The sequence below is a fragment of the Shewanella chilikensis genome, from assembly GCF_037953065.1.
Classification (GTDB): Bacteria; Pseudomonadota; Gammaproteobacteria; order Enterobacterales; family Shewanellaceae; genus Shewanella; species Shewanella chilikensis.
Window position 1 is genome coordinate 1026750 of record NZ_CP149966.1, and the last position, 115343, is coordinate 1142092.

Annotated in this window: 90 protein-coding genes, 8 tRNA genes and 8 pseudogenes (2 of these 106 cut by a window edge); 78 read left to right on the plus strand and 28 right to left on the minus strand. The window is 51.4% G+C overall.

The features are described from left to right. Together WKR14_RS04785 and WKR14_RS04790 are read left to right on the plus strand one after the other, a co-directional pair. Positions 1 to 506, plus strand: the 3' portion of a protein-coding gene (locus WKR14_RS04785) for an RHS repeat-associated core domain-containing protein (protein WP_339087460.1). It extends 370 nt beyond the left edge of the window; 506 of the gene's 876 nt are visible here — the last part of the coding sequence; the start codon falls outside the window, past its left edge; its stop codon occupies positions 504 to 506. Further along, positions 496 to 1272: a hypothetical protein gene (locus WKR14_RS04790; protein ID WP_339087461.1), complete on the plus strand. Its 777-nt coding sequence runs from the start codon at positions 496 to 498 to the stop codon at positions 1270 to 1272. The genes WKR14_RS04785 and WKR14_RS04790 overlap by 11 nt, the downstream gene beginning before the upstream one ends. Here WKR14_RS04790 and WKR14_RS04795 read toward each other — a convergent pair. Further along, the gene (locus WKR14_RS04795) at positions 1216 to 2196 is read right to left on the minus strand and encodes an IS5-like element ISEc68 family transposase (protein ID WP_000082736.1); all 981 of its coding nucleotides are present in this window, start codon (positions 2194 to 2196) and stop codon (positions 1216 to 1218) included. The two genes, WKR14_RS04790 and WKR14_RS04795, sit on opposite strands and share 57 nt — an antisense overlap. A gap of 471 nt (positions 2197 to 2667) precedes the next feature. Between WKR14_RS04795 and comJ the strand changes: the two genes are divergently transcribed. Then, entirely contained in the window at positions 2668 to 3150 is a 483-nt protein-coding gene (comJ, locus tag WKR14_RS04800; RefSeq protein ID WP_165564565.1) for a competence protein ComJ, read from the plus strand. Between the two features lie 146 nt (positions 3151 to 3296). Here comJ and WKR14_RS04805 read toward each other — a convergent pair whose 3' ends face one another. Beyond that, positions 3297 to 3629, minus strand: a complete 333-nt coding sequence (locus tag WKR14_RS04805; RefSeq protein WP_339087462.1) for a hypothetical protein — start codon at positions 3627 to 3629, stop codon at positions 3297 to 3299. Between the two features lie 513 nt (positions 3630 to 4142). On the opposite strand from WKR14_RS04805, the gene WKR14_RS04810 reads away from it, so the two are divergent. The 9 genes and pseudogenes from WKR14_RS04810 to WKR14_RS04850 all read left to right on the plus strand — a co-directional run bounded on the left by WKR14_RS04810 (position 4143) and on the right by WKR14_RS04850 (position 7373). Then, positions 4143 to 4219: transfer RNA gene (locus WKR14_RS04810), tRNA-Met, on the plus strand. Between the two features lie 32 nt (positions 4220 to 4251). Next, positions 4252 to 4336: transfer RNA gene (locus tag WKR14_RS04815), tRNA-Leu, on the plus strand. A gap of 35 nt (positions 4337 to 4371) precedes the next feature. Further along, positions 4372 to 4446, plus strand: a tRNA-Gln gene (locus tag WKR14_RS04820). Positions 4447 to 4466: 20 nt separating this feature from the next. Then, a tRNA-Gln gene (locus WKR14_RS04825) sits at positions 4467 to 4541 on the plus strand. 24 nt (positions 4542 to 4565) lie between these two features. Further along, positions 4566 to 4642, plus strand: a tRNA-Met gene (locus WKR14_RS04830). Positions 4643 to 4709: 67 nt separating this feature from the next. After that, positions 4710 to 4784, plus strand: a tRNA-Gln gene (locus tag WKR14_RS04835). 313 nt (positions 4785 to 5097) lie between these two features. Continuing rightward, positions 5098 to 6147: pseudogene (locus tag WKR14_RS04840) on the plus strand (transposase). A 266-nt stretch (positions 6148 to 6413) separates the two neighbouring features. Next, entirely contained in the window at positions 6414 to 6914 is a 501-nt protein-coding gene (locus WKR14_RS04845; protein WP_335918036.1) for a GNAT family N-acetyltransferase, read from the plus strand. A 93-nt stretch (positions 6915 to 7007) separates the two neighbouring features. Continuing rightward, the gene (locus tag WKR14_RS04850; RefSeq protein ID WP_339087463.1) at positions 7008 to 7373 is read left to right on the plus strand and encodes a hypothetical protein; all 366 of its coding nucleotides are present in this window, start codon (positions 7008 to 7010) and stop codon (positions 7371 to 7373) included. 1174 nt (positions 7374 to 8547) lie between these two features. Here the strand turns inward: WKR14_RS04850 and WKR14_RS04855 are convergent. The 3 genes from WKR14_RS04855 to WKR14_RS04865 are packed head-to-tail and all read right to left on the minus strand — an operon-like array spanning position 8548 to position 10938. After that, positions 8548 to 9897, minus strand: a complete 1350-nt coding sequence (locus WKR14_RS04855) for an ATP-binding protein (protein ID WP_339087464.1) — start codon at positions 9895 to 9897, stop codon at positions 8548 to 8550. Then, on the minus strand, positions 9897 to 10586 hold the full coding sequence (locus tag WKR14_RS04860) for a response regulator transcription factor (RefSeq protein WP_208224177.1): 690 nt from the start codon (positions 10584 to 10586) through the stop codon (positions 9897 to 9899). The genes WKR14_RS04855 and WKR14_RS04860 overlap by 1 nt, the downstream gene beginning before the upstream one ends. A 13-nt stretch (positions 10587 to 10599) precedes the next feature. After that, positions 10600 to 10938 (minus strand): PepSY domain-containing protein, encoded by a 339-nt coding sequence (locus WKR14_RS04865; RefSeq protein WP_025011880.1) that lies wholly within the window; start codon positions 10936 to 10938, stop codon positions 10600 to 10602. Between the two features lie 243 nt (positions 10939 to 11181). Here WKR14_RS04865 and WKR14_RS04870 point away from each other — a divergent pair, with 243 nt between their 5' ends. Together WKR14_RS04870 and tnpA are read left to right on the plus strand one after the other, a co-directional pair. Continuing rightward, the gene (locus WKR14_RS04870; RefSeq protein ID WP_339087466.1) at positions 11182 to 12024 is read left to right on the plus strand and encodes a choice-of-anchor H family protein; all 843 of its coding nucleotides are present in this window, start codon (positions 11182 to 11184) and stop codon (positions 12022 to 12024) included. Positions 12025 to 12252: 228 nt separating this feature from the next. After that, a complete protein-coding gene (gene tnpA, locus WKR14_RS04875; RefSeq protein WP_208138538.1) occupies positions 12253 to 12687 on the plus strand; it encodes an IS200/IS605 family transposase in 435 nt (144 codons plus the stop codon). A 57-nt stretch (positions 12688 to 12744) separates the two neighbouring features. Here the strand turns inward: tnpA and WKR14_RS04880 are convergent, their stop codons facing one another. After that, complete coding sequence (locus WKR14_RS04880) at positions 12745 to 13875, minus strand: methyltransferase (RefSeq protein ID WP_339087467.1); 1131 nt, start codon at positions 13873 to 13875, stop codon at positions 12745 to 12747. A 163-nt stretch (positions 13876 to 14038) separates the two neighbouring features. On the opposite strand from WKR14_RS04880, the gene WKR14_RS04885 reads away from it, so the two are divergent. The 17 genes from WKR14_RS04885 to dinB all read left to right on the plus strand — a co-directional run bounded on the left by WKR14_RS04885 (position 14039) and on the right by dinB (position 31119). Next, positions 14039 to 14701 (plus strand): alpha-ketoglutarate-dependent dioxygenase AlkB family protein, encoded by a 663-nt coding sequence (locus tag WKR14_RS04885; protein WP_339087468.1) that lies wholly within the window; start codon positions 14039 to 14041, stop codon positions 14699 to 14701. Between the two features lie 75 nt (positions 14702 to 14776). Beyond that, positions 14777 to 15076, plus strand: a complete 300-nt coding sequence (locus WKR14_RS04890; protein WP_028779744.1) for a BolA family protein — start codon at positions 14777 to 14779, stop codon at positions 15074 to 15076. 124 nt (positions 15077 to 15200) lie between these two features. After that, the gene (gene luxS / locus WKR14_RS04895) at positions 15201 to 15710 is read left to right on the plus strand and encodes an S-ribosylhomocysteine lyase (RefSeq protein WP_039033608.1); all 510 of its coding nucleotides are present in this window, start codon (positions 15201 to 15203) and stop codon (positions 15708 to 15710) included. A gap of 132 nt (positions 15711 to 15842) precedes the next feature. After that, a complete protein-coding gene (locus WKR14_RS04900; protein ID WP_339087469.1) occupies positions 15843 to 17888 on the plus strand; it encodes a TonB-dependent receptor in 2046 nt (681 codons plus the stop codon). A gap of 372 nt (positions 17889 to 18260) precedes the next feature. Next, on the plus strand, positions 18261 to 19592 hold the full coding sequence (locus WKR14_RS04905) for a Na(+)-translocating NADH-quinone reductase subunit A (RefSeq protein ID WP_248952977.1): 1332 nt from the start codon (positions 18261 to 18263) through the stop codon (positions 19590 to 19592). Continuing rightward, positions 19589 to 20788, plus strand: coding sequence for an NADH:ubiquinone reductase (Na(+)-transporting) subunit B (locus tag WKR14_RS04910; RefSeq protein ID WP_039033611.1), 1200 nt, complete (start codon positions 19589 to 19591; stop codon positions 20786 to 20788). The genes WKR14_RS04905 and WKR14_RS04910 overlap by 4 nt, the downstream gene beginning before the upstream one ends. Beyond that, positions 20781 to 21569, plus strand: a complete 789-nt coding sequence (locus WKR14_RS04915) for a Na(+)-translocating NADH-quinone reductase subunit C (RefSeq protein WP_039033612.1) — start codon at positions 20781 to 20783, stop codon at positions 21567 to 21569. Before WKR14_RS04910 ends, WKR14_RS04915 begins: the two co-directional genes overlap by 8 nt. Then, positions 21569 to 22201 (plus strand): NADH:ubiquinone reductase (Na(+)-transporting) subunit D, encoded by a 633-nt coding sequence (locus tag WKR14_RS04920; protein ID WP_039033613.1) that lies wholly within the window; start codon positions 21569 to 21571, stop codon positions 22199 to 22201. Before WKR14_RS04915 ends, WKR14_RS04920 begins: the two co-directional genes overlap by 1 nt. A gap of 5 nt (positions 22202 to 22206) precedes the next feature. Continuing rightward, positions 22207 to 22815: an NADH:ubiquinone reductase (Na(+)-transporting) subunit E gene (nqrE, locus tag WKR14_RS04925; RefSeq protein ID WP_039033614.1), complete on the plus strand. Its 609-nt coding sequence runs from the start codon at positions 22207 to 22209 to the stop codon at positions 22813 to 22815. 45 nt (positions 22816 to 22860) lie between these two features. Then, complete coding sequence (gene nqrF, locus WKR14_RS04930) at positions 22861 to 24117, plus strand: NADH:ubiquinone reductase (Na(+)-transporting) subunit F (protein WP_101053896.1); 1257 nt, start codon at positions 22861 to 22863, stop codon at positions 24115 to 24117. Positions 24118 to 24179: 62 nt separating this feature from the next. Then, positions 24180 to 25211 carry an FAD:protein FMN transferase gene (locus WKR14_RS04935; protein ID WP_101053899.1) on the plus strand — a complete coding sequence of 344 codons (1032 nt, stop codon included), beginning with the start codon at positions 24180 to 24182 and terminating at the stop codon, positions 25209 to 25211. Between the two features lie 16 nt (positions 25212 to 25227). Beyond that, the gene (gene nqrM, locus WKR14_RS04940) at positions 25228 to 25452 is read left to right on the plus strand and encodes a (Na+)-NQR maturation NqrM (RefSeq protein ID WP_025011868.1); all 225 of its coding nucleotides are present in this window, start codon (positions 25228 to 25230) and stop codon (positions 25450 to 25452) included. A 99-nt stretch (positions 25453 to 25551) separates the two neighbouring features. Beyond that, positions 25552 to 26538, plus strand: coding sequence for a GGDEF domain-containing protein (locus WKR14_RS04945; protein WP_339087470.1), 987 nt, complete (start codon positions 25552 to 25554; stop codon positions 26536 to 26538). Between the two features lie 162 nt (positions 26539 to 26700). Then, positions 26701 to 27174, plus strand: a complete 474-nt coding sequence (gene bfr / locus WKR14_RS04950) for a bacterioferritin (RefSeq protein ID WP_335917163.1) — start codon at positions 26701 to 26703, stop codon at positions 27172 to 27174. A 10-nt stretch (positions 27175 to 27184) separates the two neighbouring features. Then, positions 27185 to 27652, plus strand: coding sequence for a bacterioferritin (gene bfr, locus WKR14_RS04955; RefSeq protein ID WP_039033619.1), 468 nt, complete (start codon positions 27185 to 27187; stop codon positions 27650 to 27652). A gap of 229 nt (positions 27653 to 27881) precedes the next feature. Further along, a complete protein-coding gene (locus tag WKR14_RS04960) occupies positions 27882 to 29888 on the plus strand; it encodes a methyl-accepting chemotaxis protein (protein WP_234556048.1) in 2007 nt (668 codons plus the stop codon). Between the two features lie 154 nt (positions 29889 to 30042). Next, a complete protein-coding gene (gene dinB, locus WKR14_RS04965; RefSeq protein ID WP_101054042.1) occupies positions 30043 to 31119 on the plus strand; it encodes a DNA polymerase IV in 1077 nt (358 codons plus the stop codon). 249 nt (positions 31120 to 31368) lie between these two features. Here dinB and WKR14_RS04970 read toward each other — a convergent pair whose 3' ends face one another. Further along, entirely contained in the window at positions 31369 to 32271 is a 903-nt protein-coding gene (locus WKR14_RS04970) for a DMT family transporter (RefSeq protein WP_101053911.1), read from the minus strand. 302 nt (positions 32272 to 32573) lie between these two features. On the opposite strand from WKR14_RS04970, the gene dnaK reads away from it, so the two are divergent. Together dnaK and dnaJ are read left to right on the plus strand one after the other, a co-directional pair. Continuing rightward, on the plus strand, positions 32574 to 34487 hold the full coding sequence (dnaK, locus tag WKR14_RS04975; protein ID WP_165564579.1) for a molecular chaperone DnaK: 1914 nt from the start codon (positions 32574 to 32576) through the stop codon (positions 34485 to 34487). Positions 34488 to 34577: 90 nt separating this feature from the next. Further along, positions 34578 to 35708, plus strand: a complete 1131-nt coding sequence (dnaJ, locus tag WKR14_RS04980) for a molecular chaperone DnaJ (RefSeq protein WP_039033623.1) — start codon at positions 34578 to 34580, stop codon at positions 35706 to 35708. A gap of 170 nt (positions 35709 to 35878) precedes the next feature. On the opposite strand, the gene WKR14_RS04985 is transcribed toward dnaJ, so the two are convergent. Next, complete coding sequence (locus WKR14_RS04985; protein WP_165564580.1) at positions 35879 to 36301, minus strand: MarR family winged helix-turn-helix transcriptional regulator; 423 nt, start codon at positions 36299 to 36301, stop codon at positions 35879 to 35881. 210 nt (positions 36302 to 36511) lie between these two features. Here WKR14_RS04985 and WKR14_RS21370 point away from each other — a divergent pair. Next, positions 36512 to 36586 (plus strand): annotated as a pseudogene (locus WKR14_RS21370) (hypothetical protein); the annotation flags it as partial. On the opposite strand, the pseudogene WKR14_RS04990 reads toward WKR14_RS21370, so the two are convergent. From WKR14_RS04990 to WKR14_RS05000, 3 genes and pseudogenes are all read right to left on the minus strand, one after another. Continuing rightward, positions 36559 to 38574: pseudogene (locus tag WKR14_RS04990) on the minus strand (FUSC family protein); the annotation flags it as partial. The pseudogenes WKR14_RS21370 and WKR14_RS04990 sit on opposite strands and share 28 nt — an antisense overlap. A 1-nt stretch (position 38575) precedes the next feature. Beyond that, positions 38576 to 39439: an HlyD family secretion protein gene (locus WKR14_RS04995; protein ID WP_335917159.1), complete on the minus strand. Its 864-nt coding sequence runs from the start codon at positions 39437 to 39439 to the stop codon at positions 38576 to 38578. Between the two features lie 8 nt (positions 39440 to 39447). After that, entirely contained in the window at positions 39448 to 39648 is a 201-nt protein-coding gene (locus WKR14_RS05000) for a DUF1656 domain-containing protein (RefSeq protein ID WP_165564583.1), read from the minus strand. 247 nt (positions 39649 to 39895) lie between these two features. Here WKR14_RS05000 and WKR14_RS05005 point away from each other — a divergent pair, with 247 nt between their 5' ends. From WKR14_RS05005 to secF, 10 genes are all read left to right on the plus strand, one after another. Continuing rightward, the gene (locus WKR14_RS05005) at positions 39896 to 40690 is read left to right on the plus strand and encodes a M48 family metallopeptidase (protein ID WP_165564584.1); all 795 of its coding nucleotides are present in this window, start codon (positions 39896 to 39898) and stop codon (positions 40688 to 40690) included. Between the two features lie 159 nt (positions 40691 to 40849). Then, complete coding sequence (locus WKR14_RS05010; RefSeq protein WP_165564585.1) at positions 40850 to 41467, plus strand: FKBP-type peptidyl-prolyl cis-trans isomerase; 618 nt, start codon at positions 40850 to 40852, stop codon at positions 41465 to 41467. A gap of 59 nt (positions 41468 to 41526) precedes the next feature. Then, the gene (dapB, locus tag WKR14_RS05015; protein ID WP_224867167.1) at positions 41527 to 42345 is read left to right on the plus strand and encodes a 4-hydroxy-tetrahydrodipicolinate reductase; all 819 of its coding nucleotides are present in this window, start codon (positions 41527 to 41529) and stop codon (positions 42343 to 42345) included. A 189-nt stretch (positions 42346 to 42534) separates the two neighbouring features. Beyond that, on the plus strand, positions 42535 to 43683 hold the full coding sequence (carA, locus tag WKR14_RS05020) for a glutamine-hydrolyzing carbamoyl-phosphate synthase small subunit (protein ID WP_335917156.1): 1149 nt from the start codon (positions 42535 to 42537) through the stop codon (positions 43681 to 43683). Positions 43684 to 43706: 23 nt separating this feature from the next. Then, positions 43707 to 46928: a carbamoyl-phosphate synthase large subunit gene (carB, locus tag WKR14_RS05025; RefSeq protein WP_100144222.1), complete on the plus strand. Its 3222-nt coding sequence runs from the start codon at positions 43707 to 43709 to the stop codon at positions 46926 to 46928. 163 nt (positions 46929 to 47091) lie between these two features. Continuing rightward, positions 47092 to 50043, plus strand: a complete 2952-nt coding sequence (locus tag WKR14_RS05030; protein WP_339087473.1) for an alkaline phosphatase family protein — start codon at positions 47092 to 47094, stop codon at positions 50041 to 50043. A gap of 239 nt (positions 50044 to 50282) precedes the next feature. Beyond that, positions 50283 to 50759 carry a transcription elongation factor GreA gene (gene greA / locus WKR14_RS05035; RefSeq protein WP_039033631.1) on the plus strand — a complete coding sequence of 159 codons (477 nt, stop codon included), beginning with the start codon at positions 50283 to 50285 and terminating at the stop codon, positions 50757 to 50759. Between the two features lie 105 nt (positions 50760 to 50864). Further along, the gene (locus tag WKR14_RS05040) at positions 50865 to 51431 is read left to right on the plus strand and encodes a hypothetical protein (protein WP_165564587.1); all 567 of its coding nucleotides are present in this window, start codon (positions 50865 to 50867) and stop codon (positions 51429 to 51431) included. Between the two features lie 119 nt (positions 51432 to 51550). Then, the gene (gene secD, locus WKR14_RS05045; RefSeq protein WP_339087474.1) at positions 51551 to 53386 is read left to right on the plus strand and encodes a protein translocase subunit SecD; all 1836 of its coding nucleotides are present in this window, start codon (positions 51551 to 51553) and stop codon (positions 53384 to 53386) included. A gap of 4 nt (positions 53387 to 53390) precedes the next feature. Continuing rightward, a complete protein-coding gene (secF, locus tag WKR14_RS05050) occupies positions 53391 to 54287 on the plus strand; it encodes a protein translocase subunit SecF (protein ID WP_404829478.1) in 897 nt (298 codons plus the stop codon). Between the two features lie 114 nt (positions 54288 to 54401). Here secF and yhbY read toward each other — a convergent pair whose 3' ends face one another. After that, positions 54402 to 54701, minus strand: a complete 300-nt coding sequence (gene yhbY / locus WKR14_RS05055) for a ribosome assembly RNA-binding protein YhbY (protein WP_025009926.1) — start codon at positions 54699 to 54701, stop codon at positions 54402 to 54404. A gap of 90 nt (positions 54702 to 54791) precedes the next feature. Here yhbY and rlmE point away from each other — a divergent pair, with 90 nt between their 5' ends. The 14 genes from rlmE (at position 54792) to rpsO (ending at position 67971) form a co-directional block, all read left to right on the plus strand. Next, complete coding sequence (gene rlmE, locus WKR14_RS05060) at positions 54792 to 55421, plus strand: 23S rRNA (uridine(2552)-2'-O)-methyltransferase RlmE (RefSeq protein ID WP_025009927.1); 630 nt, start codon at positions 54792 to 54794, stop codon at positions 55419 to 55421. Positions 55422 to 55474: 53 nt separating this feature from the next. Then, the gene (gene ftsH / locus WKR14_RS05065) at positions 55475 to 57430 is read left to right on the plus strand and encodes an ATP-dependent zinc metalloprotease FtsH (RefSeq protein ID WP_165564589.1); all 1956 of its coding nucleotides are present in this window, start codon (positions 55475 to 55477) and stop codon (positions 57428 to 57430) included. A 113-nt stretch (positions 57431 to 57543) separates the two neighbouring features. Then, complete coding sequence (folP, locus tag WKR14_RS05070) at positions 57544 to 58380, plus strand: dihydropteroate synthase (protein ID WP_144133008.1); 837 nt, start codon at positions 57544 to 57546, stop codon at positions 58378 to 58380. A gap of 98 nt (positions 58381 to 58478) precedes the next feature. Then, the gene (gene glmM, locus WKR14_RS05075; RefSeq protein ID WP_339087475.1) at positions 58479 to 59816 is read left to right on the plus strand and encodes a phosphoglucosamine mutase; all 1338 of its coding nucleotides are present in this window, start codon (positions 58479 to 58481) and stop codon (positions 59814 to 59816) included. 182 nt (positions 59817 to 59998) lie between these two features. After that, complete coding sequence (gene tpiA, locus WKR14_RS05080) at positions 59999 to 60781, plus strand: triose-phosphate isomerase (protein WP_039033635.1); 783 nt, start codon at positions 59999 to 60001, stop codon at positions 60779 to 60781. A gap of 1 nt (position 60782) precedes the next feature. Continuing rightward, on the plus strand, positions 60783 to 61088 hold the full coding sequence (gene secG, locus WKR14_RS05085; protein ID WP_101053947.1) for a preprotein translocase subunit SecG: 306 nt from the start codon (positions 60783 to 60785) through the stop codon (positions 61086 to 61088). Positions 61089 to 61098: 10 nt separating this feature from the next. After that, a tRNA-Leu gene (locus WKR14_RS05090) sits at positions 61099 to 61185 on the plus strand. Positions 61186 to 61267: 82 nt separating this feature from the next. Further along, positions 61268 to 61344: transfer RNA gene (locus WKR14_RS05095), tRNA-Met, on the plus strand. Between the two features lie 174 nt (positions 61345 to 61518). Continuing rightward, complete coding sequence (gene rimP, locus WKR14_RS05100) at positions 61519 to 61974, plus strand: ribosome maturation factor RimP (RefSeq protein ID WP_025887922.1); 456 nt, start codon at positions 61519 to 61521, stop codon at positions 61972 to 61974. A gap of 27 nt (positions 61975 to 62001) precedes the next feature. After that, positions 62002 to 63501, plus strand: a complete 1500-nt coding sequence (nusA, locus tag WKR14_RS05105) for a transcription termination factor NusA (RefSeq protein ID WP_039033638.1) — start codon at positions 62002 to 62004, stop codon at positions 63499 to 63501. Positions 63502 to 63525: 24 nt separating this feature from the next. Then, positions 63526 to 66183 carry a translation initiation factor IF-2 gene (gene infB, locus WKR14_RS05110; RefSeq protein ID WP_101053953.1) on the plus strand — a complete coding sequence of 886 codons (2658 nt, stop codon included), beginning with the start codon at positions 63526 to 63528 and terminating at the stop codon, positions 66181 to 66183. Between the two features lie 57 nt (positions 66184 to 66240). Continuing rightward, positions 66241 to 66654 (plus strand): 30S ribosome-binding factor RbfA, encoded by a 414-nt coding sequence (rbfA, locus tag WKR14_RS05115; protein ID WP_101053956.1) that lies wholly within the window; start codon positions 66241 to 66243, stop codon positions 66652 to 66654. After that, positions 66654 to 67607, plus strand: coding sequence for a tRNA pseudouridine(55) synthase TruB (gene truB, locus WKR14_RS05120; protein ID WP_165564592.1), 954 nt, complete (start codon positions 66654 to 66656; stop codon positions 67605 to 67607). Before rbfA ends, truB begins: the two co-directional genes overlap by 1 nt. A 94-nt stretch (positions 67608 to 67701) precedes the next feature. Beyond that, complete coding sequence (gene rpsO / locus WKR14_RS05125; RefSeq protein ID WP_039033642.1) at positions 67702 to 67971, plus strand: 30S ribosomal protein S15; 270 nt, start codon at positions 67702 to 67704, stop codon at positions 67969 to 67971. A 127-nt stretch (positions 67972 to 68098) separates the two neighbouring features. Here the strand turns inward: rpsO and WKR14_RS05130 are convergent. Beyond that, positions 68099 to 70008 (minus strand): annotated as a pseudogene (locus WKR14_RS05130) (putative bifunctional diguanylate cyclase/phosphodiesterase). Positions 70009 to 70211: 203 nt separating this feature from the next. Here WKR14_RS05130 and pnp point away from each other — a divergent pair. The 3 genes from pnp (at position 70212) to WKR14_RS05145 (ending at position 74329) form a co-directional block, all read left to right on the plus strand. Continuing rightward, positions 70212 to 72314 (plus strand): polyribonucleotide nucleotidyltransferase, encoded by a 2103-nt coding sequence (gene pnp / locus WKR14_RS05135; RefSeq protein WP_165564593.1) that lies wholly within the window; start codon positions 70212 to 70214, stop codon positions 72312 to 72314. Between the two features lie 153 nt (positions 72315 to 72467). Next, positions 72468 to 73367 carry a lipoprotein NlpI gene (gene nlpI, locus WKR14_RS05140; protein WP_165564594.1) on the plus strand — a complete coding sequence of 300 codons (900 nt, stop codon included), beginning with the start codon at positions 72468 to 72470 and terminating at the stop codon, positions 73365 to 73367. 767 nt (positions 73368 to 74134) lie between these two features. Beyond that, complete coding sequence (locus tag WKR14_RS05145; RefSeq protein ID WP_000127614.1) at positions 74135 to 74329, plus strand: helix-turn-helix transcriptional regulator; 195 nt, start codon at positions 74135 to 74137, stop codon at positions 74327 to 74329. A 16-nt stretch (positions 74330 to 74345) separates the two neighbouring features. On the opposite strand, the gene WKR14_RS05150 is transcribed toward WKR14_RS05145, so the two are convergent. From WKR14_RS05150 to WKR14_RS05160, 3 genes are read right to left on the minus strand one after another with little or no spacing between them, the layout of a single operon-like run. Further along, positions 74346 to 75587 (minus strand): tyrosine-type recombinase/integrase, encoded by a 1242-nt coding sequence (locus WKR14_RS05150; protein WP_065274792.1) that lies wholly within the window; start codon positions 75585 to 75587, stop codon positions 74346 to 74348. Between the two features lies 1 nt (position 75588). Further along, positions 75589 to 75858: a hypothetical protein gene (locus WKR14_RS05155; RefSeq protein WP_001995600.1), complete on the minus strand. Its 270-nt coding sequence runs from the start codon at positions 75856 to 75858 to the stop codon at positions 75589 to 75591. Between the two features lie 2 nt (positions 75859 to 75860). Then, positions 75861 to 76835 (minus strand): ParM/StbA family protein, encoded by a 975-nt coding sequence (locus WKR14_RS05160; protein WP_000497807.1) that lies wholly within the window; start codon positions 76833 to 76835, stop codon positions 75861 to 75863. A 464-nt stretch (positions 76836 to 77299) separates the two neighbouring features. On the opposite strand from WKR14_RS05160, the gene mobI reads away from it, so the two are divergent. Then, positions 77300 to 77743, plus strand: coding sequence for a conjugative transfer protein MobI(A/C) (gene mobI / locus WKR14_RS05165; RefSeq protein WP_000348524.1), 444 nt, complete (start codon positions 77300 to 77302; stop codon positions 77741 to 77743). A 10-nt stretch (positions 77744 to 77753) separates the two neighbouring features. Here mobI and umuC read toward each other — a convergent pair. From umuC to WKR14_RS05185, 4 genes and pseudogenes are all read right to left on the minus strand, one after another. Continuing rightward, a pseudogene (gene umuC, locus WKR14_RS05170) lies at positions 77754 to 78707 on the minus strand (translesion error-prone DNA polymerase V subunit UmuC); the annotation flags it as partial. A 441-nt stretch (positions 78708 to 79148) separates the two neighbouring features. After that, complete coding sequence (gene toprJ, locus WKR14_RS05175) at positions 79149 to 80579, minus strand: multidrug efflux transporter outer membrane subunit TOprJ (RefSeq protein ID WP_339087477.1); 1431 nt, start codon at positions 80577 to 80579, stop codon at positions 79149 to 79151. A gap of 4 nt (positions 80580 to 80583) precedes the next feature. Further along, positions 80584 to 83718 (minus strand): multidrug efflux RND transporter permease subunit TMexD2, encoded by a 3135-nt coding sequence (locus WKR14_RS05180; protein WP_027591160.1) that lies wholly within the window; start codon positions 83716 to 83718, stop codon positions 80584 to 80586. Between the two features lie 15 nt (positions 83719 to 83733). After that, positions 83734 to 84897 (minus strand): multidrug efflux RND transporter periplasmic adaptor subunit TMexC2, encoded by a 1164-nt coding sequence (locus WKR14_RS05185; RefSeq protein WP_088903431.1) that lies wholly within the window; start codon positions 84895 to 84897, stop codon positions 83734 to 83736. A 179-nt stretch (positions 84898 to 85076) separates the two neighbouring features. Between WKR14_RS05185 and WKR14_RS05190 the strand changes: the two genes are divergently transcribed. The 3 genes from WKR14_RS05190 (at position 85077) to WKR14_RS05200 (ending at position 90371) form a co-directional block, all read left to right on the plus strand. Continuing rightward, positions 85077 to 85634, plus strand: a complete 558-nt coding sequence (locus tag WKR14_RS05190; protein WP_339087478.1) for a transcriptional regulator — start codon at positions 85077 to 85079, stop codon at positions 85632 to 85634. A gap of 126 nt (positions 85635 to 85760) precedes the next feature. Further along, a complete protein-coding gene (locus WKR14_RS05195) occupies positions 85761 to 87131 on the plus strand; it encodes an IS1182-like element ISCfr1 family transposase (RefSeq protein ID WP_065285146.1) in 1371 nt (456 codons plus the stop codon). Positions 87132 to 87680: 549 nt separating this feature from the next. Then, positions 87681 to 90371 carry an AAA family ATPase gene (locus tag WKR14_RS05200; protein ID WP_058131653.1) on the plus strand — a complete coding sequence of 897 codons (2691 nt, stop codon included), beginning with the start codon at positions 87681 to 87683 and terminating at the stop codon, positions 90369 to 90371. 67 nt (positions 90372 to 90438) lie between these two features. Here the strand turns inward: WKR14_RS05200 and WKR14_RS05205 are convergent, their stop codons facing one another. Genes WKR14_RS05205 through WKR14_RS05220 form a run of 4 tightly spaced genes read right to left on the minus strand, consistent with a single transcriptional unit; the run spans position 90439 to position 95932 of the window. Beyond that, on the minus strand, positions 90439 to 90903 hold the full coding sequence (locus WKR14_RS05205; RefSeq protein ID WP_023443007.1) for a hypothetical protein: 465 nt from the start codon (positions 90901 to 90903) through the stop codon (positions 90439 to 90441). Then, positions 90884 to 92923: a hypothetical protein gene (locus tag WKR14_RS05210; RefSeq protein WP_034039551.1), complete on the minus strand. Its 2040-nt coding sequence runs from the start codon at positions 92921 to 92923 to the stop codon at positions 90884 to 90886. Before WKR14_RS05210 ends, WKR14_RS05205 begins: the two co-directional genes overlap by 20 nt. Further along, complete coding sequence (locus WKR14_RS05215; RefSeq protein ID WP_034039553.1) at positions 92920 to 94650, minus strand: site-specific integrase; 1731 nt, start codon at positions 94648 to 94650, stop codon at positions 92920 to 92922. Before WKR14_RS05215 ends, WKR14_RS05210 begins: the two co-directional genes overlap by 4 nt. Further along, positions 94643 to 95932: a site-specific integrase gene (locus WKR14_RS05220; RefSeq protein ID WP_339087480.1), complete on the minus strand. Its 1290-nt coding sequence runs from the start codon at positions 95930 to 95932 to the stop codon at positions 94643 to 94645. Before WKR14_RS05220 ends, WKR14_RS05215 begins: the two co-directional genes overlap by 8 nt. A 575-nt stretch (positions 95933 to 96507) precedes the next feature. Here WKR14_RS05220 and WKR14_RS05225 point away from each other — a divergent pair. From WKR14_RS05225 to WKR14_RS05250, 5 genes and pseudogenes are all read left to right on the plus strand, one after another. Beyond that, on the plus strand, positions 96508 to 97101 hold the full coding sequence (locus tag WKR14_RS05225) for a Tn3 family transposase (RefSeq protein ID WP_000107352.1): 594 nt from the start codon (positions 96508 to 96510) through the stop codon (positions 97099 to 97101). Between the two features lie 113 nt (positions 97102 to 97214). Further along, positions 97215 to 100193, plus strand: coding sequence for a Tn3 family transposase (locus WKR14_RS05230; protein ID WP_000985631.1), 2979 nt, complete (start codon positions 97215 to 97217; stop codon positions 100191 to 100193). Positions 100194 to 100610: 417 nt separating this feature from the next. Then, positions 100611 to 100796: pseudogene (locus WKR14_RS05240) on the plus strand (IS91 family transposase); the annotation flags it as partial. Between the two features lie 122 nt (positions 100797 to 100918). Then, complete coding sequence (locus tag WKR14_RS05245) at positions 100919 to 101560, plus strand: MBL fold metallo-hydrolase (RefSeq protein WP_339087481.1); 642 nt, start codon at positions 100919 to 100921, stop codon at positions 101558 to 101560. Positions 101561 to 102237: 677 nt separating this feature from the next. Beyond that, positions 102238 to 103221: pseudogene (locus tag WKR14_RS05250) on the plus strand (DUF4158 domain-containing protein); the annotation flags it as partial. Here WKR14_RS05250 and WKR14_RS05255 read toward each other — a convergent pair. The 4 genes and pseudogenes from WKR14_RS05255 to umuD form a co-directional block, all read right to left on the minus strand. Further along, on the minus strand, positions 103210 to 103749 hold the full coding sequence (locus WKR14_RS05255) for a hypothetical protein (protein ID WP_180824602.1): 540 nt from the start codon (positions 103747 to 103749) through the stop codon (positions 103210 to 103212). The pseudogene WKR14_RS05250 and the gene WKR14_RS05255 sit on opposite strands and share 12 nt — an antisense overlap. 4 nt (positions 103750 to 103753) lie before the next feature. Then, on the minus strand, positions 103754 to 105163 hold the full coding sequence (locus WKR14_RS05260) for a tyrosine-type recombinase/integrase (RefSeq protein ID WP_061094527.1): 1410 nt from the start codon (positions 105161 to 105163) through the stop codon (positions 103754 to 103756). Positions 105164 to 105351: 188 nt separating this feature from the next. After that, positions 105352 to 105585: pseudogene (locus WKR14_RS05265) on the minus strand (DNA polymerase V subunit UmuC); the annotation flags it as partial. Between the two features lie 7 nt (positions 105586 to 105592). Then, on the minus strand, positions 105593 to 106042 hold the full coding sequence (gene umuD, locus WKR14_RS05270; protein WP_000116661.1) for a translesion error-prone DNA polymerase V autoproteolytic subunit: 450 nt from the start codon (positions 106040 to 106042) through the stop codon (positions 105593 to 105595). Between the two features lie 637 nt (positions 106043 to 106679). Here umuD and WKR14_RS05275 point away from each other — a divergent pair. The 8 genes from WKR14_RS05275 to WKR14_RS05310 form a co-directional block, all read left to right on the plus strand. Beyond that, positions 106680 to 107585 (plus strand): 3'-5' exonuclease, encoded by a 906-nt coding sequence (locus WKR14_RS05275; protein WP_211867983.1) that lies wholly within the window; start codon positions 106680 to 106682, stop codon positions 107583 to 107585. An 87-nt stretch (positions 107586 to 107672) separates the two neighbouring features. Further along, positions 107673 to 107972, plus strand: coding sequence for a hypothetical protein (locus tag WKR14_RS05280; protein ID WP_032479286.1), 300 nt, complete (start codon positions 107673 to 107675; stop codon positions 107970 to 107972). Positions 107973 to 108187: 215 nt separating this feature from the next. Further along, positions 108188 to 108481, plus strand: a complete 294-nt coding sequence (locus WKR14_RS05285; protein WP_211867985.1) for a hypothetical protein — start codon at positions 108188 to 108190, stop codon at positions 108479 to 108481. An 11-nt stretch (positions 108482 to 108492) separates the two neighbouring features. Next, entirely contained in the window at positions 108493 to 109407 is a 915-nt protein-coding gene (locus tag WKR14_RS05290; RefSeq protein ID WP_211867987.1) for a WYL domain-containing protein, read from the plus strand. Positions 109408 to 109476: 69 nt separating this feature from the next. Continuing rightward, complete coding sequence (locus WKR14_RS05295; protein ID WP_211867989.1) at positions 109477 to 111036, plus strand: type I restriction-modification system subunit M; 1560 nt, start codon at positions 109477 to 109479, stop codon at positions 111034 to 111036. After that, entirely contained in the window at positions 111033 to 112283 is a 1251-nt protein-coding gene (locus WKR14_RS05300) for a restriction endonuclease subunit S (protein WP_339087484.1), read from the plus strand. The genes WKR14_RS05295 and WKR14_RS05300 overlap by 4 nt, the downstream gene beginning before the upstream one ends. A 1-nt stretch (position 112284) precedes the next feature. Next, positions 112285 to 113574 carry an anticodon nuclease gene (locus WKR14_RS05305; RefSeq protein WP_211867993.1) on the plus strand — a complete coding sequence of 430 codons (1290 nt, stop codon included), beginning with the start codon at positions 112285 to 112287 and terminating at the stop codon, positions 113572 to 113574. Beyond that, on the plus strand, positions 113571 to 115343 hold the 5' portion of the coding sequence (locus WKR14_RS05310; RefSeq protein WP_211867995.1) for an HsdR family type I site-specific deoxyribonuclease. The gene runs 1341 nt beyond the window's last position; 1773 of the gene's 3114 nt are visible here — the first part of the coding sequence; the start codon lies at positions 113571 to 113573; the stop codon falls past the right edge of the window. Before WKR14_RS05305 ends, WKR14_RS05310 begins: the two co-directional genes overlap by 4 nt.

The window sequence follows — 115343 nt, forward strand, 5'->3', positions numbered from 1 at the left end:
GGCACAGATATTACGATCCGGAGATTTGCCAATACCTGAGTCCAGATCCGATAGGGCTGGCAGGGGGCTCGCGGCCACAGGCCTATGTGCACAACCCGCTCGAATGGGTGGATCCGCTAGGGTTGGCGGGTGATCCAGCTAAAGCAACGCACATCACTTATTTGGGATGGAAAGATGGAAAGCCATATGTTGGCTATGCGAGTAAGCCTGGTTTTGGCCACAGTGCTCAGGATGTATTGAATTATCGTTATAGCCAAAATTATGAAGCATTTGATATAAAACCCGACCCAATTTATCATGGAGAAGGGGTTAAAGGCAAATATACTGCACGAGGATTGGAACAACGAAAATTTGAGGAATTAGGTGGCTTGGATGGTACATCTAATAAGCAAAATCCTGTAGGTGAGAAGAACCCAAGACGAAGTGATTATTTAAATAAAGCTGACGAGTATAATGCTATGAAGTTGAATAAATGTCCCAAAGGAACTAATTCTCATGGTAATTAAAAAGAAAGATTTGACAGTTGATTCGGTTTTTTCAGTTGAGGTGCCGGGGTATGGATATATACTGGCTCAACTAAGGGATGACCATTGTATGGATTTTTTTGATAATTTGAAAGATGTTGATGATTGGTACGGGGAGGACTTAAATGAGAGAGAGATACTTTTTACAATTGTGGTCGCCTCTCACCGCCTGTTGAAGTTATTTAAATCCAACGTAACATCCGTTGTAAAGGTGAACACTAGACCTAGATGTTTAATAGCACTTAGATTTAGTGAAGAGCTTAGAGCGACAACAAAGATGCCTGGGCTTTCTCTGGTTAAACATGATCCAGTTTACAATCCAAACAATAAGAATGTTTTGATACCTCTTTTAGATCCTGTATTGCATAAAGAAATTTTATATTCATATGAGTACTGGGGGATGCATGGAAATCCTAAAGAAATCCTTGAAAGGATAACTTGTTATTATGAAACAGGTGTTAATTTTGATAAAAGTAAAATGATTCTCTACCCTGAGTTGGCCCCCCCTCCGAAAGAATATCGTAAAGTTAGTTATAGTCCTAAGGAAGCTGCGATTAAGTGGTCCGCAGCTCCCGATATGACGCCCCAAACCGTCCTTTATCGACGTCCTGTGGCTCAATTTTCCAATTTTCAGCCCAAAATCGTCTCTTCGTGGCTGATTTTGGCCCTGTTTCAGGCCAATTTCCTCATTTCAGGTAGATCTCGCCTGTGCCCGTATCAATTGGTCAACTCGAACCAGGTTCGCTAGGGTGAATAACATCGCCAGTTGACTGTCGTTTTTAGCCAGCCCCTTGTACCTGGCTTTGACGAAACCAAACTGACATTTTACTATCCGAAATGGATGCTCAACCTTCGCTCGGATACTCGCTTTCAGGTATTCGTAACGGATGGCCAGCTTGTTCTTGCGCGGGTGTTGCTTCAATGCATTCACTTTGCCGGGACGCTTGGCGATAAGCCAGTCTGCGCTGACATCGCTGAGCTCATCGCGCTTTTCGGCCCCCTGATAACCAGCATCGGCTGAGATAAATTCTTCATCGCCATGCAGTAACTTGCCAACCTGATTGAGGTCGTGCTCGTTAGCCGCCGTGGTCACCAGACTGTGGGTCAGGCCACTTTTGGCGTCCACGCCAATGTGCGCTTTCATGCCGAAGTACCACTGGTTACCTTTCTTGGTCTGGTGCATGTCTTCATCACGGCTGTTGTGTTTGTTTTTGGTAGAGCTGGGGGCTTGAATGATGGTGGCATCCACCAAGGTGCCCTGGGTCATTAGAACGCCACACTCTGCTAGCCAGTGATTAACGGTACTGAAGATTTTGCGGGCCAGTTCATGCTGCTCCAGCAAATGCCGGAAATTCATGATGGTAGTGCGGTCTGGAATGGCTTTATCCAGTGACAGGCGAGCAAATTGTCGCATGGAGGCGATTTCATAGAGGGCATCTTCCATGGCCTCATCGCTCAGGTTGTACCATTGCTGCATGCAGTGAATACGCAGCATGGTTTCCAGCGGATAGGGCCTGCGACCATTACCGGCCTTGGGATACACAGGCTCGATAACGCCAAGTAATTTGTCCCAGGGAAGCAAGTCATCCATTCTGCCAAGGAAAACTTCTTTGCGGGTCTGGCGGCGTTTACTGGAAAACTCACTGTCGGCAAAAGTCAGTTGCTGGCTCATCCGGTTACTCATTCTGGGTTCAGGTTACAACACGATGATCTCACATCTCGGACTTATTCGCACCTTCCCTAATTGCTTCGATGATTCGTTGTGATTATTCAAAGTAGGTTTTTTAGATATCAATACAAAAAAATACAGGATAGCCATTATTTGTTGAATATTTGAGCGGGTAATGACCATTTGAAGAGCGTCACAGAGACCCTAAATAACTGATCCAAATACTGCTACATTTTCGCGATGCATTGTCTGTTGCCGGGGAAAGGCGAAACGGTTTCCATAAAACGCTGGCTTTAAAACTCAGCCCAATCTCGACAGGGATGAATTGTCTATGGCTATGTTCCAGGAAGGGGGCGATGGCGCTAGTGTTAGGTATATAGATCCATCTGACAATCGGGGGGCCGGTTCGAGCATCGGTCATGCATTATCCGACTTGCCAGATGGAACAAAAGTTCTTTTTAGGGTTAATTAGTTATGATCAAAGAATATAGTTTCGACCTGTTGATTTCCCATAACCAAGTACGGTTAGAGAATAGACCTTTTTCAGATGGGCTTTGTGATTGGGGTAAGGGTAACTTGGCTCAAGGTTGTATAATTCATGATGGTTTCGTCGTTTTTGACTCCATATTGGAGGGGAGTTTTGGAGCTAATGTATATTTACGTGTTGCTGATAACTTTGATATTGATGACGATTGTGTAAGGTGTGTTCAGACTAATTTTCTTTATAATAAGTCCATGCCGTTAAAAATATCATCAGCTTTTGAGTCTTTTGTCGTAGATGTTGAAATTGAGGATGGAAACTATACGTTATACTTCGAAATTGTAGAAGTGGAAGAGGTCTTTTATCGATTTACCATTGTTGATTCTAGAGGTTGTTGTTCAGGTAGTAAATATTTAAAGGATGATGACTTTGGTGGAGTCGAGAATATGGTGGTAAAACACGGGAAATTTAATTAAGCAAAGGAGAAGTACAGGACAGCCATATCTTTTAGCAAGCCGGGCGGGTAGTGCGTCAGGGAGACAATGTTTTCCGCTACGATGTCTTTGGCCGCCGCTGTCGTAAATACCGGCAGCAACCAGCAACGCAGCCAACATCAGCGCAATCACTCACTCAACAAATCAGCCAAGGCGATATCCGCTACCAGTAGTTGGGTGATCAACTCAGCTAAAAAATACAGGACAGCCATATCTTTTAGCAAGCCGGGCGGGTAGTGCGTCAGGGAGACAATGTTTTCCGCTACGATGCCAATGGCCGTATGGTCGAGAAAACCCTGAAACGTGATGGTTTCAGGGCCCAGACTCGCTTCTATCATTGGGATGAAGAAGACCGCCTCATTCGTGTCAGTCTGCCCAATGGGGATATCTGGCATTATGAATACGATGTCTTTGGCGCCGCTGTCGTAAATACCGGCAGCAACCAGCAACGCAGCCAGCATCAGCGCAATCACTCACTCAACAAATCAGCCAAGGCGATATCCGTTACCAGTGGTTGGTTATCTCAACCGCAGTCGTTGCCCCTGAACCCTGGGTAGAGCCAGCACGGCTCAAATCTCGCATTTATGCGTGAATATAGGTTCGATTCCATCAAATCTCTGCAACTACAAGGGACTCTTTCGACCTCAGTGTGCTCAAATTGGCTAGCGGTGCTTGAATGTAGACCTAAATAAGTTTAAGTTATTGTTTTATAATGGTAGGCTTGATTTTTCTATCTCATAAAGCCTTGGGAGAGTTGCATTCTAGCTAATGATTTGAGCAACAATGCAGTTTAAGGTGTAAAGTGGCTCTAAATGGACGATAGAACGTGGATTTGCGTATCTGTTGCCCAGTTTGATGGGTTTATAGGCAAACGGCGGGGGCGGTGAGATTTAGCCTAAAAAAGCTGTTGACCTAAATAACCTGAATAAGCATAATACGCCCCGTTCCTCGGCACGGGGAAACAAAGTTATCGTGGCTATGTAGCTCAGCTGGTTAGAGCACAGCACTCATAATGCTGGGGTCGCAGGTTCAAGTCCCGCCATAGCTACCATCCTTCTTGGGATGTCAAAAGCAAGAGACACTGCGGGAGTGGTGAAATTGGTAGACACGCCAGATTTAGGTTCTGGTGCCGCAAGGTGTGAGAGTTCAAGTCTCTCCTCCCGTACCATATTTGTCTCTTATTGAAATAGCTTTGATTATTGGTGGGGTATCGCCAAGCGGTAAGGCACCGGGTTTTGATCCCGGCATTCCCAGGTTCGAATCCTGGTACCCCAGCCATATTTACCAAGTTTATATATTGGGGTATCGCCAAGCGGTAAGGCACCGGGTTTTGATCCCGGCATTCCCAGGTTCGAATCCTGGTACCCCAGCCATAAACGCGAAAGAGAAAATACAGTGGCTATGTAGCTCAGCTGGTTAGAGCACAGCACTCATAATGCTGGGGTCGCAGGTTCAAGTCCCGCCATAGCTACCATGTTTCTTTAGCAGCAAACTTGGTCTTCACGAGTCTTAAGATTCGTATCGGTTAATACCGACCCTGATGGGGTATCGCCAAGCGGTAAGGCACCGGGTTTTGATCCCGGCATTCCCAGGTTCGAATCCTGGTACCCCAGCCATATTCAACGAAAGAGCCCGTCATAGACGGGCTTTTTTGTATCTGTTTTTCATCGTTTGAACTTTTTAGCTATTGGCATATCGGCAGGATAGAGTCCCAATGCCGTGAAAGGCCATGCCCTCAGCCACGTTATTTGCGTCAATGGCCCTCGGCGAACCGAGGGGGAATTGGTACAATTCTGTTAGTGCTGAGTAGGTTGAAACATTTGATGACGAAAAAATAGGACAAAAAACAAAAAATGGACACCCAGCGTTAATGGCGCGGTAGTTAGCCTCCGACTATCCTTTGTTTAAGCATTTAACAAGGAGGTTATTATGCCGCGCCCTCGCCGAACTCAAATCAGCCTTGAAGATACGCCTTACTACCACTGTTGCAGCCGCGTGGTACGGCGTGCCTTTCTGTGTGGTGATGATGCCTACTCGGGTAAGAATTATGACCACCGCCGTGGTTGGGTCGAATCGTTACTGTTTGAACTGGAAGCTGTTTTTGCCATTGATGTGGCGGCATTCGCCATCATGAGTAATCATCTGCATCTGGTGTTGCATATCGATATAGAGACAGCAAACCGATGGACAGACAGAGAAGTGCTTGAGCAATGGCATAAGCTGTTCAAAGGTGATGAGTTAACCCAGAAATTCACCCAGGGTGAGCTGATTGAAGCGCATGAAGTCCCCAGGCTGAAGCATACTATCGCGATTTATCGCAGTAGGTTATGTGACATCAGTTGGTTCATGCGTTGTCTCAACGAACCGATAGCGCGTCAAGCCAATCAGGAAGATAACTGTACCGGCCGATTCTATTCGCCGCCATCCCTGGCGCTCTCCCTGCGGGCCAGCTAAAGCTGTTCAAATTTATTCCGGATAAATTTGTGGGAAGGAAGATTTAAATCACAAGCCTTACTGGATGAAGCCGCGGTGTTAACCTGCATGGCCTACGTTGACCTCAATCCCATCAGAGCCAAGATGGCCGATACGCCTGAGCAGTCGGCACATACCAGCATTCGGCTACGTATTCAGGCCGCTTTGAAATGCGAACAACCCACCAAGCTACTGCCCTTTATTGGCGATGAGTGCGATAACCAGCCCAATGGTATTGCGTTTGGGCTCAAGGATTATCTTGAATTAGTGGATGATATCGGGCGTTGTATTCGCGACGATAAACGTGGCGCGATAAGTGAAAAGAGTGCCAAGCTGCTGACGCGGTTGAATATCCATCATGAGAACTGGCTCAAGCTTACCACTGAATTTGGAAGACTATTTCTTGGACCGGTAGGCACCTTGCAAGAGCTCAGCTGTTACTGCGAACATTTGGAGAAGCGACGACGGCATTTTGCAACCAGCTGTCAGTATTTTCAAACAGCCTGAACCCCACGCTATTTATCTCAACCGCAGTCATTGAAATCCCCTGAACCATGGGTAGGGCTAGCACGGCTCAAATCTCGCATTTTTGCGTGAAATAGGTTCGACTTCATCAAACCTCTGCAACTCACGGATATCTTTCGGCCTCAGCGTACTCAAATCCCCTAGCGGTGCTTGAACGCAGACTGAAAGAAGATTAAGTTATTGTTTTACAGTGGGTGGCTTGATTTTTCCTGAAAATTACAAAATAGATTATAGATTAAAGAACGAATATGGATATTTTAATAGAAACACCTCGTCTCTTAATGAGAGAGTTTTGCTTGGATGATGTAGATGCTGTCTTTGAATTTTCTACTAATCCAGATGTTATGCGTTATACGGGTGATGTGGGTGCCGTTAATACCAAAAAAGATGCAGAGAATTTAATTGTTAATTGCTGGCAAGCAGAATATAAGAAGTATGGTTACTCTCGGTATGCATTGATTCATAAAGAAGATGATAAAGTCATAGGGTTCTGCGGAGTTAAGTACGAACCTGATTTGAACTGTCCAGACATAGGTTATCGGATGCTACCCGAATACTGGGGAAATGGATTGGCCACAGAAGCTGTAAAAGCCACTTTAGAGTATGCAATAAATACGCTTGGGCTTACTAAAGTAATTGGTGAGGTCTTGGTTGAGCATCCAGCATCAGGTAACGTTTTACTTAAATCTGGTCTACGTAAGGTTGATACTTATGAAAAAGATGGGTTTATATTGAATAGATATGAATAAAAACTTAAGTTTACAAGTAATAGTAAAGAAAGATAACAAGTTACTGAATTCGATAAACGAATTGGCGGAGCGTTATTTTTCAAGGAAGATATTATGAGAATTTGGCACATCGCTTTTTTAAGTCTCCTGTTACCAGGTTGCGCTTCGTCCAATAAAACCACCTATCAACCTGTTTGTTTTCAATCCGTAGAACAAGCAATAAACATTGGTGAATCTCTTATATCCGCGGGGTATTTTGAAAAAGTAAGTTACTGGGTTAACGGAGACCCCAGCATACCTGTTCGTGGGTTGGGTTTGGAATGGGATGGATTTGAACATTCAAAGTATTGTCCCAACGGAGGATATCCTGTCCTCATCTCTTACCTGGATAAGAATGAACTTGGGAACTCTGAAATAGTAATTAAATGGGCTCAAATAGTTTTTAAAAATATGCTTAAGGAACGAGGCATTGAAACATAACGAGTGACTGTGGCATTCCGTCAATAGGTATTTCACTAATTGTGATAGCTTTCGCCCATCGGGTTCGATTTTTCATCATGGTATTGAGCATAACCAACAACTTTCGCATATAGGCTATCAACGCTACTTAGGGCAGCGGTTATTTCCCGAGGAGGGATTGGTACAATTCTGCAAGAATAGTGTTGCTTGAAGTTGCTTATATTCCCGCAGACATACACCTATTTTCCAGGCGCAGGTGGAACTGTGACCTTCCGAGCCAGGGATGGCGAGGCAGAGCTTACAGGGACGTACTCGCAACAACTTCCCTGTTTAACGGCCAGCTCACCATCCCTGGCTCGCGCTCGAAAGCATGTTGCTATGCAACTCTCGCCATGTCACAGGATCGCCTGTGCGAAAAGCGCACCGCAGGTGATTGGCCGCTGCTTAACCACGTTATCTGCGCCAACGGCTGTCGGCGACACCGAGGGGGGGATTAGTGCAATACTGTTAGTCCTGAGTAGCTTGAAATATCTGAAGTGTTCGCAGACATACACCTATTTTCCAGGCATAGGCGGAACTGTGACCGTCGAAAACAGGGTCGAATTTTGTTCCCGACAAATTCGGCATTTCCTACGTCCTTGTAGGTCAGACGTTTTCGTCGAGCGCCCAAGGATGGGTTCACAACAACTTCCCTGTTTAACGGCCAGCTCACCATCCCTGGTTCGCGCTCGAAAGCATGTTGCTATGCAACTCTCGCCGAGTCACAGGATCGCCTGTGCGAAAGGCGCACCGCAGGTGATTGGCCACAACTTAGCTAGCCGCTAAGATCAAGTTCATTGGTGAGTTTTGGCTTAAAGCCATGATAGCCACTGTGCCAGCGGCCTAACGTCGTGGAGCAAATGCATTCATGCACAACGGCCAGCTCACCATCCCAGGTTTGCGCTCGAAAGCATGTTGCTGCGCAACTCTCACCGTGTCACAGGGGAGTCTGTGCGAAAGTTCGTCTCGAACATCCTGTTTTTCAATTGCATTCTTGCTTCGTGCCCATCCCAGCGGCAGGCAACGAGAAACATCCATTGCCGGAAACTTGACCAGTGCTTATTGGCTGCATCAAGGGGGGCATTATCGCCATTTGGCAAGATTAGCCTTGTTGGAAATAGGTAAGGATGGGGAATGAATGTACCATTCCCCAATCTCAACTTCTGGGTAAAAACAGAGTGAAGCGGGCGCCGCCCAGGGGAGATTGATCTATTTGCCACTGGCCTTGGTAGCTCTGCAGCAGATCTTTGACTATCGCCAGTCCTATACCATGGCCTTGTTGGTAGTTATCGGCTCTGACACCGCGCTCGAACAGCTGGGTTTTCTGCTGCTCTGTAATGCCCGGGCCATCGTCTTCGATGCAGATGTTCAGCCCTTTTTCGCTAACCCAGGTTTTGAGTACGACCTGGCTGTTTGCCGCCTTGCAGGCGTTATCCAGTAGATTGCCGAGGAGTTCGGCCAGGTCGGCTTCATCGCCGTAAAACAGGGCGTTTGTTGCCAGTTCAGCCTCAAACTCCAGCGCCTTGTCCGCATAAATTTTGCCAAGGGTTCGCAGCAGTTTGTCGGCCACTGTTTTACTGTTTACCCCTTGATGCCAAGCGCCGCTGCCGGCACTTTGGGCCCGTTTCAACTGGTGGCCTATGCTGGCGTTAATTTGGCTGATGGGCTCTTGGGCATCGCTTGGCAAAGACTTGAGGCTTTGCAGCACCGCCAGCGGTGTTTTCAGGCTATGGGCCAGATCCGACAAGGCGTTGCGATAACGTTGGCGTTGGCGCTGCTCGTTGCTTATCAGGGCATTGAGCTGGGTCGCGACCTGTTGCAGCTCCTTGGGATAGTCGCTGCCGAGATGTTGCCGTTTGCCTTGCTCAACCGCTTTGAGCTCGGCGCGAAAGCGCGCCAGTGGTTTGAGTGTCCACCAGAGCCAGCCACCTTGTACCAGTAACAGGAACAGCATCAATAGTCCCAGGTATTGCCAGAGCTGGCGGCTGAAGGCGCCTTGGGTTTGCTCAAAGCCGGTCTGATCTTTGATGATGTGTACGGTAAAGGGAATATCCCGGCCATTATTCGAGGCCGAGGCAAAGCTGGCGCTGAAGCTGTAATTGAAGTGGGGTTTGCCCAGGAGAAGCATTTCGCCAAAGCGGCCTTCACCGAGTGGTGGGCTTGGAAGCTTGCCCGGAGGCGGCATACCGATAAAGGAAGGCGAATGCCATACCAGTTTGCCTTGGCTGCTGACCAAGGCGTAGAGCCCGGATTGATCTATGTTGAACTGTTTGTCTTGTAATTGATCCGGCAGAACCAGTTCGCCCTGTTCCACTTCTGCCAATGCCAATACTCCATAAAGGGCGGCGCTGAGTTCATCTTTTACCGCGTGGGCCAGCTGGGCACGAAAGGCATCGCTCAGGGTCACGCCGATAAGCGGCAAGAGCACCAGATTCAACAGCAGGGCGCTGATCACCAACCGGCCCTTGAGTGAACCGGGCAAAAGCCTTGCAGGCAAGGGCTTCATCAGGGGTTATCTCTAACAGGAAGTGCATTAAGGCGATAACCCTGACCACGCAGGGTTTCAATAAGCCCAAGCGTGCCCTCGGGATCCAGCTTCTTGCGCAAACGGCGAATAAATACCTCAATCACATTGGAGTCAAGATCAAAGTCCTGATCATAGATGTGCTCGATAAGCAGACTCTTGGAAGTGACTTCGCCCTGATGCAGCATCAGGTACTCGAGCAATTTGTATTCGGAGGCGCTGAGGTTGACGCTGTGTTTGCCGAGCCGCACTTCACCGCTGCTGGTATTCAGGGTGACAGGGCCACTTTGCAGCAAGGGGCTGGCCTTACCGGCGCTGCGGCGGATTAACGCCTTGATCCTGGCGGTGAGTTCCATGGGGTGAAAGGGTTTGGTGAGGTAGTCATCAGCGCCGGCATCCAAGCCTTCCACCTTGTCCTGCCAGCCATCTCTGGCGGTGAGGATCAGCACAGGGTAATCCAGTCCCTTGGCTCGCATCTGTTCAATCAGTGCTATGCCGCTGAGTTTGGGCAGGCCGATATCGATAATGGCGGCATCATAGGGATATTCCGCCGCCAGAAACAGGCCTTCTTCGCCGTCTGATGCCGTATCCAGATTGAAACCTGCCTCTTGCAGATGTTGTTTTAAGTTGGCTTGTAAGGCGGCATCATCTTCTACCAATAACAGTCGCATAAGCTATTTCCTGTCAGTTTGCCTGCAGTCGGCCGCTGCGGGCATCCACAGAGACATAGACAATTCGGCCACTGTCCTGCAGCAGTTTGACCCGATAACCCGGGTTGCCGTTGACCTTCACAGACTGCACCCTGAGTACTTTACCGCCATAAGCCTGCTTCACCAGTCTGGCGGCTTCATCGCCGCTGCGGACTTTCAGCTTGGCCTCCTGGCCCTGAGTTGTTCGTTCCGGCTTGGCAAAGGGGCCGGCATGCAGGGGCTGAGCGAAAGCCAGCGACAGCAATAGCATGCTTGCCGCGATAATTCCGCTTGAGTGATAAGCTTGATGCTTGATTTTACTGCCCCTTTTCATGGTTTTGCCCTTTTGGAAACGCTTGGCCCAGTGTAAAAGATCCCCGCGGTGGATGAAATAGCCAGCCGGGTCTTCACTCTCTATCTGTCCTTCCCCCCGGTTTTCGCTCAGGCCCGGTCAGTTGTACTCCTTCCAAGATGAACATCGGCTGACAGAAACCGTTCATCTCATGTTCACCCAGGCTGACTTTTAATAATGCTAACAACCCGAATAAGCGCGGGATGCGCTCTGTGGAGAAGCACTATGAAATTATTATCTTACACTGTATTTAGCCTGTCGCTGTTTTTGGCTCTGTTTTGGGGGGCGCCCGCTGCCTATGCCAAGGAGGCAGTCGGCGGACAAGCCTCCATCGGCCAAAAAGCGCAGCAACCGAGCGATGAACAGGATAGCCTAGGCGCCGAGCTAAGGGCGGCACAACACAGGCAGTTGCTCAAGCAACTTCAGCAGGAGTGGCAATTTGCCGGAGCTCAAGTTTCCGGTGAGCGCATGACCCGCGAGCAGATGATTGCCAAGAAACAGAAACTGCCCGAGAGCCAAGCCGCGCCGCAGCGGATGGTCTCCACTACGGCCCACAGCTATTACCATGAGTTTAGCTTTTATGGGGCGGCCAGCTACCTTTATGACGATTATGACTTTGATGGCTTTTATCGCAGCTTTGCGGTGCGCTTCGATGCCGATGTTTACGGCAATGATCCGGCCGAGTCTGTGCCCGTTTATGCCGAGCTTTATCTGAGCCGCAACGGCGGTGACTGGGAGCATTACTACAGTACTGAGGTGTTCTACATTCAGGGAGACAGTACCCAGGATGACTTTGAAGTGCTCACCACGTTAGAGAGCGGCTACCCCAGCGATCACTATGATGTGCTGATCGACCTCTATGAACCCGGTTACAGTGACATAGTGGCGACCATAAGTTCTTATGAAAGCAATAGCCTCTATGCCTTGCCGCTTGAGAGTCGTGAATGGGACAGAGATGATGGCGCGACTGTGATAGTCGATGCCGGTGGCAGCCTGTCAGTGCTGGCGCTCGCAAGTCTGGTACTGCTTGGCGGCTTGCGTTACAGACGCGGCAAAGTTGCCGCCTGAAATTACAAAATTTAACTACACAGGCCGGGGTCTCTCCCGGCCTGTTTCTTTCCGGGTTCCCAACGGGGGCCGGAATGGGTCAACAAGGTTTACTCTTGTTGGCCTTTTATTTTCAGCCCCTAAACCACCTACTTCAGTAGGTGGTTATCATCAATTTAGGCTTGGCCTGTAAAGGCTACCCATGCTAATTGCTCTTTTGATTTTTAGCGAAGTCAAAGGACAAAAAGCATGAGTAGATACGAGCAAGCATCGCATGTGTATTGGCGATGTCAATATCATATAGTTTGGACTCCAAAGTACCGTTTTAGGATTCTCAAAAACAAAGTAGGTAAGGATGTTTACCGCTGTATTCACGTTTACAGTGAGCAACTTGGGTGCAAAGTAGTAGAGTTAAATGTTCAGGTAGACCATGTTCATTTAGTTATAAAAGTTCCGCCAAAGTTATCGATATCAAGACTGATGGGAGCGCTCAAAGGCAAAATAGCACTAAAACTATTTAGTAAATATCCGCACTTGAGGAAGAACAAAATGTGGGGTAACCATTTTTGGCAGCGAGGATACTTTGTTGATACGGTTGGAATAAATGAAGAGATAATAAGGCGTTATGTCCGGCATCAAGAGAAAGAAGAAAAGCAGGAGCAAGCTCAGTTAACGCTGGAGTAAACAACGCCCCCTTTGAGGGGGCATATACAAAGCCACCTTCTTCAGAAGGTGGATTCTTTACTTAGAGGCTTGCAGGATCACAAACTTACCATTGGAGGCTATGGTTTTACAGTTGCCGAACAGGCGCTTGAGCTTGATGTGGTAGCCCAGGTGACGGTTGCCGACCACATGCAGTATGCCGCCGTTCACCAGACGCCGTCTGGCATCGAGGAACATCTGCCAGGCAATATGATCTGTGATGGCCTCTCCCTGATGAAACGGTGGGTTACAGAGCACCAGATCCGGTGCGACCCCGGCGCTCAAATGACTCAGACAGTCGTCCCAATAGAAGTGGCCGCGTTCGGCCTCAAAGCCATTGCCCTGCCAGTTGAGCCGGGCACTTTCCACGGCCATCTCTGAGTCATCAACAAAGTGAATACTCGCCTCGGGATAACGCTTGGCCGCCGCCAGCCCCAAAACGCCATTGCCGCAGCCCAAGTCCACCACAGAGCTAAACTCACCTTCGGGGAGGTTGGCCAACATCAAACGGGCGCCGATATCCAGTTTGCCGGCGGCAAATACATTGCTGAGATTACAGATATTGAGGCTGAATTCGCCAAGGGGCCACTCGCTGGGGGCCGGCAATTCGCGCGCCTGGCCATCGGCGAAGGCGGTTATCACCCGGGTCTTTTTCCATGCCAGACTGGCGCTGGCCTGGCCCAGATGTTTGCCAATCAGGGCCAACAAGGCTTGATTGATGGATTTGGCCTTGGCGCCAATCAACACCCGGGTACCGCTGGGAAGCATATTGGCCAGCAGGGTCAGCTGCCAGGCAAAAAAGTTGAGGTTCTTGGGCAGCTTCAGCAATATGGTATCGGGTACACAAGCAGGCATTTCCCGACTGTTTAGCCAGTGAATGTCGGCATCGCTGAGATGGTTTTTCTCAAGATTTTGTCGAGCGCCAAGATGGGAAGTGCGGGCATCCGAGCTCCAGTGAACCTTTGCATCAGGATAACCTCGGCGAATGGCGCACAGCAGGGCACCAAAGCTGTCGTTGATAATAAGCACAGATTGAGGTGCCTCTTCCTCGGCGAGCTGTTTGAGCAGGTGTTCATCGGCGGCATCCCAGGCCTGGAGGTTGGATTCCTGCTCTTCGGGATAGCGGTGCAGAGTGAGCTGAATATCAGCGGCTGAGAACTGGCTGGTCATATAACTGGGCTTAAAGGACGAATTTGCGCGGATTATCGCAAATACTGGCGCTCAAGGCGATATTTGCGAAAATCTGCCTTGGTCATTATCTAATAAAGAAGGCTTAAGCCTGGCAATAAGCCACAGAGAAACAATGCCATGAAGTTCAAAGATGAGTTCAAATATGAGTTCAAAAGAGATACAGCAGTCGCTGTTTGCGCTTGAGCCTGGGTCATCTGCTGAGTCGGCAACAGGCGTGCAGCGGTTTGAGCAGCCGCCTATGTTGCTGGTGCGCGGTTATCTCAATCCAGCCCAGCAGGAGGCCATTTGGCGGGAGGCGGAGCATTATCCCCTGACTCGTCCCGAGCTTGAAATATTCGGTAAGCGTCACGCCATTCCTCGTACTCAGGTGTGGTTCGGCGATGCCGGCTGTGATTATCGCTACTCAGGGTTATTGGTCAGGGCGCTTCCCTGGCCCAAATATCTGTTAAGGCTAAAGCAAAAGCTGGATCGGGATTGGCAGCTTGGCAGCAACGGCGTGCTGGTAAACCGTTATGCCGATGGCCGCGACACCATGGGTTGGCACAGCGACGATGAACCTGAGCTGGCAGAGGGGGCCGATATCGCGTCAATCAGTCTGGGCGCCGGGCGCGATTTTGATTTGAAACACAAGCAAAGCGGCGAGAAGCTGCGGCTCAGGCTTAACTCGGGCGATCTCTTGTTGATGCGCTGGCCGATGCAGCAGGAATGGCAACATGCGTTGCCAAGAAGGCTGAAACTCACAGAGACCAGGCTTAATCTCACCTATCGGCGGCTCAAACCGGGTTTTCATCACTCTGGTGATTGAAAATTGTCGGATTGATCTTTGTTCGCCGAAGCAGTAACCTGCCGCCAATCCCAACAGCTTATATTAGGTTTTACCATGTCCGTTGCCCAGACCATAGAGCAGAAGTTGCGCCTCGCCCTGACGCCGAGTCATATAGAAGTCATCAACGAGAGCCACAATCACCATGTGCCGCCTAATTCAGAGACGCACTTCAAGGTGATCATTGTCAGTGAAGCCTTTGATGGCAAGCGTCTGCTGGCTCGCCATAGAGAAGTGAACCAGGCCTTGGCGGAAGAACTGGCCAATGGCGTGCACGCTCTGTCCATGCATACTTATACACAGGCTGAATGGGATGCTCAAAGTGCTGTGCCTGAGTCGCCCAAGTGTCGTGGTTAAAAGTCCTGGCTTGATAAACCGCCTCCAGGGGCTGCATTTGTGTTTTGGCGCTGTAATAATAGCGCTTTGAGACGCGAAACCATTTAACAGTGCAAGCCAGCTTGCCATCCAAGGGAGAATACCCATGCCATTGTTAGACAGCTTTACCGTGGACCATACCAAGATGGAGGCACCGGCAGTGCGGGTGGCCAAGACCATGAGCACACCAAAGGGCGATACCATTACGGTATTTGACCTGCGTTTTTGCGCGCCCAACAAGGATATTCTCAGCGAGCGCGGCATTCATACACTGGAACACCTGTTTGCAGGCTTTATGCGTGATCACCTCAATGGTGACGGAGTGGAGATCATAGATATTTCGCCAATGGGATGTCGCACCGGCTTTTATATGAGCCTTATCGGGACACCGGAAGAAGGCCGGGTTGCCGATGCCTGGTTGGCAGCCATGGAAGATGTGCTCAAGGTACAAGATCAAAAGGCTATTCCTGAGCTGAACGAATACCAGTGCGGTACCTATCAGATGCATTCTCTGGAGCAGGCGCAGGATATTGCCCGCAATATTATTGCCGCCGGTGTCAGCGTTAACCGCAACGACGATCTCAAGTTGAGTGAGGAACTGCTGAAGCAGCTCTAATCCCGCCCGGCTTACCTCGCACAATCAAGCGACTTGATATTTACTCAAGTCGCTTTTTTTTTGTCCGTAAATCAGTTAGTTTACAAAAATATAACATCAAATATGCGGTAACTGCTGATAGGGGATTGGGATATGAGTCAGAGGCGTGGCTTGCTTAAAGTGAGTGCAGTGGCCGGTTTGGTGAGCGGGAGTTTGGCCGGGCCGTGGGCGCACGCTGCCGAGCCTTTGGCTGCTGACCATCCGGCTTTTGAGGCCACAGCAATCAATGCCATGTACTATGACTCGGCCGAGCGGCAATTGACCGCCGGTGGCGAGCTTATCCCAACCTTGCCTGGCAGTTTCAGTATTCGCGGCGCCGGTGGCAGCGGCCATTCCGGAATAGCGATTATCGAAGACAGGGTCAATCTGGCGCCGGCGCCTTATTCTGCGCCTTATCTGTGGCAACTGCCGGATCCCGATACCCTGGTTGCCAGCTCGGCCAATGCCGCCGGTAACTTGCTCTATGGTGGTAGCGGCAGTTTTGGTGTTTTGGAAACGCAAAGCCTGGGGTTGCATGATACTCCGGGCAAGAGTGTGCGGCTTCAGGGCAATGAGGATAAAGGTTGGGGCGCCGAGGGCCGCGGTCTGATTGATGCCGATGACTATAAGGTATTGCTGCAGGCGAGCCACAGGCGCCAGCAACCCTGGCAAGAACCGAGAAGCGCTGAGCTGGGGCAAGATGACAGCCAGACCAAGGTCCTTTTCAAGATAGCGGCCAACAGCTTGCCGGGTGCCCGCAGTCGGCAACATACTGAATTTAAGTATCAATATTCACAGCAGCGACAGTTTTTACCGGGAATGGGGCTGACGCCTGCCGATTGGCAACTGAACCCTGAGCTGGTGTATGGCGCTGCCACGCAGGATAGACTCAAGAGCCGCAGCCACAGATATCAGCTGTCACACCGCGTTGAGCCTACCGCAGGCTCCCGGGTGTTTACCGAGCTTTACTACCATAGCCATCACAGCTCGCAGTTGCAGATGAGTTTTGCCGATGGCGCCTTTATTCAAGGTGACGCGCTTGAGCAACTGGCGGCCTTGGATGCCGCTGCTATCGGCGCGGTTTCATTGGTCGACTTTCGCCGTGATGATGACTTCGAGGCTATGGGGATCCAGACTCAGGCCATTACTCAATATGGTCGTCACAAGGTGAGTTACAGTGCCCGTTGGCACAGAGACAAGGCCGAGCTGGCCCCCGGCCTGGGGAGTTGGCTGTGGCAGGGTGGACAACTGAGTGATACTGCGGAGAGTTTGAGTATCAGGATTGATGACAAGGCCAGTGTTTGGAGCTCGGCGGTGACGGCTGAGCTCAACTGGTCGGCTGTGACTCTGGAGCTCGGCGTCGGCTATGAAGATGTCAGCTTGGAGCGAAGCAGCGAAACAGTGCCGCTTTCAGCCGCAGATTTCTCCGAAAGTGAATGGTTACCCACGGCAAAGCTTAGTTGGCGCGGGGAGGCACTGAGCCTGTTCATCAGTGTCGGCAGAGCTTGGGCGGCGGCGAGCCCCGGCAACCAGGGGCAACGCTCCCAGCAAGCCTGGCAATATGAACTGGGTGGCCGCTTTGAATCAGGTAGGCTGAAAAGTGCACTGAGCCTGTACCAGCGAGACTTCGATAATCTGCATTTTGATTGCACGGCAAATAGCTTCTGTGACCCAGCGCTGCGCCTCAATCAATACAATCTCGGAGAAGTCGATGTCAAAGGCGTCGAACTGGCGCTCGACTACCGCCTGGACTCAGGTAGTGTCAATTGGCCCATGGGGCTTAAGTACCATTACACCCAAGCCAAGGCGCAGCACTCGGGTTGCCTTATGCTGAGCGGACCTTGCCTGATGGCAGATGAACAGTTGCCCTGGTTGCCCGAGCATGCCTTGAGTCTCCATGTTGGGTTGGAGTGGGACGGCTTTAAGGCCAAGGCTCAGGGAATTTATCGTTCAGAAGTGGCAAGTCTTAGCCCTCAGGAGACGGCAAAAGACAGCATGCAGCTGGATCTGCTGCTGAGTTATGACTTCAACTCAAAACATCAGCTCTATTTTCGCGCTGAGGATCTGCTCGATGACGCTAGTCCGTTACGTGAAGATGACAGTGGTTTATTGGCAAGTGTTGGCCGACGTTTACAGCTGGGCTACCGAATGAAATTTTGAAGCAGAGCCTCCCCGGCAAGGCCCTGAAGATGAAATAAGTATTTTTGACTATTTAGTCTATTATTTCTTTAAAAATTAAAGGTATAACTTTGTGCGTCAGGACAAAATCCTGCCTTTTGCCTACTTGTCGCTATCTCTGGTTAACTCGTTTGGCTCAATTCTCTCTTGGTCACTTTGAAAGCAGGTTAAAACACTACAATTTTCGTGGCGATAGCGTTGCAATTGGGGTAAAATGCGCGCGACCAGCGTGATTGCGATCGCATTTCTGTGATAAATCTGCGCTAGCTCAACGCTCGATTTTTTTGTGTGAGAGTCGGGGGTTAGCAGGAACGCGGCGCATTGTCTTTCCTTCAAAACGTAGTGCATGTGGATATGATTACAATTAAGAAAGGATTGGATTTGCCTATAGCAGGCGGACCAAAGCAAGTTATCCATGATGGCCCAGCCATTAAACACGTAGCTACTTTGGGTGAAGAGTATATTGGCTTACGTCCAACGATGAAGATCAAAGTGGGCGATAAAGTGCAAAAAGGTCAGGTGATTTTTGAGGATAAAAAGAATCCTGGCGTTAAATATACGGCTTTGGCCAGTGGCACAATATTAGAAATCAACCGCGGCGCCAAACGTGTTCTGCAGTCGGTCGTCATAGAAATAGAAGGGGACGAAGCCGTCTCTTTTGCCAAGTATGATGCCCAGGCTCTGGATACTCTGGAACCGCAGCAGGTTCGCGACAATCTGATTGAATCAGGTATGTGGACCGCATTGCGCACCCGTCCTTTCAGTAAGGTGCCGGCAGTGGATGCGACAGCAGCGGCTATCTTCGTGACAGCCATGGACACCCAGCCACTGGCGGGCGATCCTCAAGTTGTTATCGCTGAGCATAAAGACGATTTCGTCAACGGCCTGAAAGTACTGGCCCGACTGACAGACAAAGTCTTCGTCTGTAAAGCACCAGGAGCAGACATTCCAGCGGGTAATGCCCAAGTGGAAGAGTTTGCCGGCCCCCATCCGGCGGGTCTGCCTGGGACTCATATCCACTTCTTGATGCCTGCCTCTGCCCGTCGCAGCGTATGGTACCTGGGTTATCAGGACGTCATCGCGATAGGTCAGCTGTTTACCACAGGTGAATTGAACAACCAGCGCATAGTGGCCATCACAGGCCCCAAAGCCAAGAACCCTCGCTTGGTGCGTACTCTGCTGGGTGCCAGCACTCAGGCCCTGACCCAAGACGAAGCCGATGGTCAAGTTCGGGTTATCTCAGGTTCTGTGCTTAACGGCCGTACAGCAATAGGTCCTCATGCTTATATGGGACGCTACTTCCAGCAGTTGACCCTGATTGAAGAGGGGACCGAGAAAGAGTTCTTCGGTTGGGTGATGCCCGGATCCGATAAATACTCCATTACCCGTGCCTTCCTGGGGCACTTGAGTCCTTCCCGACTGTTCAATATGACCAGCAGTACCGGTGGTTCCGAGCGGGCCATGGTGCCTATTGGCAACTATGAGCGGGTGATGCCTCTGGATATTCTGCCCACTATGTTGCTGCGCGATCTGCTCTCCGGTGATACCGATGGCGCCGTGGCATTGGGTGCGCTGGAGCTGGATGAGGAAGACCTGGCACTGTGTACTTTCGTATGTCCCGGTAAGTATGACTATGGTTCATACCTGCGTGACTGCTTGGAGACCGTCGAGAGGGAAGGCTTATGAGCTTGAAAGATTTTCTTGAGCGTATTGAACCGCAATTTGAAAAGGGCGGTAAATACGAGAAGTGGTATGCGCTCTATGAAGCCGCAGCGACCATTTTTTACACCCCGGGTAAAGTGAACAAGGGCAAGACCCATGTGCGCGATAACCTGGATCTGAAACGCATGATGATTACCGTTTGGGCCTGTACTTTCCCCGCCATGTTTGTCGGGATGTACAACGTGGGTCTACAGGCACAAATCGCCCTGGCCGCTGGTTTCGGTACTCCCGATGTTTGGCAGGTGGGGCTGTTTGAGCTCTTCGGTACTCAACTGACTGCCGATTCCGGCTGGGCCACCTTGATGTGGTATGGCGCCTGCTTCTTCCTGCCTATATATGCAGTGACCTTCGCGGTTGGTGGTATTTGGGAAGTGCTGTTCGCCTCGGTTCGTGGCCATGAAGTCAACGAAGGTTTCTTTGTGACCTCAGTACTGTTTGCCTTGACCTTGCCGGCAACTATTCCATTGTGGATGGTGGCACTGGGTATCACCTTTGGTGTGGTCGTGGCCAAGGAAGTGTTCGGTGGTACCGGACGTAACTTCCTCAACCCTGCACTGGCCGGTCGTGCTTTCCTGTTCTTTGCCTATCCGCTGAATATGTCCGGTGACACTTCTTGGGTCGTTGCTGACGGTTTCTCCGGCGCCACAGCGCTGAGTCAAGCGGCTTCAGGTACTCTGGACTACGCCTTCAACCAGAACTGGTGGGACGCCTTCTTTGGCTTTATTCCTGGTTCCGTCGGTGAAGTTTCTACCCTGGCTATTCTGCTCGGTGGTCTGGTTATCATCTATACCCGTATCGCTTCCTGGCGCATCGTCGGCGGCGTGATGGTAGGTATGATTGCCGTCTCTCTGCTGCTGAACCTGGTCGGTTCTGAAACCAACCATATGTTTGCCATGCCTTGGTACTGGCACCTGGTACTGGGTGGTTTTGCCTTCGGTATGATGTTTATGGCCACTGACCCAGTGTCGGCTTCCTTCACCAACCAGGCCAAATGGGCTTACGGTATCCTGATAGGTGCTATGGCAGTATTTATCCGTGTCATCAACCCTGCATTCCCTGAGGGCATGATGCTGGCGATTCTGTTTGCCAACCTGTTTGCGCCACTGTTTGACCATTTTGTAGTCCAGGCAAACATCAAGCGGAGGATTGCTCGTGGCTAGTAATAAGGATTCGTTCGGAAGAACGCTATTTGTTGTCGTTGGCCTGTGTCTTGTCTGCTCGATTTTCGTATCGACTGCAGCGGTATTGCTCAAGCCAACCCAGCAGGAAAACAAACTGCTGGATAAGCAGAAGTTTATTCTGGAAGCCGCCAACCTGATCGATACCAAATCCGGCAAGGTCAGCAAAGATGTGGTTCTGGAAACTTACAAGAAGTATGTTGAAGCCAAGGTTATCGAGCTGAAAACCGGTGACGAAGTCACAGATATTAACGGCGATACCTATGATCAACAGAAAGCCTCTCGCGATCCTGCCACCTCAGTGGTGCCTGAGCATGACATAGCTTCGGTTAAGCGGATCGCCAAAAACGCCGTGGTTTATCTGGTGCGTGATGATGCCGGTAAAGTGACCAGCGTGATCCTGCCGGTTCATGGCTATGGTCTGTGGTCAACCATGTACGCCTTCCTGGCTTTGGAACCGGACATGAATACCATCCAGAACCTGGTGTATTACAACCAAGGTGAAACCCCTGGACTTGGCGGTGAAGTTGAAAACCCAAGCTGGAAAGCCAAATGGCAGGGGAAGAAGCTGTTTGATGAGCAGGGCAACATAGCTATTACCGTGACCAAAAACCCAGCCGTTGCCGAGTCAGCTCATGGTGTTGATGCCTTGTCTGGTGCAACTTTGACCAGTAATGGTGTTCAGCATTCGCTGACATTCTGGCTGGGCGAGGAAGGTTTTGCTCGCTTTATTGAAAAAGCACGCAATGGAGGATTGAGCTAATGGCCGATAGTAAAGAACTCAAACAGGTTCTCACTGGACCTATAGTCAGCAATAACCCTATTGCGCTGCAGATCCTCGGGGTGTGTAGTGCCCTGGCGGTAACCAGTAAGCTGGAAACCGCATTGGTGATGACCATAGCATTGACGGCGGTAACCGCGTTTTCCAACCTGTTTATCTCCATCATACGTAACCATATTCCTGCCAGCGTGCGGATTATCGTACAGATGACCATTATTGCTTCGTTGGTAATAGTGGTGGATCAGGTGTTGCAGGCATACGCTTATGACATCGCCAAGCAGCTGTCGGTATTCGTTGGTTTGATTATTACCAACTGTATCGTGATGGGTCGCGCCGAGGCCTATGCGATGAAGACCCCGCCGCTGATGAGCTTTATGGATGGTATAGGTAATGGCCTGGGTTATGGTCTGGTACTGATGAGCGTAGGTTTTGTCCGTGAACTCTTTGGTAACGGTTCGCTGTTTGGCGTCGAGATACTTTCCAAAGTATCAGACGGTGGCTGGTATCAGCCCAACGGCCTGTTACTGCTGCCGCCAAGTGCCTTCTTCCTGATCGGTATTCTGATTTGGATAATCCGCACTTATAAGCCAGAGCAAGTAGAAGCAAAAGGGTAAGCGCGATGGAACATTATATCAGTTTGTTAATTCGCTCTGTTTTCATCGAAAACATGGCACTGGCCTTCTTCCTGGGGATGTGTACCTTCCTGGCCGTTTCCAAGAAAGTGAAGACGGCCATGGGGCTTGGGGTTGCGGTTATTGTGGTGCTGACCATTTCAGTACCTGTTAACCAGATAATCTATCAAGGTATTCTGGCTCCTGGCGCACTGGCTTGGGCTGGTGTCCCGGATGCCGATCTGAGCTTCCTTAAGTTCATTACCTTTATCGGTGTTATCGCAGCTTTGGTTCAGATCCTGGAAATGGCTCTGGATAAGTACTTCCCGCCACTGTACAACGCCTTGGGGATCTTCCTGCCGCTGATCACAGTAAACTGTGCGATTTTCGGTGCGGTATCTTTCATGGTTGAACGTGACTACAACCTGGGTGAGAGCCTGGTGTTCGGTTTCGGTTCCGGTTTTGGCTGGGCATTAGCTATCGTCCTGTTGGCCGGTATCCGTGAGAAGCTGAAGTATGCTGATGTGCCTAATGGTCTGCGTGGTCTGGGTATTACCTTTATCACTGCGGGTCTGATGGCCTTAGGTTTCATGTCGTTCTCTGGTGTGTCCCTTTAAGGGGCACCAAGCGGCTTCCGAAATTGAACCTCTAAGGATAAGTTAATGGATATTCTTGGTATTTTTAAGTCTACTCCACTCGAGGTTTACCTCGGTGTGAGTATGTTTACCGCGATAGTTCTGATCCTGGTACTGGTGATCCTGTTCGCCAAATCCAAGTTGGTCTCCAGCGGTGATATTACTATTGGCATCAACGGTGACCCAGAGAAGGCAATCACCACTGCTGCCGGTGGCAAGTTGCTGGGCGTTTTGGCCAACAACGGTATCTTCGTGTCATCAGCCTGTGGTGGCGGTGGCTCTTGTGGTCAGTGTCGTGTCAACGTTAAGTCCGGTGGCGGCGATATTCTGCCAACCGAACTGGATCATATCAGCAAGGGTGATGCCCGTAAGGGGTGCCGACTGTCTTGTCAGGTTAACGTCAAGTCAGATATGGAAATTGAGCTGGATGAAGAGATCTTCGGCATCAAGAAATGGGAATGTACTGTTATCTCCAACGATAACAAGGCAACCTTCATTAAAGAGCTCAAGCTACAGATCCCCGATGGCGAGTCAGTACCTTTCCGTGCCGGTGGTTATATTCAGATTGAAGCCCCGGCTCACCATGTGAAGTATAAAGACTTCGATATTCCAGCAGAGTATCGTGGTGACTGGGAACACTTTGGTTTCTTCAACCTCGAATCCAAGGTTGATGAAGAAACCATTCGTGCATACTCTATGGCAAACTATCCGGAAGAGTTCGGCATTATCATGCTGAACGTGCGGATTGCTACGCCTCCACCACGGAATTTGAGCCTGCCTTGTGGTAAGATGTCGTCTTACATCTGGAGTCTCAAGCCAGGTGATAAAGTCACTATCTCCGGCCCATTCGGTGAGTTCTTTGCCAAAGATACCGATGCTGAAATGGTCTTTATCGGTGGTGGTGCAGGTATGGCGCCTATGCGTTCTCATATCTTCGACCAGCTCAAGCGTCTTAAGTCCAAGCGTAAGATGAGTTTCTGGTACGGTGCCCGTTCCAAGCGCGAAATGTTCTATGTTGAAGATTTCGATGGCCTGGCGGCAGAGAATGATAACTTTGTCTGGCATGTGGCCTTGTCCGATCCTCAGCCTGAGGACAACTGGGATGGCTACACAGGCTTCATTCACAACGTGCTCTATGAGAATTACCTCAAGTCGCACGAAGCCCCTGAAGATTGCGAGTTCTACATGTGTGGACCTCCAATGATGAACGCAGCGGTAATTGCTATGCTGAAAGATCTTGGCGTTGAAGATGAAAACATCCTCCTGGATGACTTCGGTGGCTAAGCATTAGTTCATTCCCTGGCACTGCCTTTTGGCAGTGCCAGTTTGTAAGGGAAATTCATAGTATGCAGTTCAAGACCGCTAAGTTTACAACGCTGGCAAATTGGCTGGTCCTTATGGGATTGGCCTTTTTTGTTTCTGGGTGCAGCAGTCAGGATGATGTGATAGCACTTTCCGGAAGCACTATGGGCACCACTTATCATATTAAAGTGGTCAACAGTGAGCGCTTGCCGGATGCCCAGCTATTACAGGCTGAAATCGATATGGCGCTGGAGCAGGTGAACGACCAGATGTCCACCTACAGACCCGACTCCGAGCTTTCACGTTTCAATCAGCTCAAGCAAGGCCAGAGCCTGGCCGTTTCTGCTGATACTATTACCAATATTCGTGAAGGTATCAGGTTATATCAGCTCACCGATGGCGCGCTCGATATTACCCTGGGGCCCTTGGTCAACCTGTGGGGCTTTGGCCCGGACAAACGGCCTCTGGAAGTGCCTTCTGCCGAGCAGATAGCCGAGGCCAAGGTACGAATGGGGATAGATGCCATTCAAATAGAAGGGGATAAGCTCAGCAAGAGTCAGTCCAGCGTCTATGTGGATTTGTCATCCATAGCCAAAGGATTCGGGGTCGATAAAGTGGCTCGTTTGCTGGATAAGTATCAGCCCAAAGGTTATCTGGTGGAGATTGGCGGTGAGATTAGCGTTAAGGGAAGCAAAGGCGATGGCAAACCCTGGCGGGTGGCGATAGAGCAGCCGGCGGAGAATGGCCGGGCAGTGCAACAGGTGATAGAGCCTGGCACCATGGCCATGGCTACCTCGGGCGATTATCGTAACTATTATGAGGAAGACGGACAGCGCTTTACTCATATTATCGATCCCCGCAGTGGCTTTCCGGTAGAGCACAGATTGGCCTCTGTCACTGTGTTGCACCCTGACTGCATGACGGCTGATGGTTTTGCCACTGCCATGATGGTGATGGGCACAGAAGCATCACTGGCCTTAGCTGAAGAAGAGAAGCTGGCCATCATGCTGATTGAAAAACAGGACGAAGGGTTTAAGGTATACTATAGCTCTGCGTTTAAAGCCTTCGTTCACTAGAGTAATTGGAGCCTTTATGAGTACTTTTATTGCAGCCTTTGTGATACTGCTGGCATTTTTCCTGCTGATGTCTGTGGGCTATTTAATCAAGCGCAAGGCGGTGCAGGGCAGTTGTGGTGGCCTCGGGGTCTTGGGTATAGAAAAGGCCTGCGATTGTGATGAACCTTGCGATAAACGCAAGGCCCGTGAAGCGGCTGAAGAAGCCCGGCGCGAGCGTTTAACCAAAGATAGAATTATTTGAAAAAGGGCCTCTTCGGAGGCCCTTTCTTCATTCATCGCCCTCGTCATTTTCTCCTGTACTACACTCAGTGGCAAAGCGGTCTGTAGAGGAGATATGCCCATGAGCCGGGAGCCGGAAGCTATTCTCGATTCAGTGGTACAGTTGACCGAGCAGCGGCAGTTGGATTCGCTGGCTGAGAGCCTGGTGTCCACAGTATCGCAAATGCTCAGTATAGATGAGGTGTGTATCCTGGATGTGGATAAGCTCACCAAGCGTAAGGGGGGCCTGGATGGCCAGCGCAATGTCAGTAGCGCCAGCTTGGCGGTGTCGGTCAAACTCTGTATCGAACAGCAAAGGGAGATCTGTTTCTCCAACGGTCTGCATCAGGAGTTGGCCGTTCCCATCATCATCAATGATAAACTCACCAAGGTGCTCTTGGTCAGCGCGCCTTTATTGACTGAGCAAGACAGGGTTCTACTCAGAGGTTTTGCCAAGGTCTATGAGAACTATTTTCACATAGTGGTGGAGAGCGAAACTGACAGCCTGACCAATTTATTAAACCGCAAGGCTTTTTTGCCACAGCTTTACAGTTCGGTAGAGATTGCCTGTGACCTCCTGCAGGAACAAGCGCAGGCAAGTCAGGATGCCGACGAGGAGCTCAAGCTGTGGATTTGTATCTTCGATATAGATTACTTCAAGAAAATCAACGATACCTTTGGTCATCTCTATGGCGATGAAGTCTTGTTGCAGGTTTCGGCGCTGATGAAGCAGGTGTTTAATCCCCAGGATCTTATGTTTCGTTTCGGCGGTGATGAGTTTGTTATTTTGCCGGCACCGCGAAGCCGCAGGGCGCTTATCGAATTGTGTCAGGAGTTCACCCAGAATTTGGCTCAATTGCAGCAAGAGCGTTTAGGCGGGATCCGCATCTCTATGGGCATTGTGGGAATCGATCCCCGAGTTGATCCCGGCACCTTGCTCAATCAGGCTGACAATGCACAGTATTTTGTTAAAGGCAATGGCCGTAACCAAGTAGCGTTTTATGGGCAACTGCTGGCGGAAGGCAAGCTACAGAGACCAGAGATAGAAGATGATATCGAGCTTTTTTAATCACTTGAACACAAAATCGGCTTGCTAACCTTAGTCAATATGATAATGATTATCTTTTGTAAGCTGGTGAAATTAAAGGTTAATTTGTAATACCCTCTACTTTAGGCTAGGCTGGAAAAACTTGACTTGGATCAAGTTTAATCAAAGCTAAAGGACGAGATAATGAAAGGTCATCCCAAAGTGGTTTCCCAGCTCAACAAGGTGTTGACCTGCGAGTTGACAGCCATCAATCAGTACTTCCTTCATGCCCGCATGTTCAAGAACTGGGGCCTGGAAGGACTCAACCATAAAGCCTACAAGAAATCGATTCAGGATATGAAACACGCCGATAAGCTTATCGAGCGGGTGTTGTTTCTCGAAGGCCTGCCCAACTTGCAACAGTTGGACAAGCTGCGTATAGGTGAACACAGCGAAGAGATGCTGGCCTGTGACAAACAGATGCTGGAAGAACAACTGACTGTGCTGCGTGATGCCATTGCCCTGTGTGAGATTGAACGTGATTATGTCAGTCGCGATATCCTCGAGGATCTACTGGAAGATGAAGAGGAACATCTGGATTGGCTGGAAGCTCAGTTTGAGCTGATAGGCCTGACCGGACTGGCTAACTATCTGCAATCACAGATTGATACAGAATAAGGAGACAGATATGAAAGGCCATCAGCAAGTCATAGATGTGCTCAATAAGCTGCTGACCGGGGAACTGTCGGCAATGGATCAGTATTTCGTACATGCTCATATGTATGAAGACTGGGGGCTAAATGAGCTCTATGAGCGTATTAAACATGAGTCGGATGATGAAAGAGAGCATGCCGCCAAGTTGATTGCACGGATCCTGTTTCTGGAAGGCACTCCGGATGTTGCCAGTCGCGATGCCCTCACCATAGGTAAGAATGTGCAGGAGATGCTGCACAACGACTTGCAATATGAATACAAGGTTGCCGCCAATCTGAGAGAAGCCATCACCCTGTGTGAACAACTCAAGGACTATCAGAGCCGGGAGTTATTGGAGCTATTACTTGAAGAAACTGAAGACGACCATATGTATTGGTTGGAGAAGCAACTGGGCCTTATTGGCAAGGTTGGACTACAGAATTATATCCAGTCCAAGATGTAATGGTATTAAAGCCGTCACCACAGGAGCCGCTATTGCGGCTCTTTTGCTATCTGGTGTTGGTTGAATGCACTTAAGTTGGTAATAAGATACTGAATCGCTTCGGTTTGGTGCGGGCGATTGTTTACATAGAAAATTATATTGTTTCTTGTCATTTAATAGTCAAACTTGTTAACGGATTCTGATACATTGCTGGTTTCCTTAAATAAAAATATAACAAATAGGACTCGCAATGGAGCAGATAAGGCGTTCCCTCAGTTTGCAACTTGTATTGGCTATCGCCGGTGCCCTGGCGCTGTTGTTGTCTATCGTGGCGGCTGTGATGGTTAAGAGCAGCAGCGACGATACCCGTGCCCGTATAGATCAGGATATATCGGCGCTGATCACCCTCAAGGCCAATGAAATCGGCAACTACTTCTACGCCAAGGGGCAGATTATTCACTCTGTCTTTGCTAACCCTGCCATCAATAACTGGTTTGCCACATACCATAGCCGTGGCTCAGATCTCAGTCTCGATCCCGGCTATCAACAGCTGGTGGATTACTTTCACTTTTTCTCCGAGCAGGACAAGGAGATCAAGTCGGTGTTCTTCGGCTCGGCCAATACCTTCGAGTACTTTGATCTCAATGGCCGTTACGATGGCGATCCCGACTACTACACCAACAAACGTCCCTGGTGGCAGGAGGCGATAGACAAAAATGGTTTGTTTGTCGGCGACCCGGCTGTGGATGCTAACGACGGCTCAATCTCGGCCACAGTCAAGACAGTAGTCAAGGATGCCAATGGTCGCCTGATAGGCATAGGCGGTATGGATATTCTCATCGATACCATAGGTAAAAACCTGCTGGCGCCAATCAAATATCGGGGCGAAGGCCAGGCATTTTTGATGACGGAGCAGGGAAAGTTGGTGTACTTCCCGGGTTTTAATCAAACGTTCCCCGCCGGCTCTGATGCGGCCGTTATTGACAATCTCAGCGGTGACAATCAGGGCTTTAGTGAACTGAAACGTGAAATGCAAACCCGGGATGCCGGTATCGCCGAAGTCACTTATCAGGGAGAGTTGCAGCGAGTGAGCTATATTGCCATTCGCGGTGATTATCCCAAGGTGCGCTGGTATTTGGGGTTCATGTTGCCCAATGAAGTGTTTCAGGCTCCTGTGAAGCAAAGCCTTTGGCAAACCAGCCTGGTTTCAGTGGGGATTATTTTACTGGTGGCGTTAACCGTTTTCCTGATGATGCTGCCGTTTCGGCGTAATCTCAATAGCCTGCTGCACACCATGGAAGATATCGCCGAGGGTGAGGGCGACTTGTCACGCCGCATTGAAATCAACCGCACCGATGAACTTGGGCGTCTTGGCGCAGCATTCAATCGTTTTGCCGCCAAGGTGCAGAGTCTGTTGCTGGAAACCCGTGAGCTCAGTGGTCGGGTGGATAATGGGGTTGCCGCCGCGGCTGAGGTGTGTGACAACGCACTGGCCTCTGTCAGTGCCCAGAAACAGGAAATTGCCTCGGTGGCTACAGCTGCTACCGAAATGGCCCACACAAGCCAGGAGATGGCGACCAGCGCCCAACGAGCCGCCGAGTTTGCCGAGACGGCACTGTTGCAGTCCAGAAACGGCGCAGATGTGGTGCAGCAGGCCAGTCAGGGAATGCACTCACTTTCCACACAGGTCAACCAGGCTGCCGGGGTTATTCGGGCGCTCAGAAGCAGCTCAGAGGAGATAGGCGAGGTGCTCAGTGTGATCCGCGCCATTGCCGAGCAAACCAATCTGCTGGCACTCAACGCCGCCATTGAAGCGGCCCGCGCCGGGGAGCAGGGAAGGGGCTTTGCGGTTGTTGCCGATGAGGTGCGCACCCTGGCATCCCGCACCCAGGACTCGACGACCAATATTCAGGGCATTATCCAAACTCTGCAGCAACAGGCACAGCAAGCCGAACAGGTGATGGAAGCCGGAGTCAGGGAGGCCAACCAGGGCCAAAGCCTGACTCTGGAAGTGGAGCGAGCATTGACAGAAATCACCGCGGCAGTGGATGCCATCCAGTTGCAAACCATGGAGATCACAGCGGCTATAGGCCAGCAGGCTGTGGTGGCCGAAGAAGTGGCCTGCAATATTGAAAATGTTCGTGGCCGCTCCGATGAATCCCTGAGCGCCAGCGAAGAATTGTCACAAAAGATGCGGGCATTTCAACAGTTGGCCACGGCTCTGGGGCGCAACATAGGTCAGTTCCGCATAGATTAAGACGAGCTTTAAATCCATAAAGGAGAGCCCAGGCTCTCCTTTTTTGCTCCCGATTGAAATACCTTTACGTTATCCTGGCTTGTTAACTGTGTTTATATACAGTACTCTGTTTGTGTCCGGCTCGACCGAGCCCTTTGAGATCCGGAAAGTAAGCTTGAGAAAGATCATACATATCGACATGGACTGCTATTTTGCCGCAGTGGAGATGCGTGATTTTCCAGAATATCGTGGCCGACCTCTGGCCGTAGGTGGCAGCAGTGACAGACGCGGGGTGATAAGCACCTGCAATTATGAGGCGCGTAAATTCGGCGTTCGCTCTGCCATGGCCTCAGCCTATGCGTTAAAGCTTTGCCCGGATCTGCTGCTTATCCCCGGACGCATGTCTGTCTACAAGGAGGTCTCGGCAGAGATCCGGGCCATCTTTGCCCGGTATACCTCACTGATTGAACCTCTGTCGCTGGATGAAGCCTACCTGGATGTATCCGATAGCTCGTTATGCCAAGGCTCGGCCACCCTAATTGCCGAAGCGATTCGCGCCGATATCCTGGCGGAAACCGGCCTGACAGCCTCTGCGGGTATCGCCCCGGTCAAGTTTCTCGCCAAGGTGGCCTCGGATCTCAACAAGCCCAACGGTCAATATGTGATAACGCCACAGGCGCTGCCTGAGTTTGTTAAAACCCTGCCGCTTATCAAGATCCCCGGTGTCGGTAAGGTCACCGCCCAGAAGCTGGCTGATATGGGGCTGCATACCTGTGCGGATGTGCAAAAGGTGCCTCTGGCCATATTGCAGCAGCGGTTTGGGAAGTTTGGAACCTTACTTTATGAAAGGGCTCAGGGGATAGACGAACGGGAGTTGACCATTAACCGAGAACGTAAATCGGTCGGGGTAGAGACCACGCTGGCAGAGGATATCCATACTCTGGCTCAGTGTCGTCAGGTGATGCCACAGTTGGTTCAGGAGTTGGCCCGCCGTTTGGAGCGCGGAGCCAAAGACAGGCAAATTCAAAAGCTGGTGGTCAAACTCAAGTTTAGTGACTTTAAACAGACCACTATAGAAACCCGCTCGAATGAGTTATCTGTGCGTCTGCTGGATGACTTGCTGACCCAGGCATTGCAAAGAGCCAACGGTCGTGGCATCCGCCTGCTGGGGGTAGCTGCCGGCCTGGTCAGCCAGGATGACAGCCACTCATCGGCAGAGGAAACTATACAGCAGTTGGATTTGGCTTTCTAAATTTACAGTTTGGATTAGTTTACAGAAATGCATTCGGCTATCGGTTCTTGGGGTAACGGAACTGTTGGGCTAAAAAGCTCCTTCTACGGCATTACCTAGGCGCCAGTTCACCCAGCGCTTACTGTACGAGGCGATTCCTGGGTATTGGGCCATCATCATAGGGCCATCACCAATTTCCAACATTAGGCGAGCTGCACAGATGAGGCCGAGAATCTTCATTGCCCTTCAACAATGGCTGAATATGGCGTATCACACTAGCTTCACTTTCGGCGCCTTGGGTTTCAGTACTTTCTGTATCAAGAGTGCTGACAGGATAAGTCCCATGCCGACCAGAGTCGCCAGTGTGATGGCTTCTTTCAATATCAGCGCAATAAACACCATGGACAGGAGTGGCGTCAGAAACACCAGGTTGGTGATGCTGGCTGCTCGCTCTGTGGTTCTCAGTGCCATTAGCCAGAGCACAAAGGTAACGCCCATTTCAAACAGCCCCACATAGATACCGGCCCCTAGCGCTTGCCAATGTAAAGAGGGCAGACTTTCTGTTGCCAGCAGGGTGATGGTTATTAGCGGTAGACTCACCAAAAAACTCAGCAATAGGCTGACAATGGCATCGCCCTTGTCTTTGGTATTAATGATCCAATATAAGCACCAGAGCAGGGTACTGGAGAGTGCCAGCAGGATACCGAAGGGGTTTTCAAAGTCCATCGATAACAGGTTACCGCCGGTGGCGATTACCAATACTCCAAAGTAGCCGGTGATGGCCGCCAGCATGTCGCTGAGTTGCAGCTTTTGCTGCAACATGGGGGCGGCAAGCAGTGGCAGCAGTACCGCCCAGGTGTAGTTCAGCGACAGCGCCTGCTGCGCCGGCAAGAGATCATAGGCTTTGAACAGTACCAGATAATATAGAAAGGGATTCAGTATTCCGGTTTGCAGATAAAACCAGGGCCGGGCGCGAAACTGCTGCTTTAATAATGTGAGTTTTTTCTGCCAGGCAAGAATAAGCCCCAGACAGATGGATGAAGTGATAACGGCAACAAACACCAGTTGCAACGGCGAGAAGAAGCCAAGGGCGATTTTAAAGGCGGTCGCAACAGTGGACCAGAGGAATACGGCGGCCATTCCGTAGATCAGGGCCAGCTGGGATTTTTTCACTTTAGAGGTCTCTGTTTCTACTCTTGTTTTATGGCTGGTTCGGCCACGGTCGCAATCGACACTATTTTATTCAGCACTGCTAAACAAAAAAAGATCTTCGGCACCGACGATGCGAAAAAAGATTGTACAAAAGATCCATTTTTTTCTTCCTGGCCCTTGTAAAGCAGTTTTACGCCCTTATATAGGGGGTAAGGCAAGATTGGGGGCCATCTACAACGGGCTTGAAAACAGCGAGTTTACCCCCATATCTGAAATCAGATAAACATATTCAGTTCGAAAGAAAAGATTTTTCGGAGGACCTCATGGGTAAAATTATTGGTATCGACTTAGGCACAACAAACTCTTGTGTAGCTGTCCTCGATGGTGACAAGGCTCGCGTATTGGAGAATGCCGAAGGCGATCGTACTACACCTTCTATCATCGCCTTCACTGAAGACGAGACGCTGGTTGGCTCACCTGCAAAGCGTCAGGCTGTTACCAACCCTGCCAACACTTTCTTTGCCATCAAGCGTTTGATTGGCCGTCGCTTTACTGACGATGAAGTTCAGCGCGACGTCAGCATCATGCCTTTCAAGATCATCAAGGCCGACAACGGCGATGCTTGGATTGAAAGCCATGGCAAGAAAATGGCACCTCCTCAGGTGTCTGCTGAAGTACTGAAAAAGATGAAGAAAACTGCTGAAGATTTCCTGGGTGAGCCAGTGACTGAAGCGGTAATCACAGTACCTGCTTACTTCAACGACTCTCAGCGTCAGGCCACCAAAGATGCCGGCCGTATTGCGGGTCTGGAAGTAAAACGTATCATCAACGAGCCAACTGCAGCGGCACTGGCCTATGGTATCGACAAGAAGCAGGGCGACAACATTGTTGCTGTATATGACCTGGGTGGTGGTACTTTTGATATCTCCATCATCGAAATCGACAGCAACGACGGCGACCAGACTTTCGAAGTACTGGCAACCAACGGTGATACTCACCTGGGTGGTGAAGACTTCGACAACCGTCTGATCAACTACCTGGCTGACGAATTCAAGAAAGAGCAAGGTCTGGATCTGCGTAACGACCCTCTGGCTATGCAGCGTCTGAAAGAAGCTGCCGAGAAGGCCAAGATTGAGCTGTCCAGCACCACTCAGACCGAGGTGAACCTGCCTTACATCACTGCCGATGCGACAGGTCCCAAGCACTTGGTGGTTAAGATCACCCGTGCCAAACTGGAATCTCTGGTTGAAGACCTGATCCAGCGCTCTCTGGAGCCTCTGAAAGTGGCTCTGGCTGATGCCGACCTGTCAGTGTCTGACATCAACGAAGTGATCTTGGTGGGCGGTCAAACCCGTATGCCTAAGGTTCAGGAAGCGGTAACCAACTTCTTCGGTAAGGAACCACGTAAAGACGTGAACCCTGATGAAGCGGTAGCCGTAGGTGCTGCGATTCAAGGTGGTGTACTGGCCGGTGACGTGAAAGACGTACTGCTGCTGGACGTAACGCCTCTGTCTCTGGGTATCGAAACCATGGGCAGCGTAATGACTAAGCTGATTGAGAAGAATACGACTATTCCTACCAAGGCACAGCAGACCTTCTCTACAGCAGACGACAACCAGAGCGCAGTGACCATTCACGTGCTGCAGGGTGAGCGTAAGCAAGCCAGCGCCAACAAGTCACTGGGTCAGTTCAACCTGGAAGGTATTGAGCCTGCTCCACGCGGCATGCCACAGATTGAAGTGACTTTCGACATCGACGCCGACGGTATTCTGCACGTGTCTGCCAAAGACAAGAAGACAGGCAAAGAGCAGAACATCACCATCAAGGCCTCTTCCGGTCTGTCTGATGATGAAGTCGAGAAAATGGTTCGCGACGCCGAGGCTCATGCCGAGGAAGACAAGAAGTTTGAAGAGCTGGTCAGCGCCCGCAACCAGGCTGATGGTCTGGTACACGCCACCAAGAAACAGGTGGAAGAAGCCGGTGACGCTCTGGCAGCAGACGACAAGGCCAAGATCGAAACCGCTATGGCCGCTGTAGAAACTGCCACCAAGGGCAACGACAAAGAAGCCATCGAGAAGGCGACTCAAGAGCTGATCGAAGCTTCTGCCAAGCTGATGGAAATCGCTCAGGCCAAGGCACAACAAGCCCAAGGCCAAGGTGAAGCTCAGAGCAGCAATGCCCAGGCCGATGACGTTGTCGATGCCGAATTCGAAGAGGTTAAAGACGACAAGAAGTAATTGGGTGGTAACACTCGATTAATTCCGGCGGGCGTTACGGGGCAACCCTAACGCCCGCTTGTGTGAATCCAGCTTGGAAAGCGTGAGATTATGTCAAAGCGAGATTATTACGAAGTATTGGGCGTCGGCCGCGACGCCAGCGAACGGGAGATCAAGAAGGCCTATAAGCGCCTGGCGATGAAGTATCACCCTGACCGCAACCCGGGCGATAAGGCGGCCGAGGCCAGCTTTAAAGAAGTCAAAGAAGCTTACGAGATTTTGACCGACGAAGACAAAAAAGCTGCCTATGACCAGTTTGGTCATGCTGGGGTTGACCCCAACCGTGGCGGTGGTGGCTTTGGCGGCGGTGCCGATTTCGGTGATATCTTTGGCGATGTGTTCGGGGATATCTTCGGTGGTGGTCGTCGCGGTGGGCATCGTCAAGCCGCCCGTGGCTCAGATCTGCGTTACAACCTGGAACTGTCGCTGGAAGAAGCGGTGCGTGGTATTACCCGAGAGCTTAGGATCCCAACCTTGGTTAGCTGTGACCTCTGTGATGGCAGCGGCGCGAAGAAGGGGACCTCGGCCACTACTTGTGGTACCTGTCATGGTGCCGGTCAGGTACAGATGCGCCAGGGTTTCTTCGCTGTGCAGCAGCCTTGTCCTACCTGTCATGGCCGCGGCAAGATCATCAAAGAGCCTTGCAGCAAGTGTCATGGTGATGGCCGCATAGAGAAGAGCAAGACACTGTCGGTAAAAATTCCAGCCGGTGTCGATACTGGTGACCGTATCCGTCTGGCTGGTGAAGGTGAAGCCGGTGAATTCGGAGCTCCGGCGGGAGATCTCTATGTTCAGGTTACTGTGCGCGAGCACCCGATCTTTGTCCGTGACGGCAACAACCTCTATTGTGAAGTGCCTATCTCCTTTGCCAAGGCCGCCCTCGGTGGTGAAGTGGAAGTGCCGACACTGGACGGCAAGGTCAACCTGAAGATCCCGGCGGAAACCCAGACCGGCCGCATGTTCCGCATGCGCGGCAAAGGGGTTAAGTCGGTGCGCAGTCACGCGGTTGGCGATCTGCTTTGCAAAGTGGTGATGGAAACGCCGGTGAATCTGTCCGAGCGTCAGAAAGAGCTGCTGCGTGAATTTGAAACTTCAGTCACCGGCGCATCCAAGAAACATAGCCCCAAGGCCGAAGGTTTCTTCGATGGGGTGAAAAAGTTCTTTCAGGATTTGAATAGCTAACCAGCTTTCGGCTGAAACAAAAAACCGATGCTCAAGGCATCGGTTTTTTTTGACCATATTTGAGTTGGCGTTAATGTCGCCTTCGATACTTATGCGGCTTTTTCTGTTTCTGGCTGCTGATTAGGACTGCGGTGTTCAGAGTGCCTGTCTGGTATTCAGAGCGCCGACATTCAGGCACCCAGCTTATGGAGCAGGCCTAGCCACAGTTGTTGCTCCTGCTCACTCAAGCGTGACATAAACTCATCGGTGACTTGCTGAAATGATACCTCGGCCTCTGCAAAAATCTTAGCGCCCGCTTGTGTCAGGGCCACTAGGCTGACTCTGGCATCCCGGCTGGCGGCTTCCTTTTCTACCAGACCAATTTTTTCCATTGGGTTAAGCAGGCGGGTGATCCCCGAAGCGCTAAGTCCGGCGCCTTGGGCCAGGTCAATCCTTCTGAGCTTATTGCCCTCGGCCTTTGCCAATTGCCTCAGTACCAAAAACTCGCTGAAGCTGATGCCGTGCAGCGACAGCCTGCCTGCCAGACTGCGTTGCAAGTGGCTGTGTATCTCGGTTATGGCAAGCGCAATACTTGCCGTAATAGGTTGTGTCATCTGAAACCTCTTTAGAAGGAAACTAACTTGATAGATGCTTTATTGATGCTTGATTAAGCAGGTATTGGTTTATTTGCTTGAATGGTCAAGTAGTTTGCAAGTTTTTTATTTGGTTTGATGACTCCTGGCGTTGAGCTTCTGGTCTTTACCTAAGGCTTTTGTTCGGAGGTAGACTCTTGTTCCTGCGGTGGCTCAGACTCAGCTTGGGGCGCGGGTGCATTGGCATTGCTTATCATGGCGGCGCTGCGTTCAAAGGTCATTATCAGGCGCTCAAACATCCCCTGAACCATCTCCAGTTGCTCCAGTGCCAAACCATCGGTTTGCAGCCGGGCTAAAAGGCGTTCGCAGCTGTTACGGAAATCAGGTGGATTTTCGCCGCGGGAGCAGAGGATAAAGGCGTTGGCGAGCGCCAGTTGCCAGTCTTGCAGCAGTTCGTCGAGTTGGCTGTCGCTGATGCTGGCCAGCAGGCGGCGCAGGCGCATAGATACATGGCCAAGGTTAAGGCCGGTAAGGCCTAAGTCGGTCAGGGTTCGGTTGCTGCTCTGGCTGCTGCGTTCATAATTGGCCAAGCGCAGCAAGCGATCAGCCATACGGGCATTGAACCAGTCCTCGGGCTTGTCCTGTTTGACCATCTCAATCAGATCTTTGCGGGTAGCGTTGAGCAGGCGTTGCTGCATCATTTTGACCCCGGGTTCTGTCACCAGCTTAAACAGCCAATAGAGGATGCTGACGCCGACAAAAATGGCCATAGCCTTGCTAAGGGTGTTGTCTACGGCAAAAGCCTGGCTCATGTCTTTACCGGGGCTGACCAAAATGGCAAATGGGATACAAAATCCCAGGCCGTAGGGCAGGGTGGCCTGATTGGCCAGCGCCATCAGGCCAATAAAGAAGGGGCCTGCCAATACCAACAACATGATCTCAATATCACCACTGCTTTGGGCCAGTAGTCCGAGGGCGTAAAATATTGCGACAGGAATGGCAATCATCACCCCTATCAGCAGCCGCCGCAAGATCATGCTCAAAAGAGGTAAGGGAAGCCTGGCCATCATGATGGAAAAGATCACCGGCATGGTCATTATCATCAGGGCTGCACTGGAAGCGGTGCCAATCCAGATACCGGCGCCGATCAGGAAAATCAGCATGGTTCTGACACCCGTGATAAGCCCGAGCAAGGGATCTCTGTGGGTCTGCATCGCGGGAGCATTGAGCAGCGTTTTATCCGGTGACTCCAATGCCTTGAAGGCCCGCAGCACCAATACTAAATCACTGGCCAGCTCCGAAGCGGTTTTCAACAACCGCGACTCCAGTGGGCTGATACAGGTATGAGTGTTGCGAAAGTGGATGATTTCGCGCCTTTGCTTGTGTGCCAATTCATAACAGAATTGGAAATCGTCCGACTCGGACATAGTTCGGAAATTACCTTTAAGAGTATTGAGCAGCCCTGATAGGGTACCTGTCATCAACTCTTCATGGTTACGCTGCAAACGGCCGAATATCTGGATTACTGCGAGTAGAGACAACACCTTGTTGAATAACAGATTGGCTGCACGACTGCGCCCAGGACCTTCCGGTCCCTCGTAGCTGAGAGCGTTGGCATCGTCACTGGCTGCTGCCAGCGATTCAAGAATTGCGTCTATCTGATTATGGCGATTTTCATGGGAGCCGTTGAGATCCAGCTCCAGTGTTAGGTATTCCAACGTCTGGTTGACTATTTTACGGGTTTGTTTCTGCAGCCCATCGGTAACTCTGACAGGCCACAGCAACTGGCTCACCAGAGTGGCACAGATGGCACCGACTATGATTTCGCTGACCCTGGAATGGGCGACAGCGAAGATGGTTTCACTGTTTGCTGTAGCTGGGGTTACCATTACCAAGAGCACAATAAGACAGGGGGTGATCCCCGCCATGGCGAAGGCGTAGACAAAGTTGATATGGCGCACCATGGCCGATAGCGCCGAGTTCAGACCCAACCACAGCGCCAGGGTGAGCATGGCCAGTTCGGGGGCTCCGTAAAAAATGCTGAGAATCGCTATGCCGACAACCCCGCCTATCAGGGTGCCTATTATCTGACAAAGGCCTTTTTCCAGCACCAGGCCACTCTCGGGGCGCATTTGCAGGAATATTGCCGACACCAGCGCCCAGTAGGGGCGCTCCAGGTCCAGATAGAGCGCCGCTGTCAATGCCAGTGCCATGGCAATCACCCCTTTGGTAGCGAAGATCAGTGTGCGCTTGTCCGGGGTGAGAAATACCGCCAATGTAGGAGACAGGGGCATATTATTTTTCGGCTTGCAGTTGGATGGAAACCGTCAATCCTGCGCTGAGATCATGTTCTTTTGAAGCCTTGTCCAGCTTGATATCCACAGGGATCCTCTGTGCTAGCCTGACCCAGTTGAAGCTCTGTTGAATTTGCGGCAACAGTTGGCCGTTGGCATTGGTATTGGTATCAGCAATTGCCTTGCCTATGCTGACTACTTCGCCCAGGAGCGGCTCGCCACCGCTCATCAGGCTGATTTTGGCCTTTTGGCCTACCTTTATCAGTGGCAGCTTGGTTTCTTCAAAGTAACCTGTGACATAGAAAGAGCCTTGTTTGACCAGAGATAATACTGCCTTGCCCTGGTTGACATAGTTGCCCTGACGTAGGTTGAGGTTGATTATGGTGCCATCGGCGGGGGAGTGAACCTGAGTGCGCTGTAGATCTATTTTGCTGCTGTCGAGTCTGGCTTTCGCCAAGTTATAGCTGGCTTTGGCTAGCTCAGTGTTGATCCGTGCAGTTTCCAAATCTTCTTCGCTGATCACCTCGCGGCCGGTGAGATTCTTGCGCCGTTCATATTTGTGCTTGGCCAGTTCCCAAGCGTGGAGCTTGTTTTCCAGCTCGGCGGCCAATTCGGTACTGGCGGCCTGATAACGGGTATCGTCTACCTTAAACAGCAGATCGCCACGTTTGACTTGCTGGTTATCTTTAACATTCAATTGGGTTACCCAGCCTGAGACATCTGCCGAGAGGGTAATCACTTCGGCCCGCACCCGGCCATCACGGGTCCAGGGGGAATAGAGGTAGTGATTCCAAATCCAATATCCGGCCACTAAGGCTGTCAGCACGAGAAGCAGGGTAATGGAGATGCGCAGTACTTTTGCCATGATAAGTGTCAACTCTCAAACAGGTAGATAATCAGTGCCAGATAGCACACGAACAGGGCAACTTCGAACCAGGCCACTCGCCAGATTTTTGTGTACAGCCCGGTCCAGTGAAGAACCAGTCTGGTCAGAAACCAGAGTACGAGCGCAAGAGGTGCGAAGAGAACCAAAGGACTGAACAGCAATCCTCCCAAGGCTAATTCTTCAAGCATTGTATGAGTTGGAACCTATAAAAAGATGTCTGGTAAAGAGTAACTTATAAGCGGATAACGGCGTTTTTCCGTATCCATGTATCTCAATCAGTGTCGTGCCTGACAAGCCAGAGGTCAACTTCTTTCACACTTGGCTGTATGGCAAGATGGCTTTTGAGCCGACCAATCCTTTGGCGATACGACAAGCTGTGCTTGCGTGTGACACTCAGGTAAAATCCAGGGAAACTTTATCACCGGAAGATAAAAGATGAATAACCGAATTTTCGGCCTGCTGGCCATACTCTTTGTGGGAGCTCTTTCTGGCTGCTCCACTACCCAGTCGCCTACCGGGCGTTCGCAGATGCTGTTGTTTTCGCCCGAGCAGATAAATCTGATGGGTACCGCTTCTTTTGAGCAGATAAAAGCAAAGGAGAAGCAGAGTCAGGATAAAACGGCCAGTGCCTATGTTGCCTGCGTGGCGCAGCGTATTACCTCTTTGTTGCCGCAGCAACATTGGCAATGGGTGCTGTTTGACTCGGAGCAGGTCAATGCCTTTGCCCTGCCCGGAGGGCATATCGGTGTCTATACCGGGCTTCTCAAGGTGGCCAACAATGAAGATCAACTGGCAACGGTAATCGGCCATGAGATAGCGCATGTGTTGGCGCAGCACGGTAATGAACAGGCCTCACGGGCCCAACTCAGCAATACCGGCATGCAGTTGGCCGGTGCTGCATTGGGGATGGGGCAGGTAGCCAATGCCGATCTCTACATGGCGGCTCTGGGGCTTGGGGTGCAGGTGGGCTATATCTTACCCTATGGCCGGGCGCAGGAATCCGAGGCTGATGTGATGGGGCTGGAACTGATGGCCCGGGCCGGCTTCGATCCCAGAGCCGGGGTGACCTTATGGCAAAACATGGCCAAGGCGGGGGGCGGTCAGGGGCCGGAGCTCTTATCGACTCATCCATCCAATGAGAACCGCATTGCCCAGTTACGTGATTTACAAGCGCAGATGATGCCGCTCTATCAGGCGAGCAAGGGTAAGTTTCGCTCTTGCCAAAGATGAGGTTAAGGAAAGTCGGCTTGCTTGGCCCTCAGCCCATTTCGACTTGATACTCGGCGAATGAACAAAGCGTAAGGATACGAATAAGCGCAACACTTGAACCCGGATAAGTGTTACACTGTGCCGCGAAAAATTCACAGATAAACTGAGAGTAAACTGATTATGTCTGATAAGTTCACCAGTGTTGAACAACAAGCCAGCTACGGCGTAGGCCGCCAGTTGGGTGAGCAACTGGCCGCAAACTCTTTCGAAGGTCTGGATATTCCAGCCGTTCAAGCCGGTCTGGCCGATGCATTTGACGGCAAAGAGAGTGTTGTTTCCATGGAAGATATGCAGGTTGCTTTCTCTGAAATCAGCCAACGTCTGCAAAAGGCTCAGGAAGAGGCTGCCGAAGCCGCTTCTGCCGAAGGCAATGCTTTCCTGGCTGAAAACGCCAAGCGTGAAGGCGTGGTGACTACCGAATCAGGTCTGCAGTACGAAATCATCAACGAAGGCTCAGGCGAGAAGCCAAGCTATGATTCCAATGTTCGTACTCACTATCACGGTACCTTTATCGACGGTAAAGTATTCGACAGTTCAGTGACCCGTGGTCAGCCTGCCGAATTCCCGGTTTCCGGCGTAATTGCCGGTTGGACCGAAGCGCTGCAACTGATGCCGGTTGGCGCCAAGTACAAGTTGTATGTACCGCATCACCTGGCCTACGGCGAGCGTGGTGCCGGGGCGGCTATCCCGCCTTATTCTACTCTGGTCTTTGAAGTGGAATTGCTGGACATTCTGTAATACCAAAATCGCTTGAGTCTGACTCAGGCGATTTTTTTAGCCTGTATGTGGAGAAAGTTATGAGTGGACATGTCAGAGTTGCGGTTGCCGGAAGCAGCGGCCGTATGGGGCGTACCCTGATAGAAGCGGCCGCGCATTCCAGCCGGATCATTCTGGGCGCAGCCATCGAGCGCGCAGGCTCGACTCTGGTGGGAGTCGATGCCGGCGAGTTGGCCGGAGTCGGTTGTCTCCATGTCCGGGTCAGCGATAGCCTGGATCAGGTTGCCGATGACTTCGATGTGTTGGTGGATTTCACCAGCCCGGAAGGCACCCTCAGCAATCTGGATTGGTGTGCCCGCCATCATAAGGCGATAGTGATAGGCACCACAGGTTTCAACTCGGCGCAAAAGGCGCAGATTGAGGCCTTTGCCGAGCAGATCCCTGTGGTCTTGGCACCCAATATGTCGGTTGGGGTTAACTTGATGTGGAAGCTGCTGGAACTGGCGGCGGAAGTCATGGGTGATTATACCGACATAGAGATCATCGAAGGTCATCACAGACACAAGAAGGATGCTCCTTCAGGTACCGCCTTGAAGATGGGGGAAGTGATTGCCAACACGCTGGGGCGGGATCTGGAAAAAGTGGCCGTTTATGGCCGCGAAGGGATCACCGGCGAGCGTGAGCGCGACACCATAGGTTTTGCCACTATCAGGGCGGGCGACTTGGTGGGTGAGCATACCGCCATGTTTGCCGATATGGGCGAGCGTTTGGAGATCACCCACAAGGCTTCCAGCCGATTGACCTTTGCCAACGGTGCCATGCGTGCGGCACTTTGGCTACAGGAACAGGATGCCGGGCTCTACGACATGCAACAGGTATTGGGGTTGAAACCCCTGTGACATTATTTAAAAAACCGCCAATCGGCGGTTTTTTTTTCGAATTCGTCCGTCAAGCTATAGACGGATTGTCATTTCTCGTGTAGGATGCTCGGAATTTGTCAAAATTTCGTATTTTAGCGGAAATTGGTACTTTAAACAAAGATAAAAACATTATATTTCAGTGGCTTGGCTCTTTTCTCGGAGGTCGCGTTGACAAAGTCTGCCTTACTCGTACTCGAAGATGGAAGCGTATTTTCCGGCACAGCAATAGGTGCCGATGGTATTGCAGTCGGAGAAGTTGTTTTTAACACTTCGATGACCGGATATCAAGAAATCCTCACCGATCCATCTTATTCTCGCCAGATAGTAACTCTAACCTACCCACATATCGGTAATACCGGTACCAACAATGAAGACACAGAATCCGATGCAGTTCATGCCTGTGGTCTTATTATTCGTGATCTTCCCCTCCTCGCCAGTAACTTCCGTAACCAACAATCCCTCAGTGATTACCTCAAAGCCAACAAGGTGGTCGGTATCGCCGATATCGACACCCGTAAGCTGACCCGTATTCTGCGGGAGAAGGGCGCTCAGGCCGGTTGCATTCTGGTGGGTGAGCAGGACGTAGACAAGGCGCTGGCCGCCGCCAAGGCCTTCCCTGGGCTGAAAGGCATGGACTTGGCCAAGGAAGTGACGACCGAAAAGTCTTACCGCTGGCGCAAGGGCACCTGGCGTTTGGAGAGTGGCCTGCCGGTCGATACTCCCGAGTCAGAACTCAAGTACAAGGTAGTGGCTTATGACTACGGCGTGAAGCAGAACATACTGCGGATGCTGGTAGACAGAGGCTGTGATGTGACTGTGGTTCCTGCACAAACGCCAGCCAGTGAAGTACTGGCGATGGCACCGGATGGGGTATTCCTCTCCAACGGCCCCGGTGACCCGGAGCCATGTGACTACGCCATCAAGGCGATTCAGCAAATTCTCGAAACCGATATCCCGGTATTCGGCATCTGCCTTGGCCACCAACTGCTGGCGCTGGCCAACGGTGCCAAGACGCTGAAGATGAAGTTTGGTCACCACGGTGCCAACCACCCGGTAAGCGATATTGACAAAGGCACTGTGATGATCACCAGTCAGAACCATGGTTTTGCTGCCGACGAAGCCACACTGCCTGCCAACATCAAGGTGACTCACAAGTCGCTGTTTGATGGCTCACTGCAGGGGATCCACCTGACAGACAAGCCGGCCTTCAGCTTCCAGGGGCACCCTGAAGCGAGTCCGGGGCCGCACGATTGTGCGCCACTGTTCGATCACTTTATCGAACTGATTGAGCAATACCGTCACCAAGTCAAGCTGTAATCGCCGGGAGAAGATAGAAGAAAATGCCAAAACGTACTGATATCCAAAGTATTCTTATCCTGGGTGCCGGCCCAATCGTTATCGGTCAGGCCTGTGAATTTGACTATTCGGGAGCCCAGGCCTGTAAGGCGCTGAGAGAAGAGGGTTACCGGGTTATTCTGGTGAACTCCAACCCTGCAACTATCATGACAGACCCGGAAATGGCCGATGCCACATACATCGAGCCTATCCACTGGGAAGTGGTGCGCAACATTATCGCCAAAGAACGCCCCGATGCGATTCTGCCAACCATGGGCGGCCAGACGGCGCTGAACTGTGCCCTGGAACTGGAAGCCAAAGGCGTATTGAAAGAGTTTGATGTCGAGATGATCGGTGCCACTGCCGATGCCATCGACAAGGCCGAAGACCGTGCCCGTTTCGACAAGGCGATGAAGAGTATCGGCCTCGAGTGTCCTCGTGCCGGTATTGCCCACAGCATGGAAGAAGCGCACAAGGTACTGAATGAAGTGGGCTTCCCCTGCATCATTCGGCCCTCTTTCACCATGGGCGGCAGCGGCGGCGGTATCGCTTACAACGTCGAAGAGTTTGAAGAGATCTGTACCCGGGGTCTGGACTTGTCGCCGACCAATGAGCTGCTGATTGACGAGTCGCTGATTGGCTGGAAAGAGTACGAAATGGAAGTGGTGCGCGATCGCAACGACAACTGCATCATAGTCTGCGCCATCGAAAACTTTGACCCCATGGGCGTACACACAGGTGACTCCATCACAGTTGCACCGGCCCAGACCCTGACCGACAAAGAATATCAACTGATGCGTAACGCCTCCATGGCGGTGCTTCGGGAAATCGGCGTTGAAACCGGTGGCTCCAACGTGCAGTTTGGTATTAACCCCAAAGATGGTCGCATGGTGATCATCGAGATGAACCCAAGGGTATCGCGCTCATCTGCGCTGGCTTCCAAGGCGACCGGTTTCCCGATTGCCAAGGTTGCGGCCAAGCTGGCGGTGGGCTTTACCCTGGATGAGCTGATGAACGACATTACCGGCGGCCTGACCCCGGCTTCGTTCGAGCCTTCTATCGACTATGTGGTTACCAAAATCCCTCGCTTCAACTTCGAGAAGTTTGCCGGCTCCAACGACCGCCTGACCACTCAGATGAAGTCTGTCGGTGAAGTGATGGCCATTGGCCGTACCTTCCAGGAGTCGATGCAAAAAGCTCTGCGCGGTCTGGAAACCGGGATGACAGGTTTCGACCCTATCGTGGATATCAACGAGCCGGAAGCCCTGGCCAAGATACGTTACGAGTTGCAGGATGTCGGCCCTGAGCGTCCTTGGTATATCGCCGATGCTTTCCGCGCCGGTATGTCCATGGAAGGTATTCGCCGCATCACCAACATAGACCCTTGGTTCCTGGTGCAGATTGAAGATCTGGTGCTGCAGGAAGAGAAGGTCAAGGAAAGCGGCTGGAGCGGTCTTACCCAAGAGTTCCTGCGCAAGCTGAAACGTAAAGGTTTCTCCGATGCGCGCCTGGCGTCACTGCTGGGGGTTTCTGAAAGTGAAGTGCGCAAACTGCGTCACAAGTATGAGCTCTTCCCTGTCTACAAGCGGGTAGATACCTGCGCCGCCGAGTTCGCCACGGATACCGCCTACATGTACTCCACCTACGAGGAAGAGTGTGAGGCCAATCCGTCCGATAAAGACAAGATCATGGTGATAGGTGGCGGCCCCAACCGTATCGGTCAGGGTATCGAGTTCGACTACTGCTGTGTGCATGCAGCGCTGGCGATGCGTGAAGACGGATATGAAACCATCATGGTTAACTGTAACCCTGAAACCGTTTCCACCGACTATGACACTTCTGACAGACTCTACTTTGAACCTGTTACCCTGGAAGACGTACTGGAAATTGTGCGGGTTGAGCAGCCCAAAGGGGTTATCGTGCAGTATGGTGGCCAAACACCACTGAAACTGGCCCGAGCCCTGGAAGCCGCAGGTGTACCCATCATAGGAACCAGCCCGGATGCTATCGACCGCGCCGAAGACCGTGAGCGCTTCCAACAAGCGGTTGAGCGTTTGGGGCTGAAACAGCCTGAAAACAGCACTGTGACCAACCTGGAGCAGGCGGTACTGGATGCCGAGCGTATAGGCTACCCTCTGGTGGTTCGTCCCTCCTATGTTCTGGGTGGCCGGGCGATGGAAATTGTCTACGACGAGCAGGATCTGCGCCGTTACTTCAACGAAGCCGTCAGTGTATCCAACGAGTCGCCGGTACTGCTGGATCGCTTCTTGGATGACGCCACCGAAGTAGACGTGGACGCTATCTGCGATGGTAAAGATGTGGTTATCGGCGGCATCATGGAGCATATCGAGCAGGCCGGTGTTCACTCAGGTGACTCAGGTTGTTCATTGCCTCCTTACACTCTCTCCAAGGCGATTCAGGATGAGATGCGCGAGCAGGTACGCAAGCTGGCGCTGGAGCTAGGCGTTGTCGGTCTGATGAACGTGCAGTTTGCGGTCAAGAGTGATGTGATTTACCTGATTGAGGTAAACCCGCGCGCCGCCCGTACAGTGCCTTTCGTTTCCAAGGCCACAGGTGTGCCTCTGGCCAAGATTGCCGCCCGGGTGATGGCCGGTACTTCACTGGCCGAACAGCAACATACTCAGGAAGTGATCCCGCCTTACTACTCAGTGAAGGAAGTGGTTCTGCCGTTCAACAAGTTCCCGGGTGTTGACCCTCTGCTCGGCCCTGAAATGCGTTCTACCGGTGAGGTGATGGGTGTGGGTGATACCTTCGCCGAAGCCTACGCCAAGGCGCAACTGGGCTCAGTGAAAGATGTGCCCAAGTCAGGCCGAGCCCTGTTGTCTGTTCGTCACAGCGACAAGAAGCGGGTTTCGGATCTGGCGGCCAAACTGATTGAACTCGGCTATGAGCTGGATGCCACCCACGGCACGGCTGTGGTGCTGGGTGAAGCGGGTATCAATCCCCGCCTGGTGAACAAGGTGCATGAAGGTCGTCCACACATTCTTGACCGGATCAAGAACGGTGAATACACCTACATAGTGAATACCACAGAGGGTCGTCAGGCCATCGAGGATTCCAGACAGCTGCGCCGCGGCGCGCTGCAGCACAAGGTGAACTACACCACCACCATGAATGCGGCTTTTGCAACCTGTATGGCCCATGATGCCGACGACAGAAGCAATGTTGCCTCGGTGCAGGAACTGCACGCCAGGGTCAACAAGTAAACGCTGTCAGTCAGTAACTGAAAGTGACCAGGCCACCCATTAGGGTGGCCTGTTTTTTTGTAAACCGGATGATTTGGGTCAAATTCCTTGGCTTTGGGATCTTGGCAGCTCTTGCTAAACTCGCCCACTATCAAGGCGTTTCATTTAAGACGCTGCAATCAAGATGTTTCAGGGAAAGGAAGTGATGATACTCGAGTCTGTCTCAAAGGAGCCCAAGGGCCGGGAAAGCGTTGCGGGGCAAGTCACAGGGCTGTTTAACCGGCGGAGCAAATCACGGGCTCTTGCCTTGAGTTTTGGCTTGGCTTTGAGCCTCGGCAGCAACGGCGTGCGGGCCGATATCAACACTGTGCCTTTGGTGGCGCCCTTGTATCACGGCGGCGATCTGCTGCAAAAGCAGCTGTTTAAAGGGTTGGAGCTCAGTGTCACCACAGGGCGCGATCTGGCGATATTTTCCGTTGCCGGTATGAGCCTGGATGCCTACATTTTAACACTGCCGCTTGATGCGCCGACCAAGGCCAGGGTTATAGCCCGGCTGTCGGATCCTTTCTACAGCATCCCCCTTGGGCATTTTCTCTACCTTTTTTACGACAGATACAGCCGCGCCGAGAACCGGGATCAGTTCCGGGATTATCTGCTGAGCCAATACAGCGAGGAGCAAATCGCACCCTGGCAGCATTCGCTGTTCAGCCTGGAGGAGCAGGTCAAAGACAATACCGAACCGACCGCCGAAGCCAATGACAGACGCGAAGGCATGACGCTCAATCGCCAGTTGGTTGCCATGTTGGTGACTGTCTATGATCGCCTATTCAACAATGATGACTGGGCCCTTGGCAAGAAACTGCCGGAACATTACCGCTATCTTGGCAACACCCCTGAAGATCTGGCGCTGATTGCCGACATTCAGCCGCTGATCATAAATGAGATTGGCAAGTATGTCGGCAGTCTGCCCGAGGGGGATATGCGCAGCGCCCTCGAGCTGATTATTGAAGATGGCAAGGCGGAAAATGCCGCCAAGGTAAACAACAAGGCGCAGGCGATAACAGTTACTCTTATCGACTTTGTCCGTCTTAATGTGCTCAAGGCCTATCGCCAATATGCATTACCGGCGCAGCGGGCCAAGGCCTTTTCTGCCTGGATGCAGGCCAGTCTCAAGGAAGATCCCAAGGGGCTGAGTGACTTTTTGGCAAGTTGGAGTCAACGCCCAAGAGCGGTGCAGATAACAGTAGATGGCTTGAGCCAGGGACTGATGCAGGCGTTGGTTGCACCCAATTCCGGCCCTTATCTCAAAGAAGTACTAGCCAGGGATGCGGCTTTGTCGCAACTTACGCCCGCGTCAGCCATGGGGCGGCCGCAGCACACTCCCAAACAGGACTTTTTGCGTCAGCTGGTGAAAAATGGCGTCACCGATCAGTACTATCTGCCGTTTTTTAAGTCACTCTATCGCCGGAGTGAAAATGGCATAGCCACAGGAGGTATCTCTTCCACGCCTACCATCAGTGTGCGCAATCTGCCGATTATCAAGACAGGCGCCGCAGTGTCCGGTAAGGGGGGCACAGGGATCCCCAATTTTCACTTTGTCGATCGCACCCGTGATCGGGCCTATTACTTCTTCGGCAATGATGCCCTGCAGCTCGAAAATCTGGTGGAAAGCCGTGGCATGCGCACCATGTTCGACCGCCTGAACTATCTCAAGACCTTAAACTGTAACGCCCAATATGACTGGAACGCCCAGACCAGTTTCGATGCCCTGGTCAATTTGGGGCTGGGGGAAGTGATCCGTGATTTTGGCGAGCAGCGCTGTCTCAATGAGTTGTCGCTGCGTGCCGAAGCCGAGAAGGGCTTGCAACATAGCGTGGCGGCGGTTCGCGAGCAACTCGAGGCCTACGACAGGATGGGCGCCTGGCGGTTGTTTTCCCGCATGAGCTTACGGGCCAAGCTCAATGAACAGCTCAATGAGCTGGCCTTGCTGAGTGAGCAGGCAATGCCGGACTATCTGCTTATTTATAACCCCTGGCCGGATCACTTCGCTCATTTCAAGGGGCCGTTCAGCGACGAAATCATAGCGCCGACCGGTGAGCTTAACCGCCTCGATTACTGGCTCGGCCGTCTGGACAAGGTGTATCGGGACGCGGGTATCTATCCGCAGACGCTGTGGGGCATGGCCGGCGATCATGGTTTGGCACCTGTGTATCACACCCTTAACCCTGAACTGGTGTTGCAAGATGCGCTCAAGCAGCGCGGGGTCGAGCTCAAGATAAGCAAAATCTCCTCTGATGAAGGAGAAGGCCCCAAGATAACCAACAACCTCAATCCGCCTTCACTGCATGGGGTAGATTTGGTGATAGCCTCCACTGCCGGTGGCAACTATATGCTGGACTTCTTTAACTCGGACCGAGGTTGGCAGGTGCAACCCCTGTATCAAGAGTTGACCCGTTTTAAGGTTAAAGGAGGCAAGGCGCTGGATATGGTCAGCCTGCTTGCTGATGAGTTGCAGGAATCGCTGGATTATCTGGTGGTGCGCCAAAGCGATTGTACGCTTGATAGCTGCTCTGTGCGTTTGGTGGGATACAGAAACGGGCAGCGCCGCGATGAAATGATTAATCGTGAATCGGGCGTTATCCGTTATCAGGCGCTGGATGCTAAAGGCGCGCCAGAGTTGCTGGCACTGGCTCAGAGCAACCCTTATTTGGCGCCGCTGTCTGATGTTCAGCTGTCTGCCAAGCAACAACTGCTCGAACTGTGCCTGGGGAGTGCCAAGGGCTGCAGCGCCGAGCAGTGGCGCAGCCTGGCGGCCATGAGTCCCAGACCCGATGCCGTGGTGCAGCTGGCACATCTCTATGATGAAGACAGGGCCGGCACCATCAATCTCTTCCCCAAAGAGGGTTTTGGTTACAACACCTTAGTGCCGGGGCGTCATGCGGGGGAACATTATCTGGAAAAAGATGCTTTCATAGGTTTCTGGGGCGAGCCTAGCAAACCCGGCCAGAGATTGGGGCCGCTGGATAACGGCTCACTGGCGCCGACTTTGTATCAGTACCTTACCGGTGAGCAGGTCGAGGTAGGAGACAATGGTTGGGGCTATCCCTCTGTGCTTTCGAGTCTTAACTTGAGATGAATTTATTATCGTCGGTGCCACAGAAACAGAGATTTTTATCGCCATCACTGGCAAGCCTGCCATGGCTTAGGTAAGCTTGTAGCCAAGATGAATTGAGTTTTGGCCGGTGTGTTCCCCGGTATTCCGCTATGCATCCCTGGCGCCGCAGACAAAATGGCGCCCATTCACCCGAAAAATGAGTCTCTGTTGGCCTTAGGCCGACGGAGGCTGCTTTTGTTTGACAGGAGACGAAAGAGATTATGAACAAGGTTCCCATGACCCTGGTTGGGGCAGAACAGTTGCGCAAAGAACTGGATATACTCAAGTTTGATCGCCGTCCCAAGATCACCGAGGCGATTGCCGCGGCGCGTGAACTGGGGGATTTGAAAGAAAACGCCGAATACCATGCCGCCCGTGAAGAGCAGGGCATTTGTGAAGCCCGTATCCGCGATATCGAAGGTAAGCTGTCCAACGCCCAGATCATTGATGTGACCAAGATGCCCAACAATGGCCGGATCATCTTTGGTTCTACCGTGACCATACTGAACCTGGACACAGATGCCGAAGTGACTTACCGCATTGTCGGTGACGATGAGGCCAATATCAAAGAGAACCTGATCTCGGTGAACTCACCCATTGCCCGTGGCCTAATTGGCAAAAATCTGGGGGATGAAGTCAATATTCAAACTCCCGGCGGCCTGGCAGAGTATGAAGTAGTCGCCGTCGAATATATCTGATTGCGTTATCAAGCCGCTTCCGGGCGGCTTTTTTGTGCAAGATGGACAAAGTTTAATTTGCCCGTCAGGGCTTGAAAGATTAGCATCCGCCCAAATAACCCTTTTATGGATAACACCTTGCTGAAAATCATGCGCCTCTTTACCCTGCTGATCGCCATAGGTCTGCTGGGCAATGTGTATTCCGGGATTGCCTCTGATGCAACTTGGAAGGCGTTTGAACAGGCTTTACCCGAGCTCAGTCAGCAAGATGCTGACAAAGAGCCGTTGTCCATAGCTTCATCTACCTCAGTTGGCCAGGAGCCCCAATCCCAGGAGTCCCTGCAGCATAAGCTTGGCAAGCATGATGCTGCCGACAGAGAAAAGGTGGAAGGCAAGGTTTCCTTATCTCACTTATCCAAGTTGCTGCGCTCCGAGCAGGGCGACCAACTCTATTCGGCGCCCGGAGCCAGCCAGCGCTGCCTCAGCACTGCCGCTCCGCATGATGTGGCCGAGCCACCCTATGAATTGGCGTTTGAAATCGCTATGCCACCGGCGCCTTTGCTCAGCATAGGTTTTGCCGAGCAATTGCCTATTGAGCAATATTGGACCTTAAAGCACCCAGGAGCCGGTTTGCGCCTTGGAGGCTGGAAAGACGCCAACCTCCGCTATCGCTTCAGTCAGCAAGCCGCCTGACGCTCTCTACCGGGCTTTTCTGTCCGGGTTTCACTTCATCTGTTGTCAGTCACTCCTTCATTGGATGGCTGCGACTGTGATATGTGGCTTAAGCCACGAGTCGAAAAGAGAGCGTAAATATGATAACTGACTCATTATTAAAGAGTAATGCCCGCGGGCGCCAGCCTAAAAAACTGCTGAATCACTACAGCGCCTGGAAATATCTGGTACTGGTAGTCACCCTGGTGGTGATGGCGCTGAGTGCCTTGCCGACTTGGTATGGTGAAGATGCCGCGGTGCAAATATCCACCAAGGCCGGAATCGCCTTATCTCCGACCCAGATAGTTTCTGAACTGGCCAAGGCCGATATTCTCGTCAAGCGCCTGGACAGCAAAGATCAGCAAACCCTGGTTATTCTCAATGACGAAGGCCAACAGACGCTGGCCAAGTCATTGCTGGCCACTCATGCCCAAGATCCCGCTGAACTCACTCTGGCCTTGAGTCCGGCGGCGCCCGAGTGGTTGCTCGGCATGGGGTTTGAACCCATTAAACTGGGGCTGGATCTTCGTGGCGGGGTGCAATTCTTGTTGGATGTGGATATCACCCCTGTGTATCAAACCCAGGGAAGTTCACTGGCCGACGCGCTGCGTGCCTTTGCCAGAGAAAAGGGGATCCGTGGCTTAAGTGTGCGTCAGGGCGCTGAAGAGCAACTGACAGTGGTTATGCCAGAGGCGGCTCGCGCCGAGGTGCGGCAATTTATGGCCAAGCAATACCCACTCTGGCAGGTGAGCAGCAATAACAGTCAGCTCAAGTTGGCGCTGACTGAAGCCGAGAAAATCAACCTGCGTAACCTGACGGTGCAGCAAAACCTGCAGATCATGCGTACCCGTATCGAAGAGTTGGGGATCACCGAAGCGCTGGTGCAGCGTCAGGGCGAGAACCGCATCCGTATCGAGCTTCCCGGTGTTCAAGACCCGGCGGCCGCCAAGAGCGTGATAGGGGCGACCGCGACTCTGGCCTTCTATGAGGTCAAGGACAGTGCCACCGGCGCCATCTTGATTAAAGACAAGTCCGGTAATCCTGTGCCCGTGGCGCGCAAACCTGTGCTGACCGGTGAGCATATTGTCGATGCCCGTGCCGGCATAGGTGAAATGGGCACTGCCGAGGTCAATATTACCCTGGACAGCGAAGGCGGTCGCCGTATGACCGACTTCTCCCGAGGCCATATCGGCAAACCTATGGCCACGGCATATAGTGAGTACAGCCGCGATGCCAACGGTAAGGCGGTGCAAAGCAATGAAATTATAAGTGTCGCCACCATTCAGTCTGTGCTGCCGGAGCGTTTTCGGATAACCGGCGCCGGTAGTTATCAGGATGCGCAGCAACTGGCTCTTTTGCTGCGGGCCGGTTCTATGACTGCGCCTGTCACCATAGTTGAAGAGCGCACCATAGGCCCGACGCTGGGTGCAGAAAATATTCACAACGGCTTTGCCGCCCTGGCGCTCGGTCTGGGGATCACCCTGGTGTTTATGGCGCTTTGGTATCGCAGGCTAGGCTGGGTCGCCAACCTGGCATTGCTGGCTAACATGGTGTTGCTGTTTGGCTTGCTGGCTTTGATCCCCGGCGCGGTATTGACTCTCCCCGGGATTGCCGGTTTGGTGCTGACAGTGGGTATGGCGGTGGATACCAATGTGCTGATTTTCGAGCGGATCCGCGACAAGCTTCGTGAAGGGCGAGCATTGGCGCACGCCATTGACAAGGGCTTTGACAGCGCCTTCTCCACCATTTTCGATGCCAACTTCACCACTATGATCACAGCCGTAGTGCTCTACGCCATAGGTAATGGCCCTATTCAGGGGTTTGCGCTGACGCTGGGGCTGGGGTTATTGACCAGTATGTTTAGCGGGATTTTTGCCTCAAGGGCGATTATCAATCTGGTTTATGGCAAGAACTTCAGCCGCGATGTGAGGGTTTAATATTATGATTAATATGAAAAATGCAACCAAGTGGCGTTATTTCAGCAGCGCGGTTTCTGTAATTTTGATGATAGTGTCCATCAGTGTGATTGCCGTCAAGGGGCTCAACTGGGGGCTGGATTTTACCGGCGGCGTGGTCAGTGAAATCCGTATCGACAGCTCAATCAGCGCCAAGACGTTGCAACCTGTGTTGCAGCAGGCCTATGGCCAGGAAGTCAGCCTGATTGCAGCCGGTGAGCCTGGACGCTGGGTGCTGCGTTATGCCGCGCCAAGTGCCGGGCAAACCATGCCCGAACTACCGGAGGTACTGGCGGGTATGAACACTCAGGTGGAAGTGCTCAATACCAGCATAGTCGGGCCTCAGGTCGGCCAGGAGTTGGCTGAGCAGGGCGGTTTGGCTTTGCTGGTGGCTATGCTGTGTATTCTGGGGTATCTCTCTTATCGCTTTGAGTGGCGCCTGGCATCCGGCGCGGTATTTGCTCTGGTGCATGATGTTATCTTTGTGCTGGCTTTTTTCGCCGCCACTCAGATGGAGTTCAACTTGACTGTGCTGGCGGCTGTGTTGGCCATTTTGGGATATTCGCTCAACGATTCCATCATTATTGCCGACAGGATCCGCGAATTGCTGGCGGCCAAACCCAAGTTGGCGGTAAAAGACATCAATAACCAGGCGATTGCGGCCACTTTTGCCCGAACCATGGTGACATCCGGTACTACACTAATGACCATTTCAGCACTGTGGATCATGGGTGGAGGCCCCTTGGAAGGATTTTCCATCGCCATGTTTATCGGGGTGTTGACCGGTACCTTCTCATCGATATCCGTTGGTACTTCATTGCCGGAATGGCTGGGGCTGTCCAGTGAGCATTATCGGGTGACGCCTGTGACCCAAACACCTTGATTGAACTCGTCAATTAATACTGATTTAATCCGCCGGCGCCACAATGTGCGCGCCGATGGGATTATGGCAACAAAAAAGCCACCGGTTAAGGTGGCTTTTTTGTGGGGAAAGGGCTTATCTGGCCTTGGGCAGAGCGATTTTCATCTCTTCGGATTGACGGAAGAGCACCAAAACATGGCCGATTAGCTGCACCTTGGTTGCCTGGGTTTCACGGACAATGGCATCAACGATAGCGGCTTTCAGTTCTCTGTCTTCAGAGGCGACTTTAACTTTAATCAGCTCATGGTGAGAGAGCGCATTATCAATTTCAGCCAGTACCCCTTCAGTCAGGCCATTGGCACCAAGCAGCACTACCGGCTTGAGGCTGTGTGCCAGGCCCTTTAGATGCTGTTTCTGTTTGGTTGTTAAGTTCATTTCTACCAACTTTTGCTGAGTTACTGTTGAAAAGCCGCTATTCTACCCTCATATAGCCCTTGTGTAACTCTCATTTGTTGCGGATTTTGAATGTCAGGTAAGAAACGTACGGCCAGTTCCACCCGTTGGATGCAGGAACACTTTGATGATCACTATGTCAAATTGGCACAAAAACGGGGGCTGCGTTCGCGGGCCGCGTTCAAGTTAGAGGAGCTGCAACAAAAAGATCAGCTGATTAAACCCGGGATGACAGTGGTCGACCTGGGGGCGGCTCCCGGAGGTTGGTCTCAGGTGGCGGCCAAGTTGGTCGGTGAAAAAGGTAAAGTGGTTGCCTGTGATATTTTACCGATGGACCCAATCGTTGGCGTCGATTTCCTTCAGGGAGACTTCCGTGAGGAAAAAGTCCTTGAGGCCTTGCTGACCCGGGTAGGGGAAGATAAGGTTGACTTGGTGCTCTCGGATATGGCGCCCAATATGAGTGGTTCAGATGGTGTGGATCAGCCCAGAGCCATGTATTTAGTGGAGTTGGCGCTGGATATGTGTCATCAGGTGTTGGCAGCCAATGGTAGTTTTGCTGTTAAAGTCTTTCAGGGGGAGGGCTTTGACGAGTATATGAAAGCAGTCAGACAAGCGTTCAAGACTGTAAAAACCCGTAAGCCGGATTCCTCCAGGCCACGTTCTCGCGAGGTCTATCTGGTAGCGACAGGGTACAAGTTGTAGTACCCTGATTGAAGTAAATCTCAAGACTTTGTGAGGTTCAGTAATTGAGTGACATGGCAAAAAATTTGATTCTCTGGGTGGTCATCGCCGTGGTGCTGATGTCCGTGTTCCAGGGTTACTCCCCCTCTTCTTCGTCAGCGCAGAAGATGGATTATTCGACTTTCCTGGACGATGTTCGTAGCGGCCAAGTCAGTAACGTGGAAGTGAAAAGCGACCAACGTACGATTGAAGGCGTCAAAAAGTCCGGTGAAAAGTTCACCACCATTATGCCCTTGTATGACCAGGATCTGATCAATGACCTGGATCGTAAAGGCATCCGCATGAAAGGGCAGGAAGCCGAAGAGTCAGGTTTCCTGACACAGATCTTTATCTCCTGGTTCCCCATGTTGCTGCTTATCGGGGTGTGGATCTTCTTTATGCGACAGATGCAGGGCGGTGGCGGTAAAGGCGCCATGTCCTTTGGCAAGAGTAAAGCCAAGCTGATGAGCGAAGATCAGATTAAGACCACCTTTGCCGATGTGGCCGGTTGTGACGAGGCCAAGGAAGAGGTGAAGGAGATGGTGGATTATCTGCGTGATCCCAGCAAGTTCCAGAAACTCGGTGGCCGTATTCCTACCGGTGTATTGATGGTTGGTCCTCCAGGTACAGGTAAAACCTTGCTTGCCAAGGCGATTGCTGGTGAAGCCAAGGTACCTTTCTTTACCATTTCAGGTTCTGATTTTGTGGAAATGTTTGTCGGTGTCGGTGCCTCTCGGGTACGTGACATGTTCGAGCAGGCCAAAAAGTCCGCGCCATGTATCATCTTTATCGATGAAATCGACGCCGTGGGTCGTCAGCGTGGTGCCGGACTCGGTGGTGGTCACGACGAGCGTGAGCAAACATTGAACCAGATGCTGGTGGAAATGGATGGCTTTGAAGGTAATGAAGGTATTATTGTTATTGCCGCAACCAACCGTCCAGACGTATTGGATGCCGCGCTGCTGCGTCCAGGCCGTTTCGACCGCCAGGTTGTTGTAGGGTTGCCGGATGTTCGCGGTCGTGAGCAAATTCTTAAAGTGCACATGCGTAAAGTGCCTTTGGGTGACGATGTCAAAGCCAGCGTTATTGCCCGTGGTACGCCTGGGTTCTCAGGTGCGGATCTTGCCAACCTAGTTAACGAGGCGGCACTGTTTGCTGCTCGCGGTAATCGCCGTGTGGTGACCATGGAAGAGTTTGAGAGTGCCAAAGACAAGATCATGATGGGCGCCGAGCGCCGCTCCATGGTGATGTCTGAGTCCGAGAAAGAGATGACGGCTTACCACGAAGCCGGCCACGCGATTGTGGGCTATCTGGTGCCTGAGCACGACCCTGTGCATAAGGTAACCATTATCCCTCGAGGCCGTGCCTTGGGTGTGACCTTCTTCCTGCCGGAAGCCGATGCCATCAGTGAGAGCCGCCAGAAGCTGGAGAGTAAGATCTCTGTGGCCTACGGTGGTCGACTGGCAGAAGAGATTATCTTTGGCACTGAAAAAGTCTCTACCGGCGCATCTCAGGATATTAAATATGCTACGGCCATTGCCCGTAACATGGTGACCCAATGGGGCTTCTCCGAGCGACTCGGTCCGCTGCTGTACGCAGAGGAAGAGGGTGAGGTATTCCTGGGCCGCTCCATGGCCAAGTCCAAGCATATGTCTGATGAGACTGCGGCCATCATAGATTCTGAAATCAAGGCTATCATCGACCGCAACTACCAGCGAGCCAAACAACTGCTGGATGAGAATATGGATGTACTGCACGCGATGAAAGATGCGCTGATGAAGTATGAGACCATAGACTCGCGCCAGATTGAAGACCTGATGGAGCGCCGTGAAGTACGCCCTCCGGTCGATTGGCATATGGATGACAACGGTTCTTCCAACGGTAATAATGGCAATAAAGCCGCCAAGCCGGAAGAAGCCGAGGTTGAAGAGCATGAGCCGAGTGAGACGACTGCTGATTTGGGTAAGCCCGGCGAGAGCCCACTGAAATAGGCCCATTTTGAGGTTAAAGAAAACCCCGCAAGGGGTTTTCTTGTTTCTGCCTGAAGGCACAATACTAAATCCAATAAAGATGTTCTCGCGCTTGACGCGTAAGGGAGTAATGAGTGTTTGAATTGAAGTCCGGTGCTCACCAACTACTACTCGATGAGCCTAAGGTGATGGGGATCCTCAACGTAACCCCGGATTCGTTTTCCGATGGCGGCCGTTTTTCTTCCTTTGAACTGGCCTGCCGACGTGCCGACCAAATGGTGGCCGATGGCGCCGTGTTTATCGATATCGGCGGCGAGTCCACCCGTCCAGGTGCTGCCGATGTCAGCGTCGAAGAGGAGCTTTCCCGGGTTGTTCCCCTGGTGGAGTATATTGCTGCCAAGCATCCCAAAACCTGGATCTCTTTAGATACCAGCAAAGCCGAAGTGATGCGCGCCGGTATCAATGCCGGCGCTCACCTTATCAATGATGTGCGGGCCTTGCAGGAGCCGGGCGCCCTCCAAGCCGCTGCTGAGCTGCAGGTGCCTGTGTGCCTGATGCATATGCAAGGGCAGCCCAGAACCATGCAGAATGAGCCTCACTATGAGGATCTGCTCGCCGAGGTGAATGACTTCTTTGCCAAGCGTATCGAGGCCTGTATTGAAGCGGGGATCGCCAGAGAGGCAATATTGCTGGATCCGGGTTTTGGATTTGGCAAGACGCTGGAACACAATTATCATCTGCTGGCTCATTTGCAAGAGCTGGCAAAATTTGATCTGCCTTTACTTATCGGACTGTCGCGAAAGAGTATGATAGGAAATCTGCTTGAGCGCAGCGTAGATAATAGATTGGCAGGCAGCCTGGCTGGCGCCATGCTGGCTGCTCAGCGGGGAGCTCATATTATTCGGGTACATGATGTCGCAGAGACTTGCGATGTACTCAAGGTGATGGCTGCCAGCAAACGCTTTGGATAGGAAATGTATTTGGGATAAAAGCATTTCAAGCCAATAGGTCAGCCAACATTAGGTTTACAGTATATAGAATAGCCATTTGAAGATGGTTCTCAGTAGGAGTGAACGTGAGAAAGTTTTTTGGTACGGATGGGATCCGCGGCAAAGTCGGAGCGGGCAAGATGACCCCGGAGTTGGCTCTTAAGCTTGGCTGGGCTGCCGGTAGAGTCTTGTCCCGCAGTGGCACTCGTAAAGTGATCATAGGCAAGGATACCCGGATCTCTGGTTATCTGTTTGAGTCGGCGTTGGAAGCCGGCCTGTCTGCCGCCGGGCTCAATGTGATGTTGATGGGCCCTATGCCTACGCCTGCAGTCGCCTACCTGACCCGAACTTTCCGCGCCGAGGCCGGAGTGGTTATCAGTGCATCTCACAATCCTTACTATGATAACGGTATCAAGTTTTTCTCCACAGATGGCAGCAAGCTGGATGACGAGTTGGAACTTGAAATTGAAGCCGAGCTGGAAAAGCCTCTGGTTTGTGTCGAGTCACACCTGCTGGGGAAAGTCTCCCGCATCGATGATGCCGCCGGTCGTTATATCGAATATTGCAAAGGTAACTTCCCGGCGGACCAAACCCTCGCCGGACTCAAGATAGTGGTAGACTGTGCTCACGGCGCTACCTATCACATTGCCCCCAATGTGTTCCGCGAACTGGGCGCCGAGGTAGTGACCATAGGGGATAAGCCCAATGGCATCAACATCAATGATCAGGTTGGCGCGACCGCCATGGCCAAGATTTGTGAGACCGTGGTCAGCGAAGGCGCCGATCTGGGTATCGCGCTCGATGGCGACGGTGACCGTATCATGATGGTCAATCGACAGGGTGAAGTGATAGACGGCGATCAGATCCTCTATATTCTTGCCTGCGACGCGCAAAAGCGCGGCATTCTTAAAGGCGGGGTTGTCGGTACCCTGATGTCCAATCTTGGACTCGAATTGGCACTCAAACAGCTCAATATCCCCTTTGCCCGTTCCAAAGTCGGCGACCGCTATGTAATGGAACTGCTGAAAGAGAAAGATTGGCGTATAGGGGGGGAGAACTCAGGCCATATCCTCAATCTGGATCATGGTACTACGGGTGATGGTATAGTGGCAGGTATTCTGGTGCTGGCGGCCATGCGTCGTCACAATGCGTCACTGGAAGAGCTGACTGAGTCGATGCAGATGTTGCCCCAGGTCCTTATTAATGTTCGCTTTGAAGGCAACTCAGATCCGCTGGCATCACAACTGGTACAAGATGCCCAGACTCAGGTTGAGTCGCAACTTGGCGAGCGTGGCCGGGTACTGCTGCGTAAATCCGGAACTGAGCCTTTGATTCGGGTAATGGTGGAAGGGGATGATGAAGCCTTGGTGCGCGCCCATGCCGAAACCATAGCCGCTGCAGTCAAACAAGCGGTTTAAACTGGCATTCTTTAGCTTAATTAAAGTAAAATTAATAACTTAAGCTGGAATTGTGAGCGATTTACTGAGTGTGAGCATAAAAAGTAGCCGAACACACAGTAAATCGCAAAAATTCCGTAATCAGGTATTGTAAGTTAATAAGTGGTTCGCTATTATTCACGCCGCTTTCAGAGGAGATGGTGATGGCACTCAGACGTCCAATGGTAGCAGGCAACTGGAAAATGAATGGCAGTGCACAGTTGGCACAAGAGCTGTTCAAGAAGTTTGCCAGCAAGCTACATAATGATTCTGTTGAAGTGGTTTTATGCCCACCAGCGATTTACCTGGAAAGCGTAAGGCAACTGCTCGAAGCTAACAAAGAAACCCTGAATGGTTCTCTGGTTAGAATGGGGGCTCAAAACCTGAGTCAGCACGATTTTGGTGCTTATACAGGTGAAACCTCGGGGCGGATGCTGAAAGATGCCGGTTGTCGTTATGTGATAATTGGTCACTCGGAACGCCGTCGTATGTACGGTGAAACGAGTAATATAGTGGCAGAGAAATTTGCCGCGGCTCAAAAGCACGGTCTGACTCCGATACTTTGTGTTGGTGAATCTGGCCCGGCTCGTGAAGCAAGACGTACCTTTGAGGTGCTTGCCGAGGAGCTGGATGTGGTAATCGAAAAGAACGGTACCATGGCTTTTGATAATGCGATCATCGCCTATGAGCCCCTTTGGGCTGTAGGGACAGGAAAGAGCGCAACACCAGAGCAGGCGCAAGAAGTTCACGCGTTTATACGCAATCGCCTCTCTGAAGTGTCCCCTTATATTGGGGAAAACATCAGGATCTTGTACGGCGGCAGTGTCACACCGAGTAATGCTGCAGATTTATTCGCCCAACCTGATGTAGATGGTGGACTGATAGGCGGTGCTAGCTTAAACTCTACCGAATTCTTGAGTTTATGTTCAATAGCAATGAGCGCTTAATATGAAAGAAGTACTGATGGTTATTTACTTGTTGGTGGCTTTGGGTCTGATTGGACTCATTCTTATCCAGCAAGGCAAGGGAGCTGACATGGGCGCATCTTTTGGTGCCGGTGCTTCAGGAACCCTGTTCGGTTCAGCAGGTTCAGGTAACTTTCTGACTCGGACAACGGCGATTCTCGCTATCGCGTTTTTCACTCTCAGCCTGGTTATCGGCAATATGAGTGCGCATCACGTGAAGCAGGATACCAACATTTTGGGGCCTGAGGTAGAACAGACCCAACAGTCTGAGAGCAAAATTCCAGACTAATACCGAATATGCCGAGGTGGTGAAATTGGTAGACGCGCAGCCTTGAGGTGGCTGTGACCTAACGGTCGTGCGGGTTCAAGTCCCGCTCTCGGCACCAATCTTTAACTGAGTTAATGAATGTGAAATTTTTCTCAGTTATTGCAAGTGAAAGCTGAAATCAGTAAACTTGCAGCAGTTGACGCGGGGTGGAGCAGCTTGGTAGCTCGTCGGGCTCATAACCCGAAGGTCGTCGGTTCAAATCCGGCCCCCGCAACCAGCTCCCAGTGATGAATTAAGCTAATATGTAATTCATCCTGTTTACAGGTTCTTGAACATAATGACCTCGTGATTACGGGGTTTTTTGTTATCTGGGACTTTTAAATTTGCTGCCTTTTACGGCAGCTCAATACTGGGGCTATTAATAGCCCTTTTTTGTTTTTCGGGGGTTACCTTGGCAACATTAGAATCCAGACTCACAGAAATGCTTACTCCAGCAGTGGAAGGCCTCGGCTACCAGCTCTGGGGTATTGAATTTGTTAAGGCCGGCAAGCATTCAACCTTGCGGCTCTTTATTGACAGTGAGAACGGCATTAATATTGAAGATTGTGCCAATGCCAGTCGTCAGGCGAGCGCCATTCTGGATGTCGAGGACCCAATCACTTCCGAATATACGCTGGAAGTCTCCTCTCCCGGTCTCGATAGGCCGCTGTTCACCTCTGAGCAATATGGTATGTACCTTGGAGAGGAAGCAAAGATTCAACTGACTATGCCGGTAGCGGGTAGTCGTAACTTAAAAGGTACCATCACTAAGGTGGAAGGGCAGATGCTCACTCTGACAGTGGATGGAAAAGACTTGATTATTGCCTTGGATAACATCCGTAAAGGCAACCTGATCGCTAAGTTTTGATGGTTTCAAGGTGAACGAGGCAAGACGATGAATAAAGATATTTTGCTGGTCGCTGAAGCGGTTTCCAACGAAAAGGCTGTACCGCGCGAAAAGATTTTCGAGGCGCTCGAAATTGCGCTGGCTACCGCAACCAAGAAAAAGTATGAAGGCGATATCGATGTTCGTGTTGCCATAGATCGCAAAACTGGCGATTACGAGACTTTCCGTCGCTGGTTGGTGGTTGATGATAACGGTGAAGCGTTGGAAAACCCTTACCGTGAAATCACTCTGGAAGCGGCTCGTTATGAGAACCCTGAGATCCAGCCTGGCGAGTTCATTGAAGATGAAATCGATTCGGTACAATTTGACCGTATTACTACTCAAACCGCCAAGCAGGTAATAGTACAGAAAGTCCGTGAAGCCGAGCGCGCCCAAATCGTCGAGCAGTTTATCGACAAAGAAGGTGAGTTGGTTACCGGTGTGGTCAAAAAGAGCAACCGCGACAGCGTAGTGGTTGATCTCGGCAACAACGCCGATGGCGTGCTGTTCAAAGAAGACCTGATCTCCCGTGAGACTTTCCGTCCTGGTGACCGGGTACGCTCGCTGCTGTATGCTGTGCGTCCTGAGGCTCGTGGTGCTCAGTTGTTCCTGACCCGTACCAAGCCTGAAATGTTGATCGAACTGTTCCGTGTTGAAGTACCGGAAATTGCCGATGAGATGATCGAAGTGATGGGCGCCGCCCGCGACCCAGGTTCACGTGCCAAGATCGCCGTGAAATCAAACGATCGTCGTATCGACCCTATCGGGGCTTGCGTCGGTATGCGCGGTGCCCGGGTGCAGGCTGTATCCAATGAACTTGGTGGCGAGCGTGTTGACATAGTGCTGTGGGACGATAACCCGGCACAATTTGTTATCAACGCTATGGCACCAGCCGATGTGGCCTCAATTATTGTTGACGAAGATAACCACTCAATGGATATCGCCGTCGAAGCCGATAGTCTGGCACAAGCTATCGGCCGCAATGGTCAAAACGTTCGTTTGGCGACACAGCTGACAGGCTGGGTACTGAACGTGATGACAGTGGAAGACATGAACAAGAAACATCAGGCCGAAAGCGCCAAAGTGATGGAGCTGTTCGTGGGTGCGTTGGATGTGGACGAAGATTTCGCCCAGGTGCTGGCCGACGAAGGATTCACCTCTCTGGAAGAGGTGGCTTATGTTCCTGTTTCCGAGCTGTTGGCCATCGAAGGATTTGATGAGGACATAGTTGCCGCATTGCGTGAGCGCGCCAAGGCTGCCTTGTCTACCCGTGCACTGGCATCCGAAGAAGCACTGGATGGTGCCGAACCTAGCGAAGAGTTGTTGTCCATGCCTGGAATGGAGCGCCACCTGGCGTACGTTTTGGCAAGTATGGGTGTGATAACTCTGGAAGATTTAGCCGAGCAAGGCATTGACGATTTGATCGAAATTGAAGAATTGACAGAAGAAAAAGCAGGTGAGCTCATCATGGCAGCCCGCAACATCTGTTGGTTTGGCGAAGAAGCATAGTCGATCAACAGGGGGATTTAACTGATGGCAGAGACAACAGTAGAGAAACTGTCCACTGAAGTGGGAAAAAGCGTAGAGCGATTGATCGAGCAGTTTTCCAAGGCCGGTATCAAGAAAGGCAAGGATGACAGTGTCACCGAGGCCGAGAAACAGCAACTGCTGGACTACCTGAAAAAACAACATGGTGCGGACAGTGCGCCCACCAAGATGACATTACAGCGTAAAACTGTATCGACTTTGAGTGTTGCCGGCAGCGGCGGCCAGTCCAAAGACGTCAAAGTCGAAGTACGCAAGAAACGCACCTTTGTGAAGCGTGACCCGGCCGAGTTGGCCCGTCAGGCGGAAGAACAGGCTCGCGCCGAAGCAGAAGCCAAAGCTCAGGCAGAAGCCGAAGCGAAAGCCAAGGCAGAAGCGGAAGCCAAGGCTAAGGCAGAAGCCGAAGCGAAAGCCAAGGCGGAAGCTGAAGCCAAAGCCAAGGCCAAAGTGGCTCAGGATGCCGGTAAAGCCAAAGAAGAGGTTAAGGCCGATCCCAAGACCAGCGCCGAGCAGGAAGCTGCCCGTGTTGAGGCCGAGCGTCTGAAAGCGGCTCAAGCTGAAGCTGTTAAGCGCAAGGCCGATGAAGAAGCCGCCCGTGCGGCAGCCGAAGCCCGTCGCCTGGCTGAAGAGAATGAAAAACGCTGGGCCGAAGAAGAGCGCCAGCGTCTAGAAGCCGAGAAGCGCAGCGATCATCATATCACCACCTCTAAAGTGGCCCGCGCCGCCGAAGACACCAGTGATATGGATGAGGAGAAGCGTGGTCGTCGTTCACGTCACAAGAGTGCCGGTAAGAAACGTACCAAGGATTCCCGTGACGGTCGTGAGCGCAATATCCGCAATCGTGCGCCTCAAGCCATGAGCCATGGCTTCAATAAGCCGGTAGCCGCGGTAAACCGCGATGTACGTATAGGTGAAACCATTACTGTGGCCGAGCTGGCGCAGAAGATGGCCATCAAAGCCACTGAAATCATCAAGACCATGATGAAGATGGGCTCTATGGTGACCATTAACCAAGTACTGGATCAGGAAACTGCCCAACTGGTTGCCGAGGAGATGGGCCACAAGGTTGTGCTTATCCGTGAAAACGAGCTGGAGCATCAGGTTCTGGCCGATCGTGACGGTGAAGATGTCAAACTGGAGCCTCGTGCGCCGGTTGTGACCATCATGGGTCACGTTGACCACGGTAAGACCTCGCTGCTTGATTATATCCGTCGCACTAAGGTCGCGGCCGGTGAGGCCGGTGGTATTACCCAGCATATCGGTGCCTACCATGTAGAAACCGATAACGGCATGATCACCTTCTTGGATACTCCAGGCCACGCAGCGTTTACCGCCATGCGTGCCCGTGGTGCCAAGGCCACAGATATCGTGATTCTGGTTGTGGCTGCCGATGATGGCGTAATGCCTCAGACTATTGAAGCTATCCAGCATGCCAAGGCCGGCGGTGTACCGCTGATCGTGGCAGTGAACAAGATGGATAAGCCTGAAGCCGATGTCGATCGCGTCAAGAGTGAACTGTCCCAGCACGGCGTGATGTCGGAAGATTGGGGCGGCGACAACATGTTTGTGTTTGTTTCTGCCAAGACTGGTATGGGCGTGGACGAGCTGCTGGAAGGCATCTTGCTGCAAGCCGAAATCCTCGAACTCAAGGCCGTACGTGACGGCATGGCCGCCGGTGTGGTTGTTGAGTCTCAGCTGGACAAGGGCCGCGGTCCTGTTGCTACCATCCTGGTTCAGGAAGGTACTTTGCGTCAGGGCGATATCGTTCTGTGTGGTCTGGAGTACGGTAAGATCCGTGCCATGAAGGATGAAAACGGCAAGAACATTACTGAAGCCGGTCCGTCGATTCCGGTTGAAATCCTGGGTCTGTCCGGGGTGCCTTCTGCCGGTGACGAAGCGACAGTTGTTCGTGACGAGCGTAAGGCCCGTGAAGTTGCCCTGTATCGTCAGGGTAAGTTCCGCGATATCAAGCTGGCGCGTCAGCAGAAGTCCAAGCTGGAAAACATGTTTGCCAACATGACTGAAGGTGAAGTGAAAGAGCTGAATATCGTGCTCAAGTCCGACGTACAGGGTTCTTTGGAAGCCATCGTCGACTCGCTGACCCGTCTGTCTACCGAAGAAGTGAAAGTGAACATCATCGCCAGTGGCGTGGGTGCACTGACTGAGACAGATGCGACTCTGGCCGCAGCGTCCAACGCCATCATGGTGGGCTTCAACGTCCGTGCCGATGCACAGGCCCGTAAGACCATCGAAAGTGAGAGTGTGGATCTGCGTTACTACAGCGTGATCTACGACCTCATTGACGAAGTCAAGTCGGCCATGAGCGGTATGCTTTCTCCTGAATTCAAGCAAGAGATCATTGGTCTGGCTGAAGTGCGAGATGTGTTCAAGTCGCCTAAACTGGGTGCAATCGCCGGTTGTATGGTGACCGAAGGTATCGTTAAGCGCAGCGCACCTATCCGGGTTCTGCGTGAGAACGTGGTTATCTATGAAGGTGAGCTAGAGTCTCTGCGTCGCTTTAAAGATGACGTTAGCGAAGTTCGCAATGGCATGGAATGTGGTATCGGTGTGAAGAACTACAATGATGTTCGCGTAGGCGACCAGATTGAGGTGTTCGAAACCGTCGAGGTTGCCCGTACCCTGTAACGACAACATCGAAAAGGGCGGCTGAGGCCGCCCTTGTTGATTTTGGGGAAGAATACTATGGCAAAAGAATTTAGTCGTACCCGGCGTATCGCCCAGCAACTGCAACAGGAACTGGCGCAGGTACTGCAGCGTGATATGAAAGATCCTCGTGTAGGCATGGTCACGGTTAATGACGTGGAAGTCTCACGGGATCTAAGTTATGCAAAAGTGTATGTCACATTCTTTGAAGAAGACCCGGTTAAGGTTGATGAAAAGCTGGCTGCACTTAACAAGGCAGCGCCTTATGCCCGCACCTTGGTAGCCGGCAGAATGAAGCTCAGAGTGATGCCTGAACTGAAATTTGTCTATGACAAGTCTCTGGTCGAGGGGATGAGAATGTCCAACCTGGTAACTGAGGTCATCAATCAGGACAAGGCCAAGCAGCAAACTTTTGGCACTGAATCTCACGACAAGGATGAGGAAAACAACTGATGGCGCGTCGTCCCAAAGGCCGTTTGGTCGATGGTATCGTCCTGTTGGATAAAGACACTGGCATGAGTTCCAACTTTGCCCTGCAAAGGGTAAAGCGGATCTACAATGCCGCCAAGGCCGGCCATACCGGCGCGCTGGATCCTCTGGCGACCGGTATGCTACCCATCTGTCTTGGCGAAGCCACCAAGTTTTCCCAGCATCTGTTGGATGCTGATAAACGCTATCTGGTGACAGCTAAGCTTGGACAGCGAACTGATACCAGCGATTCAGACGGTGAAGTGGTGCAAACTAGGCCGGTTGAGTTTTCCATGGCTCAATTGGAACCGGCGCTGGAGCATTTTCGTGGCGATAGCATGCAGGTGCCTTCCATGTACTCGGCACTCAAGTATCAGGGCCAACCCTTGTACAAGTACGCCCGTGAAGGCAAGGAAGTGCCTCGCGAAGCCAGGCCTATTCACGTTTATGAGCTCAAGTTCATCTCTTGGGAGAATGACGAGCTGACGCTGGATATTCACTGCTCCAAGGGCACTTATATTCGCACCATAATAGATGACTTGGGGGAAATGCTTGGCTGCGGCGCCCATGTGATCATGCTGCGCCGTACTCAGGTGGCGGGTTATCCCTATGAGCGTATGGTTAGTCTGGCACAGCTCGAAGCCTTGCTGGAACAGGCCATGACCGAAGAGCGGGTGCCTTCTGAGCTATTGGACCCTTTGCTGCTTCCCATGGATACGGCGGTTGCCGATCTTCCCGAGTGCAACGTCCCCGACGCCATGGCCGGTTATTTGCTTAATGGTAACCCGGTGCGGGTTGCCAAGCTGGAAGCAGATACTCTGGTGCGGATCACCTTGGGTGACAGCAAGCGCTTCATTGGTGTCGGCATGATGAATGACGATGGTTTGTTGGCTCCTAAACGCTTGGTAGTGTTACCTGAGGCAAAAAGCCGAGCTTGACTTGCGATCTACAGCCCTTGGGGTTATTATGTCGCGCCCTTGGCTGAGTTAGTGATCGGCTGGGGAAACTATAAAGACTATTTTGGAGAGACACATGTCACTAAGTACTGAAGCGAAAGCGAAAATCCTGGCTGAATTCGGCCGTGGCGAAAACGATAGCGGTTCTACTGAAGTTCAGGTTGCACTGTTGACTGCTCAGATCAACCACCTGCAAGGCCACTTTAAAGAGCATACTCACGATCACCACTCTCGTCGTGGTCTGCTGCGTATGGTTAGTTCTCGTCGTAAGCTGCTGGCTTACCTGAAGCGTACCGATGTTGCTCGTTATACCGCTCTGATCCAGAAGCTGGGTCTGCGTCGCTAATCGCGAACTGTACCAAAAGAAGAGGAGACTTAGGTCTCCTTTTTTTGTGTCTGCAATTTTGGGGAAGCGTATTTTTACTCGCCCCTTTTCACTCAATGTCAGTCATCAAAAACTGGCTGATTACAACTCAGCTCAGTTGACCATCCAATTTGAGGATCCTGGCATTATGTGGAGCTATGTATTTAGCTTCAAATTCCTCCAGTGACAACGGCTGACTGAAATAAAAGCCTTGGCCTATGGCGCAGTGATTTTGCTTCAGCCATTCAAGTTGCTGCTCGTTCTCTATGCCTTCGGCGACAATTTTCAAATCCAATTGCCGCCCCAGCATCAGAATGGTGGAAGCTATTGCGCTCTCTTGAGGAAGATCGGTTACAAAACAGCGATCAATCTTCATGGTGGTTATTGGCAGGTGTCTTAGGTAAGAGAGGGATGAGTAACCCGTACCGAAGTCGTCGACGGCAATACCAAAGCCTGCCGACTTAAGTTGTTCAAGCTTGCTGATCGCCAGCTCAATATCATTCATCAATGAGGTTTCGGTGATCTCCACTTCCAGCAATTCGGGCCTTATTTGATAACGCAGCGCCATCTGTTTGATGTCCGGTACCAGGCTGGCGTCAGCAAACTGCTGTGAGGCAACATTGACAGCGATTGGAGGACTGAAGTTGTAACGTTGCTGCCAGCGCCGCAGTACCCGGCAGCTTTGCTCTATGACCCAGCGGCCAATAGGGATGATGATCCCGGTTTCTTCGGCAACCGGAATAAACGACATGGGGCTTATCAAACGGCCGTCTTTTTGCCAGCGGATCAGTGCCTCGCATCCCATCAATTCACCGGTTTCGATATTAACTTTTGGTTGAAAGTGCAGTAGAAATTCGTTGTTACGGATGGCATCGTGCAGCGAAGCTTCTGTGCGCAACCTTACCGCCGCCCTTTCTGTCATCTGTTGCTTGAAAAAAGCCCATTGGTTGGAGCCAGCGGCCTTGGCGCTATACATGGCGATATCGGCGTGACGAATAAGATCTTCGGCGCTCAGGCCATCTTCGGGGTAGATGGAAATACCTATGGATGCGGCCGGGTGAATGGCATGTTCATTGAGTTGTACCGGGGTATTGAGCTGGATTAATAGTTTGTCGACAAAGTCGGCCGCCTGGGTCGGTGATTGAATCTATCGAGGTCGATAAACAGCAGACTGAAGTTACGTTTGTGCACTCGGGCACGTTGAATGGCGACTGCTATGGTTTCCAATAACAAGGTACGGTTGGGCAGGCCGGTGAGAGGATCCCGGGTCGCCATTTTGCGCAGCTTGCTTTGGGTCTGGCTGAATTGTTTAAGGATCTGGTTGAACTTGGAGGTAACCAGCCCCAATTCGTCATCTTTATGGTTGGCCGATACCGGCAACATATTTTCATCCGGTGACTCAGGGTCAATCTTGTCTATTGCTTCACTGATCCGGGCGATGGGTTGGGTCAAGAAGCGGTGGAATACTATGGAGAGCACCAGTGTCAGAAACAATGCCCTGGCCAAAGTCGCAGCAAAACTGAACTGCAACTGGCTGATAAGAGTCTGGGTCAGTTCACGGGTATCATAATTGATGGTGAGCGTGCCTATCAGTTGCTCTTTTTGCGCGCCTTCAAAATAAAAAGGACGTTGCAGTGGCCTTGATATCTGCTTGAGATCGCCAAATAGTTTGAGACTCAAATTACCAAAAGTATCTGAAGGCTCAGGGCGGCTGCTGCCGAGATTGACGAATAGGGAGTTGTCATCCAGGGTGATCCTGGCTGAACCGACATGCTCCACTTTCATCACGCCTTCCATTGTCTGACGCGCCAAATTGTCATCCAATGCCCAGACCGCATTGGCGGCCGGTTGTTCAACTGAGTCGAGTAACTCTTGCTGACTACTGAGCAACGATTGCCTTTCTGTGGTCACCACAATCAAAATTTCAATGATAAAAATAGCAACGGCAAAGAAAAGAGCTGTGAAAACCACCAGATTGGTTTGCTTCCAGGTGAGCGACTTGAACCTGGCGGTATTCATCTGCCTTTTCCTGCTATTATGTGGGCGAATTCTATATTCAAGGCTAGTCCAATTTGGTAGCAATGCAGCAACATGTGATTGATATAGTCCACTTTAGAAAAAAGAAGCGTCTTTGTCATCATCTGGCACTCTTTATCTATTCTAGAGGTTTGCAGTATACTTACGCGCGAAATTCAAGGTTATTAAATTAAGGAATGGGTCAAGTGAATCCTATTGTAAAAAGTTTTGAGTATGGTCAACACACAGTCACTCTGGAAACAGGGGTTATTGCACGCCAAGCCGATGCAGCCGTTCTGGCCAGCATGGGCGATACTACAGTTCTGGTGACTGTGGTTGGCAAGAAAGAAGCAGACCCAAGCCGTGACTTCTTCCCGCTGACTGTTAACTATCAGGAAAAGACTTACGCAGCCGGTAAGATCCCTGGTGGTTTCTTCAAGCGTGAAGGTCGACCATCTGAAGATGAAACACTGATCGCCCGCCTGATTGACCGTCCTATCCGTCCACTGTTCCCTGACGGCTTCACCAACGAAGTCCAAGTGATCATCACTGTGGTTTCTGTTGATCCACAGATCGAGCCAGACATTGTGGCCATGATAGGTACCTCTGCTGCTTTGGCTATTTCCGGTATTCCATTCAATGGTCCTCTGGGTGCGGCACGTGTCGGTTACATCAATGGCGAGTACGTGCTGAATCCTGGTGCAGAGCTGCGTGAAAACAGCGAGCTGGATCTGGTTGTTGCCGGTACTCAGAGCGCCGTGCTCATGGTGGAGTCTGAAGCCAAGGCCCTGCCTGAAGAAGTGATGCTGGGCGCCGTGGTATACGGTCACGAGCAGCAGCAGGTGGTGGTTAATGCCATCAATGAACTCAAGGCCGAAGCCGGTAAGCCTGCTTGGGACTGGACGGCTCCTGTTGCCAACGAAGAGCTGGTTGCCAAGGTTAAGGCGCTGGCCGAAGAAGGTCTTACCGCCGCTTACCAGATCATCGCCAAGCATGAGCGCCGCGATGCGGTAGTTGAAGTCAAGAAAGCCGCTATCGAAAAGCTGCTCGAGGAAAACCCTGAACTGGATCAGCGTGAGCTGGACGGCCTGCTGGGTAGCCTGGAGAAGAAAGTGGTTCGTAGCCGCATCATCAAAGGTATGCCTCGTATCGACGGTCGTGAGCCGGATATGGTGCGTGCCCTGTCTGTAATGGCCGGTGTGCTGCCACGTACTCACGGTAGCGCCCTGTTTACCCGTGGTGAAACTCAGGCGCTGGTAACCTGTACTCTGGGTACCGAGCGTGATGCGCAGAAGATTGACTCCATCATGGGCGAGCGTACCAACCGCTTCATGCTGCACTATAACTTCCCTCCATACTCTGTCGGTGAAACCGGCATGGTGGGTTCACCCAAGCGTCGTGAAATCGGTCACGGTAAGCTGGCATGGCGTGGTATCAACGCAGTAATGCCTTCTGCCGAAGAATTCCCATACAGCGTGCGCGTAGTCTCTGAAATCACTGAATCCAACGGTTCCAGCTCTATGGCGTCTGTGTGTGGTACTTCTCTGGCGCTGATGGATGCCGGTGTACCTATCAAGACTTCAGTTGCCGGTATCGCCATGGGCCTGGTGAAAGAAGGTGATGATTTCGTCGTCTTGTCTGACATTCTGGGCGATGAAGATCACCTGGGTGATATGGACTTTAAAGTGGCCGGTACCCGTGACGGTGTAACCGCACTGCAGATGGATATCAAGATTGAAGGTATCACCAAGGAGATCATGGAAATTGCACTGCAGCAAGCCTATGGTGCCCGTGTGCATATCCTCAATGTAATGGATCAGGCCATTGGCTCTGCCCGTGACGATATCTCTGACCATGCTCCACGTATCACTACCATCAAGATCAACCCTGAGAAGATCCGTGAAGTGATAGGTAAGGGCGGTGCAACTATCCGTGCACTGACCGAAGAGACAGGTACTACCATCGAGCTGGAAGACGACGGCACTGTGAAGATTGCTTCAAACAATGCCGATGCCACCAAGGAAGCTATCCGCCGCATCGAAGAGATCACCTCTGAAGTGGAAGTGGGTCGCATCTACAAGGGTAAAGTTATCCGTATCGTTGACTTCGGTGCCTTCGTTAACATACTGCCCGGCAAAGATGGTCTGGTACACATCTCTCAAATTGCTGAAGAGCGTGTGGCCAACGTATCCGACTACCTGCAACTGAACCAGGAAGTTTCTGTTAAGGTAATGGAAGTGGATCGTCAGGGCCGTGTACGCTTGTCTATCAAAGAAGCACAACAAGCTGCTCCAGAAGCAGCCGAGTAAGCTTTCATCGCATGAGAAAAGGAGACCTTAGGGTCTCCTTTTTTATGGTTACAACTTAAATTATCTTGGATTTGCCATCGCAGGCGGATAGCGTAGGTACGGCTGTATTGCTATGATTGAGCCTGCATTGGGATATGACAAAGGATGGATTGGATGAGTTTTAATCTGCGCGCCGCTGTGTTTTCTGTACTGGCCGGAGCCAGCTTGCTGACTTCGGGATGCGCTTCCCTGCCGGCGTCTGAAGCCAACAGTGAACTGTTGGTTGCCCCTGTTTTGCCGGACTATAAGTTGGAAGTCACTCTGGCAAAACTCAATGAAATCCTGGCGAGGGCCGAACTGACTACTGAGCAACGGGCTCGTTTTCATTATGACCGTGGGGTTATATACGACAGCGTGGGCTTGAGGATCTTGGCTCGCATCGATTTTCATCAGGCGCTGAAATTGCAACCTAACTTAGCTGATGCCTATAACTTCCTCGGTATCTATTACACCCAGGAAGGTGAGTTTGAAAGTGCTTACGAGGCCTTTGATGCGGTTCTTGAGTTGTCCCCTGAGTATGATTATGCCTTCCTCAATCGCGGTATTGCGCTTTACTATGGCGAGCGCAAACAGCTGGCGGCTAAAGATATGGAAAGCTTTTATCTCAAGGATGAAAGTGATGGTTACCGAGCGCTGTGGTTATATCTGACCGAGTATGAGCTTTCACCCCAGGAAGCGCTGGCAAGGCTGCAGTTCAACCGTACCCGTCTGGATGACAATGCCTGGGCGACTGTGTTGGTCGACTATTATCTGGGCGCGGTTGATGAATCTCGGGTGTTTGCCATGGCCAAGAGTGGCCTGACTCACCCCAAAGAGTATGCAGAGCGTTTGTGCGAATCCTACTTTTATCTGGCTAAGGTGGCGTCCGAGCAAGGTGACAAAGATAAGGCTGCCGATTATCTGCGCTTGGCGCTGGCCACCAATATCTATGATTTTGTCGAGCACAGATATGCCAGAATGGAACTGGCATTGCTGGAGCAAACGCCGGAACCTGTACAACAGACGGCTAACTGATCTACCTTTATCTGACAATCAAAGGCCTTGCCTAGCCAAGGCCTGAGTGAGGCGCTATAATTTGCGCCTTTTTCAAGCGTCATAAGTGTACGGAAGAACATGTCAGGTATTAAAGTCGAAGTGGACAAGCGCCGCACCTTCGCCATCATTTCTCACCCTGATGCCGCCCAGCCTTTCAACGCTTAAAACCACCTTTCATTGCACACCACAATCACATCTCTACGTACTGAATTTAAAGGCTTTTTGTCTTTTTCTCGTTTCTTTGCTTTTCAATGATGTTCAAGCGTAACCTCGGAAAATGTGTACAAACTTGAGTACAAATTCCGTTTTAGAGGCCTTTGGTGAAAATTCCATGACACAAATCTGGCTGTAGGCCTTGTGTTTACTGGGTTTGATGAAGAAAGTACTTCCTGCTTTTGGTACTTTGGTCTCGACATTACAAAAGCGGAATAAATGCGATCATCTCTAGTTTTTTGTTTATAAGTTTATGAATTTAAAGGGTTCGTCATTGTGGTTTTTGATGTGTCATTGTTGCGAGTGTACAAACAGTGTGTACAAATTTTTCTCGTTAGGCGTGTTGATTGCTATTCATGACACAAACCGCCTTGTAGCCCTTGTTATTCATAGGTTTGAGCTGAAAAGTACCTAATAGCAACATTCGTGTTTCGATAAGGCTGATCTTCTGAACAAATCATGCATCTTTCTGACCATCAACAAGTGATGAATCAGGCGATGATAGCTTTACATTGATTTTCAGGAGAATGCAGATGACAGCAGTAGCGCACCAGGTAACCCCTTTTCTAACATCTTACGAAGTGATGGCTCGTTACCACATTAGCTATACGACGCTCTGGCGAAGAATAAAAGATGGCAGCTTGCCGCAACCTCGTATCAACCGAAATACACGAAACAAGCTGTGGCACATTGAAGATTTGGAGGAGTATGAGAAGAAAGAGGACTGAGCCTCTTTCTTTTATTTTATTGTCCGAAACGCCAGTTGAACGGAAAGCCTGTCGGCTCGATGATGGTCTCTAGCTGTTGATACCAAACGTCGTAAGCATGACGCATTTCATCCAGGTACTGATATTGGTTGTAGATAGCATCCAACCCTTTTTTGCTGTGGCCAATCATCAACTCGGCAACTTCTTGCGTCGTGATGGCCGACATTCGCGTTCGCATAGTTCTGCGAAGATCATGCATAGACCAATGTTCCATCTCGACACTAAGCGACCTGCGAGCCCAAATTTTCACATTGTTAGGAATAGTGGTATCAAAGCCATTTGTGGCAAGCTCTTCTTGTCCGTTCGCGGGAAACAAGTAGGTTGATTTGCTCATCTGCATCGCCAGTTCAATCAGCTCAATAGCTGGCTTAATCAATGGCCGCATGATCGGCGCTCCAATTTTCTCACCTTGTTTGCGGATCTCTATGGGCACTGTCCACATTGCAGATTGCAAGTCAAAGTGATGCTTTTCAGCTTGAATGAGTTCGCCCTTGCGCCCTCCCAATAAGAGAAGCAGTTTTATGTAGATGCGATTCTTCTCAGTGATTTTTGACTCATGCAAATAGCGCCAAAGTATCCTGATCTCGTTGTCATTTAGCACCCGAGTTCGTTTTCCTTTTTTACCGCCAACCTTTTTTGCTGTGATCCCAGCGGCAGCGTTAATTTCCAAAATTTGTTCATCAATCAGCCAGTCATAGAACTTATGCAGTACAGACACTAGGCGCTCTGTGTTTGACGGAGACGATTCCGAAACCTCACGAAGACAGTTTCGCAAGGACAATTCAGTGATGTCAGTTAATGGATACTTGCCAAGTCGGGGCAGCAAATATATTTCACTGCTGCGTTTTTGGTAGTGCCACGTTTTCTCCTTTAGCCCTTGCTTACCGGCAGAGTCTATCCAGTCTCGAAAAATCGATTCGAAGCTTTGATTAGCAGAATACTTAGCCCGTTCCTGCTGTAGGTAAAGCTTGGGGTTTCGGCCTTGATCAAGTACTGCCCTTAACCTATCCAGCTCATTCCTGGCTTCAGCCAGCTTCATAAGGGGGTAAGTACCTATGTCTACCCGCTGTTGCTTGCCATCGAACCGATAACGAAACTGAAAAACAATTTTGCCCTTGGGCGATACCCGAGCACTTAGCCCATCTCGGTCGGCTTTTACTACGGTTTCTTTTGCTTCTTTATTTAACCTGGCATCGAGCCAGCTAACTGATAACGCCATGTTATAAGCCCAGCCCTAGTTTTGATTTTAATGATTGTTTACGTGTTTCTGCTTTGGGTTCTGGCGCTGTACTCATAGAAGTAACTTCACCATCTGGTGCAAGGCCATCCACCGGTACAGATGTCGTGGATAGATTGGGTTGGCTCATTTGAATTAACCCAAAGGTTGCCAGCATCCGCAGACGCTCAGCGCGTTCCCGTGGTGGCGTCTTTTCCAATTCTTTGAGTAGTTCTGGGTGGCTCCCTGGGGGAATGTTGACGACAACTCTCATGATCATGCCCCATAAAACCAGAAGCCTCGGACGTTCGCCAAAACAGACTGCTCAGGCACGATGATCTTGCTTCGTGAAAAAATCTCCTTGGCCGCTTCCTTATAAGCCAAGGCTCCACCTCCGGCGATCAATACCAAGTCCGCATTAATGCTTTCGTCACGCATGGATTGACGCATGGCTGTAAGAGCAACAGGCGCTACCTTTTTCATGGCAGCATTCAGATAAGGTGAAATATCGACTTTTTCTCCAAATAGCAGGACCTGTAAGTCGCCGGTTCTCATGGCTTTTTCAAGTCGATCCATTCCGACTTTGGCACCATGATCTTCCGAAATCAGCTTATCGATGGTTTCCAGTAGCACGGACATTGCCTGAAGACTGGTTCCTGATGAGCTGTAGCGAATTTCTCCGGCCTCAAGGGCAACCCAATCAACAGAAAAGAAGCCGGGATCAATGACGACGACACGACCTTCTTCAATCAAGCCCAGATCACCACCCGTTTGAACCAGATCCATATAGGCACCGGCAGGCTGTGGTAGTACTTTGACGTCATGAACGGTGATGCTGCGCTTAGGCGTCACTTGATGGACACCTTTTAAACGCTGCACAAGGTCAGACTTACGTTGTGGTTCATGAAACTGGGAAACCGGTAATCCAGTGACAACCAAATCGATGGATTCTGTTTCAGCCATTAACAAGGCGGCATGAAAAAGTGCCTTATAGGTTTTTGTGGTGGGATATTCCGGGTGAAGCTCTCGTTCCCAGCCTTGAAGGCGTCCAGCAGGAACACCAGCGGCCCAGCGCTCATTATCGACAGAGACATACAAACAAGTTTCATCATCGCCTCCACCGATACGCTCCGGCATACGATCCGCTGGACCGGCACCCGCAGGTAGAATAATGGTTTTCGGTTCACTACCTGATTGGCCAATTGCCAGCTTCAGGTTTGAGTAACCGATATCTACGCCTAGTACAAACATACTTATCTCCTGTGCACTCAAAGTGCTCTAACGGTTTTCAATCAACCGCGCTGTTCACGCTTGGGCATTTCCAAGTGCTCTGGCGGTTTACTCAAATGTCATTATCAGGATTCGGTGCACTGGCGGTGGGCAGAAAGGTGACAAATCCTTTCATCTATCTGCCTATTGCATTTTTGCAAAAGTATGAGAATAGGCTCTGTTTGGCGGCTGGTGACCTAGCCAAAAAAATTGAGACGCCAAACGTCGTTTGCATTCTGGCCTGAACTTGCCAAACGGTTTGTATCTTCATGGCGATACGTCTTTTTAGGTGTTTTTAAGTGAAATCAGCCTGTATCCCTTGTCGGGTATGGGATTGAGCGAGTCGATTTATATCGAGACGCCAAACAGTGATTGTGACGGCAGTTTTACGTTTGGCGTTTCGATCCAAAAGCCAAACGGATAGTGGTTTTGGCTTTAGGGGTTAATTGGATGGGGAAATTGGTTTGGTAGAAATCGTCAATGAACAATGGAAAGCAGATGTATCAGATTTACTTCAGCAAGAAACGGACAGGCTAAAAGCGCTGGCACGAGCTGAAGTTGATGACTTTTGGGTTACCCATTACAAGGTTCGAGAGAATGAGCCCTTTAAAGACTGGGGTCTGCTTGGTGTCCGTATCAGAGACTTTAAGTATGGCTTTGGCATAGAGTGGTATATCAACAGTTTTCACGGTCAACGAGGCAAACGCGTGGTCTTTAGCAAGGGGCTGCGTATCTCAAAGACGAAGCTGAGATACGCATTTTTAGACTGCCAAGGTTTGGCCAAAGAATGGGAGCTAGCGCTGGCCATGGAGAAAGAGGAATTCTTCAGTGATATTCGACGCCAGGTTGATAAGCTCAACATGCTGCGTCGCAGAGTGAATGCGTATTGAGTCAACTGCGCTACTTCACTCGCGGTAACTGGTCCCAGCGTGTTGTATAAGCGGGAGACAAATGCTCTCGCTTCATCGACCAATCTTTCTTGAGTCCTTGTCCAGCAAAGAAAACCTTTCCGGCACCGCTTTGGTTAATGGTGTCCAATACAGACATTAGCTGCTGGCTATTAGAGCGGGTCGATACGTCATCGAATAGTCCTGGTTGAAACATGCCAGGATCGTAAAAGTCAGACAGCATGACGCCCGCTTTGGCATAACGAAAACCATCCTTCCATATCCGCTTGAGTAAGTGATTGGCCAGCTCGATAAAATCCCGCGTGTCGCAACTGGGGATTAGCAATTCACCCGATGCAGAGTTGCTGTACTGCGGCTCGTTGTCCTTAAAGGGGCTGGTACGTATGAACACGGTCAGCACTTTGGCTTGCTGCTGTTCTTTGCGAAGTTTCTCAGTGGCGCGGGTTGCGTATTCGCATACGGCTTCACTTAAAAATTCAAAGTGCGTCACTTTTACGCCAAATGAACGGCTACAGACGATTTGCTTCTTAGTTGGCGGGATCTCTTCAAGTTCAATGCACGACTCACCATTGAGCTCTCTGACGGTTCTTTCTAAAACCTCTGAAAACTGGTCTCTGATGGCTCTAGGAGAGGCATTGGCTAGATCTAAGGCTGTGGTGATACCTAACGCATTTAAACGCTTAGAAAGTCGTCTACCAACGCCCCAAACATCATCAACCGGAACTAATGCGAGCAATCGACGTTGCCGATCTAGATTGGTCAGGTCTACAACCCCCTGAGTGGCAGGATATTTCTTGGCGGCATGGTTAGCCAGCTTGGCGAGTGTTTTAGTCGGTGCAATGCCTACACAGACGGTGATCCCAATCCAGTGGCCTATGCGCTCTCGCACTTGTTGTCCGAACTCGACAAGGGATAGGGCAGACTCAATACCGGTTAAGTCCAAAAACGCTTCGTCGACGTAAAGGAAAGAAGAACAGCCATGGACATGACTTCAGCTCAGACATTCCGCTACTCAATCTCTGATGTCGGATGTCCATAGAAAGAACCTCTTTTCCAGGAAATTGGGGCTTGAAGTCCATACCTGCGCAATTGCACCCATTTGACCAGTCAATTGCATTGGTACTGACCACCGCGTGCATCCGACTTGGCCAGTGGGCAGCAGAGACGCAACAGGCAGAAACCGGCCAGAAGCAGTCAGTCAATCATGCGTTACAGTGATTTTTTGCAGCTCTTTATAGAGCCGTTAGCTGCTGCCACCAATAATCCATAGGCCTGCCAGTCGTCAGACAGTCTTATTCTCGATCAGACGATTGCCCCGTCGATGACCAGTAGCTCACCGGTGATGGAGCCAGAGTCCGGTCTTCGGATGCAGGACTCCTGGCTTTGCTCACTCAGCGCCGATCCCGGCCATCGGTTCAGTTTGGCCCCAGCCACCGCCCAGAGACCTGAACAGGTCAACCAGCGCAATCTGCCGTTCCGTGCTGATTTGAATTAGTGTGGTCTGGTTGCTAAAGGTGCTGCGCTGGGCGTCAAGATAACGCAGGTAGTCGTCCACGCCGCCCTCGTAACGCGCCTTAGCCAGGGCCATCGCAGCCTCGCTGGAACCGGCCAGAGCCTGGCGGGCAGCCTCCTCGCGGCGCAGGGTGTCGGTGGCGGCCAGGGCATCGGCCACTTCGCGGAAGGCGGTCTGGATGGTGCCTTCGTAGTCGGCCACCGCCGCGTCCTGGCGCACTTCGGCGAGGTCCAGGTTGGCGCGGTTGCGGCCACCGGCGAAGATCGGCAGCGACAGCGTCGGGGCAAAGCTCCAGGCCCGCGAGCCGCCATCGAACAATCCGGACAACTCGGCACTGGAGCTGCCCACCGAACCGGTCAGGCTGATCCGGGGAAAGAACGCGGCGCGAGCTGCACCGATATCGGCATTGCGCGCCTTGAGGCGGTGCTCGCTGGCGAGAATGTCCGGGCGCCGTTCGATCAGTTCCGAGCTGGTGCCGGGGGCGATGTCCTGCAGCACCATCAGGTCGTCGCGGGGCGTCGCGGGCAGCAGGCGAGCGGCATCTGGCGTGCCGAGCAACAGGACCAGGGCGTTGTCCGCCTGGCGTAACTGGCGTTCGGTGCTCTCGCGCTCGGCCCTAGCCTGTTCGGCAAGGCCGACCGCTTCCTGGTAATCCAGGGCGGTGGCGGCCCCCGCTGCACGGCGCTGGCTGACCAGCTCCAGCGAGGCCATGCGGCTGTCCAGGGTTTGTTCGACCAGGGCCATGCGGCGTAGCGCACCATCGCGGGTCAGGTAGGCCTGGATGACCTCGGCAACCAGGCTGATCTGCGTGGCACGGGTCGCCTCCTCGGTCGCCAGGTAGGTCTCCAGCGCGGCCTCGGAGAGGTTGCGCACGCGGCCGAACAGGTCGACTTCGTACTCCGCGAGGCCGAGGCCGACCTGATAGTTGCTGGTCACTTCCGAGCGCCCGGTCTGCGACAGATCGGCAGGCAGGCTGCGGTTGCCGCTGGCATTGGCGTTGATCGAAGGCAGGCGATCAGCACGCTGGATGCGGTACTGGGCACGCGCAGCTTCGATATCCAGCAGCGCCTGGCGCAGGCTGCGGTTGTTGCTCAGCGCCGTATCCACCGCGCGGCGCAAGTCGGCATCGACGATGAAGGTCTGCCAGTCCAGCGCCTGGGCACGGGTGCCCTCCGCGTCGGCGGCTTGCCAGTGCGACGCGACCGGTGCCTGCGGGCGCTCGTAGGTCGGGGCCAGCGAACAACCCGCCAGGGCGGCGATGGCCAGGGGCAGCAGAGCGCGACGGAGCATGAAGTGAGAGGTCATCGCATTACTCCGCTTTATGCAGGGGATGGTTGTCGGTTTGCTGAGGTTTGGTGCGCAGCAGCGACAGCACCCAGACGAAGAAGATCGGCACGAAGATCACCCCGAGCATGGTCGCGCTGAGCATCCCGCCCAGCACCCCGGTGCCCAGTGCGCGCTGGCTCGCAGCGCCGGCGCCAGTGGCGATGGCCAGCGGCACCACGCCGAGCATGAACGCCATGGAGGTCATGATGATCGGGCGGAAACGCAGGCGCGCGGCTTCGACAGCGGCATCGCGCAGCGAGTAGCCGTCTTCCCACAGGTCCTTGGCGAACTCGACGATGAGAATGGCGTTCTTCGCCGCCAGGCCGATCACGGTGATCAGGCCGACCTTGAAGTACACGTCGTTGGGCAGGCCGATAGCAGTCACCGCCAGTACCGCGCCGAGTGCGCCGACCGGCACGATCAGCATCACCGTCAGCGGGATCGCCCAGCTCTCGTAGAGCGCCACCAGCAGCAGGAACACCACGGTGATGGCCAGCGCGAACAGCATCGTCGCCTGGCCGCTGGCGACCCGCTCCTGATACGAAAGCCCGGTCCACTCGTAGCCGATACCTTCGGGCAGCTCGGCAGCGATGCGCTCCAGTTCGAGCATCGCCTCGCCAGTGCTCACGCCGGGCGCGGCGTCACCGGCAATGCGGATCGACGGGTAACCGTTGTAACGCGCGACCTGCACCGGGCCTTCCTCCCAGCTCGTGGTGACGAAAGCACTCAGCGGTACCAGGCTGCCGCTGTCGTTGGGCACATGCAGGCGCAGGACGCTTTCCGGCGTCATGCGCTCGGCCTGTTCGGCCTGTACCACCACGCGCTGCTGGCGGCCGGCGTTGGCGAAGTCGTTGATCACCGACGAGCCGAACGCAGTGGACAGCGCGCTGCTGATCGCTTCGAAGCTGACTCCCAGCGTGCGCGCCTGCTCACGGTCGATCACCAGGCGCAGCTGCGGCGCCTCGGCCAGACCTTCCATCATGGCGTAGAGGAACTTCGGATTGCCGTTGACCTTGCCCAGCACTTCATCGCGCGCTGCCAACAGGGCATCGCGGCCAAGGCCGGCGCGGTCCTGCAGGCGCAGGGCGAAACCACCCGAGTTGCCCAGGCCTTCGACCGGCGGTGGCGGCACCGCCATGATCGCGCCGTCATCGAGGTTGGCGAAGTGCTGGTTGACCGCAGCCGACTCGGCTTCCGGCGACTGCGAAGAATCTCGCTCGGACCAGTCCTTGAGCAGCGGGAAGGCAATGGCCGCGTTCTCACCCATGCCGGAGAAGCTGAAGCCGAGGACCAGGAAGGACGTCTGCACGGCCTCGCGGGCCATCAGAAACTCTTCCAGCTCCTCACCCGTGGCCGAGGTGCGCTCACGGGTGGCGCCTGGCGGCAACTGGATGTCGACGATCATGTAGCCCTGGTCTTCCACCGGCACGAAGGATTCCGGCAGGCGCAGGTAGAAGAAACCCATCAGCACCACCACGCCCAGGTAGATGAACATCACCCGCCCGGCGCGCGGCACCAGCTTGCCGTTGAGTTTGGTGTAGCGGCCGGTCAGGGCGGTGAACTTGCGGTTGAACCAGCCGAAGAAACCGGTCTTCTCGTGATGGCCTTCGGGGATCGGTTTGAGCAGCGTGGCGCACAGCGCCGGGGTGAAGGTCAGCGCGAGGAAGCCCGAGAACAGGATCGACACCGCCAGCGACAGCGAGAACTGCTGGTAGATCACCCCCACCGAGCCGGCCATGAAGGCCAGCGGCAGGAACACCGCCGACAGCACCAGGGTGATACCGATGATCGCCCCGGACACCTGCCCCATCGCCTTGATGGTCGCCGGCACCGGCGCCAGGCCTTCCTCGGCCATGATCCGCTCGACGTTCTCCACCACCACGATGGCGTCGTCCACCAGGATGCCGATGGCCAGCACCATGCCGAACATGGTCATCATGTTCACCGAGAAGCCAAGCAGGTACATGAAGGTCAGCGTACCGAGCAGACACACCGGCACGACGATGGACGGGATCAGGGTGTAGCGCACGTTCTGCAGGAACAGGAACATCACCAGGAACACCAGCACCATGGCCTCGATGAGGGTCATGATGACCTTGTCGATCGCCACGTCGACGAAGCGCGAGGTGTCGTACGGCACGGAGAACTCGACGTTGTCCGGGAAGTTGGCCGACAGCTCGGTCAGACGCTGCTTGACCGCCTCGGCGGTCTGGATCGCGTTGGCACCGGGCGACAGCTGCACGGCGGCGGCAACGGCGGGCTTGCCGTCCTGGCGCGAGCCGAAGTTGTAGTCCTGGCTGCCGACCTCGATGCGCGCCACGTCGCCCAGGGTCAGGCGCGAGCCGTCCTGGTTGGCACGCAGCACGATGGCGGCGAATTCCTGCGGGTTGTCCAGGGTACCCTTGACCGCCAGGGTCGCCGTCAGCTCCTGCTCGCTGGAACCCGGCGTGCTGCCGAAGGCACCGGCCGGCACCTGCACGTTCTGCGCGCGGATGGCGTTGTTCACGTCATCGATGGATAGGCCGTAGCCGACCAGCTTCTGCGGATCGATCCACACGCGCATGGCCGCCTCGGAGGCGAAGAACTGCAGCTTGCCGACGCCGTTCACGCGACGGATTTCGTTGTTGATGTTGCGCGCGGCGTAATCGGCCAGCGCCGTGACGTTGGCGTCCTTGTCGCCATCGGTGTAGCTCAGCGCATAGATCAGCAGGAAGCCGGCGGTGGCCTGCTCGGTCTGGATGCCGAGCGTCAGCACGGCCTGCGGCATGCGTGCCTCGGCCTTCTTCAGACGGTTCTGCACGTCAACCTGGGCCAGTTCGGGGTCGGTCCCTGGCTGGAAGGTGACGGTGATCTCGGCGATGCCGTTGGCGTTGCTGGTGGACTCGAAGTACAGCAGGTTCTTGGCGCCGTTGAGTTCTTCCTCGATGACGCTGGTCACCGAGTCGGTGAGCACCTGCGCCGAAGCGCCGGGATAGGTGGCGGTCACGGTGATCTGCGGCGGCGCCACGTTGGGGTACTGCGCCACCGGCAGGAACGGGATGGCCAGCAGGCCACCCAGCGAGATGAACAGGGCGACTACCCAGGCGAAATTGGGGCGCCGGATGAAAAACAGGGACATGAGAGGTTCTCCGGCTTACTGCACCTGGGACTGTGGAGCGGCTTCGGCGGCATCTTGCTCGCGGGGGATGACCTTGGCGCCCGGACGGATAGCCGCCAGCGAGCTGGTGATCACCTTGTCGCCGACCTGCAGGCCCTCGCTGATTTGCCAGCGCGAGCCCTGCATGGCACCGGTGGTGACCTGGCGCGCCTCGACGGTATCGCCCTCCCCCAGCAGCATCACGCTGGCCTGGCCGTCAGCCGAACGCTGCACGGCACGTTGCGGCACCAGGATGGCGTTCTGGTCGAGCCCTTGCGGTGTGCGCACACGCACGTACATACCCGGCAGCAGCACGCCCTCGGGGTTGTCGAACTGGCCTCGCAGGGCGATCTGCCCGGTGCTGCGATCCACCGAGATATCGGTGAACAGCAGCGTGCCCTTGCGCTCGATATCGGTACCGTCGACACGCAGCGACAGCGGCTGGTCGCTCGCACCGGCAACCTTGCCCTCGGCGATTGCCGCGCGCAGGCGCAGGGCATCGGCAGCAGGCTGGGTGAAGTCGGCGTACACCGGATCGAGTTGCTGGATACGTGCCAGCAGCGTGGCTTCGCCCTGGCCTACCAGAGCCCCTTCGGTGACCTGGGCGCGACCGATACGCCCGGCGATGGGGGCGCGAACCTCGGCATAACCCAGGTCCAGGCGGGCAGTTTCGACATTGGCCTGGGCCGAGCGCTTGTCGGCCTGGGCGCTCTGCAGAGCGGCCATGGCGTTGTCGAAATCCTGCTGGCTGACGGCGTCGATCTTCACCAGTGGTTCGTAACGGCGAACCATCGCCTGAGCCTGGAACAGCTGCGCCTCGGCGCGAGCCAGTTCACCTTCCGCCCGCGACAGGGCCGCCTTGAACGGCGCAGGGTCGATCTGGAACAGCACGTCACCGGCCTTCACGTCGGCCCCTTCCTCGAAGGTGCGCTTGAGCACGATCCCCGCCACCCGCGCGCGCACCTCGGCGACACGCACCGGCTCGATGCGCCCTGGTAGCTCGGCGAACACTGTGAAGGGCTCGGTCTTCACGCTGAGCACATCGACTTCACGCGCTGGCGCCTCTTCCCGTTGCTCTTCGGGCTTGTCGCAGCCAACCAGGGTCACGGCGATCAAATAGGAGATCACGGAAAAAGTGATCCATTCGCGGAATTTGTTCATATCTCACCCAAGCGCGAAGCCAGTACGTAGTCGAAGCCGCGCATGATCCACGCAAAAATCAAATAAGTCAATATTGACTCATTTGATTTTGGTGTGAACAAAGCTAGTATCCTCTTTGAGAAAAATGAGTGTTCTAGGCAAAATACCCGCATCTGCCCGCGATAGATAAAGAGTGACCGATGGATTTAACTGCTGCCGATGAGAAATTGCTGAAGGCCCTGGCGATCGCCATCGTTGACCACCCGCGAGCCACGTTCAAAGAAATAGCCCAGGCAGCGGGGGTCAGCAAGGCGACGCTCAACAGGTTTTGCGGCACCCGCGACAACCTGATCGAGATGCTTCTGGATCATGGTTCGGTGGTTATTTATCGGGTCATTGCCGATGCCGATCTTGAGTCGGCGCCCTTGGACGCATTGCATCGCCTGATCGAAGGCCATTTGACTCACAGGGCGTTGTTGGTTTTCCTCTCATTTCAGTGGCGCCCGGACACGTTTGATTTAGATGCAGGCGGCTGCCGATGGCTGCCTTACTCAGAAACGCTGGACGAGTTCTTTCTACGCGGGCAAAAACTGGGCGTATTCCGTATCGATATCGGTGCCCCGGCGCTTACCGAAATCTTCTCCTCCTTGATCTTCGGCCTGGTAGACGCCGAGCGCCGCGGCCGTATCGCACGCGCAGGTATGGCGGCGTTGATCGAGCAATTCTTCCTGAACGGGGCTTGCAACTACCAAACTTAACGGAAAGCAACGCTCAGTTTTTTTCGGGTTGGCGGTGTCCGTTTTTGGCCGATTCTGTTGAAAAAGTAGCGGCCTCTCCATACCGTTGGCAAAATTGCTCTGTCAGCGAGCGTGGGGGCGAACAGCATGATGGGGCAGTTACCGGGAGGACAGCAGCGCCTGTTCTACTCGTTCAACCTAGAAGATCACGTCCCGGCTCAACACCTCCTGCGCAGCATCGACCAGTGCCTGGATCTTAGTGATCTGCGCGCCTACCTGGCGGACTTCTATAGTCCCATCGGACGCCCCTCGATTGACCCGGAATTGATGGTGCGCATGCTGGTCGTCGGCTACTGCTATGGCATTCGTTCCGAGCGGCGATTGTGCGAAGAGGTGCACCTGAACCTGGCCTATCGCTGGTTCTGCCGGCTGGGTCTGGAAGACGAAGTCCCCAATCACTCGACCTTCTCGAAGAATCGCCATGGGCGTTTTCGTGACAGCGATCTGTTCCGCTGGTTGTTCAATGAGGTGCTGCGGCGTTGCATGGCAGCCGGCCTAGTCAAGGGCGAAGGTTTTGCCGTCGACGCTAGCATCATCAAGGCGGATGCCAGCCGGCAACGTGGGGTAGCGGGAGATGAGGTCGATTGGAACGATCCAAAGCTCAGCAGCCGCGCAGTGCGCGAGTACCTCGAAGCCCTTGATGAAGAGGCGCTGGCTGAGGCTCTTCCCAAGAAAATTTCGCTCACAGATCCTCAGTCCCGTTGGACAGCAGCGCCAGGTGGGCCGGCCTTTTTTGCCTACTCCACGAATTACCTGATCGACACTGAGCACGGTGTGATCATGGACGTGGAAGCTACCCCGGCGCACCGTACCGCCGAAGTCGATTCGACTAGGACGATGGTTGAGCGTGTCAAAGCTCAGTTCGATCTCACACCGGAACGCCTTATCGGCGATACCGCTTATGGCACCGCCCCGATGCTGGCCTGGATGGTCGAAGAAAAGGACATCGAGCCGCATGTGCCGGTGTGGGACAAGACTGAGCGCAAGGACGACAGCCTCTCCAGTAACGACTTCCACTGGAACCAGGAGGCCAATGAATACCGCTGCCCAGCCGGCAAACCACTACGCAGTGAGTGGCGCGCCTTCACCCAGAAAAGATCGCGGGTGACCAAGGCCCACACCATCATTTATCGCTCCAGCCAAACCGACTGCACTACCTGTCCGCTGAAAGCGAAATGCTGCCCCAACACGCCGAATCGGAAGATCGTCCGCAGTATCCATGAGGCTGCCCGCGATGTGGCCAGGCGCATCGCCAAGACACCGGAATACCTCGTCTCTCGCTGCGAACGAAAGAAGGTGGAGATGCTGTTCGCCCACCTCAAACGGATCATGAAACTCGATCGTTTACGACTGCGCGGCCTGACAGGTGCCACTGACGAATTCACTTTGGCGGCGGCGGTGCAGAACCTGCGACGCATGGCCAAGCTTTTGCCTCAAGGGCCACCGCTCACGGGATAGGTACGCCTGCTGAGAGCAGAAACCTTCAAATTAACCCTCAGGCCTGAGCAAGGACGCTCAGCGAAACGCCGAAAGGCAACCTGAAGTGGCTTGCAGTCACTTCGACAGCAGGCACACCTGATCGGCAGGCCGCCGCTAAACCTACTTTTTCAACAGAATCGGCCGTTCTCTGACGGTCGTGACAGTGACACGCCCTGGTCAAGTTGAACGCAATCCGTGGTCAACGCCAACCCAAATTGGTGGTCAAGAGGAGTGCAATTTCGCACATACCTGAGGACTGCTCACCACATCGCTTGCGTCGGTAGTAGCTTCCGCACTTTCCCCGTCTCTCACCGCTAAACAGCGCTTTCCGGTAGCGGACTTTAGAGCGGCTTGATACTGGCCAGCATGCAGAAATTCTGCCCGTGTAGCGTCACGACCGGACAAGCCACTAGGGTGGCGGTCAGGAAGGCAGGCAAACGGAACACGGCGAAGCACCTCGAAGGCGCTGGCCACTTGCCATCCAACTGGGCGCGGCCTTTAATCGGCGGATCTGGAAAGGAGACGGATATGCCATTGTTGGACGAGATTATTGGGTGGGCCGGCGGACTCAGACCCTGGCAGCAGGAAGCACTGCGCCGGATATTTGCCCGGGCCGAACTAACCCAAGATGACATCGAGACCATTCTGCGAATGGTTCGCGAGCAAGAACGGGAAGACGCAACCACGGGGGGAGCACGGCCATTCACGCTGGACGACGTACCAGGCGCCGGAAGTGGCGCAACCGTGCGGTTGGTGGGTGTCTCGGGGCTAGACCAGGTAAACGGCTTCCCGTCCGGTCGTGCCTTTGACCTCGCACCGGAGGGCATGACCATTTTCTTTGGTCATAACGGCGCCGGCAAATCCGGCTACGCCCGCGTCTTCAAGAATGCCTGCAACGCTCGGCATCGGGTGGAGGTCCTGCCCGACGCTTTTGGGGCGGCAACCCCAGCTAGACTGCCATCAGCAGATTTCGCCATTTTGGTGGATGGCACTCCGGAAACCGCACGTTGGGTCCAGAACGGGCCGGCCCATTTGCATTTGAGTTCGGTCTCGGTCTACGACGCGGCCTGTGCCAATGACTACATCGACGCGGAAGGGACCCCTGCATTTCAGCCCTACGGACTCACTCATCTGACGCGCCTGGTCCTACTTCAGCGTGATTTACAGGCACGGATTGGGACCGAACGCAATGCCTTGGCTCTGGATACCCGGCAATTCGAACCGCTGAAGGGTGACACCGAAGTCGGCCGCTACATCGCCAAATTAGGTGGGGACTCGGACCGCGCCGTGCTTGCTCGATTAGGGACGGTCGGTGACGATGAACTCCGGCGACTGGAGTTTCTGAAGCGGACATTACTGGAAAGCGATCCTGTGCCGCAGGCGCTGGCCTTGGAACGTTTGGCGACACGCTTGGACCAGGCGCAGCGTCGAGCCGAGGAAGTCCAGCGCTGGGTGAATGATCGTGCCATAGCACGGGCAAAGGAACTGATTACAACGGAAAAAACCGCGCATCTCGCCATGCAACTGGCGCAAGCGCGTCTTCAGGATCGAGACACACTGAACGCCATGGAGTTGCCGGTAACGTCCTCACCCACCGCCACGCTGCTGGAAGGCACAGGAGCTGAACTCTGGCAAACGATGTACCGAGCCGCTGAGGCTTTCTCTCAGCAGACGGCATACCCTGAACATCCCTTCCCGCACCTGGAACCGGACGCTTACTGCGTACTCTGCCAGCAACCTTATTCAACGGATGCCTCGGAGCGCATGCGGCGTTTCGCGGCATTTGTCGCCGACAGCGCCACGGCGGATGCGCAAGCCGCCACGCTTGCGCGCATGAACGCTCTAGGGAAGGTGCAGGCTGTCGATCTAAACGTTCTGGATGTGCCAACACGGGCTGACGTGGAGGAGCGACTGCCCGACCTACACGCTGCCATCACCGCAGCGGCATCGGTCTGGACCGCCCGGCATACTTGGGTTAGCCAAGCCCTGCAAACTGGAAACTGGTCCCCCGAGTCAGAACCGCTTCCTATCGAAGCAAACCTCGATAGTCTCTTCGCCGCCAAAGCTGCTTCGCTCCGAGTCGACGCCAATACCCTGCGGACCTCTGCCGATCCCGCTCTACGCTTGGCGCTGACCCAAGAACTGGCAGAGCTAGAAGCCCGACAACGCCTCGCCAACCAGCTTGGCGCGGTGGAGCGCTTTGTTCAGGACAGTCAGGTCCATGCCACATTGAGCCGCTGCCATGCCGCCCTCAACCCAGCGGCAGTGTCACGCAAACTGACGTCCCTGGCGGCGACGCATGTGACCGAGGCTCTGGCCGCTTCTATGAATGCTGAGTTGAAAGCCCTGGGCTATAAGCGACGGGTGCAACCCGACCTGAGCGGGCGCACAGAGCTGGGGGTGACCAAGGTCACGCTGCGCCTGCAGGAAATCACGGCGAAAGCCTCCAAGGTGCTGTCAGAGGGCGAGCAGCGCGCGTTGGGGATGGCTATGTTCCTCGCCGAGCTCGAATCCCTGCCACATACTTCGACCGTTATTTTCGACGATCCGTCTACGTCGCTGGATCACGTATATCGTCGGGCCATAGCTCGGCGTTTGGTAGCGCTGGCTGAGACCCGCCAAGTGCTGGTGTTCACCCATGATGCGGTGTTCCTGACCGAGCTCGCGATGGCGCTTCAGCGCGCTGATCGCTCGGCCAGCTACAAGACCATCGGTTGGGACGAGTCGCCGGGACTAGTGAGCGAGGGGCTGACGTGGACGACGATGGACACCAAGGCCCGCCTGGCCGATCTCGAAAGTCGTGCGAAAGCACTGAACGTTCCGGTCGGCAGCGACCCGGATGATGAGCTTGAGCGGCAAATCGCATCGGGATACTCAAGCCTCCGAGGCACTGTCGAGCGCGCCATACGCGAGGTTTTTTTGAACAATACCGTCCAGCCGTTCAGCGATGTGGTGAGCGTAGAAGCATTTGGTGCTGTCATTGGCCACCCCGCAGAGGAGTGGGAGCAGTTGCTGGCAGTGTATGCGCGGGCCTGCGAAGCTACCGAGGCCCACGACACCCCAGGCGAGCGCCAACTACCGCTTCCCGCGCGTGAGGAGTTGCTCGGCGATATCGCCCAGGTCCTGGAATTAATCAAAAACGCGACTAAACGCCGAACTGCCTACGAGAATCTACGCCGGGAGCGGACCGCGCAACGCAAGAAGCTCTTCGGCGGCTAGCCCGACGTTTCATGCCGGGCTGGTCGGGCATGGCTGTGTTTCTTTCGAATATTGCGAGCTCTCCGTTTCAAAGTTTTTTGTGGCCTCGCGGATCAAGAGGAAGCACATTGGAGGCCGGCAGTTGGCGCTCCAAGTCCGCAATACGGTCGTACAGCTCAAGAATGGTGGCGTCGGCCTCACTGAGTAGGCTGGCTAGGTGGTCACGCTGCTGCGTGATTTCCTCGATCCGTTCTCGAAGTCCACGATTTTTTCTGCGGGCTAATAAGCTGACTTGGCGCACTGATGGCGGACGTTGCTCAGCGTGTCCTTCCACGTACTTTTGGATCTCAGCGATCAGTAGGGGGAAACGAGCTTTTTTCAGTGCAGAGGGGTCGCTGCCGGCCTCCTTGGCAACGTTGTTCTGACTTACGGGCGTCCCCTTCGGCAGTCGTTCGGGCTTGTTGCTCTTCAGCCGCTCGAACGCTGCGCGATACTGCTCGCCGGCACTCATTCGCTTAGCCGGGTCAGCGGATTCATGTTTGCCGGATGACATGGCGATAATTCTCCACACTACGTTTCTGGGCTTCCAACGAAGTCCTTAGCGGACTGTCTACCTCGGCAGCGGCCAGGCGCTCATCCAATACCGCCTCCAACACTTCGACTTCGTCGAGTTGCTCGGGGTCATAGAGAACGTCCGCACATGGTTTGGTTTCTCCGGGGGAGTCGCCCCCTCCGCAGCGAGCGATATTGTCGATGCCCCCATAGGGACAGGGGGTACGGCTCGTGCAGATGCCCAGCAAAATCGGTCGATGAGTGACCGTCCCCTTCTTAGCCAGATTGATCGCTTTCTTAGCATCAGAGGCTGAGATTAGGCGGACAATCTCAGATTTTCGCTTCTCGCCGTGGGGGCTGACGAATCGGTTGCTCGTCAGCTGTTGCAGCTGCCTACCCAAAGTTTCGTACATGGTGCGGACGTAGTAGGTATGGGCCTTCTCTTCCAGCCGTACCCTGGAATGGTTTTGCCCGTAGTAGAGACTCATCGCTCTGGCGACGTGCTTTAGCTGAAACTGCAATGAAGCGTCGCTGACCAGCCCGGATGCCTGCATATTCACTGCGCCGGTTCGTCGGAGTTGATGCCAGGCCAACGGCCAGATTTTGCCGACCGCAAACTCGTCGGTCAGCGTCGGCGTCACCAACCGAGCCAATTCGAAATCTTCCGGCGTAATGCGCAATTGCTCACGGTCGAACAGCTTGTCGAACCACTGAAGCACATGGGCATAGCTCGGAATCGATGGCCGAATCGTGCGGTTGATCTTGGTGAACTTCGTTCCCCACGGTTCAAGGCAATAATCAAGCAGATAGCGCTTGGCCGGATCATCCGGCACCGAGGCCTCGCCGGGGGGAGAGTCGCATTCTGCGCGGAGGTCTGCGACCACACGCATGGCTTCAACTGCCACCTGAGCTGACGGGGACGTCACCCAAAGTGCCTCAGAATCCGACATCGTCTTGGTCGTTCGTCCGCACAATACATGGATGTCGCCAAACTGCGGATCACGTTCTATGTGCAAGCAATCGGCGCGCAGGTTCCAAGCCTCTTCGACTCGCATGAGGCTGAAGTTCAGCAGATAGCACAGTCCAGATCGACTCACGAGGTTGAGGTAGCGACTCAGAGTTTGAATGCGAATTTCGTCGTCGCTCACTCCCAGCCAGCGACGAAATAGTTCCACCATGCCAAACCGATGCGCGGTGTCGATGAATGGGCCGTAGTACTGCCGCCCAGTCCACTTTCCGTTTGATCCATCCGACGGCCACTGAAACGGATAGAACGATTGTGGCCTGCGTTGTCCTTGGAGACTGGCAGAGTTGTGCCGATAGGCAGCCAGACAGAAGCGGAAGCACTCCTCGACTTGGCCTCGATGCGCCAAAAAGTCATCCAGGCATTCGCGCAAGCGTGTGATTTGATAGTGCCAAATGCGGGGCGGGATATAGGGGGTCTGGAGCTTCTGGTGGTCGGGCATGGCCGCTGCGAGGCGTGCCAACCCTGCGCGATCCAACAAGGTGAACCCCAGCGCATCCCGCCGCTCGTACAGTTCGTGCAGCAATGCCAAGAACTCACCGGACCGGGAAGCCTGGAGCACCTCCGGGAGACGGTCGGCAACGCGCGGAAAATGACTCAGTTCGGATGCGAGAATGCCTTCTTGAGTGCACAAGACGAACAGCCGACGCATCTGGTCGAAGCGCGTTTTCAGGCCTCGGTATCCACGGGCTCCATTGGGGCCGTATAGCCACCAGCCGATTACGGTCCGCAATAAATCGGCGTTCGCAGGATCGATCGCGGCGACATATTTCTTAGCTGGGCCATCGCCGAAATTGAGAGTGAGCCGTTTTCCCGCCCATGGGTCGAGCCGCCAAATGGCATCGCCCCAACGGCTCACCACCTGGCCAGCGGCATCTATGATGACCGGCCAATCACGCTGCGGTGGCCAGCACGGCGGACGGTAGTTCGGCGCATCAGGAATCGCTAGGGGCGAGTCGATGCCGAGGCCAAGTTCGGAAAGAATATTTTTCGTCATGCTGATCTTTGTCGCAGTTCTGCCAATCGGATGAAGCCATCCCAGGCCGGGTGGTAGTCACCTTCACTTATGCGCGCTCTGGCTTCTTCGACCCAAAGCCTGCGGACCTCGCTACTTTCTTCGAAGAAGCGCAGTTTGGCCGTCAGCCGATCGATCACCAGCAGGGCCGGATGCTCTGTCGTCAGGTGCTTACCCGAACTGGATGGGCGGTAGCGTGCCAGTTCAAGCGATTTGAGGTGGCGCAAGCTACCGAGAGACCACACATGATCCTCACTTTCGATATCCCGGTGCTGGGTACAGAACAGGCAACCGGCAGCATTGATGCAGTCGGGTCGCGGACCATTCTTCGGCATCGTGCCCACTGGTTCAGGTGTGGCCGATACACATCTACCAGGAGCAGGAGGTGAAAGGGACGGATCGGTTTGCTGATGGAAGCGCGTAATTTCCACCATAGCGATCTGCGGATGGGGGTCGGCATATACGCGTATCAGCGTTTGCACCGTATGCTGGGCCAACTCCGCAACCTGTTGGGGATTCTGGGACTCCCGAAGCAACCAGTTGATGCGCGTCCCGCGCAGTTTTCGCGGTCTCACTATCGGTATGCCAAGCTCGCGGCAGATGCGCGTAACGTTCGTGAACTGCGTCGCCTCTTCTAGGATTCGTCCCCCGCTACGTATAAGCGGAAAGAGCAAACCATCCGGCTCATTGGGAAACCATTCGGAACGCCATTCGAGATAGCGCTCGAACCACTCTCGATAACTGGCAAAGATCTCGAATAGCACTTCTCCTTCCCGTCGATTTTTGTAGGTACGTACCTGGTAGCCGTCTATGTGGCTGGTGTAATGAAACTGCTCAACCCGCAGGGTATGTGCTTGCTGGAGGTTCAGACCGGTCTGGGCGATGAACATCAGCAATTCACTCTCGATCCGTAAATTGACGATGGGGAAACGGGTCCGCAGTGTCCGATCTGCATCGTGGGCGGCACGCGCCGCCAGGGATGCTTCGATTTGCGCTTGGTTTTGCGGCCTGGTACGGCGGGCCGCTACTTTCTCGGGGCTCTGCAATCCCGACCATAGTTCCAGCACTTGGCCGGTGCGTAACGAAATACAAACTGGGAGGGGGGCCATTGTCCCCCTCCAGGTCAATGCCTCGCATACGTCAGCTAGAAGGTGTCCGAATGCGAAGGTGTTTTGCAGATTCTGCTTGTCCGCTTTGCTCGTATGTACCTTGCCTTTGCCGCGCGGCTTGCGAATACGTGTGCTCTTGCTCAGGCTTGCTTGGCGGTCCAATGCTCGGTCCAGCATCGTCGCCGTGAGCCTGGTGAGATCGTACAGGGACCCATCGCTGAAATTGCGTTCGACTCGATGACGCTGGAGCAAGTGATCGGTCCAACGAATGAACGTGTCGGCCGCCGTCTCGAGACTGAGATTCACGTTTTCTGAATCGATCCAGGCAAAGAATCGGCGCAATGCACTGATCTTGTTCTGCACCGAGAAGCGACTTCCGCCACCAGCAAGGTCGTCAGTCATGTGCTCATGCAGCTGCGTCACCAGCTCGAAACGTTCCGGCAAGGGACTGCCGAGTTCGCCCTGCGCGATCTGGCGGCCCACATGCTTCACCTTTGCTGCTGCACCTCCGCGAAACAGCAGCGGCCGGAGGTCCCAGGGCGTTTCAGTGGCCCCATACTCAAGCATCGGGAAAGTGAGGTCGAATTCGGAACTATCCATCGTGCCGCGCCCCAGCGCCGATCCCGCTAAATGCCGCCATGAAGCTATTTGAGAGGGCTTGTTTGATCGGCAGTGCCTGTACGAATCGGATGTATTTGAAGGTGGTGGCTTCAGAGTTAGGCCCATGGAGCAACGCGTCGCTGACCGTCGCAATTACAATAGCGACATCGGCACAAGCCGATAGCGCCAGACGTGCCAATTCGGTACCGAAGGTGCAGCGCGACTGATGGAAGCGGAATTTACGGAGCACCTGTAGTTCTGCTTTGACGCCCCGTTTTCGAAACTCGGACATCTCAACATTCACAGCAGATGACTGATCGGTGCCGCGCCTGCCATAGGCGTTACCAAAGCGGGTCAAGAACAGCAAATCACGATTCTCGGGCGAGGCTTTCGCCTCTCGTTCCATCCTCCGCCAGCCTTTGGCATATCCCAGCAATTCATCACGCAACGCTTCGGGTATCCAGACCTGGCCAGTCACACCGAATTTCGTGTGCACTGGCGGAGCTGCGCCTGGACCAACTGCAAGGCGTAGAAGCCCTTCAGCGGAAGGGTCGGGGGCGGCGCGCTCCAGAGACTGAATCTTGAGATCACAGATGCTGCCGAGCCGCATCCCGGTAAAAAATCCAAGGGCCAACATGAGGTAGAGCTCGGGCGTGGCGTTCTCTGCGGCGAAATCCAGAATTGCATCGCGATCGGTCTCCGAGACTGGCAACAGCCCATCTTCAAGCGTTTGGCCTGGGCGCTTACGGTTCGGGATGCTGAGGTCGGTGGTGGTTCCGCTGATCGTTCGCTCGAACCCCACCCGGTCGAAGTATTTAACGACGTAGGGTTTTTCCCGCCACAGCTGGACGTGTGGAGAAAGAAGCTCCCTATGCCTTACCCACCGATAGAACATGATGCAATTGCGCATGTACTCAGACGCCGTGGATGGGCCGATCTGGCCGGCATCGCGCATCTTGATCAACGCCCCTCGGTATAGCACCAGGCAGCGGTCAGCTTTGCGAGCGGGAAACTCGAACCACTGCAAATCACGAGATTCAAGAAATTTAGCGTAATTGAGAAGGCCATTCATGTTACTGGCAACGGTCTTAAGAGAAGCGTCACCAGTCGTTGCTCGCTCCACTGCCCACAGGTTTGCCTCCCTCCAAGGTGCATAGTCTGCCCAAAAGATTTGGGGCAAGCCCTCAATGGATGGCCGGCTGCTACTGGGGGAGTATGCGACGGCGTTCTCTCTGCGCACGAGGTAATGGGGCACGAAATGAATGCGCTCTAGCGTCGCCATTCAACGCCCCTGGGACGCTTAACAATGTCCATAGATAGAACTCAATAGCTTAGGCGTCCGCACTATACAACTTACTCTTATCAATAGAGTAAACCTCTACTCGTGGTGCCATCTCCTCCAAAGTGCGCATCACTCGACTGCTTAAATCTGCATACAGCGCGTACAGTTGGCTAAGAATTCCCGCTAAAAATAGACGAGTAAGTGAGCAACCATTCTGCCGCATGGGTTGCTGGCGTCTAACACCAGAAAAATCACCCAGCCCAACCCGCTGTCTATTTTTTAAGGTGGGCATTCATCTACATGTCTAATTTTTTACCAATTTGATCGCTAAGATGTACTAATTTGATTACCGAGGGAGACTGACGGACTAATTACTTAGGGGCTTAATCGTACAATCTCCACTCGACACCACACAACTCACTTCTGGACATTTCTGAGTTGCATTTTAGCTAATTTAGAAAAACATGAATTAGATAAAGTATGGAAATTTCAAATCAATATGAGGCGGACATGAAGAAATTGAAAAAAGTAGCTTAACTGGGTTGGTCAATTTTGGTTGACCACGTCATGTTCCGGTGAGTACGCAAGTCATTGGCGCTAACGAATATGAAGGTCACTTTGCTTTTGACTTACTCTATAACAACTCTTCAGATATACAGCCTAATACCTTATCGACCGATACGCATGGTACCAATAATGTTAACTTCGCTATATTAGATTTCTTTGGTTACACATTCGCCCCTCGATACGCGAAAATGAAAAAGGTGTTTTTTGAGCTATTTGAAGTGACTGAAGAGAACGGAGGCCGTATTCAATTAAAGAAAGATATTAATCATAAGCTAATTGCTGAAGAATGGGACAATATTCAGCATATTGTTTGTTCATTGAGTCGTAAAACCACCACTCAAAGCACAATCATTAGAAAGTTGAGTAACGGCAAGAGCCGAAGATTGTCAGCATTGCATGAGTACGACCGTTTAATTAAATCTATTTATGTTTTGGAGTATGTTGATAATTCAACGTTGCGTCATTACGTCCAGCAAGCCTTGAACAGAGGTGAAGCATACCATCAGTTAAAACGTGCTATTACTTCAGTTAATGGCAATAAATTTCGTGGGGGGAATGATTACCAAGTATCACAATGGGGTTCTAGGGATTTTCCCCTCTAAAAAGACTTAATCCTCTGTAGACCACACCAATAAATGGCTGCGGAGGTGGGTTACTACTTATAAGTGTGGCAAATTAGGTAAATATCGTACATTTAATACGGAACAGCCCTGATATGGCCATCAAAAACGAAATTACTATTCTCACGAGAGCAGAACAGGCAGATCTTTATTCCCCACCCATTTTTTCAATCGAAGAACAACGTCTGTACTTTTCTCTGAACGATGCGGAATTGGCAGTTTTTCGGTCAATTCGTCTCAGAGCTCATAGATGTTACTTTGTCGCGATTTTGGGATACTTCAAATCAAAGCCCGTCATCCTAGATATCGCTTACTCGCAGGTTTCTAAGGATTTAATGTTCATCAGTAAAGAGCTGCTTGGCGGCAAGGGGCTCAGACCATTCACTCCCTCACAAAAACAAAAAGATCGACTCTACGCAAAAGTATTAGACCTTGCTGGTTATCACAAATGGGACGAAAGTCAGCACTTCAATTCTCTTTTCGACCACCTTGTTCAGGTGGGCAATGCCTGGCTGGAGCCGCGTTACCTCTTTGATACTGCTATTGAATTCCTAACCAGTCACAGCATTGCTATCCCTAGGTACACCGTACTCCAGAGACTGATAAGCAGAGCGATGCAGCAGGTCAGAAAAGACCTGGCGCACCAACTTAATCAACTCACCAGTCCTGAACTTCACGTCTTTCTGGACAGCATAACAGCCATTGATGACGGACTAAGCCTGAACCAGCTCAGAGGCGGTGCAAAAAGTCTGACCGTACCTGAACTTAAAAAAGAGCTTGCCCTTTATCATCAGTTAGCGCCATGGCGCACGCAAATCAATGGCGTTATCGATGGGCTTAATCTGTCTCTTAAAAATCGACAACACTTCGGTGAGCTCATCAACTATTACGGTAGTAAACTCAAACGATTCAAACGCGCACAGCAGCATCTATGGTTGCTATGTCACCTGACAGAGCGGATACAACTGGCACTGGAACGGTTAACTGATGGGTTCATTTACCATATCCGCAAGCAACAAGAAGCTGCCAACACCTTTGCACAACAAGCAGTGTTCCTGTCCTGGCAGTCAGCCGCGGACAATGTCACGAAAGCGGCAGAGTTACTGCATCTGTTTGTGGATGAGAACATTGATGATAATCAACCCTTCTCAGTAGTCAGACAACAGGCATTGAAGGTCATGAATGACAGGGATATCCAGACCCTCTGCCTTTACCTGAAAAAACAGAAACGGACCGTGGAAGAGTACCAGTGGCAACATTACGATGAACAATGCAATCTCCTGGAGCAACTGTTAAGGCAGGTGTTCTTGTGCCTTGAATGTGAGGCCGGTAAAGGCTCAGAAGCCGTCGTCGCCCAACTTCAACAGATGCAGACGGAAATCGCATTCGGTGGACCACTGAAGACGATGGATACGTCGCTCATCCCGAAAAAGCACCTCCCATGGTTGGTTAAACAGGATAACGTTAACCCGCAACGTTACGAATGGCTGCTCTACCGGCAGTTAACCTCACGACTGAATGGACGCATTTATTTGCCAAATGTTACCAAATACCGCGCACTGGAAGACGACCTGATCCCCCAGACATCGCAGGATACCTTGCTGGCCTCATCAACACTGGACAGACTAAAACAGCCCGCAGAGTTATTGTTACAGGAGAAACAACACCGGCTGGAAAGTGCACTCAAAGACGTTGCTCTCCATATTGATGAGGGAGACAATCGAAATGTGATCATGAAAAATCGTACCGGTACCCGCTGGCGTCTGCCGACCAAAAGCGCTACATCTCTGGTCAACAATCCCTTTTTTAAGCGAATGCAACCGGTCGGTATCGCGGATGTACTACGGTATGTAGAGCGCGAAACCGGGTTCATGAAATGTCTGACTCATGTACTTCCGATACAAAAACAAGGGTTCACTCATCAGGATGATTTACTGGCCATTCTGATTGCCAACGCCACTCACCGTGGTGTGTATGGCATGGCGCAGATCTCCGATCGAAGCTATGAACACCTGAGTACGGTGCAGGCCAACTATATCCGGCCTGAAACGCTGCATGACGCCAGCGACGTGATCAATAATGCGGTTGCAGCGCTACCCATCTTCCGCCACTACCATATTCAGGAGGACCAGCTGCATGCCAGTGCGGATGGTCAGAAATTCGAAACCCATCTGGAAACCTTTAAAACCCGGTACTCCTCTAAGTATTTCGGCACCAACAAAGGGATCACGGCCATGACACTGGTGGCCAACCACAGCGCCCTCAATGCTCGGATCATCGGTTCCAACGAGCACGAATCACACTATATTTATGACCTGTTACAATCCAACAGCAGTGAAATCAAACCTGACGTACTCTCGACAGATACACACGGTGTCAATCATGTTAACTTCGCCTTACTGGATCTATGCGGTTACAGTTTTGCACCGCGATACGCGCAGTTCAGTAGTGTCATCAATGATCTGTTTGATGTGACTGAAAGTGAACAAGGCAGCACCATACTGGCGCTAAAGAAGCCTATCAGAACGAATGTTATTACAACGGGATGGCAAGATATCAGGCGTATTGTTCTGTCACTTCAGACAAAGCGGACGACACAAGCAATGCTGGTAAGAAAGTTGTCTGGTTACCCTTCTGGACACCCAATATTACAGGCTCTGACGGAGTATAATCGACTGGTTAAAGCGCAATATTTACTTGACTACATCGACGATGCCAGTTTGCGGCAGTATGTGCAACGTGCCCTGAACCGGGGAGAAGCATGGCACTTCCTTAGACGAGCCATTGCGTCGGTGAATGGTGATCAGTTCCGTGGCAAAAACGAGTCTGAAATCGCTATCTGGAATGAATGCGCAAGATTGCTTGCCAACGCGATCATCTACTTCAACTCCGCGATACTGAGTCATCTTCTGGGACACTTTGAAGCGAGAGGAGATGAAGAGAAAGCGGGTATCACTCGTGCTGTTTCGCCCGTTGCGTGGCAAAATATCAACTTAAGCGGAACGTATAACTTCACTAATACTGGGAAATTGCCCAATATTGGCGAAATAACAAGGCCGATAGTGGATGATTAGGCTCCAAGCTGAAAGTAAACCACCTCCGCAGCCATTTATTGGTGTGGTCTACAGAGGATTATGTCTTTTTAGAGGGGAAAATCCCTAGAACCCCACCTTGAGACAGAACGCGCCTTGGTCAGAATCCCAGTCGCTGGGCGGGTTTGCGCCTACGCTCTTGACCCCCACGAGGTCTGGAAAGGGTACGACAACGCCAAAGAATACGCGGCCTTCGTGACCAAGACGCTGGTCAACAAGGACGGCGATATTAAGCGCCGGATCATGTCGATGTTTAGCCCAGAGGAACGCCCAGACGACAGGGAGTGACGGGCACTGGCTGGCAATGTCTAGCAACGGCAGGCATTTCGGCTGAGGGTAAAAGAACTTTCCGCTAAGCGATAGACTGTATGTAAACACAGTATTGCAAGGACGCGGAACATGCCTCATGTGGCGGCCAGGACGGCCAGCCGGGATCGGGATACTGGTCGTTACCAGAGCCACCGACCCGAGCAAACCCTTCTCTATCAGATCGTTGACGAGTATTACCCGGCATTCGCTGCGCTTATGGCAGAGCAGGGAAAGGAATTGCCGGGCTATGTGCAACGGGAATTTGAAAGGTGGTTGTAAATAATGTTACAATGTGTGAGAAGCAGTCTAAATTCTTCGTGAAATAGTGATTTTTGAAGCTAATAAAAAACACACGTGGAATTTAGGTTAGACTATAAATAGAAAAAGGTGTTTTGACAATGACAGAGATTATCAAAGATTTATACCAATTTACAGAGGTAATGGAGCCGATTAAGCTTTCAATGCACCAATACTTATTGATGACAAATGAGCCTGTTCTCATTCAGACCGGAGCCGTATCACAAGCGCAAACTACCATTCCTAAGTTGCAAGAGTTGCTCGGTGAACGCAAAATAAAATACATTCTAATTTCTCATTTTGAATCAGACGAATGTGGCGGACTTGCTTTGGTTCTCAAAGAACATCCCGAAGCTGTCGCGGTTTGTTCCGAAACCACAGCAAGACAACTGATGGGGTTTGGTATTACTAACAATGTGCTTATTAAAAAGCCGAATGAAATATTTGCCGGAGATGATTTTGAATTTCAAACTATCAGTTACCCATCTGAAATGCATCTGTGGGAAGGACTTTTATTTTTTGAAAAGAAACGTGGTATTTTCTTTAGCAGCGACCTCATGTTCGGCATGGGTGAGAATCACGGACAAGTTATCGAAAGCAGTTGGGACGCAGCGGTAAAATCAAGCGGCGCAGATACATTGCCCAATCAAGAATCCGGACAAAAGCTATCCTCGGATTTGAGTGAGATTGAACCTAAGTTCGTTGCTTCCGGTCATGGGTTTTGCATTACGATTGTAGGATAAATCAAGCAAATAGACCTTGCAAAATAAGCATTTGCAAATATACCACTTCATAAAACCGTATACTGTAATTATCAAGATTTTGAACGATATTGAAAAACAGTAACTTAAAGGCTCGATATATTTATAATATATCGAGCTTTTTTCATGTCTAAAAACTTGGGGGTATATAGTGAAAAATACCGTCCCAACGTCCCAAAGGCTGATAAGTAGGCGCATTATATGGGTAATAATCGAGCATGAGTATCATACGGATGCTCGGGTCGAAAGGGAATCCCCAGGCGAGTAACCTGTTTGCGGTGATCCATTAGCTGCAGGAGCAGAAGAGCATACATCTGGAAGCAAAGCCAGGAAAGCGGCCTATGGAGCTGTGCGGCAGCGCTCAGTAGGCAATTTTTCAAAATATTGTTAAGCCTTTTCTGAGCATGGTATTTTTCATGGTATTACCAATTAGCAGGAAAATAAGCCATTGAATATAAAAGATAAAAATGTCTTGTTTACAATAGAGTGGGATACAGACACGCTTGATATGTTTGGAGATGGGGTTCTAGGGATTTTCCCCTCTAAAAAGACTTAATCCTCTGTAGACCACACCAATAAATGGCTGCGGAGGTGGGTTACTACTTATAAGTGTGGCAAATTAGGTAAATATCGTACATTTAATACGGAACAGCCCTGATATGGCCATCAAAAACGAAATTACTATTCTCACGAGAGCAGAACAGGCAGATCTTTATTCCCCACCCATTTTTTCAATCGAAGAACAACGTCTGTACTTTTCTCTGAACGATGCGGAATTGGCAGTTTTTCGGTCAATTCGTCTCAGAGCTCATAGATGTTACTTTGTCGCGATTTTGGGATACTTCAAATCAAAGCCCGTCATCCTAGATATCGCTTACTCGCAGGTTTCTAAGGATTTAATGTTCATCAGTAAAGAGCTGCTTGGCGGCAAGGGGCTCAGACCATTCACTCCCTCACAAAAACAAAAAGATCGACTCTACGCAAAAGTATTAGACCTTGCTGGTTATCACAAATGGGACGAAAGTCAGCACTTCAATTCTCTTTTCGACCACCTTGTTCAGGTGGGCAATGCCTGGCTGGAGCCGCGTTACCTCTTTGATACTGCTATTGAATTCCTAACCAGTCACAGCATTGCTATCCCTAGGTACACCGTACTCCAGAGACTGATAAGCAGAGCGATGCAGCAGGTCAGAAAAGACCTGGCGCACCAACTTAATCAACTCACCAGTCCTGAACTTCACGTCTTTCTGGACAGCATAACAGCCATTGATGACGGACTAAGCCTGAACCAGCTCAGAGGCGGTGCAAAAAGTCTGACCGTACCTGAACTTAAAAAAGAGCTTGCCCTTTATCATCAGTTAGCGCCATGGCGCACGCAAATCAATGGCGTTATCGATGGGCTTAATCTGTCTCTTAAAAATCGACAACACTTCGGTGAGCTCATCAACTATTACGGTAGTAAACTCAAACGATTCAAACGCGCACAGCAGCATCTATGGTTGCTATGTCACCTGACAGAGCGGATACAACTGGCACTGGAACGGTTAACTGATGGGTTCATTTACCATATCCGCAAGCAACAAGAAGCTGCCAACACCTTTGCACAACAAGCAGTGTTCCTGTCCTGGCAGTCAGCCGCGGACTGACACATCAAAATCAAGCACTGGAAGCATCGAGTCGAGATTCATCTTTTTTTGAAGAGCTGAGGATTCCAACAAACCAAACTCTTCACCATTATGATACTGAAATTGGTATTTTTTAGGCTCACTAGCAATGTCAACTAAGCGCCGTAACTCACCTGAGTTACCAGCGTAATAAAGATATCCAGCCTGACTAAAAGGGTCGAACTTCTTAATGTCGCAAAATGCAATGTAAGTCTTTAAGGCGCTTAATTTAACTACTAGAGACCATGCATTGGTTTCATTTTTCTTCTCTTGATCAACCCATCTTTTTAGCTTTTGCATTCTTTCCAGTCGAGAGGGTTTAGCTAATGGTTTTTTGGGATCACACTGTTCATGACACCAATAAATAAAATTGTGTCTTGTGCTGTTTAGCACCCCTTCTGGCCGTATATCAACGATCAAATCTAATGAAGTAACATTTTTCTTAGTAATCGGCGGAGCGGGTGATTTATTTTGATTTCTCGATGCTGCTAATCGACTTTTTGCCATATCATCACCTCAGCGATTGTTGTGCGAATTGATTTTTACGCTGAGCGAATTCCAACCATGTTTTATTGTCATTCATGTAGTTAACGTATTTTTGAGTGGTAGAGGTGCTTTCATGCCCCATCAAATCAGCCAGCTCCTGTAACAAAGCCTCGAAGGGCTTACCTGTTTCCATATGTTTGCTGTACAGCCAGTCGGTTGCGAAAGTGGCTCGTAAGTCATGAGGGGCAAAATAAATATCAAGCCCACAGTGTGTCAAATCATTGCGGATAGTTTCCACATACTTTTGAATGGTGTTTGGAGCGTAGATATTGCCATTCGATTTAACGAATAAGTGGTTATGGCGAAGTAATCCTTTTTCAATAGCCTTCTTCCTCGCCTTACTTAACTTGTACTCGTACAACAGATCCATGACACTGGCTGGGATTTCAATTGTTCTGTTTTTTTTGAACTTGGTTAAGCAACCGTTAATATTCTCACCAATTTGCACCTTAACTACTTTAGCTTTTGGCTTGTCCACGACAGAGGCAGGAAATGTTATTAATTCCTCCAATCTCAATCCCGTTTCAGTTTTTAAGTACACCATTAGGGCTTTAGTGTCAGATGAATTTTCAATATCAAGGTGTTTATAAAGCTCTTGTTTTTCATCTTCACGAAGTGGGTTAAGCTCTCGAATATCAGCATCTTGAGGTTTTTTTATGTTCTTAAATGGTCTAGTGAGACCTGTGGTGTATACAATAATTTCCTTACTGTGACTGCGATTGAGATGTGAGAGCATTTCATGTTGTGCTCTGTTTCCTTTGTTGCTTATGCGAACAGTCTTTGCCTTAAACTCAAATGGTCGAAAGGTTTTGCTGATTGAAATGATCCGCTGGCGATGAAGGAAGATGAAGTAATTGACAACTTTCAAAACATAGTTAGAGGCTGTACTTGGAGAACCACCGACTTTTCCAGTTTCATCCTTGGTATAAAGGTTTTCCAATAAATAGTCTCGATATCTCACGATTGGACTTTCCTCTACCTTCTCGGTGCAGTCATATATTGTTAACGGAGGTTTTTCATCAACCAGAAGGCCAGTCCTTGGGTGTGTATGTTCGGGGATTTCCGTGCTCAACCACCGATAGAAGCTCAATAACGCAACTGCATGGGATTGAATCGTCTTATCGGAGGATATATCTGGATCTGCCAACAAAGAGTGAAGATATAGATTCACTGGCACCACATTGATACCATCGGGGTCTATTAAAATTGGAAGTTTATGAGCAAATGGTTTTGAGTTGTCCCTAACGTCATGGATGATCTCGCCACTGTCAGGGTGTGGCCTACTTATAAATGAGGGATATTTCTCCGTACTAATCCACATAAGACAATAGTCAAAGCCGAAGTCATCTGGAAACGACCTATTTTGTTCAATCACATTAACACCTAAATCATCCGTTATTCACACTGCTAAGCCTTCCCCCAGGGGGTTACGCGTTCATACATCTACTTTTTCAAGATATTTCTTAACCAATAGTAAAAATTGTAACCACCCCTCATCTCGACGTCTAATTTATACAACCTGAAACATTACAACATGTGATGTCTAAAGTATTTCCCAACTGTAAGCGCATAGTTAGAGGAGAATGCCAAAATGCCATGGCGCTGCATTTCGGCTTTGATCTGAAAGACGGGTACGCCCATTTTAATACCGAGTAACTTAGCTTCACGCGAGCGTGCAACCACGCAGCCGTCATTGTTGGACAGCACCACAACCGGCGTATCTTTTAAATCAGGACGAAACAGCTTCTCACAACTGGCGTAAAAGTTGTTGCAGTCCACCAAGGCAAATACAGGCATGGGACAGTCACGACTTACGGCGCATGTTTCGCACCACATTGGTGACCACACCAAATATCTCTAACTCTGCCCCTTCAGGAATATGAATGGGCTCATACGCCTGGTTTCTTGGGATCAGCTTGACGCACGGCCTTAGTTGAAGCTCCTTTACCGTGAGTTCACCATGGATGCCAGCGATGACAATGTCACCGTGTTCGGCTTGGACAGAGCGATCAACCACCAGAATATCATCTGGGTGAATCCCGGCATCAATCATTGAATCACCTTCAACACGCACAAAGAACGTTGCAGCCGGTCGCTTGATGCACAGCTCGTTGAGGTCGAGCGTTTGCTCAACATAATCCTGCGCTGGTGAGGGAAAACCAGCAGAAACACGTTCCATGAACAATGGAATACGAAGGCGCTTGGCTTTGATGAAGGCAAGTGCGCCGCTACGGCCTATCAGCGAGACACTCATGACGAACCTCGAAAAATTACAACTGATACTGTTTGTTTATACAGTATCTAATGCTATGCTGATTTCTACAAGTAAAATTGTAGGTAAAACTGGTGTTGTTCGAGTAAGACGTTGTGTCGTAGGTGATTTCTTTTTTGTGTTGAAAACTAGATGTGGGTTTGCTCGCCCTCGTCAAAGCCTGCAAGGCTTGGACAATACTGCTTCTGCCTACTGCTCTTGTTTCTGTTACTGATCCTGTTACTGCTACTGGTTAACGCATGGGTCAAGTAACCGTCAGACAAGGATTGTTGAACCCTTTGCAAAGGGTTTAAAAACAGTTAGTAAAATTCTGCTTCGTATTGAATTTACTGGCTTAAAGCGAAGTCAGGAGCATCTTTAAAATGCTCAGTCGAACTCAGTTCAAACCTTTTGCAACCGTTTGAAAAGGGGTTGGCCAAGCCATACGTAAAGGGTATCGGTAAGGGTTACCTAAACGGTTTAGCTAAGGCTTTCTGAAAGGCTTAGTCAAAGCCTTCATACATGGGTTCACCCAGTAGAAAGATTAAAAAAACGCTGAGGTATTCAAGGTGCATTTTGAAAAACCTGTGGCACAGTGAAATAACCCAAAGCGAACAATAGAATTGAAGAGAAACCATCAATGACAAGAGCCCCTGCGCCATTTCCGCTAGAGCGCCTCGCGGATATCCCAGAAAGACCAGAAGATTTTAGATTGCTGGAGCGTATTCCATTAACGCGTGAGCCGCAGTCTTGGCCACTTGAACTTTCTCCTGTGGTCGGTGATGAACAGCCAATGGTGCTGCTCGATACAGAGACAACCGGACTGTCTGCCGATGATGAGTCCATTATTGAGCTTGGTATGGTTAAGGTGCTTTACAGCCCCTCTGCTCAGCGGATTGTGTCGATTGTTGATGTGATCAGCTTGTATGAAGATCCCGGCAAGCCAATCCCCGAGCTGATTACCGAGTTAACCGGCATCACCGATGAGATGGTGCAAGGCCAGCACATTGATGATTCACTGGTAGCGAGTTGGTTATCCGATGATCCGCTGGTGGTTGCACACAATGCACAGTTTGATCGTCCTTTCTTTGAAAAGCGGTTTGCTGCATTAGGACATCTATCTTGGGCCTGTTCAGCCAGTGGCATAGATTGGAAGGCGCTGGGTTTTGAAAGTCGAAAGCTTGAGTACCTGCTGCTTCGCTTAGGTTGGTTCTATGAAGGACACCGAGCTGCAACCGATTGTTTGGCGATGGCCTGGTTGTTTCATTTGTTGCCCGAGTCCGTTGCAAACTTGTTGTCTGAAGCAGACAGGCGAACTGTGTTAGTTCGTGCGTTTGGTGCGCCGTTTGACGTAAAGGACTATTTAAAAGAGCGCGGTTACCGCTGGCATGACGGTGTAAAAGGTGCCAACAAACATTGGTGGCGCGAAATCAGCGAAGACGAGTTGCCGCAGGAACAAACTTACCTAGATGATTTGTATCATCGTGGCTCAGAACATGCCCACTATGACTACAAAGATGCCCGCAATCGATTTAAAGCTTTGTAGCTCTCTACAAGGTAAGCCTTGCATATTTGAAAATCTCTGGAAAATGGAAAGTGAACTCATGGTTTAACCAATAAGAGGAATCTTTCCATGTACCAAGACACCTACATTGAATACTGGGGCGAAATCTTCGTCTCTGCCCGCATCATTGAATTTGGCATCACGTTCGAGCGCTTTCTTAAAGATCCATGGAAGCATTTGATGTCCTGTGGCCAAGAATCTGCACCGGACGCGATTGCTGAAGGGATGCTGCCATTGCTGCCTGCCCAGGCAGAAGTTGCTAGGCGCGTTCGAGAGAGTGAGCAACGAGTCCCGATGTCTACAGAGTCGGACAAAGGGGGATCTCATCGCGGTAACATCGTGGTGTCACTGGTTCGGGTAGCGCATTGATTGATAGCAACTATCATCGATGGCACCAAACAAGGTCTTCACGCCCATACCTGAGCGGCAATTGCAATCCAGATCAAAAAGTTGCCGCTTAGTCTTCCCTACAAAATAATTTGTGATAGGATGATACCTAATAAATTTAGTTAGGCTGTATAACTCAAATTGTTTTCTTGCTGTGAGCAACCACACAAGGTGGAGTTGGTTTCTGGAGGGGGCGCATGAATACATCAATGGAGCTTTTATCAAAGCTCACTATTTTAGAAGAGCTGATCCAAGTTGTTAGCCATGAAAATGCAACCAAAACAGAAAAGTATCTTGCGTATTCGGGTGTATTGGCTTTGCTGCGGGAGATTGACGAAACAACTAATGCCCCTTGTTTTGGCGAGCATAGTCGAGATCTCAAGAGTGCGTTATTAAAGAAGCTTGAACTTGGAACAGACAGCCAAGGCTTGCATGATCCGGCAGCTTATCTCAGAAAGCTCAAGTCTTCACAATGCTTAGATGTTGAATAGATGAAGGTTGCATGAAGCTGAATAAACATGATCTGTCTGGAAGCAAGCCTAAAACGCTTTTAGAAGAACTACCTCAAGCTAGCCGTGATCGTATTGCGCATATTGACTTTACCCTGTTATTCAAGGGCGAAGCGGTACGCGCTGATTTGGTTGAGCGTTTCAGTATAGCGCCAACACAAGCAACGAAAGACTTTACAATGTACCGAGAGCTTGCACCAGGCAACATCGAGTATGACCAAAAGCTCAAGTTGCATAAGCGTGGTGAAGCTTTTGAGCCCTTGTTCGACTACGACGTTGTGAGAACACTGGCAACCATTAGCCAAGGGTACGGAGATGGCTTCACCGGAAAGGTAAAGCCACCTCTGGCTTGTGAAGCACCTTATCACCTTAACAAGCCGAGTTTATCGATAGTAGCGAAAGTTACTGAGGCCATACACAAAGGCAAAGCCTTGAACATTACCTATGTGTCGTTATCGAGCGGTGAAACAATGCGTGAAATTGTACCGCATACGCTGGTGGACAATGGCCTGCGTTGGCATGTTCGTGGTTTTGACCGCAAGCATGGTGAGTTCCGTGACTTTGTATTGACCCGCATTAAAGCAGCGGTTGTGCTGGAAGATTCCACTTTGTCTGAAACAGAGCTTGAAACCCAAGATCGGCAATGGAACCGATTTGTAGAGCTTGAGTTAGTACCGCACCCACGCATAGAGCACAGCGAAGCGATTGAATTGGATTATGGTATGACGGGTGGCGTTCTAAAGGTTGAGATTAGAGCAGCAACCGCTGGGTATTTGCTACGCCAATGGCATGTGGATTGTTCCAAAGCACACAGCCTTCAAGGCACTGAATACCAACTTTGGTTAAAGAATACTCCGACACTCTACGGGGTCGGAAATTTGAATTTAGCTCCAGGGTTTAACGAATGATGTTCGACGACAGTGAACATTGCGCAACCCATAAATGAATTATGACGAATTAAAATCAGGAATTAACAGATGACAAGTTTACAACAACGTGCCGAACTTCAACGCCAAATATGGGCGATTGCCAACGATGTGCGAGGCTCAGTGGATGGTTGGGATTTCAAGCAATATGTACTGGGTACGCTGTTTTACCGTTTTATCAGTGAAAACTTTGTCAACTACATCACAGGCGGAGATGATAGCGTTAATTATGCTGCCATGTCTGACGATGATGAAAACATCAAGTTTGCTAAAGAAGATGCCATTAAAACCAAAGGCTATTTTCTTTACCCTAGCCAGTTGTTTAGCAATGTGGCGGCCAATGCACATAAGAACGAAAATTTAAATACGGATTTGGCAGCAATTTTTGCGGCAATCGAAAACTCAGCCAATGGCTATGATTCAGAAAAAGACATCAAAGGCTTGTTTGCGGATTTTGATACCACCAGTAATCGTCTGGGTAATACGGTAGAGGCAAAAAACAAACGCCTAGCTGCGGTGTTAAAAGGCGTGGCCGGTTTAACCTTCGGTAATTTTGAAGACAACCAAATTGATTTATTCGGTGATGCCTACGAGTTCCTGATTTCAAACTATGCCGCGAATGCGGGTAAATCCGGTGGTGAATTTTTCACCCCTCAGCACGTCTCAAAATTGATCGCACAGCTGGCCATGCACGGCCAAACCAGTGTGAATAAAATTTATGACCCTGCGGCGGGCTCGGGCTCGTTGCTGTTACAAGCTAAAAAGCACTTTGATGCGCATATCATTGAAGATGGTTTTTTTGGCCAAGAGCTCAACCACACCACCTACAACTTAGCGCGTATGAACATGTTTTTGCACAACATTAACTACGACAAGTTCAATATTCAGTTGGGTGATACCTTAACCGAACCGCACTTTTTAGACGACAAGCCGTTTGATGCGATTGTCTCTAACCCGCCTTATTCGGTGAAATGGATTGGTAGCGACGACCCAACCCTAATCAACGACGACCGCTTTGCGCCCGCTGGCGTACTGGCCCCTAAATCAAAAGCCGACTTTGCCTTTGTGCTGCATGCACTGAGTTACCTATCAAGCAAAGGGCGTGCAGCCATTGTGTGCTTCCCCGGTATTTTTTACCGTGGCGGTGCTGAGCAAAAAATTCGTCAATATCTGGTTGATAACAACTATGTTGAAACCGTGATTTCACTGGCACCTAACCTGTTTTTTGGCACCACCATTTCCGTGAATATTTTAGTGCTGTCTAAGCACAAAACTGACACCACCACCCAGTTTATCGATGCCAGCGGTTTGTTTAAAAAAGAAACCAATAACAACGTACTGACTGAGCAGCACATTGAAGACATCATGAAAGTGTTTGCCAGCAAAGAGAACGTGGATCATTTTGCTAAATCTGTTGAATTGGAAATCATAGCAGGCAATAGCTACAACCTTTCGGTGAGCAGTTATGTAGAGTCCGAAGATACTCGTGAGTTAGTAGACATAAATAAGCTCAATGCTGAGCTTAAAATTACCGTTGCGAAAATAGACCGACTTCGCAGTGATATTGAGGCCATAGTTGCGGAAATTGACGGTGAGGAGGTTGAGGCATGAACGATTTTAGCTATGTAGAGAAACTACTCGATGGTGTTGAAGTGGTTTGGCTTCCGATCAGCGAAGTTACTGAGCGAACTACGAATATAAAGTGGCGTGAAACTTCTGAAAGCCATCAGTATATTGATCTAACTTCAGTCAACGTTGATACAAAAAAAATAATAGAAACAACAGAGGTAAAAGCTAGCAATGCGCCCAGCCGTGCTCAAAAGCTTGTAAAAAAAGACGATGTATTATTTGCAACAACTCGTCCGACACAAATGCGCTATTGCTTAATTGATGAGGAATATGATGGAGCAGTCGCGAGCACAGGATATTGTGTATTGCGAGTGAAAAGGGATGTGACTCTACCTAAGTGGATTTTGCATTTGATTTCCTCAAATGATTTTAAAAAGTACCTTGAAGAGAATCAGAGTGGATCTGCATATCCAGCTATTTCTGATGCCAAAGTCAAAGACTTTAGTATCCCTATCCCATGCCCAGATAACCCAGAAAAATCGCTGACAATACAAGCTGAAATTGTGCGCATTCTTGACGTATTTACCGCTATGACCGCTGAGCTGACCGCTGAGCTTATTATGCGGCAGCAACAATACAATTTTTACCGCGACCAGTTGTTAAGTTTTGATGATGGGGAGGTAGAGTGGAAGAACCTAGAGGATGTTGCATCTTTTAGGCGCGGTTCATTCCCTCAGCCCTATGGAAACAGTGAGTGGTTTGATGGAGAGGGCTGTATGCCTTTTGTTCAGGTTGCAGATGTGGCAGATTTTGGCTTCGAACTTAATACAAAAACGAAACAGAAAATTTCTAAACTGGCTCAGCCTAAAAGTGTATTTGTTGAAAAAGGTACTGTTATAGTTTCCTTGCAAGGTACGATTGGGCGTGTTGCCATCACCCAATATGATTGTTATGTAGATAGAACTTTAGCTATATTTACCAATTATAAGTCAGACATAAATAAAAAATATTTTGCACATCAGCTAAAGGCTAAATTTGATAAAGAAAAAGAATTCGCCAGAGGAAGCACTTTGAAAACGATTACTAAGGCGGAGTTTTCGAAGTTCCAGATACCTATACCATCAATTGAAAAACAGAATCGCATTGTTTCCATTTTAGATAAATTTGATGTATTGAGTCACTCAATTCAAGATGGGCTTCCACGCGAAATTGAACTGCGCCAAAAGCAATACGATTATTATCGTGACCTACTGTTGAGTTTTCCTAAACCTGAAGAGGCGGCAGCTTAATATGGGTAAGGAACTAAAGGACATAGCTAGAGACTTAAAAAGCAAGAATAAAAAGGTACAGTTGATCTATGCCTTTAATGGCACAGGGAAAACTCGATTGTCACGAGCTTTTAAGGAGGAAATCGTTCCTTCTACACAGAACGATGATAGTGAAGGAGATGGAGAGAAAACTCGTGATAAGTTCTTGTACTACAACGCCTTTACGGAAGACCTGTTTTATTGGGATAACGATTTAAAAGTAGATTCAAGGCCAAAGTTAAAAATACAACCAAATACTTTTACGGGTTGGTTGATAGACTTGTTAAAAGAGTTGGGCGAAGACGGCAACATCGCTACAAACTTTCAACGTTATACGGGTAGCAAAGCTACCCCAATATTTAATGAAAAATATAAAGCTAAAATTGATGAAAAGGAAGTAACGATACCTGCGTTTTCTGAGGTCATTTTTCAAGTAGCCGCAAATGAACCTGTCAACTATGAGCTAGATACTGCCGCGACTGATGCTGTCGAAAATGTCGTTCAGGGTAAATACGAAGTAATAAAAATTTCAAAAGGTGAGGAAAGTAACTTTGTATGGAGTGTTATGTACACTCTTTTACAACAAGTTGTTTCCACCCTTAATGAGGTAGATGCTACTAATAGAATTACTGATAAGTTTGATGCTTTAGAATACGTATTTATTGATGATCCAGTGAGTTCATTGGATGATAGTCATTTAATTGAATTAGCGGTTGATTTAGCAGGTTTGATCAAGTCTAGTTCGTCAGACTTAAAATTTATCATAACAACGCATAGTCCCCTTTTTTATAATGTGCTCTGCAATGAGCTCAATAATAAGGCTTATCAAAAGCAGGCCGATGGTACTTTCAAACCAATCTATAAGCCAAATAAGGAATTCCAAAAATACCGATTAGAAAAGCTGGCTGATGGTGATTTTGAACTACCTGAACAACCGACAGACTCGCCGTTTTCTTATCACTTATTCCTTCTAAATGAGCTTCAGAAAGCCATTAATGATAGACAAGTCAGAAAGTATCATTTTAGTCTTCTGAGAAATGTTCTTGAGAAAATGGCCACTTTCCTAGGTTACAACTATTGGCCTGCACTTCTTCAAAAATCTCAAGACGGAAAGCCAGATCCATTCGCCAATAGAATCCTTAATTTATCCAGCCACTCTGCTCATGCTGGCGACGAGATCTCGGATCTAGAAGATAAAGACAAGGATAAATTAGAAGCCCTGGTTGGTTACTTAATAAACACTTATGGATTCAAGAAGCAGGAATTACAATGACCAACTATAAAAGTATTGCAGAATCGAATAACTTTATTGTTTTAGATAAATATACACGACAAGACCAAATTGCTGAGGGCTATCAAAGCGAAGGTGATTTAGAGCGTGAACTGATTCAGGACCTAAGCAACCAGGGCTATGAGTATTTACCTGCGCTAACGACACCCGATGCCATGCTGGCGAATGTGCGCAAGCAGCTACGAGCCCTTAATAAGGTCGAGTTTACCGATGCCGAGTGGGCTCGCTTTTGCGAGCAATACCTGAACACACCAAGCGACAATATTCTTGATAAAACCCGTAAGGTGCACAGCGACTATATCTTTGATTTTGTCTTTGATGATGGCCATATAGAAAATATCTACCTATTCGACAAAAAGACCATTGCTCGTAACAAAGTGCAGGTCATTAAGCAGTTTGAGCAAACGGGAAGCCATGCCAACCGTTACGATGTGACGATTTTGGTCAATGGTTTGCCTTTGGTGCAAATCGAACTGAAAAAGCGTGGTGTGGCGATCCGTGAGGCGTTTAACCAAATACATAGGTACAGCAAAGAAAGCTTTAATGCTGAGAACTCGTTGTACAAGTTCTTGCAGCTGTTTGTGATCTCGAATGGCACCGACACGCGTTATTTTGCCAATACCACCAAGCGCGACAAAAACAGCTTCGATTTTACGATGAACTGGGCGAAATCAGACAATACGCTGATCAAGGATTTAAAAGACTTTACAGCGACTTTTTTCCAGAAAGAGACGTTGCTTGAAGTGATCTTGCGTTACTCGGTGTTTGATGTCAGCAATACCTTGCTAGTGATGCGCCCCTACCAGATTGCCGCTACAGAGCGCATATTATGGAAGATTAAGAGCGCATTTAACGCTAAAAATTGGAGCAACACCGAGAGCGGCGGGTACATTTGGCACACTACCGGTTCAGGCAAAACACTAACCAGCTTTAAAGCGGCACGTTTGGCCACCGATTTAGACTGTATCGATAAAGTCTTTTTTGTGGTGGACAGAAAAGACCTTGACTATCAGACGATGAAAGAGTATCAGCGCTTCTCGCCTGATAGTGTGAACGGTTCAGACAGTACCGCAGGGCTTAAGAGTAACCTGGACAAAGACGATAACAAGATTGTCGTCACCACAATCCAAAAGCTCAATAACTTAATCAAAAGTGAAAGCGATTTAGGTATCTACAACAAGCAAGTTGTCTTTATTTTTGATGAGTGTCATCGAAGCCAGTTCGGTGAAGCGCAGAAAAACCTGAAGAAGAAATTCAAAAAGTACTACCAGTTTGGCTTTACCGGTACGCCAATTTTCCCTGAAAACGCCTTGGGTGCTGAAACCACGGGCAGCGTGTTTGGCCAGCAGTTGCACACTTATGTGATCACTGACGCCATTCGTGATGAAAAAGTACTCAAGTTCAAAGTGGACTATAACGATGTTCGTCCGCAGTTTAAGAGCATTGAGACTGAACAGGATGAAAAGAAGCTTAGTGCCGCTGAGAATAAGAAAGCCTTCTTACATCCAATGCGCATTCGTGAAATTTCGCAGTATATTCTGAGCCATTTTAACCAGAAAACGCATCGAGCCTATTCTGGCGCCAAAGGGTTTAATGCCATGTTTGCGGTAAGTAGTGTTGATGCGGCGAAAGCGTACTATGAAACCTTCAAGACATTGCAGGCCGAGGCTGAGAATGGACCCACGAGTAAACCTCTACGCATTGCGACTATCTTCTCATTTGCTGCCAATGAAGAGCAGGACGCCATTGGT

Coding starts and splice junctions, on each gene's coding strand:
- WKR14_RS04790 (WP_339087461.1), top strand. CDS start 496: ATGGTAATTAAAAAGAAAGATTTGACAGTTGATTCGGTTTTTTCAGTT.
- WKR14_RS04795 (WP_000082736.1), bottom strand. CDS start 2,196: ATGAGCCAGCAACTGACTTTTGCCGACAGTGAGTTTTCCAGTAAACGC.
- comJ (WP_165564565.1), top strand. CDS start 2,668: ATGATCAAAGAATATAGTTTCGACCTGTTGATTTCCCATAACCAAGTA.
- WKR14_RS04805 (WP_339087462.1), bottom strand. CDS start 3,629: ATGCTGGCTGCGTTGCTGGTTGCTGCCGGTATTTACGACAGCGGCGCC.
- WKR14_RS04845 (WP_335918036.1), top strand. CDS start 6,414: ATGGATATTTTAATAGAAACACCTCGTCTCTTAATGAGAGAGTTTTGC.
- WKR14_RS04850 (WP_339087463.1), top strand. CDS start 7,008: ATGAGAATTTGGCACATCGCTTTTTTAAGTCTCCTGTTACCAGGTTGC.
- WKR14_RS04855 (WP_339087464.1), bottom strand. CDS start 9,897: ATGAAGCCCTTGCCTGCAAGGCTTTTGCCCGGTTCACTCAAGGGCCGG.
- WKR14_RS04860 (WP_208224177.1), bottom strand. CDS start 10,586: ATGCGACTGTTATTGGTAGAAGATGATGCCGCCTTACAAGCCAACTTA.
- WKR14_RS04865 (WP_025011880.1), bottom strand. CDS start 10,938: ATGAAAAGGGGCAGTAAAATCAAGCATCAAGCTTATCACTCAAGCGGA.
- WKR14_RS04870 (WP_339087466.1), top strand. CDS start 11,182: ATGAAATTATTATCTTACACTGTATTTAGCCTGTCGCTGTTTTTGGCT.
- tnpA (WP_208138538.1), top strand. CDS start 12,253: ATGAGTAGATACGAGCAAGCATCGCATGTGTATTGGCGATGTCAATAT.
- WKR14_RS04880 (WP_339087467.1), bottom strand. CDS start 13,875: ATGACCAGCCAGTTCTCAGCCGCTGATATTCAGCTCACTCTGCACCGC.
- WKR14_RS04885 (WP_339087468.1), top strand. CDS start 14,039: ATGAGTTCAAAAGAGATACAGCAGTCGCTGTTTGCGCTTGAGCCTGGG.
- WKR14_RS04890 (WP_028779744.1), top strand. CDS start 14,777: ATGTCCGTTGCCCAGACCATAGAGCAGAAGTTGCGCCTCGCCCTGACG.
- luxS (WP_039033608.1), top strand. CDS start 15,201: ATGCCATTGTTAGACAGCTTTACCGTGGACCATACCAAGATGGAGGCA.
- WKR14_RS04900 (WP_339087469.1), top strand. CDS start 15,843: ATGAGTCAGAGGCGTGGCTTGCTTAAAGTGAGTGCAGTGGCCGGTTTG.
- WKR14_RS04905 (WP_248952977.1), top strand. CDS start 18,261: ATGATTACAATTAAGAAAGGATTGGATTTGCCTATAGCAGGCGGACCA.
- WKR14_RS04910 (WP_039033611.1), top strand. CDS start 19,589: ATGAGCTTGAAAGATTTTCTTGAGCGTATTGAACCGCAATTTGAAAAG.
- WKR14_RS04920 (WP_039033613.1), top strand. CDS start 21,569: ATGGCCGATAGTAAAGAACTCAAACAGGTTCTCACTGGACCTATAGTC.
- nqrE (WP_039033614.1), top strand. CDS start 22,207: ATGGAACATTATATCAGTTTGTTAATTCGCTCTGTTTTCATCGAAAAC.
- nqrF (WP_101053896.1), top strand. CDS start 22,861: ATGGATATTCTTGGTATTTTTAAGTCTACTCCACTCGAGGTTTACCTC.
- WKR14_RS04935 (WP_101053899.1), top strand. CDS start 24,180: ATGCAGTTCAAGACCGCTAAGTTTACAACGCTGGCAAATTGGCTGGTC.
- nqrM (WP_025011868.1), top strand. CDS start 25,228: ATGAGTACTTTTATTGCAGCCTTTGTGATACTGCTGGCATTTTTCCTG.
- WKR14_RS04945 (WP_339087470.1), top strand. CDS start 25,552: ATGAGCCGGGAGCCGGAAGCTATTCTCGATTCAGTGGTACAGTTGACC.
- bfr (WP_335917163.1), top strand. CDS start 26,701: ATGAAAGGTCATCCCAAAGTGGTTTCCCAGCTCAACAAGGTGTTGACC.
- bfr (WP_039033619.1), top strand. CDS start 27,185: ATGAAAGGCCATCAGCAAGTCATAGATGTGCTCAATAAGCTGCTGACC.
- WKR14_RS04960 (WP_234556048.1), top strand. CDS start 27,882: ATGGAGCAGATAAGGCGTTCCCTCAGTTTGCAACTTGTATTGGCTATC.
- dnaK (WP_165564579.1), top strand. CDS start 32,574: ATGGGTAAAATTATTGGTATCGACTTAGGCACAACAAACTCTTGTGTA.
- dnaJ (WP_039033623.1), top strand. CDS start 34,578: ATGTCAAAGCGAGATTATTACGAAGTATTGGGCGTCGGCCGCGACGCC.
- WKR14_RS04985 (WP_165564580.1), bottom strand. CDS start 36,301: ATGACACAACCTATTACGGCAAGTATTGCGCTTGCCATAACCGAGATA.
- WKR14_RS04995 (WP_335917159.1), bottom strand. CDS start 39,439: ATGGCAAAAGTACTGCGCATCTCCATTACCCTGCTTCTCGTGCTGACA.
- WKR14_RS05000 (WP_165564583.1), bottom strand. CDS start 39,648: ATGCTTGAAGAATTAGCCTTGGGAGGATTGCTGTTCAGTCCTTTGGTT.
- WKR14_RS05005 (WP_165564584.1), top strand. CDS start 39,896: ATGAATAACCGAATTTTCGGCCTGCTGGCCATACTCTTTGTGGGAGCT.
- WKR14_RS05010 (WP_165564585.1), top strand. CDS start 40,850: ATGTCTGATAAGTTCACCAGTGTTGAACAACAAGCCAGCTACGGCGTA.
- dapB (WP_224867167.1), top strand. CDS start 41,527: ATGAGTGGACATGTCAGAGTTGCGGTTGCCGGAAGCAGCGGCCGTATG.
- carB (WP_100144222.1), top strand. CDS start 43,707: ATGCCAAAACGTACTGATATCCAAAGTATTCTTATCCTGGGTGCCGGC.
- WKR14_RS05030 (WP_339087473.1), top strand. CDS start 47,092: ATGTTTCAGGGAAAGGAAGTGATGATACTCGAGTCTGTCTCAAAGGAG.
- greA (WP_039033631.1), top strand. CDS start 50,283: ATGAACAAGGTTCCCATGACCCTGGTTGGGGCAGAACAGTTGCGCAAA.
- WKR14_RS05040 (WP_165564587.1), top strand. CDS start 50,865: ATGGATAACACCTTGCTGAAAATCATGCGCCTCTTTACCCTGCTGATC.
- secD (WP_339087474.1), top strand. CDS start 51,551: ATGATAACTGACTCATTATTAAAGAGTAATGCCCGCGGGCGCCAGCCT.
- secF (WP_404829478.1), top strand. CDS start 53,391: ATGATTAATATGAAAAATGCAACCAAGTGGCGTTATTTCAGCAGCGCG.
- yhbY (WP_025009926.1), bottom strand. CDS start 54,701: ATGAACTTAACAACCAAACAGAAACAGCATCTAAAGGGCCTGGCACAC.
- rlmE (WP_025009927.1), top strand. CDS start 54,792: ATGTCAGGTAAGAAACGTACGGCCAGTTCCACCCGTTGGATGCAGGAA.
- ftsH (WP_165564589.1), top strand. CDS start 55,475: ATGGCAAAAAATTTGATTCTCTGGGTGGTCATCGCCGTGGTGCTGATG.
- tpiA (WP_039033635.1), top strand. CDS start 59,999: ATGGCACTCAGACGTCCAATGGTAGCAGGCAACTGGAAAATGAATGGC.
- secG (WP_101053947.1), top strand. CDS start 60,783: ATGAAAGAAGTACTGATGGTTATTTACTTGTTGGTGGCTTTGGGTCTG.
- nusA (WP_039033638.1), top strand. CDS start 62,002: ATGAATAAAGATATTTTGCTGGTCGCTGAAGCGGTTTCCAACGAAAAG.
- infB (WP_101053953.1), top strand. CDS start 63,526: ATGGCAGAGACAACAGTAGAGAAACTGTCCACTGAAGTGGGAAAAAGC.
- rbfA (WP_101053956.1), top strand. CDS start 66,241: ATGGCAAAAGAATTTAGTCGTACCCGGCGTATCGCCCAGCAACTGCAA.
- truB (WP_165564592.1), top strand. CDS start 66,654: ATGGCGCGTCGTCCCAAAGGCCGTTTGGTCGATGGTATCGTCCTGTTG.
- rpsO (WP_039033642.1), top strand. CDS start 67,702: ATGTCACTAAGTACTGAAGCGAAAGCGAAAATCCTGGCTGAATTCGGC.
- nlpI (WP_165564594.1), top strand. CDS start 72,468: ATGAGTTTTAATCTGCGCGCCGCTGTGTTTTCTGTACTGGCCGGAGCC.
- WKR14_RS05145 (WP_000127614.1), top strand. CDS start 74,135: ATGACAGCAGTAGCGCACCAGGTAACCCCTTTTCTAACATCTTACGAA.
- WKR14_RS05150 (WP_065274792.1), bottom strand. CDS start 75,587: ATGGCGTTATCAGTTAGCTGGCTCGATGCCAGGTTAAATAAAGAAGCA.
- WKR14_RS05155 (WP_001995600.1), bottom strand. CDS start 75,858: ATGAGAGTTGTCGTCAACATTCCCCCAGGGAGCCACCCAGAACTACTC.
- WKR14_RS05160 (WP_000497807.1), bottom strand. CDS start 76,835: ATGTTTGTACTAGGCGTAGATATCGGTTACTCAAACCTGAAGCTGGCA.
- toprJ (WP_339087477.1), bottom strand. CDS start 80,579: ATGACCTCTCACTTCATGCTCCGTCGCGCTCTGCTGCCCCTGGCCATC.
- WKR14_RS05180 (WP_027591160.1), bottom strand. CDS start 83,718: ATGTCCCTGTTTTTCATCCGGCGCCCCAATTTCGCCTGGGTAGTCGCC.
- WKR14_RS05185 (WP_088903431.1), bottom strand. CDS start 84,897: ATGAACAAATTCCGCGAATGGATCACTTTTTCCGTGATCTCCTATTTG.
- WKR14_RS05190 (WP_339087478.1), top strand. CDS start 85,077: ATGGATTTAACTGCTGCCGATGAGAAATTGCTGAAGGCCCTGGCGATC.
- WKR14_RS05195 (WP_065285146.1), top strand. CDS start 85,761: ATGATGGGGCAGTTACCGGGAGGACAGCAGCGCCTGTTCTACTCGTTC.
- WKR14_RS05200 (WP_058131653.1), top strand. CDS start 87,681: ATGCCATTGTTGGACGAGATTATTGGGTGGGCCGGCGGACTCAGACCC.
- WKR14_RS05205 (WP_023443007.1), bottom strand. CDS start 90,903: ATGTCATCCGGCAAACATGAATCCGCTGACCCGGCTAAGCGAATGAGT.
- WKR14_RS05210 (WP_034039551.1), bottom strand. CDS start 92,923: ATGACGAAAAATATTCTTTCCGAACTTGGCCTCGGCATCGACTCGCCC.
- WKR14_RS05215 (WP_034039553.1), bottom strand. CDS start 94,650: ATGGATAGTTCCGAATTCGACCTCACTTTCCCGATGCTTGAGTATGGG.
- WKR14_RS05220 (WP_339087480.1), bottom strand. CDS start 95,932: ATGGCGACGCTAGAGCGCATTCATTTCGTGCCCCATTACCTCGTGCGC.
- WKR14_RS05230 (WP_000985631.1), top strand. CDS start 97,215: ATGGCCATCAAAAACGAAATTACTATTCTCACGAGAGCAGAACAGGCA.
- WKR14_RS05245 (WP_339087481.1), top strand. CDS start 100,919: ATGACAGAGATTATCAAAGATTTATACCAATTTACAGAGGTAATGGAG.
- WKR14_RS05255 (WP_180824602.1), bottom strand. CDS start 103,749: ATGGCAAAAAGTCGATTAGCAGCATCGAGAAATCAAAATAAATCACCC.
- umuD (WP_000116661.1), bottom strand. CDS start 106,042: ATGAGTGTCTCGCTGATAGGCCGTAGCGGCGCACTTGCCTTCATCAAA.
- WKR14_RS05275 (WP_211867983.1), top strand. CDS start 106,680: ATGACAAGAGCCCCTGCGCCATTTCCGCTAGAGCGCCTCGCGGATATC.
- WKR14_RS05280 (WP_032479286.1), top strand. CDS start 107,673: ATGTACCAAGACACCTACATTGAATACTGGGGCGAAATCTTCGTCTCT.
- WKR14_RS05285 (WP_211867985.1), top strand. CDS start 108,188: ATGAATACATCAATGGAGCTTTTATCAAAGCTCACTATTTTAGAAGAG.
- WKR14_RS05290 (WP_211867987.1), top strand. CDS start 108,493: ATGAAGCTGAATAAACATGATCTGTCTGGAAGCAAGCCTAAAACGCTT.
- WKR14_RS05295 (WP_211867989.1), top strand. CDS start 109,477: ATGACAAGTTTACAACAACGTGCCGAACTTCAACGCCAAATATGGGCG.
- WKR14_RS05300 (WP_339087484.1), top strand. CDS start 111,033: ATGAACGATTTTAGCTATGTAGAGAAACTACTCGATGGTGTTGAAGTG.
- WKR14_RS05305 (WP_211867993.1), top strand. CDS start 112,285: ATGGGTAAGGAACTAAAGGACATAGCTAGAGACTTAAAAAGCAAGAAT.